Origin of the sequence: Microvirga rosea, assembly GCF_020595095.1 — a bacterium.
Classification (GTDB): Bacteria; Pseudomonadota; Alphaproteobacteria; order Rhizobiales; family Beijerinckiaceae; genus Microvirga; species Microvirga rosea.
On record NZ_JAJDOP010000004.1, the window covers coordinates 112,213 to 225,257 of the forward strand.

Below are 113,045 nucleotides of genomic sequence, written 5' to 3' on the forward strand. Positions count from 1 at the left end.
AGAATGGGTGATGCCCAGGATTTCATCGGCGACTTGGAAATAAGGAATGAGCAAACCACCGCGACCTGCAGGCCCTTGCCACGATCACACTCATTCCGATCAAATTGGCGTCTTAGGATCCGATTTTCGGGAGAAGGCTAATGTTCGGAGACTTGCCGAAGAAAGGCTGGCGGTTGTGGATCGCATGGGCGGTGGTCGTGGGCATTGGTGTCTTCGGTGTGCTGCTGTTCCTAGCTCTTCACCGGTAGAGCAGGCCGAAGCGAAGCTCGGCCTTCCCTTGCGAATCATAGCCTCCGTGAACCGCGTACAACAGGAAGCCCTGCCCAGGTCTGAAAGTGCGTTCTGACCGCCCGGAGCGGCCGTCGATCAGCAACGAACTCGGAACTGGAGTGAAGCTGCGGGGAGATCTGCTGGGATCGTGCAAGAGACACCTTGTGTCTCGGAAAGGCGTGGATCGCCGGGTCAACGTCCTGCCTCTTCGACCGGCAGGATCTGCGTGAAGTTGTCGACCCCTCGGAATGCCCCAGGGATGAACTGCGGCGCAGTTACAAGCAATGTCCCCCAAGGCATGGGCAAGACCGCTGCAAAGACGAGAGCCCCCGATCCGCGCCCAGCGAGGCAGCAATCAGGAAGCGCGAGCGGACGGGAAAACGACGAAGTCTGTAAAACGAGCGTAAAACGGCCTTGCCGTTTCAACTCACCCGTCCCGTACGTTCTTGGAAACAGTGGTGGGTGTGCAAGGATTCGAACCTTGGACCCGCTGATTAAGAGTCAGCTGCTCTACCAACTGAGCTACACACCCGTCGCCGTAGCGAATTCGACGTTGATTTGTTCGCCGAAGAGGCCGTGCGTGTAACAAACGGCACGGCCTCTGTCTAGCCCATTCAGCGAGGTTTTTCGGCGGTCATGCGGCGGACTTTGCCTTTGCCCGATGATAGGACCCATCTCCCCTGGCGAGCACCAGGTCGTTGGGCTGCAAATCGCCGGGCTTGATGTCCTCCTGAGCATCCAAGTCCCTCCATAGGGGGATCAGGCGGTCAAGATCGAGACTGGGCCACGCTTCGACTCCGTCGAGAACGAAATATGTCTCCTGATAATCGTCGATTCGATAAAGTGTCCGCATGACGCGCCCGATATCGAATCCGACCCTGTTGGGTGAGGCGCTTTCCAGTGAGAAAACGGTTTCTCCGGGGGATGAGGCGATTCCGGCGCCGACAATCCGCAGCCCTTCGGGCGTCTGGGCGAGCCCGAACTCTACCGTGTACCAGTAAAGGCGCGCCAAGCGCTTGAGAGCTCCGTGCTCGGCCGCGACCAGTCCGGCTTTCCCATAGGCTTCAAGATAATCCGCGTAGATCGGCTGCATGATCAGAGGAACATGGCCGAAAACATCATGAAAAATGTCGGGCTCCTCGATGTAGTCGATCTGTTCGGGCTTGCGGATCCAGAAGCCTGCCGGGAATTTCCGATCAGCCAGAAGGCGGAAGAACGCCAAGTCCGGAATAAGGCCAGGGACTGCAACGACTTCCCATCCCGTCGCGGCGCTCAGGCGCTGGTTCATCACGCGGAAATCAGGAATTCCCTCCTCTCCGATCCCGAGGCGATCCAGGCCTTCAAGGAATTGATCGGCGATGCGCCCTTTCAGGATGTCCCGTTGGCGCCGAGCCAAAATCCTCCAGGTGGAATGATCGACCTCGGTGTATTTTTCAAAGCCCTGCTCGACCAAGTAGTCTTGAGGGTCATCACTGCCGGCTGCGGAATTCATGGGGCGTCTCCTCTGGCTTCGTTTTCTTGAGGATATCACCACATAACTGTCATTATTCGCCGTTTTGTTCCCAAATCCTGACTGCTAAGGTCATCTTATGACCTCTCATGGACCAAACCCGATGCGGCGCCCTCTTTCCCCGTCCGACCGAAGAATTCTCCGCACCCTTCAGAATGAAGGCCGGATTACCAATGCGGCACTGGCTGAGAAAGTGGGACTTGCGGCCTCCCCTTGCCTCAGACGCCTCAAAGCGCTCGAGGACGACGGAATCATCGAGGGCTATCGCGCGATCGTCAGCCGCAAGGCCTTGGGCTTCACGGTTGAAGCCTTCGTGTTCATCAAGCTTGAGCAATCTGAGCCGGGCTGGCGCACACGCCTGGTGGAGCGGCTCAAAGACTATGAAGAAGTGATCGCCTGCCATGCCTTGGCCGGCGAGGTCGACCTGATCGTCCACGCCGTTGCGAAAGATATCGAGAGCTTTGGCGAATTCACGATGAACCGTCTGCTGACCCTTCCAGGGGTGGCTGACGTGCGATCGAGCTTCGTTCTGTCGAACATCAAGCCCATGGCGCCGATCCCGGTGCCGGACCACTGACAAACAAGGGGCCCGGGAAGCGGGCCCCTCACAGCATCCTATTCGGCCGCCTGGGCGTGCAGACGAGCACCACGGCTCATGAGCTTGTTGAGCGCGCCGAGATAGGCTTGCGCCGATGCCACAAGGGTGTCCGGATCGGCGGCCCGAGACGTCACGCTGCGATCATCGGCCGAGAGACGGACCGAGACTTCGGCCTGGGCATCCGTTCCCTCCGTGACCGCATGAACCTGATAGAGCTCCAGCTGGGCCTCGTGGGGCACCAGCGCCTTGATGGCGTTGAAGGTGGCGTCCACCGGACCGTTGCCCTCCTGCTCTTCCGTCACGATCCGGTCGTCGACCTGGAGCTTCATGGTCGCACGCTGCGGGCCGCGCGTCCCGGCAACGATGGACAGGGAGACCAACTTGATACGGTCGTGCGCCATCGCAATGTTCTGGTCGACGAGCGCCTCGATGTCCTCGTCGTAAACGTGCTTCTTCCGATCGGCCAATTCCTTGAAGCGTTCGAAGGCATCCTGGAACTGGTTGTCGGAGAGCTTGTAGCCGAGTTCGTCGAGTTTGTTGCGGAAGGCGGCGCGGCCCGAGTGCTTGCCCATGACGAGGCTCGTCTTGGTGACGCCAACGCTCTCCGGAGTCATGATTTCGTAGGTCTGGGCGTGCTTGAGCATGCCGTCCTGGTGAATTCCACTCTCGTGGGCGAAGGCATTCCGGCCCACGATGGCCTTGTTGTACTGCACGGGGAACGACGTTGCGGCCGAGGCCAGCTTGGAGGCTCGCGTCAGCATGGCCGTTTCAATCCCGGTCTCGTAGGGCAGAACATCGCCCCGGGTCTTGATCGCCATGACGATCTCTTCCAGAGCCGCGTTGCCAGCCCGCTCGCCGATCCCGTTCAGGGTGCATTCGATCTGTCGCACCCCTCCCTCCAGCGCTGCCAGGGAATTGGCGACAGCGAGACCCAGGTCGTTATGGCAGTGGGCCGAGAAGACCGCCTTGTCGGCGTTGGGAACGCGCTCGCGTACGGCGCGGAACATGGCGCGATATTCGTCGGGTGTCGCGTAGCCTACGGTATCCGGCAGATTGATTGTCGTCGCGCCGGCCTTGATGGCTGCTTCGACGCAACGGCACAGATATTCGATGGACGTGCGGGTGGCGTCCATCGCCGACCACTCCACATCCTCGACCAGATTGCGCGCCTGCCCGACGGTGGTGGTGATGATCTCCAACACCTCCTCCTCCGTCTTGCGCATCTGATGCGCCAGATGGATCGGCGAGGTGGAAACGAAGGTATGGATCCGTGGACGGCTTGCATGGCGGACAGCCTCTCCGGCCCGCGCGATGTCGGCGCTGATCGCACGGGCAAGACCCGCTACGGTTGCGCGCTTGACCTGCTTGGCGATCAGCGAGACAGCCTCGAAATCACCATTGGAGGCAATCGGAAATCCCGCCTCGATAATGTCGACACCCATGGCGTCGAGCAGCTCGGCTACCTCGAGCTTCTCTTCCAGGGTCATGGTGGCGCCGGGGCATTGCTCGCCATCGCGCAAGGTGGTGTCGAAAATCAGAACCCGGTCCTTGGCGGAGCCGGCAGCTTGGGAAACGGTCATCGTATCATCCTTCTCGGGGCGAGCGGCACGAGCGCTCGAGGCTGGTTCCTTTTCACGAACCCCTGAGAGCCCAGGCAACAATGCCCAGCCGACCCTCAGGGGCGACTAAGGAGAAGGAGACCAAGGAGGCGCGCGCGATCAGCCGCGGATGCGGAACTAATCGTCTCTGCGCTGTGGGAGCCGACAATCATCGCGTCCCGTTCCTCCTGAGACCGCCTCATGGGCGGCTGGTGCCCGTTGTACCGGCGCTTTTCCGGGAAGGCAAGCGCTTGAAACAAATGAAAGTGTTGCGGGGTGTTTCACGCACAAATGCGTCGCGCTGGGCCCTTTCCCCTACCATGGGCGGCCCTTATGGACCCATGGGAACGAAAAAAGCCGGTCATGCGGCCCGGACCCGAGCCAAGAATGCCGTGATTTCACGGCCGAGCTCCTGGGACGTCTCAGCGAGGTGCGTCGAGACTTCAAGCACATTACCGGCCATGACGTCGTTCGACGTGGCGGCATCCTGAACGGACGCGATCCCCTCGCCCATCGCCTGGGTGGCGGAGACGGCACCGGACACGCTGACGGCGATCTGCCGGGTCGCCTCCTGCTGCTCGCCCGCGGCGGCCGCGACGACGGCCGCAATGGCGTTGATCTCCTTGATCGTCTCGCCCGTCTTCCCGATCGCCGCGACGGTTGCGTCGGCGGCTGCCCTGATCGCCAGGATCCGATCCGCGATCTGGCCGGTGGCGCGGCCTGTCTGGGTCGCCAGGGCCTTCACCTCGTGGGCGACGATGGCGAAACCGCGGCCAGCGGCACCGGCCCTCGCGGCCTCGATGGTCGCATTCAGAGCGAGAAGATTCGTCTGGGAAGCGATACCGGCGATGAGTTTGACGACCGAGCCGATCTCGGTGGTGGCCTCCGTCAGAGAACGCGCGGTGACGTCCGTCCTGGCAAGTTCCGACAAGGCCGCCGTCGCGATGGCGACCGCACCTTCCACCTCCGTGTCGATGCCCTGCGTGGCCTGGGCAAGGACATGCGTCGCCCCCTCCGTCGAGCGCACCTCGATCGAGACCTTCTCCGCCCCCGATGCAACGCTCTTCACCTGATGGGCCGTCGTCTGGGCGCTATCGCGCATGGACCGCGCGACCTGATCCATGCGCCTCGCCGCCTGGGCAAGGTCCCGGGTGACCTCATGGACGCGCTGCTCGAAAGCGGCGGCTGCGCTTTCAAGGCGGACCCCGCGTTCGATACCCTCCGCCATCGTCATCGCGGCCTGCCGGTCGCCGGCCAGCTTGTCACGGAGAGCCTGCTGAAAGATCGCGATGGACGCTGCCATCGCGCCAATTTCATCCTTTCGCGCCAGGAACGGAACAGGGACCTCGATCTCTTCGGCCGCCAAAGCCGTCATGACGTCCTGGAGGCGCCGAAGGGGATTGCGGATCTGCGTCGTAGCGATCAGGTTCGCCCCGATCAGAGCCAAAACGATGCCGCCGGATGACATGATGATCAGCACAATCTTCGCCTGATTGCGGGCTTCATCGGCCGAAGCGCGCAGGAGCTCGAGGGAGCGTTTCGTCTCGTCCCCGAGCTGCACGATCGCCGTGACCATCATCTCAGGGCTCCTGACCGTGGCCTCGTCGGTCGCCTGAATCAGCGCGGCTTTCGGGGATACGGTCATTCCGAGCTCCGCCGTATCCCGCTGATAGGCAAGAAATTCCTGAAGCCGGTTGGCGAGGAGCTGCGTCTTGTCCGGAGCCGAAACCTCAAGCCAGGACAGGAACGGCCCTTTGATGCGCTCGATGTCTTCAAGAGCCCTTGCCAGCGATTGAAACTTCGCCCGCGCATCTTCCTTGTCCTCGGCGCCATAGACGACATGGGCGGTCACGACGGCGTGTTCGATGGCAAAGGCCAGGGCCTGCGCCTGCAAGGCGCCATTCCAGGCCGCTTCCACGGCAAGCGCCCGCGCGTTCTCACGCGCCATCTGGGCCAGGCTGAACCCGGCAAGACCAAGGGCGGCAACGCCCACCAAACCAATTACCGCAGCCAGCTTCGCGCGCAGACCGAATTGCATGTGCCCTGCCCCAGGATTGTTTTCCCGAGCGCTTGTGCGGCGCGACATCCTACTCGAAAGTTAAATATAGCCGTCTAGAAATAGAGTTTTCGAACAGAATTAGAAAAATTCAATTACAATGAACCGCCTCGATATTCTTATTCTATTGAAATACATTGACCTGCGGCCTTGTCATTATTTTGTTAAAAAGATTTCTTACACGATTTCTCTTTATGCGCCCGTTTTCCGGCACCTGACCGACGGCTCCAGGTCACCGTCACGGTTAGGCTTCGATAGACTTCCCGTCTCGAAGCACATCCCTTTTTGAACAGGTTGCGCTATGTCTAGTGCCAAGCCGCAAAGGCCAAGCACAAGGGAAATGCTCCACCGATGATAAACTCCTTCCGCACGCTCTGTCTGATCGGCATGATCGCAACGCCGCTCGCCGCCTGTAACCAGACGACAGACTCGCCCCCGCCGGCTGCCGCAAGCATAACGCCTTCAGGCTTCCGCATGCCCGAAGGGACAGGATGCCAGGGCGAGATTGCGCGCTTTCGCGCGGTCATGAGCAACGACCTGTCGATGGGCCACGTCAATCAGTCGGTGTACAGCCGCGTCGACAAGGAGCTGGATCAGGCCGATAGCGCCTGTGCGGCCGGACGCGATGCGGAGGCCGTCCGTATGGTCAACGCGACCAAAGCCCGCCACGGCTATCGCTGAGAGCAGGATCAACTGAAAAGCTCCACCGGAAGAAGGACTGCAGGAAGAGCGGCATCGCCTTCGGGTCGATGTCGTCGAGGCTCCGGATGATCCGCACGTCGCTGAGTTCCGGATGCTCCTGCGCCGCAATCCTGGCGCGGATCATGTCCGCGCCCTCTTCCGCAGGGACATTCATCGTCACGTAGCGCATGACGGCGACGGCCGGCCACCGCTCGACGATGATCCAGTCATCCGAGACCCGGTAATCCGCCTCCGACAGGCCCGTCTCCTCCCCCAGTTCGCGGGTGAGGCTTCGGGCGAGGTCGACTGTCCCGTCCGGAAGCAGATCGGATCGGTCCGGTGTCCCGGCGGGAAAGTAGATCTTACCGCCATTGACCGTGTCGTGGCTCATGACGCCACAGATGAAAGCCCCATCCGACCCGCGCAGGGCCGCCATGGCGAAGCCGTTGGCAACGGTCGGATCGGGATTGCCCATGTCGATCCAGGCGACGAGGTTGGCATAATCGGTTTCGAAATAGGTATTGCGGCACAGCTCCGGCGTAACGGCCGTCTGACTTACCAGCAGCACTTTTCCGTTGAACATCTTCGGCTTCGCCGCGACGCGCCGCTGCCAGTTCGCTTCGATGGCGGCGTGGTTCTCCTCAGCCCAGCGCCAGCGGAAGGGTTCGCAAGCTGCCTCGACACGCGCCACGTGCGTGATCGCCAGGTCGTGCTTCATGCCACCAGCTCGCCGCGACTGACGACGACGGCATGGCCGCCGATCTCGGCTGACACGAGGGCACCGCCCTTGATCGTCAACTGGAGGGCGATCTCGCTCGGGCGTCCCATCTCGACACCCTGCTCGATGACCACGTCATGGTCTCCATCCCCCAAAGGCTCGCATTGCATGAGCGCTCCCGCAAAGGCCGCGGCCGCCGAACCCGTTGCCGGATCCTCCAGAACACCCATTCCCGGGCCGAACATCCGGGCCCGGAAACGGATGCCCTCCGCGGCGGGAAGACGCGTGTAAACATAAGCCGCGGGATGATCGCTGTCGGCAAAAGTCCTGTCGAAGGCTTCCGCATGAGGGCGCGCGCGCGCCAGTGCGTCGAGGGACGAGACCGGAACGAGATCATAGGCAACGCCTGCGGAATGGCGGCTCGGCACGTGACGCTCGAAACCGATCTCCGTGGGATCGAGACCCAGGGCCCAGGCGCAATCGCTGGTCTCCTTTCCGTCACCCCAGGAGAAGGGAAGGCGGGGCAGCTTGAACCGCGCGCGGCCCTCCCTCTCGCCCTGAACCTCGACAGCGCAAGGGACGATTCCGACTTTTTCTTTCAAGCCGAACGCAGCGGCACCGGGCTCGCCGTCCTGATCGAGCAATGCGAGGAGCACCGCCGTCCCGACCGTGGGGTGGCCGGCGAACGGCAGCTCCCTGGTCGGCGTGAAGATGCGGATATCGGCCCGCTGGCGCGGATCCTCCGGCGAGAACACGAAGACCGTCTCCGAGAGGTTGAATTCCTTGGCGATGGTCTGCATTGCATCGGTATCGAGGCCCTCGGCCTCGAGCACCACCGCAAGGGGATTGCCCGCAAAAGCGCGGCGGGTGAAGACGTCAAGGGTGACATAGCGGCGGGTCATCGATCAAACCTCTTCGGCCGGGAAGCGGAAACTGGGGGACACGAACTCATCCTGCGCTGCGATCGTCAGGATTTCGCGGGACGCGGCCTCCTCGGTTCTCTTGAGAAGTCCGAACACCGAGGCTGACGCCTCTTCGAGAGCCTTCGCGGCCGATCGTGAACGCGCGTAATGGACAAAGAACAGGGCCGCGATCGCATCGCCTGCGCCATTGACGCTGAGGGAGAGCCGAGGCGTCCTGACACGCCAGAACCGCCCCGCCTCGCCTGCGATCAGATCCACCGAGTCGTCGGGTGTCTCACGAGACACGACGGAAGTGACGAGCACCACCTTGGGGCCGAGGAGATGAACGGCCGCGACTGCTTCTTTGATCGAAGCGAGCGTATCCGTTGCAATTCCGGACAGATAATCCAGCTCGAATTGATTGGGCGTGATGATGTCGGCCGCCGGGATCGCCTGCTCCTTCATGAACTCCGGAATGCCGGGGCGCACGAAGACCCCGCGCCCCACGTCGCCGATCACGGGATCGCAGCAATAAAGTGCATCGGGGTTGAGCCCGCGGACCCGAGCGACTGCGGACAGAATGGCGTTTCCGATATCGGCCGATCCCATGTAGCCGGAGAGCACGCCGTCGCAACGGCCGAGCACTCCCCGTTCGGCGATCCCATCCACGAGTTCCTCGATGGCGGGACCATCGAACACCCGTCCCTTCCATGAGCCGTAACCGGTATGGTTGGAAAACTGGACCGTGTGGATCGGCCAGACCTCGACCCCGAGACGCTGCATGGGAAAAACCGCCGATGCATTGCCCACATGACCAAAGGCGACGTGAGATTGGATGGAGAGAACGTTCATGACGCTTGCCTCGCTGACCGCCTCCGGTTAGCGCATTGGCTTCGCCGCATCAAATCGTGTGCTGTGATGGGATCGATCACACAGGCATGACGTTTCCGCATATTCCGCAGCCGCCTCTCGCCGTGACGTGTCCCGAGGAAACCCATGAACCTGGACGGCCTTACCCATTCGGTTATCGATTTCGTCCGGGATCACAGGGAATACGCGCCCATAATCGTCGGCCTGCTCACCTTCGGCGAATCGCTCGCCTTCGTGTCCCTCCTGCTCCCTGCCACGAGCATCATCATAGGGATCGGTTTCATGATCGCGGCAGCGGAAATCCCGTTCTGGGAGGCATGGCTCGGCGCTGCCGTGGGCGCCACCTTAAGCAACTGGATCTCCTTCACCATCGGGCGGCACTACAAGACCGCCGCCTACGGAGTCTGGCCCTTGTCCCGCAATCAACATTTGATCGCACGCGGGGAGCGCTTCTTTCAGCGCTTCGGTCCGTGGGCTGTGTTTCTGGGCCGCTTCTTCGGACCGACAAGGGCGGTCATTCCGCTCATCTCAGGCATTTTCCTCATGCCTCCGGTGCTTTTCCAGGCGGCCAACCTCGCATCAGCCTTTGTCTGGGCTTTCGTGCTGCTGGCGCCGGGAGCGGGGCTGGCACGCTATGTCTTCTGGTAGGCGGGAAGTTCCTTCCGAAAAGGAACCGAGCGTATCGCCCATCATTGACCCTCATCACCTAAGGAGGTTCTCATGGGTAAGGGCAAGATGAACGGCGACAATTCTTCGGAGAGCAAGAAACATCCGGGCCACATGATGCGGGGCTCCGGCGGCACCACCAAGAAGCGCCTCGATCCAGGCAAGCAAGACAACAACAAGGCCGAGAACACGAAAAGTAATAGCCAATAGGCGCCAAGCGCGTCTTTTAGGTAAATTTCTGCACTTTCCCCTCTGTTTCAGCAGGTTTCAGCCCTGCCTGGCGGTGGTACATAACAGCATTGCCTTACGTCAAAGCAATGTTCATGAACCAGAGCCCGCCAGATACGTACGATTGGTACGACGAGGATGACGCACTTCAGCCCTTGGCTGGAGTGGCTGGGGGCACATCGCCCGAGCTGCTGCCATCATGGCGACAGCTTGGTTGGTGGACCGGCGGCATCGCGTTCGCGGCGCTCTGGATTTTCGAGAGCTGGAGCATCACCACCCCCTCAGCCGGAAAAGAGGGCATCGGCCGAATGGTCGAGAGTATGTGGGAGCTCCTTCTCGCCCTGGCTGTTTGCTACGGGATCTTCAAATTCTGCATGCCCCGGTATCGAGTATTGGGGCATGTCCTATGCATAATCAGCGCCATCGTGCTTCTTTTGAATCACATGGCCTGACCTTTTCATTCGGGGGCTGCAAAACAAACAGGGGCGGATCAACCGCCCCTTTTTTTGTCGCGTTCGATGGCCCGGATCAGTTCCGGGTCTTGTCCACAAGCGCCTTGGACTTGATCCACGGCATCATCTCGCGCAGGCGGCCGCCCACTTCTTCGATCTGGTGCGCGGCGTTGCGGGCGCGAACAGCCTTGAAGGAGGTCTGGTTGACCTTGTTCTCTAGCATCCAGTCATGGGTGAACTTGCCCGTCTGGATGTCCGTGAGAACCCGCTTCATCTCGGCCTTCGTTTCGGACGTGATGATGCGCGGTCCGGTGACGTACTCGCCGTACTCCGCCGTGTTGGAGATCGAGTAATTCATGTTGGCGATGCCGCCCTCGTAGATGAGGTCGACGATCAGCTTCACCTCGTGCAGACACTCGAAATAGGCCATCTCGGGAGCGTAACCAGCCTCGACCAGGGTTTCGAAGCCCGCCTTGATGAGCTCCACGAGACCGCCGCAAAGAACGACCTGCTCGCCGAACAGGTCGGTCTCGCATTCTTCCTTGAAGGTGGTCTCGATGATGCCTGCCCGGCCGCCGCCATTGGCCGAGGCGTAGGAAAGGCCGAGATCGTGGGCATTGCCGGTGGCATCCTGGTGGATGGCGATCAGGGTCGGCACGCCGCCACCGCGCAGGTACTCGGAGCGGACCGTATGGCCGGGGCCCTTCGGGGCCACCATGAGCACGTCGAGGTCCTTGCGAGGTTCGATCAGATTGAAATGAACGTTGAGGCCGTGAGCGAAGAGAAGCGCAGCGCCTTCCTTCATGTTGGCGTGAAGATCATCGCGATAAATGTCCGCCTGGAGTTCGTCCGGCGTGAGCATCATCACCACATCGGCCCACTTGGCCGCCTCGGACACCTCCATCACCTTCAGGCCTTCCTTCTCGGCCTTGGCGGCGGACGGAGAGCCCTTCCGCAGAGCGACGGCGATCTCCTTGACGCCGGAATCGCGCAGGTTCAGCGCATGGGCATGCCCCTGGCTGCCGTAGCCGACGATAGCGACCTTCTTGCCTTTGATGAGATTGATGTCGGCGTCGCGATCATAATAAACGCGCATGGCTGCCCTTTTCCTTCAAGTTTCGTAGTACGTTAGATCTGCCTCGAGGTAACCGGAGGCGGTGCGGGATGCGGCTTCTTAGCGACCTTTTGTTTCATAGGGAAGCAGCGAAACCGTTATTTTCGTTCGTTTGATAGTCACCCTTTATGGCGATTGCTTCGTGCTTCCTCCGGGTTTAACTGGCCAGATCGTCTCTCGTTCTGGAGGTTTATCATGCCGAAGATCGACGTCGCCTTTATCTTTCTCTCTGTCGTCTGCCTCATGATCGGTCTCGTTCTCGGGATCGGGATGGGAGCATCGCACAATTTTCAGCTGGCTCCCGTTCATGCCCATCTCAACCTCCTCGGATGGGCGTCTCTGGCTCTGTTCGGGCTGATCTACAGGGCCTACCCTGCGCTTACGCGCTCCTGGCTCGCCAAGCTTCATCTCTGGCTTTCAGGGGTCGCGGCCCTCGCATTTCCCGCAGGCATCTACGTATCCATCACGTATGAAAAGCCCATGCTCGCCATTCTGATGTCGCTCGTGGCCCTCGCCGGCGTGATCACGTTCTTCCTCAATCTCATTCGCGTCTTCTTCTTTGTCCCCGAAGCCAGCGCAACGGAATCCCCGGCACGGTCGCTCGCCTGATTGAATTCCAGGTCGAATCGTGGAGAAATGAGTTCATGGATCAGCTCATTTCCCCCGACACGGTTCTGGCTTTCTGGCGCGAGGCAGGACCCGAGAAGTGGTTTGCGAAGGACGATGCCTTCGACCGGGCCTGCCGCGACCGCTTCCTCACCACTTATCAGGCCGCGGCCCGAGGAGATCTCAACGAATGGGAGCTGACGCCGGATGGAGCGCTCGCCGTCGTTCTTCTCCTCGACCAGTTTCCGCGAAACATGTTTCGCGGCACCCGCGACGTGTACAAGACCGATCCGGTTGCCCTCATGGCGGCGGACCGGGCGATCGAGCGAGGATACGACACGAAGGTCGCCCCTGCGTTTCGGCGCTTTTTCTACTTGCCCTTCATGCATTCCGAGTCCCTGCGCCACCAGGAACGTTCCGTTTCGCTCAACGAAGCCCTCGGCGCGGAGGATTCCATCAAGTGGGCCCGGCATCACCGCGATATCATCGCGCGCTTCGGCCGTTTCCCGCATCGGAATGTGATCCTGGGAAGGGAAACGACGCCCGAAGAGGAGGCTTTTCTTCGGGAGGACAGTTTCAGAGGATAAGGACATCCCGCTCATATCATCTGAAACTCGCCGCTCGTCCTGAACCGGACGTAAGCCTCAATGCTCCGCCGCATGTTGGGCAGTATTGTCGGGAGTGCGTCCGGACCGAACCAGTCGAGTTCCAGGCTTTCCCCATCGCTGCCGCCAAGCACGCCCTCATAGGCACGCGCGCAGAACATGAGGGAGAAGCACTGGCACACATGGCCATTGGGATAGCGAATGGTCTCGAAATCCGGATCACACGCATACCCGAACGGCTGCAGATCCTTGACCGTCAGGCCTGTCTCCTCGTGCACCTCACGGACAATCGCGTCCGTGATGTTCTCTCCTTCTTCCGGTACGCCGCCGGGAATGCCCCAGATGCCGAAATCGGAGCGCCGCTGGAGGAGGATCCTTCCATCCTCCCGCTCGATCACGATGCGGGTACCGGGCACCAGCAGAAGCCGGTTGCCGACCGCATCGCGCAAGCGCCCGAGATAGCTTTCCTGGAAGGACGGCACGAGCCTGTTCCGCTACATGCTCTCGGCGCCGCGCGCCATGGCGGCAACGCCGGTGCGTGACACTTCGACCAGTCCCACAGCCGTCATCAGCTTGATAAAGCGTTCGACTTCCTCGGTCGTGCCTGTGAGCTCATAGACGAACGACGTGAGCGTCGCATCCAGCGTGCGGGCGCCGAAGGCCGATGCAAGGCGCATGGCCTCGACACGATGGTCGCCTTTGCCGACGACCTTCACCAAGCACAGCTCACGCTCCACCGCGTCCCCTGTCATGGTCAGATCGACCACCCGATGGACCGGCACCAGCCGCGCGAGCTGGCTTTTGATCTGCTCGATGATGCTGTCCGTTCCCGTGGTCACGATGGTGATCCGCGAGATATGGGCTTCGTGCTCCGTCTCGGTGACCGTGAGGCTCTCGATGTTATAGCCGCGCCCCGAGAACATCCCGGCGATACGGGCCAGGACGCCGGGCTCGTTGTCGACGATGATGGCGAGCGTGTGCCGATTGACGGGCTCGATGCGCGTTGCGCCGGGGTAGTGGGTGCTCATCTGACTCATGTTTCTGAATTTCCGGCTGACCAGAGAAAGTTATTCATCACACCAGCATCTTGCCCTTCTCGTCGATCACGGAACGGATGTCCGTTCCGGTCTCGCCGAGATAATCGTTGAGCAGCATCTCGTTATGAGCCTTGCCGGATGGAATCATCGGGAAGCAGTTTTCCGTCTTGTCCACGATGCAATCGAAGATCACCGGACGGTTCGTGTTGATCATTTGAAGGATTGCGGCATCGAGCTCGGCGGGCTTGTCGCAGCGAATGCCCACGCCGCCATAGGCTTCCGCGAGCTTCACGAAATCAGGAAGCGATTCCGAGTAGCTATGGGAGTAGCGTCCCCCGTGCAGGAGCTCCTGCCATTGCCGGACCATGCCCATGTATTCATTGTTGAGAATGAAGACCTTGATCGGCAGATTGTACTGCAGCGCCGTCGACATTTCCTGCAGCATCATCTGGATCGATGCTTCGCCTGCGATATCGATGACGAGCGCGTCAGGATGCGCAAGCTGGGCGCCGACGGCTGCAGGCAGGCCGTAGCCCATGGTTCCGTGACCGCCCGAGGTCATCCAGCGATTCGGCTGCTCGAATTTGAAGTACTGCGCCGCCCACATCTGATGCTGGCCGACCTCGGTCGTCACATAGGTCTCGCGGTCTTTCGTGAGCTCATAAAGGCGCTGGATCGCGTGCTGCGGCTTGATGGTTTCCTCAGAGTTGCGATACCCGAGGCAATTGCGCGCGCGCCACCCTTCGATCTTGTTCCACCATTCCTTGAGAGCGGGCTTGTCCACCTGCGGCGCTTTCTGACGCCACAAACGAAGCATATCCTCCAGCACATGGGCGCAATCGCCGATGATCGGAATATCGACCTTGACGTTCTTGTTGATGGACGACGGATCGATGTCTACGTGGATGCGCTTCGAATAGGGCGAGAACGCATCGAGACGTCCGGTGATCCGGTCATCGAAACGGGCGCCGATGTTGATCATCACATCGCACTCGTGCATCGCCAGATTGGACTCATAGGTCCCGTGCATGCCGACCATTCCAAGGAACTGCGTATCTGACGCCGGATACGCACCGAGGCCCATCAGGGTCGAGGTGATCGGAAAACCCGTGAGACGCACGAGCTCACGAAGCAGCGCGGAGGCATGGGTTCCCGAATTGATGACACCGCCACCCGTGTAGAAGACGGGACGCTTGGCATTGGCCATCAGGTCGATGGCCGCGCGGATCCGCTCCAGGTCTCCCTTGACGGTCGGATGATAGGTCTTGTGCTGATTGTTGGCCGGGCGCACGTAAGTTCCGGACTTGAACTGGATATCCTTCGGCAGGTCGATTACCACCGGTCCCGGCCGGCCGTTCATCGCCACATAGAAGGCCTCGTGCAGGATGCGCGGCAGATCCTCGATCGATTTCACGAGATAGTTGTGCTTCGTGCAGTGGCGGGTGATGCCGACCGTATCGCATTCCTGGAAAGCGTCGGAGCCGATCAGATGCGTCGGCACTTGCCCGGTGATGCACACAAGCGGAATGGAATCCATCATCGCATCGGCGAGGCCAGTCACCGCGTTGGTCGCCCCGGGGCCCGAGGTCACGAGAACGACACCGGGTTTACCGGAGGATCGTGCATACCCCTCCGCGGCATGGACTGCGCCCTGCTCGTGCCGGACGAGAACGTGGCGAATCTTCTCCTGATGGAAGAGTGCGTCATAGATCGGAAGGACCGCCCCTCCTGGATAGCCGAACAGGTGTTCAACCCCCTGATCCTGGAGAGCGCGGATCACCATTTCGGCTCCCGTCATCGTCTCGCTCATGTCACTCGCTCCGTCTGATATCTTTTCCGTGTCGTTGGGAAACTGGGCAATAAAAAAGGCCCCTGAGGGGGCCTGTGCGCCATCGCCGGACCTGCGGGGTCAATCCCGCTCCGTCGATGGCGCTCGTACTACGAGAATAAGCTTGCGCATAAATGCAGCTTTCCTGTTCAAAAGTTGCGCTGACGCTAGCCGATGTATTTCAATCGGTCAAGCACCTCGCATTTGGCAGATTACCGTCTAGCTCTTAGGATAAGCAACCTTTCAGTATTGTGTCATGACCAACTCTGCTTCCGCAACTGATCCTTCGTCCCGTGGACCCCGCATCACGGCTCGCGCCCTCCTGCTTGGAGACCGGCTCGACGTCGCCGGGCTGGAGCGCAGCGACGTTCTTTCCACCTCTCCCCTCGCCTTCCGCGCAGGACAGGACGGTTTCGTCGCCCTGTTTCGATTCGGGGTCGCGGTCCTGGTCGGCCTCACGCCCCTGGAAGAGGACGATGTCATCCGGGGGCTCCGGCAGCGGATCGTCGGCGAATTCGCCCGCCATGAGGAGGAAACGGCCATCATCGAGATCGCCGCCGACAAGGAAGACCAGATTCCGCCCGGCGGGCCGATCTATGTCCGCCAACTCTCCACGGAGCGGCTGGCCGTGATCGCCGATGCCCTTGCCAAGAGCGCCGCACTCGCCCGCGACGAGCGGGAAGCCGCCGCCGTCTTTGACGTGATGGAACCTTTCGCGCGATTTCTGGCGGAAAAAGGAAAGCGCCCCGGGGGACGCCGGGAGATCCTGAAGCATGTGGGGAACGCCCTCCTGGTCCGGCAGCGCGTGTCGGGCCGCGTGGCCGTCGAGGAAAAGCCCGACGTGCTGTGGGACCGCCCGGACCTCGAGCGCCTTTATGCCCGTCTGGAGGACGAGTACGAACTGAGGGAGCGGGCAACCGCTCTCCATCGCAAGCTCGACGTCATCGGCGACACCACCCAGGCCCTGACCGACCTCATCGATACGGAGCGATCCCTGCGCCTCGAACTGATCATCGTGATCCTGATCGTGTTCGAGATCGTCATTACCTTCTACCAGATGGCGACGGGCACTCCGGGGCATTGAAGGCGGCCATCGCGATGTCAAACGCACCTTCCGGCTCGATCCACTGCCAATCCGGCAGCTGATGCCGGAACCAGGTAAATTGGCGCTTCGCGTAGCGGCGCGTGTCGGCCTGTCCCTTGATGATGGCCTCGTCCCGCGAGATCTCGCCGCGCAGATAGGCCAGGAGGCCTGGAACGCCGTGGGCCCGCATCGCAGGCAGCATAGGATCGAGGTGACGCTCTCCTAGGGCCTTCACCTCGTCCAGGGCTCCGCTGTCCACCATCGTCAAAAACCGCGCGTCGATCCGCCGGCGCAGCTCTTCGCGGTCGGGCGCGAGAAAGACTTTGACGAGACGGCTGGTTCCGAGAGGGCCGGGCTGGCGGGAGCCGTGGAAGGACACGATGGGCTGTCCGGTTGCGGCGAAGATTTCGAGGGCCCGCTGGATCCTCAGACGGTCCGAGGGTCGCAGGGTACGCGCGGTCTGCGGATCCCTCTCGGTGAGGAGGCGATGGAGATCGGGCGTTTCCAGCCCTTCGCTCTCCCGCCTCACCTCGTCCCGGACCGCCTCCGGCACCGGGGGCATGTCCGAGAGACCCTCCGTGAGCGCCTTGAAGTAGAGGCCCGTACCGCCGACGAAAATCGGCAGCTTATGGCCGTGCAGCTCCTCGAGAACCGCTTTGGCGTCGGCGACATAGCGCCCTACGGAGAAGTTCACGGCGGCATCCACATGGCCGTAGAGACAGTGCGGTGCAGCCGCCTCCTCCATCGGTGTCGGACGGGCAGTGAGAACCCGCAGATCGCGATAGACCTGCATCGAATCCGCGTTGATCACGACCCCGCCCAGCCTTTCCGCGAGCCGAATGCCCAAAGCGGACTTGCCTGATGCGGTCGGCCCTGCAATGAGAATCGCGCCGATCCCACCCTCACTCACGCCCGGTCTCCACGATGCCTGCATCCTCCGATCTCGTCGCGACGCTCGTCGCCAATCCTCAGCAGCCTGTCCTTACGGAGGCCCTCCTCGCGGCGGCTGTCAAAGCGTTGGGACAAGAAACGGAACCCGTCGTCCTGGCAAGCGGAATCGCCGCGGACCTGATCCTTCCGGCACATCCGAGCAGGACCGGCGTTGAAGCGGCTCTGCGCGATCTTCTGGGCGATGCCCCTGTGGACATCATCGTCCAGCCTTTGGAAGGACGGCGCAAACACCTTTTCCTGGCCGACATGGATTCGACGATGATCGGCCAGGAATGCATCGACGAGCTGGCCGACTACGTGGGGCTCAAGGCCGAGGTTTCCGAGATCACGGAGCGGGCCATGCGCGGCGAGATCGCCTTCGAACCCGCTCTGCGGGAGCGCGTCGCCCTCCTGAAGGGCTTACCCGTCGCGGTGGTGGACGAGATTATCGCGAGCCGGATCAGCCTGACTCCGGGCGGCAGCACCCTTGTCCAGACGATGCGGGCGAACGGTGCCTATACGTGTCTGGTCTCGGGCGGCTTCACGCTGTTCACGGGCCCCATCGCCCACAAGATCGGCTTTCACGAGCATCGCTCCAACCACCTGATCGTTGACGGCGGCAAGCTCGCCGGAATGGTTGAGGAACCGATCCTCGGCCGGGAAGCCAAACTCGCGACCTTGATCGAACTGCGCACCCGCTTCGGATTGTCCCACCAGGACACGATGGCGGTGGGCGATGGAGCCAACGATCTTTCGATGTTGGGTGAAGCCGGTCTCGGAGTCGCATATCACGCCAAGCCCGCCGTTGCGGCAGCTGCGCATGCGAGGGTGGACCATGGCGACTTGACCACGTTGCTTTACGCACAGGGCTATCGTGGCGAGGATTTTCTTGCAACCTAAAGATGATTTAAGAGATTCATGCAAACAACGCTTGCATAAAGAAACATAATAACATATTAGGCATGCTATCCTACTAGTGGAGGGATAATGCAATGCCTACGTCGAACAACCATGCACCTGTGATCGGCCGTCTCACGTTCGACTGGGTAGCGGAAAATTCCATCAACGGCTTCATCGTCGGCACTGTTCAGGCCAAGGATGAGGACGGTGATGCGCTGACCTTCAAGCTCATCGACAATGCCGATGGGCGTTTCTATATGGACGGCAACGATCTTCGCGTGCTGGACGGCAGCCGCTTCAATGATCAGGTCCAGCCGACCCATACGGTGAAGGTCCGCGTCACGGATAGTCATGGAGAATCTTCCGAGCAGGAATTCACCATCCGCGTGATGGATCGCGATGGAAATCCGCCTCCTCCGCCGGAGAACCACAATCCTGACGACCTTTTCGTTTGGGCAGAGGACGTGCCGGAAACGGCGCAAGGCGGATATTATGTCGGTCAGATCTTCGGCACCGACCCGGACGGCGATCAACTCGCCTATCGGATCGTCAACCAGGACAGTCCTTTTGCAATAATCGGATCCACGATCGTCCTCCGTCAGGACGCAGTCCTTGATTATGAAACCAAGCCCATTCACACCATTACGGTCGAATCTTCCGACGGTCGCGGTGGAATCCTGACGCGGAGTTTCGATATCAAGGTTCGGGACATACAAGAGACCCCACCGCAGAACCATCCGCCTGTCATCGACGGCCTGAGCAATTATTGGATCTCGGAAAATGCGCCGGACGGCACGGTCATCGGACGCGTGATCGCTCATGACCCCGACGGCCAAATGCTGAAATACGAATTGCTCGACAACAGTGATGGGCGGTTTAGGCTCGAAGGCGACCATGTCGTCGTCGCCGACGGCAGTCGGATCGATTACGAAGCCAGCCCATTCTACGACATAAAGATCCGTGTCACGGATAGCCAAGGGGCGTCCGATACGGTGACCTATATGATCTCCGTGCTGGATGTGAACGAGAATCCGCCTCCCGAAAATCATGCGCCGGAGGTCGAACTGATCGGCGGTCATGTACCGGAGAACGCGGCATTTGGAACATATGTCGGAAATATCGACGTCATGGATCCTGACAACGATGCCGTTAGTGTCGAGTTGGTGAATAATGCCGACGGACGGTTCGTTCTTAACGGCAATCGCCTCCTTGTCGCGGATCCATCAAAGCTGGATTACGAGGCGTCCGCATCGCATGATATCTGGGTGCGTGTCACGGACAGTCGCGGGGGAGAGACACTCAAGAAGTTCATCATCAAGGTCGACGATGTAGACGAAAGCGACCTCCCGCCCGGAAACCATGCACCGTCGATGGTCATGCTCAATGGCGTCGAGGTTAAGGAGAATGCCGAGACGGGCACTGTCGTTGGCTATCTCGGCGCCTTTGACCCCGACGGGGATCCTCTCACCTTCACGTTGCTTGATAACGCCGATGGCCGCTTCAAGATCGAGAACAACAGGGTGGTCGTGGCTGACGGTACGAAGCTCGATTACGAGACTGCGCACGAGCATCCCATCCGTGTCCAAGTCAGCGATGGCCAAGGCGGGATAGTGGAAGCTGCCTTCATCATCCATGTGCGTGACATTGCCGATCAGCCGCCCCAGAACCATGCGCCTGTCATCGATGGGATCATGGGCGACGTTGTCGTAGAAAACGCACCCAACGGTCTTGTTGTTGGACGTGTGTTGGCTTTCGACCCCGATGGCGGTCACCTCAAGTACGAACTGCTCGACAGCGATGGGCGGTTCAGGATCGAAGACGATCGTATCATCGTCGCCGACGGCAGCCGGCTCGACTATGAAACGAACCCTTATCACGAAGTGAAAGTCCGTGTGACCGACAGTCAGGGACTGTCCGATACGAAGACATTCACGATCTCCGTGAAGGATGTGAACGAGGATGGAGATCCACCTCCATCGGACAATCATGCTCCAATCGATCTTCTGTTGTCCGATAGTGGTGTGACGGAGAACAGCGACAATGGGACCGTTGTCGGCGTTCTGATTGGCAAGGACCCGGATTCCGGCGACTCTCTCAGCTATACGCTGCTCGATGATGCCGGCGGCCGGTTCGCCATTGTCGATGACGAATTGGTAGTCAAGGACAGCTCAAGGCTCGATCACGAAGCGAATCCATACCATACCATCCGGGCGCGGGTGATGGATTCCCATGGCCAGAGCTTCGAGAAAACCTTCACCATTCAAGTCGAAGACCAGGAAGATGAGGACAATTCCGGTTCAGACGCCAATGATACGATCATTGGTGGTGCCGGAGACGACTCCTTCCTCGGCGGCCTCGGCAACGATCTGATCACCGGAGGAAATGGAAACGATACCTTGGGTGGCGGTGCCGGCAATGACAGGCTCTTCGGAGGCCGGGGCAAGGACATCATTTCCGGTGGCCTCGGGGCCGATATCCTGACCGGCGGCGCCGGAAAGGACGTCTTCGTCTTCGATGCCAAGCTGGGCAAGGGAAATATCGATCGGATCACGGACTTCTCCGTCAAGGACGATACGATTCACCTCGCCAAGGCGATCTTCAAAGCAGCCGGATCCAAGGGCGGGCTTTCCAAGGGCGCGTTCTGGGCCGGTTCTGAGGCTCACGACGCTAGCGATCGCGTGATCTACGATCCCCGCAACGGCAAGCTCTACTACGATGCCGATGGGAACGGAGCCAAGGAAGCTGTGCAGATCGCCCTTCTCAAGAGAGGCCTGGATCTTACCGCGAAAGACTTTCTGATCTTCTAATCGCGCCCTGCATGATCATCCAGAAAGAGGGCCTTATCGGCCCTCTTTTCTTTTGTGCTGCCATGGACCGCTCGCAGGTGAAGCAAGAGCCATTGCGTATCGTCGGTGCATACGAAAAGGGCGGCCCGAAGGCCGCCCTCGATGTTGGAAAGTGGATCCGCTCACTCGATCGAGAGAGCCACGAAACGGACTTCGCCCTGGCTGTTCGCCACGAGGAGCAGTGCGGACTTCCGGCCTTGGGACTTGATGGCGTCGATCCGCTTGGTCACGTCGGCAGGGGTCGAGACCGGTTCCTGGCCGACTTCGACGATCACTTCACCTGCTTGAATCCGCTTGTCGGCGGCGGTCGAATTCGGATCGACCTTGGTAATCACGACGCCTTTCTGGTCGTCCTTGATCCCGTAGCGGCGGCGCAGTTCGTCCGTGATGCCGGAGAGCTCGAGACCCAGGGCCTGCTTCGTCACCGTGGGAGTGTCGGTCGGAGGCTGCTGGAGATTGGCCTGCTTCTCGCCATCCTCGAGGCGCCCGAGGGTCACCTGCTTGGTCTCCTCCTTGCCCTTGCGGACGATCACGACGTCAACCGTCTTGCCGACAGGGGCCGACGCGACGATGCGCGGAAGGTCGCGGGAGTCCTTCACGTCCTTGCCGTCGAAACGGACGATGACGTCGCCCACGTCGAGGCCGGCCGGCTTGGCCGGACCCTTATCGTCGATGCCGGCGATCAACGCGCCCCGGGCCGAACCAAGATTTAGAGCCTCAGCGGTCGCGTCATCCACGTTCTGAATGCGCACGCCGAGCCAGCCACGGCGGGTCTCGCCGAACTGGCGAAGCTGATCGATCACGGGCGAGGCCGTCGAAGCCGGAACCGCGAAGCCGATGCCGACCGAGCCGCCGGTGGGAGACAGGATCGCCGTGTTGATGCCGACGACCTCACCGTTCATGTTGAACAGCGGACCACCCGAGTTGCCCTTGTTGATGGCGGCGTCGGTCTGGATGTAGTTGTCGTACGGACCGGACTCGATGTTACGGCCCCGGGCCGAGACGATACCCGCGGTCACCGATCCGCCGAGGCCAAAGGGGTTGCCGATCGCCATGACCCAGTCGCCGGGCCGCAGGGCATCGGAATCGCCGAACTTCACGGCCTTGAGTGGCTTGTCAGACTTGACCTTGAGAACCGCGAGATCGACTTTCGTATCCTTGCCGACGATGTCGGCCTTGAGCCGCGTCCCGTCGGAGAAGATCACGGTGATCTCGTTCGCATCGCCGATCACATGGTTGTTGGTCACCACGATCCCCGATGGATCGATCACGAACCCTGAACCCAGCGAATTGGAGCGGCGCTGCTGCCGGGGAGCGCTGTCGCCGTTGCCCTGGCCACGGCGGTTGAAGAACTCCTCGAACAAATCCTCGAAGGGCGTTCCCGGAGGCAGTTGAGGCAGAGCCCGGTTCTTGGCCTCGACGGTTGTGGAGGCCGAGATATTGACGACGGCGCCCGTCACTTCCGCGGCAAGATCTGCGAAGGATTCGGGTGCGGAGCGGGCCTGTGCCGCCATGGGAAGGGCCGCAGCGACAAAAGTCACGACCGCAAAGCAGGACGCGACCAGCCGGCGCGAGAAGCGCGTGGGACGCACTGTGACGGATGGCGCCAGCGCGTTCATGGCGTATGTCATTGAAAATCCTCTCTTGGAGAGCTGTGGATATAGATTGTCCCTCTGTTTCGCCATTCAAGCGCGGATTGCGGCGGAAGAGGGGCTGAATTCGTCATCCGAATTGTCGAATGACCCAAATGATCCCCAGCCCCACAATAGCCGAGAGGATCCCAACCACGCGCATGCGGTCGCTCGGGCTGTGGGCCGCCTCATACATGGCGCGGCGCATACCGTCAGGGAAAGCCGCAAAAAGAATGCCCTCGACCACGAGAGCGAGGCCGAGGGCTGCGACGAGATCCAGCATAAGGACCTATTGGGCTGGGGCCGGCTGAGCCGGCGATGCGGGAGCCTGGCCGCCATTGGCACGGCCCGACGGATCGTTGAAGTAACGGAAGAAGCTGGAATTCGGGCTCAACACGAGGCGGGTTTCTCCTGACTTGAGACCGGTCTCGTACGCCTGCAACGATCTGAAGAAGGCGAAGAAATCGGGATCCTGGCCGAATGCTTCGGCCAGAATACGATTCCTATCCGCATCACCTTGGCCGCGCAATTCCTCCGATTGGCGATTGGCGTCTGCCCGGATGACGGTGGCCTCCCGTTCGGCACGGGCGCGGATGGTCTGCGCCTGCTGCTGACCGTTCGCGCGAAGATCCGCCGCTTCCCTTTCACGCTCGGTGCGCATCCGCTGATAGACGGCCTGGCTGTTGGCGGCGGGCAGATCGACCCGGGTCAGGCGGACATCGATCATCTCGATGCCGAGGCTCTGCGCCTGCCTGTTCACGTCTTCTTGAATACGCTGCATCAACCCGCTGCGCTCCGTCCGGACGATCGCGTCCCGAGACGCGCTTGCCAGAACGTTACGCATGACCGAATTCGTGAAGCTGGCGAGCCGCTGGTTTGCCAACGGGAGGCTCCCGACGGCCTGATAGAACTTCAGCGGATCGATGATCCGGTACCGGGTGAACGCGTCCACCTCCAGGTTCTGCCGGTCCGCGGACAGAATTGTCTGAACAGGCAGGTCGAGATCGAGCACGCGCCGGTCGAAATACGTGACCGCATCCATCAGCGGGACTTTGAAATAAAGGCCCGGCTCCCGCAAGGCCGATTGCACCGCGCCGAACCGCAGCACGAGCGCGTATTGGGTCTGCTGGACGATGAAGATCGAGCTGTAGAGGGCGATCAGGACGAGTGCGAGGAGGACGACGAAACCCGTCCGAAGGGCTGGACTGTTCATCGCGTGGCTCCCTGCTGACCCGCTGTACCCTGACCTTGGGGTTGTTGGCGCGGCAATTGCGTAAGCGGCAGATAGGGAACGACCCCCTGCCCGTTCTGGTCGATGATCACTTTTTCGACCCCGTTCATGACCCGCTCCATAGTCTCCAGGAACATGCGCTCGCGGCTGATGGCGGGGGAGAGACGATAAGCTTCGTAAATCTGGCGGAAGCGCGCGGCCTGACCGGTCGCGTCCGCAACGGCCTGCTCCCGGTAAGCCTCGGCCTGCTGGACAGCCCGCGCCGCCTCGCCTCGCGCCTCCGGGACGACCCGGCTGGCGAAGGTTTCGGCCTCGTTCTGCACCCGGACGGCGTCCTGCTGGGCGGCGTTCACGTCGAAGAAGGCCTGACGGACCTCCGCAGGAGGCTGTGCTGCCTGAAGCTGCACGACATTGATCAGGACGCCGGCCCCATAGGCATCGAGGGTCGACTGCATGATCTGGCGCACTTCCTGCGCGACGCTTGCCTGCTCCGTCGTCAGGATGTTCTGGATTCGGCGCCGGCCGATGACCTCGCGCATGGCGCTTTCGCCGACGGCCTTGATCGTTCCTTCAGGATTTTGGAGGTTGAAGACGAAATCCTGGGGCCTGACGGGATTGACCTGCCAGACGACATCGAAATCGATATCGACGATATTTTCGTCGCCGGTCAGCATCAGGCTTTCCTCGAGCACGTCACGGGCCCGTCCCTGGCCTGTCGGGGTCGACCGGTAGCCGACTTCGATGCGCTGCTGCTCGGTAACGTTCGGTTTGATCACCCGGCCGATCGGATAGGGCCAGTTGTAGTTCAAACCTTCGCTCGAACTGCCCGTAAAGCGACCGAACCTCATGTTGATGCCGACCTCGTTCGGCCGAACCGTATAGATGCCGGTGAGCAACCAGATGAAGATCGCGCCGAGAATCAGGGCGATAAGCCCTTTGCCGCCCATCGATCCGCCGGGAATCATGTCCTTGAGCCGGTCTTGACCGCGACGCAAGATTTCCTCGAGGTCCGGGGGCGTTCCATTGCCCTGCGGGCCGCCGGAGCCCCATGGGCTCTTGCCGCCTCCCGATCCCCCGCGTTGGCCCCAGGGGCCTCCGCCGCCGCTTTGGTTACTCCAAGGCATGGTCGCCTTTCCTCACTTTGAAAAGACCGGCCGTCTGAGCCGATAGGATGTTAGGCGGTTGTGGGTGGTCTTTCTCCCGCCTGTCAAGGCTGCGACTTGGGGATTGCGGCCGCTTTCGTCAACCTTGGCAGGGCTCAGGAACGGCGTTCCAGGTCGATAAAGGTAAACGGATGCTCGTCATCTCCGGCTTTCGGGTGGTCTTTCCGCGATATTTCCTTGAAAGCCGAGCGATCAAAGGCGGGAAAGACGGCGTCGCCTTCAGGCGTCGCATGGACCTCGGTCCAGTGGATTTTTTTCACATGCGGGAGGGCAAGAGCGTATATTTCCGCCCCGCCGGCCACCGCAATCGCATCGGCGTCCATCCGCGCCGCCAATTCCTGGCCCTTGGCGACAGCCGCGTCCCAGCTTTCGGCCCGATGGACGCCCGGGGCGGAAAATGTCGCGTCCCGGGTCAGGACAATCGTCTCCCGGCCCGGCAGACGTTTGCCGATGGACTGAAACGTCTTGCGGCCCATGATCATGGGCTTGCCCCAGGTCAGCTCCTTGAATCGCCTGAGATCCGTACGCAGGCGCCAAAGCAGCAGATTGTCCCGTCCGATGACGCCGTTATCCGCAACGGCAACCACGAGAATAAGGGGAACGGTCATGGGTCGTTTCCTAAAGAGATGGGCCGGCCGCAGGAGCCGATCCGTTCGCCAGGCTCCGCAGGGCTTCGCCCGTCACGCGCTGAACGGTCCACTCATCCATGGGCACGGCTCCGATGGAGCGGTAGAACCGCAAAGCCGGCTCGTTCCAATCGAGGACCCACCACTCGAGGCGGGCCAGGCCCTCTGTCACGCAGCGCCGGGCCAGATTCTGCAACAAGGCTTTTCCGATTCCTTTGGACCGGAATGCGGACCGAACGAACAAATCTTCCAGATAGATGCCGTGGCGGCCCCGAAAGGTCGAGAAATTATAGAACCACAGGGCAAAGCCCGCCGGCTCCCCGTTCCATTCCGCGATATCGGCGAAGACCCGCGGCCGCGGACCTAACAAGGCGGCGGAAAGGTCGTCTGTCGTGGCATCGACCTCATGGGCGAGACGCTCATATTCGGCCAGCTCGCGGATGAATTGGAGAATGAGGGAAGCGTCCTGTGCTTCCGCTTTGCGGATCGTGAGGGTCATCAACGTGTTGTGCCCAAGCTTGACGGCCCTGTCGAGCGTCAATCCGGCTCGTCCTCAGGCTTGATGCGGCGGGGCGAACCCCATTCCTCCAGGATGCCGTTCATGTCGTCGAGAACGAAAAACCGGGCGCTGTCCACATCATACCCGTCGTCGAGAAGCTCGTCATAATCCGTGAACCGATGACGGATATAGGCAACGATCGACAGCCAGGCGGCCGTTTCCGGCGTGGCCGTGTGAAGCCCACGGCTTCCTAGCGCATGATCGGTGACCGCCTCGAACTCATGCCGCGGAATCCGCGGAGCGAGGATCCTGACGGCGCTTTCGATGATCTCGCGCCGGTTCATGCAGTTCACACCGCGACAGGTGCCCTGATGGCCGGATGAGGATCGTAATCCTCGATCGCAATATCATCGAACGCGAAGTCGAACAGGGAACGCACGGCCGGATTGAGGCGCAGTCTCGGGAGGGGACGAGGCTCGCGCGAAAGCTGGAGGCGCGCTTGCTCCAAATGATTGAGGTAGAGATGCGCGTCCCCAAAGGAGTGGACGAAATCCCCCGGCTGCAACCCGGTCGCCTGCGCCATCATGTGCGTCAGCAGCGCGTAGGAGGCGATGTTGAACGGCTTTCTAATATGTTGGCTCCGATGCATATCCTACTATTATCGCCAGACCTGCTGGCGGCAAGGCTCCATGTTATGTCATCAACACCAGAGGATGAGCTCGGGCCGCAGGCTGGCCGGGGTTGCCGGCGAGTCCGAGCTCAGGATTCAGTCTGCACTGCCCGGGCTACAATGCGCAAACTCTGTCACTCAGTGCCTCGGGGCACCGAGCGCGACCATATTACCCTAGATTGAGGAATACTTGCCCTTCCTGTAGGCACAATCCGCTTACTATCCTCCTCGAATCACAATTCGGGGCGGGCAATCAGAATGGCTGACGGGAAAGTCTCTCTTTCCATCGTGGTATCGAACCACATCTCTGCGGCGTTCCACCAAAATTCGGTTCCTACCATCCGTGAGATCACTATCGAGAACGGAGCGGATCGCGACTTGGCTGACCTGGTGGTCGAGGTTACCTCGGAGCCGGAGTTCGCGGCTCCCCTGACTGTCCGCATCGATCGCATCCCGGCGAAGTCCACCCAGCACGTCCGCAGTCCGAACCTTCCCCTGAGTATCGCCTTCCTGCGCAAGTTGACCGAGGCAGTCCAGGGTGAGCTCCGGTTCACCCTCAAGGAACAAGACATGGAGCTTGCCGGGGCAGTGAAGTCCATCCGCCTCCTCCCGCCCTCGCATTGGGGCGGCACAGGCTCTGCCCCCGAACTGCTTGCGGCCTTCGTTCGCCCGAATGACCCTGCCATCGATGCGATCCTGAGGGAGGCGGGGCTGAAGCTGGCGGCGGCCGGCAAGCCGAATGCCATCGACGGCTACACCTCCGGCCGCCGTGATCGGGCATGGGAGCTCGCCGCCGCGATCTGGTCGGTTTTGGCCGCGAAGCGTCTCACCTACGTTCTCCCTCCGAAGAGCTTCGAGAGGCAGGGTCAGAAGGTCCGCTCGCCCTCCGAGATCCTTGAGAAGCGGGTCGGCACCTGCCTCGACCTCACTCTCATCTACGCGGCTGCCCTGGAGCAGGCTGGCCTCAATCCGATGGTTGTCCTGACCGAGGGGCACGCATTCGTCGGGATATTCCTGCGGCGGGAGGAGCTGCCAATGGCAGTCGTCGACGACGTCCAGGCGCTCCGCAAGCGCCGGGATGCCGACGAGGCCATCTTCGTCGAGACGACCTACCTGACGCACACGCCCCCGGGGCGCTTCGGCGATGCTGTGCGCAAGGGAGCGGCCCACATCGACGAGGAGGCGGAGGCCTCCCTTGAGGTCGCCGTCGACGTCTCCCGGGCGAGGACCGCGCAGATCCGTCCGCTCGACCTCGGCGACGGCGTGGCCCCCGCGCCCGTTGCCGGGGAGGAGGGACCCGAACTCGACCTCGGCATCGACGAGGCACCGACTTTCCCCGAGGACATCGTCGTCCGGGAGGTTGAGGACCGGAACGTCGATCGGTTGGAGCGCTGGAAGCGCAAGCTCCTCGACCTCACCCTGCGCAACAAGATGCTCAACTTCAAGGATGGTGCGAAGTCGGTCCGGATCGAGTGCCCCGAGCCCCACACGCTGGAGGACGCCCTATCCTCCGGCCGTAGGTTCAAGATCCTGCCGAAGTCGGACGTGCTGGGCGATAGCGATATTCGCGATGCCAAGCTTCATGAAGAGCGGACGAGCGCCGACGCCCGCCGCCAGGTGGCCATGGACGCGATCGCCCGCAACGAGCTTCATTCGACGCTCGATGAAAAGGACCTGAACGCACGGCTGACCGACCTCTACCGTGTGACCCGCACCGCCTTCGAGGAAAGCGGCTCGAACATCCTGTTCCTCGCGATGGGCTTCCTGCGCTGGCGGCAGGACGAGAAGGGCAAAGGGCAGGAACTCAAGGCTCCCCTCCTCCTCGTGCCCGTCTCCCTCGAGCGCTCGAGCGTGAGGGCCGGCTTCCGCTTGGCCCTGCACGAGGACGAGATCCGGTTCAATCCGACCCTGATGGAGATGCTCCGGCAGGACTTCAACCTGCGCATGGTCGAACTCGAGGGTGAGCTGCCAGCCGACGGTTCGGGCATCGACGTGGCCAAGGTCTGGAGCATCGTGCGCGCCCACGTGCGCGACGTGCGTGGATGGGAGGTGACCCCGGAAGTCGTCCTGTCAACCTTCTCCTTCACCAAGTTCCTGATGTGGCGCGACCTCGTCGAGCGGATGCACCTGCTCAAGCAGAATTCCGTCGTCCGCCATCTCGTCGATACCCCGAAGCACTCGTACGGGGACGACAGGCCCTTCCCGTCTCCCTCCAGGCTCGACCACGAACGGCACCCGTCGGAGGTGTTCGCGCCCCTGTCGGCGGACTCCTCCCAGCTCGCGGCGGTGTTCGCGGCCGCCGGGGGCAAGGACTTCGTCCTGCACGGCCCGCCCGGCACGGGCAAGAGCCAGACCATCACGAACATGATCTCCCAACTGCTCGCGATGGGGCGGAAGGTTCTGTTCGTGTCGCAGAAGACGGCGGCGCTCGAGGTGGTCCGGCGTCGCCTGATTGACGTCGGGCTGGGGGACTACTGCCTCGAGGTCCACTCCTCCAAGGCGCAGAAGTCGGCGATCCTCAACCAGCTCAGAACCTCATGGCACGAACGCGCGGTCCCGGACGCGCGCGAGTGGAAGGAGGCGGCCGAGGAACTGGCCGAGCTGAGGAACGAGCTGAACGCCCTTGTGGCCGCCCTCCACACCCGCCGCTCCAACGGCATGTCCGCGTACCAGACGTTCGGGATCGTGGTGGCCCACCGCGGCCGCTTCGAGGACGTGGTCTTCGACTGGCCGGACGCGGCGCACGACGAGGCGTTCCTCAACAGCCTCCGCAAGACGTGCCGTGACCTGTCCACAGCGCTCCGTGCGGCTGGCGATCCGTCCGAGCATCCGCTGCGGGGGATCGGGACAGTGGAATGGAGCCCTGGGTGGCGCACGGAGCTGACCGTCGCCCTCGATGCGCTTGGGAGAGCAATCGGGCCCCTCAGGGACGCGACCCGCAGGATTGGCGACGCTATCGCCGTCCCCGGGGCGAACTCCTATGCCGCGATGCGCGCCGTCGCGCTGCTGGCCGCCCTGCTCACTCGTCCCGAGGCTCGCAAGGCAGCCCGCTGCATCGCAGCCGACCATGCGGCGCTTCGCTCCGCCATCGAGGACTTGCAATCCTTGAAGACGAAAGCCGCCGACATCCAGGGCGGCCTTTCCGGCACGTACAGTGCATCCGTGTTCAAGGAGGATCTCCGCACCATCCTCACGGACTGGCGGACCGCGTCCGAGTCGAATTTCCTGTTCCGTGGCAGCCGACAGAACAAGGTGCGCCAGGCCTTGCAGCCCTTCGCCACGTCCCCGGTGCCGACGGACCTCGGCGTGGAACTCGTCAAACTGCTCGACCTGAAGGACGTGCGCGCGTCCGCGGAGCGGCTCCGCGAGACCCTCATCGCGGTTGGCGTGTCGTGGGACGGCATCGACACCGACATGGCGGAGGTCGAGGGTTGGCTCGAGTGGGCGGCCCATGCGCGGAAGGTATCCTCGCTGGCGGCCGATGCGCTGGGCCTCGACCGCTCCCTCATGCTCGAGCGCGTGCGTGGGCTGCTCGCGGACGATGCCCTATGGGAGCTGGGAGGCGTGGGCACCGAGGCGGCCGGCCACTGCCTGTCGGCTTGGGAGGCTGCCACGGCCGCAATCACGGCCGTCGCCCGGCTTGTCGATCGCGGCGGCGGCCCTGTTCCCCTTACAGACGGCCCGGATTGGATCGAGGAGACGGTCGCCATCGCGGCCCGCTGGAAAGCGAACCTTGGCCGGGCGCAGGAATGGTGCTTCTGGAACAAGGCCGGCAGCCAGGCCGCCGAACTCGGCCTCGGCCCGTTGGTCGCCGCCATCGCCAAAGGCTCTGTCAGGCCCGAGGAGGTGGCCACCGCGTTCGAGGCGGCCTATGCCCGCTGGTGGGCCGACCGCATCGTGGACGGCGATGCCGTCCTGCGCTCCTTCGTCCCCGCCCGCCATGCGGACGCGATCGCGCGTTTCCGGGCGGCTGACGAGCGGGTCGTCGAGCTGTCGAAGCGAATCATCAAGGCTCACCTTTCCGGCGACATCCCACCCCCCAACGCCTTCGGGGCGGATCCCGAATGGGGAACGCTGGCTCGCGAGATCACGAAGCGCGCAAGGCACATGCCCGTGCGCCGGCTGTTCTCCGAGATCCCGAGTGTGCTCACGAAGCTGACGCCTTGCGTGATGATGAGCCCGCTCTCCATCGCACAGTACCTCCCGCCCGACGGTGCCACCTTCGACGTGGTCATCTTCGACGAGGCGTCGCAGATCCCCGTCTGGGACGCCATCGGCGCGATCGCCCGCGGCAAGCAGGTGATCATCGTGGGCGACCCCGAGCAGTTGCCGCCGACGAGCGTCGGCGAGCGTGGCGTCGACGAGATCGAGGACGGCACGGATGTCGAGGACCAGGAGAGCATCCTCGATGAGTGTCTCGCCGCGAACATCCCGCAGATCCGGCTCGACTGGCATTACCGCAGTGAGCACGAGAGCCTGATTGCGTTCTCGAACAAGCACTACTACCGCGGCGAACTCGTGACCTTCCCTTCCCCGCTCACGACGGATCAGGCCGTCCGATACGTCCATGTTCCCGGGGGCGTGTACGAGCGTGGCAAGGGCCGCGTGAACCAGGAAGAGGCGAAGGCCGTCGTTGCCGATGTGGTCCGACGGCTGAAGGATTCGTCCTTCCGGGAGCGGAAGCAGTCGCTGGGCGTGGTCACCTTCAACGCCGAGCAGCAGCGCCTCGTGGAGAACCTGCTCGACCAGGAGCGTCGGGCCTATCCCGAGTTGGAGGACTTCTTCGACCTCACCCGTTGGCACGAACCCGTGTTCATCAAGAACCTGGAGAACGTGCAGGGTGATGAACGTGACGTGATCCTGTTCACCGTCGCTGTGGCACCGGACCAGCCCGGCCGGGGCGTGGCCACGATCAGCTCCCTCAACAAGGATGGCGGCTACCGACGTCTGAACGTGGCGATCACCCGTGCCCGGCGGGAGATGGTTGTCTTCGCCACCCTCCGGCCGGACCAGATCGATCTCAGCCGAACGAACGCCCGCGCCATCCGGGACTTCAAGCACTTCCTCGAGTTCGCTGAGCGTGGTCCCCGTGCCCTGGCGGAGGCCTTCGCCCCGACGGGACGCGGCACCGAATCCCCATTCGAGGATGCCGTGAAGAAGGCGTTGGAGACCCACGGGTGGGAAGTCCACACGCAGATCGGCGTCTCCAAGTTCTGCGTCGATCTTGCGGTCGTGCACCCGGACGCGCCGGGCCGTTATCTCGCGGGCATCGAATGCGACGGGGCGACCTACCATCGGTCGGCCACGGCCCGCGACCGCGACAGGCTGCGGGAGCACATCCTCACCAAGCTCGGATGGCGCATCCGCCGGGTCTGGAGCACCGAATGGTGGATGGATGCCGAGCGAGCCTTCGAGGCGCTCCATGCGAAGCTTGTGGCCGACCTCGAGGAGGACCGCAGCACTCCCAAGGCGGAAGCGATCTCGGATGGGCAGCCGTCTTCCGGAGGCGATGCCGCCTCCGCACCTCACCTCGAATCCACCGTCGCGCAGCCATCAGAGGACCCCGTTCCCGATACCGCTCCTCCGATGGCTGTCCAAGCGATGCCGCCCGCCCCTGATCAGGACAACAAAGCTCCCGAGGAGCAGCGCATATACGCCCGCCGGGAGGCCGATCCCAGCGACGCCATCGTCATCCCGACCCCGCAGGGCATCTACGTCCCCGCAACGGTGGATGACAGCGGCCATGCCCCCGACGGAGAGCGCTTCTACGACCCCACCTACCGCCCAAAGCTCAGGGAGATGGTGCGGCACGTGATCCGGACCGAGGGACCGATCTTCGATGACGTTCTGGTCCAGCGACTGGCCCGCGCCCACGGTTTCCAACGGGCGGCGGGCAAGATCCGGGAAATAGTGCTCGGGGTGGTCCCCCAGGGCATCGAACGCACCGACGAGGACGGCCGCACCGTTTTCTGGCCCGAGGGAACCGATCCCGGGCGTCTCTTCCCACTTAGGGAGTCTGATCCGGGTGTTCGGACGCATGGCGACATCCCCGTCCATGAACTGGCCAGCCTTGCCGCAAGCCTCGCCTCCGATGAGGATGACGAGGAAGTCGTCATTCGCCTCATGGCGGAGAAGTTCGGGCTATCACGGATCAAGCAGGGAACGCGCGCTCGCTTCGAGGCGGCTCTTCGACTAGCAAGAGGATCGGCCTAGACGCGGTCCGATTTTGGGATGACCTCACGAGAAACCGCTACAGCAAAGACTGGCTCTGGAGTCATGTTGGAATCCAGCAAACCCAGGCCGACGTTAACTCAGGTCCAGATCATCCAATCACTTGCCGAGGCACTCGCCTGGTTCGAGAAGGAGTTGAGCTGGGGAGTGGCTCCGGCCGAGTTGAACCACCTCACAGGTCGGATCGGCGAACTCTATGCCGCGATGATCACCCGTGGTCAGATGGCCCTCGAAACCAACCAGCGGGGATACGATGTCGTGTCCTCCTCGAACGAGCGTATCTCTGTCAAGACGGTCACCACCTCCCCCCATGTCTCCTTCAATCTCTCGACGTTCGAGTACGTCGACAGGGTCATAGTCCTTCGCGTCAACGTCGACGACGAACTGGGTATTTCGGTCGAGGAACTCCTCGATGAAACCGCAGAGTCAGCCAAGGGCAAGATGCGGCTTGGCGACGGCAAGTACGTGTACTCCATCGCACAGGGAACCCAACGGGAGAAGCGCCCCGTCGAGGACCTGCATGTCACAGCGCGAGCGAGACATTCTGACTTCGAGATCGTCCGATATGAGAGCGGCGCAATCCGCATCCTGCGCGACGGAGTCATCCAGCCCGTAGTCGTCAAAGATGTCCTCAGGCCCATTGCTGCCGACCTTGGTGTCAGCCTCCTGAACCCCAAGGGAGAGACCAAGAACACGCAGTCCCTCGGTGCCGATGTGATCCGTGCGCTCAACCTAGGTAACGATCGTCCAGTTACCTAGCGGGAATCACTGCGCTCTTCGAGCTTAAGCTGGAGAAGGCATTGGGGAACCTGCATCCTAAACACCGCTACGGAATTGTGGAGTTTCGCACGCATTCCACAGGCCGCGAACAAATAGAGAACAATTCTGTGGCGGGCTATAACGGGAATCAGTAAGGTCGCTGCTCTCAAGGGAGGTGACAATGATGGATCAGGTTCAGCCTGCTTGCAGCCCGGACGAGATGGAGGTCGATGTCACAGCCGTGATCGAGGCCTGCGGCGGCGATCCGAGAACTGCGATTAAGGCGCTTCTCATCGAACAGCAGATCCAGGAGCAGCGCATTGAACGTCTGGCCTCAGCCCTGTCCTTCGGTTACGTGCGCGGGCGGATTGGTGTCACGTCGGGCCGCGCCGGCTCCAGCCATAGTGTAACCACCTGATGGCACTTCGCACCAGGTTGGCATCATCGTCCCATCATCTGCTCGAGCGAATGCTGAACTTCGAGGCCTTGACTCTATGCGACACGGCCATTCGAGAAAGTCCCGGCGCCTCATGACGCCGGAGGTCGCCGACAGGCTTCTTAAATCCCTGCGCCCGACCCGCCATCTCCTCGCGCGGACGTTGGCGGAATCCCCATCGGCGGACCAGAATACTGTCAGATCGATCGGGTGGTGCAGGAGATCGATGGACTTGCCGAGATCCTGATCGGCGATGTGACCCACTACCATCAGAAAGTCCATTCCGTACCGGTGCCCGACACGGGACATGGCGGCGAATAGACGAGAAAGACACAGGCCCATGCCGCACGGAGCGGGTGCGATGGGCTTTCGAGACATGCAGTCCGGGCAATCGGCAGTTCCCCAAAGTCCGGTTATCGTCGCATCACGGACGTTCGGTGTACTTCGGCCTCGTGCCATCACCAGACCTTCGCCAGGGCCGTGACGAGATCGGTGCAGCAACTCAGCCGAAAATGGCTTACGCGAGCTGGTACATGCCGTTGGGCTTGTCTCGGTAGAGCACGGCGGCACAGGCCTGTGGCAGCCCCATTGCTCATAGGCAATCCGGGACGCTAAAGACCAAATTCGGTGCAGGTCAGCTTGAGAGCAGTTTCGCGAGGGCTGCCCGCACCAGCTTGTCCAGTTCCTCAATCCGCTGCGTCTGATCGTGAAGCAAGCCTTCGAGATGCTCGCCGCGAATGCGGTCAAACTTGTCGTGCAGGGCCATGATCTCAACCTCGGCCTTCAGGTTGACCTCATAATCCAGGCTCGCGGCCAACCTGTCCCTGGTGGCCTGGCGGTTCTGAGACATCAGGATCACAGGGGCTTGAAGCGCGGCGACCATCGACAGGATCAAGTTCAGGAAAATGTAAGGGTACGGATCAAAGCCCCCGCCGAAGCTGGCTAAGGCAAGGCTGTTCACGACAACCCAGGCGATAAGCATCCCCGTGAAGATCGTGATGAAGGTCCAGGAACCGCCAAACCGAGCGACCCGATCCGCCAAGCGCTCACCCAGTGTCTGCTGTTCTGCGAGAACACTGTTCACATCTTGAGCGATGTGCGAATGCTTGGCAATGTGGAGAATTACCCGCTGCTCGCGTTCGGACAATTTCGTCACGCCGCTGTCCAGCAACTGCCGAGCGAGTTGAGTCACCTCGTCCATACGCGCCCTCCGCTGTCATTCTGATCAGAGATTGCAGTCTACCCTAGACATGGGGACTGGAGGAGGCTTGCCGTTCGCGCCCGTGGCGTATCCAAGGTGATCAAGAAAACCTTCTATTGCACCCTGCGACCCGTGCCACTCTTCCAAAGATCGGACGGCGGCTACCTACTTGCTAGGCGCATCAATCGGACCCCGCCGGGCACATAATCCACGCGAGATCCAAGAATATCAGAGAAGCATCGTGATCCCATTTTCAAATTCCAATCTCTTGAATTACGCCCAAGTATTGCCTTTCTCTTCGAGATCATCGAATAACTCCCAGTTTGAGGCAATCATATACTTAGGTCAGATAAGCGTGTATACTTCACCAAAGTTAGGAGTGCATCATGATTCAGAGAATCAGATCCTACATTTCTTACGAAAACGAAACGATCCTCGTTGCGGCTCTGGCCTTCCTGTTCTGCGGAGCCGTGATCTTGGGATTCATGTGATGCTTTCCCAGGCGCTGATTTCGCTCCTTCTGATCGCTGGCATTCTCGCCGTCTTCACGCTGGCGCTCCGCTCCCATGGGTGAGAGAACCCTGATCGCGAACGCGGGTCCGTGCAATTTCGCTGGTGTCGCCGGTCGGTTAGGAACGAGACCCTGCACTGGCCGATTGTCCTGTAGACGAGAGGCTCTGCCGACGCGACACGGGTCTGGACAGGCCTAGGAAGGGCAGTGCCCGACAATGAACAAGCGCTCATCAGTCATGCACCGCCGCCTCGCCGCGATCTTCTACGCTGACGTGGCAGGTTACGTGCGCCTGATGAATGCCGATGAGGCCGGAACTCTGGCTCTGCTCAACTCTCGCCGCGAGGTCATGGATCGGCACATCACCCAGTACGGCGGCCGCACGGCCAACACGGCAGGCGACAGTATTCTCGCTGAGTTCCCGAGCGTCGTTGATGCGGTCCAATGTGCGATTGGCATTCAGGAGAGGATCGCTGCGGCTAATGAGGAAACCCCTGAGAAACGCCGGCTGACCTTCCGGATCGGCATTCACGTTGGAGAGGTCATGATCCGCAACGGCGACATGTTTGGTGATGGAGTGAACATTGCAGCCCGCATGGAGAAGCTGGCACAGCCGGGATTGGTCTGCCTCTCAGGAACGGCGTATGACTACGTGTCCAAGGTGCTGCCGCTGGCCTTCGACGACCTTGGGACACAACTGGTGAAAAACTTGGATGCGCCCATCCGGGCGTATTTGGCCCATCCCACGGATCATCCGCTATCTCGGGCGCTGCCACCGGTTCACCGCCGCAGTGAGTTCAACCTGGGGCGACGCTTCCACACCATTCTGAACCACGCGCTGGTGGGTGTGACCAAGCCCGAGGGCCTGACACTGGTCGAGCCTGCGGTGCTGGCCTCCCTCCACGATGCGCCTAACATCGACGAGCGGCGACTGGCCGAGCGGATCGGTATCGACCTCGCCAGTGCCCAGCGGATGGTCCGGCACCTGGAGCTTCTCGGGTTCGTCGCCCGAACATCGGGGAAACACGGACGCAACACGCGTCTCCTCAGCCTCTCGCCAGAAGGACACGAACTCTATGCACGGTTATACCCGGCGATCCTTGCTGCGCGGGATCGGGTGATGGCTGCCCTGTCGGAGCGGGAGCGGGAGACCCTGCAAGACCTCTTGGCGCGCGTGATCAATGCCAATGAACTCACGAGCCATCGCCGCTCGGGCTGATCCTTGCGAGACCACGCGGCTGAACAGAGGGGCATCCCTCAGAGCGCTATGACGGATTGCTCCAGTGTGCTGTGATAGCCCGAGTTCTCGGGGAGATATCCCATGGCCTTTGTCATGTTTCAGTATGACCGCCCGACCGACTCGCATCGCTGGAACGATTATAACCAGCGGGTCCGGGACTGGATTGCCGAGCTTCTGCAAATCCCGGGTGCGGTGTCCTTCATGGCCTATCGCACTGCTGACGGAGCCAGCCCCGACACGATCACCCTGCTCGAGTTCCAAACTGTGGAGGATGCTCGCAAGGCGCACGCATCCGAGCAGATGCAGAGAGTTCTCGAAGGTCTCCGGTCAGTCGGCGTGGCGGCCAAGATTCTGCTGGTGGAGCGCTCGCCATTCACGCCCGAGCCATTTCACACGTGAGACCAGAGCCGCGTGGGAGGCTAGTGAGCCGACGAAGAGTCAACCAACGGCGCAATATGCGCCGTCAGCCGGAGCACCGAGAATTGGAATCCGACCCAAAATCCGCCGACACCGACCAGGGAAGAGCCGAAGCGGAAATCAATACTGTTCAGCATCGCGGCGGCCCATTCGTGGCAGCGGTCGAGGCCACCCGCATGCCGATGGTGGTGACTGATCCCGGCATTGACGGGAATCCCATTGTCTATGTGAACCAATCCTTCATCGACCTTTTCGGCTATACCCGTGAGGAGGTTCTGGGCCGGAACTATTTCTTTCTGACTGGTCCTGACACCGGCCCTGAGGCCGAGAGGCTCATCCGGGCTGCCATGCAAGCCGACGAACCTCTCACCCTTGAGGTGGCGCTTCGCGCCAAAGATGGCCGCGAGGTCTGGGCGGCACAGTTCGTCAGCCCCGTCCATGATGAGCAAGGCCGCGTTATCCAGCACTTCGCGTCGTTTTGGGACATCACCCGCCGCGTCAAAGCCGAGCGTCGCACCCAGCGCCTGAACGCGGTTCTGGAGACAAGGGTCAAGGAGCGGACCCAAACGCTCCAGAATGAAGTCGACCGCAGGCGGACTCTGGAAGCGATTTTGACGGAAAGCCTCCGCGAGAAGGATCAGCTTCTGAGCCAAAGGAGCGTGTTGCTGCATGAGGTCAACCATCGGGCCAAGAACAGCATCGCCATGGCGATCTCGATTCTGCGCCTTCAGATCGGGCGACAGGACAATCCTGAGGTTTCAGAGGCGTTGGAGAATGCCATCCAGCGCCTGGATCATCTCGCCCGCATTCACGAGCTTCTCTACCGGCAGGACAGCAGCGACGTGCAGGCGGTCGATATGGCAGGCTACCTGACGGAGCTATGCCGGAACTTTGGCCATCTCCGGAGCCCCCAGGATCAGCGCATAGACCTCACGAGCGACGCTGATGAGATCACGTTGGATGTTGATCGCGCCATCAACGTGGCGTTGATCGCGGGGGAGGCAATCACCAATGCGCTCAAGCACGCCTTCCCCGACAAGCGGCGCGGCACCATTCGGGTCGGGCTGCACCGTCAGGGAGAGGATGTGCTCCTCTTCATTGAGGATAGCGGCGTGGGTCTTCCCGCCACACGGCGCACAGGGTCAATGGGCATGCGCCTGATCGAAGGCATGGCTCGTAGTCTTAACGGCACCCTGGCGATCGATGGGGATCGGAGGACACGGATTCAAGTGCGGTTTCCGCTCACGTCTGAGCGCAACGATCCTGCTGGCTAGGTCAGCGGCCACACGAACAGGATGAGCGGCACCCCGATTAGGATGACAATGGCGGAGAGCGGTAACCCCAGTTTCCAGTAGTCGCCGAAGCGATAGCCGCCCGGCCCCATCACGAGTGTGTTGCACTGGTGTCCTATGGGCGTGAGGAAGTCGCAGGCTGCACCGACCGCAACCGCCATGAGAAAGGCGTCAGGTTTATAGCCAAGTTGTCCGGCAAAAGTCACCGCGATGGGAGCCATCACCAGCACCGTGGCCGCATTGTTCAGGAACGGCGTCACGGCCATGGCCGCCATCATGATCAGCGCGAGCGCTCCATAGGATGGCAAGGTGCTGGCAAGCAGCGAGAGCCATCCGGCCACGAGATCGGCACCACCGGTCGTACGGATCCCGTCGCTGACCGGGATCAGCGCCCCGAGCATCACCAGAATGGGCCAATCGATCGCTTCGTAAGCCTCCCGGAGCGAGAGTGCCCCGAGCAGGACCGTCAGGGCGGCGGCGGTGAAGAAGGCGGTGGCGACGGGCAGCACGCCAAAGGCCGTGAGCCCCATGGCGCTCGCCAGGACCACCACCGGGACGAGACCCTGCCGGACATTGCCCAGGCGGATTTCGCGCTCGGCCAGCGGCAGACAGCCGAGTTCCTTCAGCTTGTCCGGAAGCCGGGTGAGATCGCCCTTCAGCACGAGAACGTCGCCGGTCTGCAAGGTGATGTCGCGCAGGCGCTCGGTGAATCGCTCGCCGCTGCGACTGACGGCCAGGAGATTGATATTGAAGCGCTCGTGCAACGCCATGCGTTTAGCCGTCTGACCGATCAGCGCCGAGCTCGGCCCAACGACGGCCTCGATTCCTCCGATCTCTTCGCCTGCCCCCTTGCCTCGCGTGGGCCGGTCGTCCCCTTCGAGCTCCAGGTGAGCGCGGGCGACCGCCCGCTCAAGCGCTTCCGGATCGCCCTCAAGGAGAACAATATCGCCCTTGCGAAGGACAGCATCCGGCAGGGGTGCCATGTGCTCGGTTTTGTTCCGAACGATCCCAGTGACCAGGACCTCGTTGTCACATGCGTTTGCCAAGTCGCTGACCGTCTTCCCGATCATCGGCGAATTCGCCGCAACGCGCGCTTCCGTCATGTAGTCGGTGAGGTTGATTGCCTCGTCCATGGTCCCCGCGGCTTTGCGACCGCCGGGCAGAAGCCGGTAGCCGAAGGCGAGGAACGCCACGCCGGCCGCCGCAAGGCCGAGACCGACGGGGGCGAAATCGAACATGCCGAAAGGCTGCCCCGTCAGGTCCTCACGCACGCGAGAGACGATGATGTTTGGTGACGTGCCGACAAGGGTGATCAGACCGCCGAGCAGAGACCCGAAGGCCATTGGCATGAGAAAGCACGAGGGGGAGGCATTGGAGCGACGCGCCATTTGGAATGCCACCGGGATCATCATCGCGAGCGCGCCGATGTTTTTGACAAAGGCGGACAGGATCGTGACCGCTGCCACAAGAACGACAATCTGGCTCTGCACCGAGGTGATGTAAGGCGAGACCCGATGGAGGGCCGCCTCCATCACGCCAGAGCGTGCGACGGCGGCGCTGACGACGAGCGCACTCGCGACAATGATGACAATATCGTCACCAAAGCCGGAGAAAGCCGCCTTATGGGGGACAACGCCGGTGAACACCGCAGCCAGGAGCGCCAGAACAGCGACAAGGTCGTAGCGCAGCCGCCCCCAAACGAACAGAGCCATCATTCCGGCCAGTATGGCGAAGGCGAAGGTCTGGTCCTGCGTCATCGTTCTGCCTTAGACCGCGCTGCGGAGAAGGAGCCCGCGCGAGTTCCTGATCCGTCCTGCTGTCATGTTTACACCGTGCAGGGTCTCGAATCTCATCTGACCGATGCCGACGCCACAATCCCTTCGTGATCGCCTATCACCGCTCATGGAGCTTTGTCCTACAACATCTGTCGACTTTGAATCCGCCCGAGGAACTCAGATTCCTCAAAGAAAGAATGTACAAGCATGGTCAATCTCAGCAGAAGAGTGCTCCCTTTCAACCCGGGGGTTCCTGCCGCTGCCCTGTTCTCCTTCACCGATAGTTTCAGCGGCGACGCCATCGGTGCCCCTGTTGGCGCTCTCAGGGCAGTCCTGCTGCCTCTGCTGGTTGCACCGTGTTCGCGGCGGGCCGCGGGGCCAAGAGGCGTCGTGTTGGAGCAGCGAGGCGCTTCCGAACCTGATATTCTGCCGAAACCGGATCAGGAAGCGATGGCTCCGATGAATGAACAGGCAGAGGATTGGCGTTCCAGCGTCGGCGAGAAGGCGGCCCGCTGCGAGCCGTCGGACGATCGGGCCCGCGCCCGTGAGCTTGGCCGGGGACGCGATGCCAACACCCCCGGGGAGATCCCGGCGCGGGGCTGGAAGGACATCCTCTGGCGCATGGTGCGGTCGGTCCCGGAGAACCGGATCCTGTCCACGTCAGGTGGGGTCGCATTCTTTGCACTGCTGGCGGTGTTCCCGGCCGTCGCCACAATCGTGTCGCTCTACGGGCTCTTTGCCGATACCAGCGCAATCAGGGGTCACCTGTCGCTTCTCGCCGGCATTCTGCCCGGCGGCGTGCTGGAACTCATTGGCGAGCAGATCGGCCTGATCATCGCCCAGGACAGCGACACGCTCAGCCTTGCCTTCGTGGTGGGTTTTCTGGTGGCGCTCTGGAGCGCGAACTCGGGCGTTGCGGCCCTTTTCGATGCGCTCAATGTAGTTTATGGCGAGAAGGAGAAGCGCAGCTTGCTGCGCTTCTACGCCACGACGTTCCTGCTCACGCTCGGTATGGTTGGCGTTGTTATCCTGGCCATCGGCGCGGTGGTCGTGGCGCCTGTCGTATTCACCTTCATGGGCTTCGCGACCCCGGCCGGCCGGCTCTTGAGCATTCTGCGTTGGCCTGCCCTGTTCGTTGTCGTCTTTGCCTGGCTGGCCGTCATCTACCGCTACGGCCCAAGCCGCCAAGATGCCAAATGGCGTTGGGTGACCTGGGGCAGCGCTATGGCGGCCGTGCTCTGGCTAGCGGCGTCGATGCTGTTCTCCTGGTACGTCGCCAACTTCGACAGCTACAACAAAACCTATGGCTCGCTTGGCGCTGGCGTAGGCTTCATGATCTGGATCTGGCTGTCGGTGGTAATTGTCCTGCTCGGCGCCGCCCTCAACGCCGAGATGGAACACCAGACTGCCAAAGACAGCACGGAAGGCCCATCCAAGCCGCTCGGATCTCGCGGAGCCAACATGGCGGATCACGTCGGCCAATCACATGTCTGACCCGATCGCCGTAACATCGCGTCCGGAGACACCGCTCATCCTCAGGACCGGCAAACACAGCCGGAGGCGGGAGGATCCCACTTGCGCTATCAGGATCATGATGCCCCGGTCTCGCGCCTCACTCGGTTCAGATGGCGGAAGCAACCTGACTGCGGCTGACGGCGGCAGAGCCATCTGCGTCTCGAACCACGTCAGAATTCATCGGGAGAGCCGAGGCGAGGTGCAGTCTCTCCCGTGAGAAGACCACCAGCGACGTTGAGTTCACGATGCTGGCCCAGAAGGTCTGAATTCCTTGTCGGATCTCCTGCGAGTTCACGAGGCCTTCTTGGCAGGCTTATCGGGTTTTTCGGTCCCGCCACCCTGCTTTCGTGACCGATCGCCAGACGAAGGAGCGCCTCCCTCGTTGTCCCATTGTGAGATGCCGTTCTTGGGCTTGCCCTTGGGCAGGCTTGGTCGAGTTTTAGTGTTCATAGGGATGTACCCTTCTAAAGGAGCGCTCTTTACTGAACCCTCTTCGTCTGGCGGTAGATTAGCGGGGCTGCGACGGCGCTCGTGTGATCTCGAATCCTTGTTCAGAAAGCGCGGTTAAGATTGCTCTTGCGAGATCCACCCTCTCCTCGGTCGATATGACAGCTCCGGGCTGATTGGGAGCCTTCTGCGCGTGCTGGAGGGCAAATTGGATGGCGTTGACGATGATAGAGAGCACCATGTCTTGGTCCTTCATATCAACCTCCAAGGCTGCCCTGAGAGTAACACCAGCGATCTCCCCCCTGTTCCGGAAAACCGCATCTCCAGACCAGGAACGCTGAAGTTGAAGCCAAGGTCAGGGAAAGGTCCGCCGTTCAGACAATGGGAGCGCCTGATGTCGACAGCGAACGCTGTGCTCTCAGACCTCAGTCGGGCAGTTTGATGCTGTCGTCTCCGTAGCCTCGCCTTCCGTTGAGCTGCGGTCGTGGTTGCACGGCGGGAGCTGGGGCAGGCGCCAACGCACCCCAAAACTTGCGGATGATGGATTTCGTCAAACTGAGGATGTCCTGTATCATGTCTCGCTCACTTTCCTTCGTGAAGCCACGGCTCGGCTACGTCATGCCTCCACGGCAGCTTGGGCAGGTTCCTGCCCGAACCAGACGGAAACCGGAGAGGAGCCTTAACGGCCACGAGCGCGGGCGCCCAGGTCCTCGCGGAGTTCGTGCTCACGCACGATCCGGTCGTAGGACTGATCTGCGCTTCTGATCGCGTATTGCGGTTCGTCGCGCGGATCATCGAGCCTGACGATCTCATAGCCGCCTTTCCAGACCTCGGGCCGGCCGTCCTCCGCGTAAGAGACGGCCTGTCCCACAGCAAAACGGTGCAGACCCCGGGCGGGCGTTGATGGGCTCTCCTCCGGGTGCTCGGCCAGCATGAGAGGCGCTGGGCGCGGTTCTTTACCGGCAGCCTTAGCCGGAACAGGTCTGGGTGAATAGGTCACCGGCTGCGCAATCTCTACCGGCACTGTCCAATCGAGCAGCGTGCGGCCACCATCATCCATCACACGCAGAGCATCGGTCCGCACTGGCCAGCGCCTCATTCCGGCGGGGCTCCGGGCGAATGCCAAAGCGGCGGCACCATCGGCAGCAGTAATAGGCAGAGTTCCGATGACCTCGGGAACACCGCGTCGAAACCGTTTGAACTGGATCAGGAATCTCATGGCGACCTCCTCGATGCAGAGTTGCCTCAATGAACGCCCTCGGCCAAGCTCAACCGAAGCTGCAATGCCCGTGTGGCGGCGAGTGTCTGCGGTATACGGACATGCACGTAGATCCTTAGTAAGATATGGAACTCTGCCGCCTGACTAAACAGGCCCACAAGGCGAAATAAAAACCAAATAAGCTACTTGTTTGTGTTATGCTGATTTGTGAGAATGCATAGACTTCTGATTAATTCGCCCCAAGAAAACCCTATGCAGACCCCAGAGTGGCTGAGGCCTGGACTCCACGGCGCCGCCTGTGCGCTGCCGCTCTTGCACCGTCGGGTTCTCCTGGGGCGGTTGGGTGACTAACGGAACCGTCCGCACGATAGCCTCTGATCAGTGAAAAACCGCTGTGGTCACGGCTTTGTCCCTGATCTGCGTCGATCGGTCAAAGCGCGATCCCCAGCTTGCCGAGCGCATTGCTGCAATCAAGGCGCCTTGTCCTGGAGCAGAGGCGATATGGTCTTGAAGAACGGGGGCCGACGATGCCAGGCACCACGGAAGGCGCGAGCTAGGTTGCCAAAGATTGCACCGAGAAGATCGCGGCTTAGGAGCAACTCATGCGTACGACACGAAAAACCATTAGTTTCGATCACCCGTTCTCACTGATGGCTGTTGATGGCTTACAGCCCGCCGGCGCATACACGATCGACATTGACGAGGAACTGATCGAGGGACTGTCGTTCCTGGCCTACCGGCGAGTTGCGACCACCATTTACCTGCCACTTCGTCAAGGGAACCACGCCTCGGTGCAGGCGGTCAGGGTCGATCCTCGGGAGTTGACAGCAGCTCACGAAGAGCCGCCCACTGGAGGCGGAGATCAGCCGCCTCTGTGGTGAACGGCCTCGCCGATTGAACCCTCATCAGCAGCCGCGAGCACCAATGCATCCGCTGGTGAGTAGCTGAGGTCATGCAAATATCAATAGCTGAGGACTCGCAGCACGGCTTGGCTTGTTTACTTCCAGGAAGAAAACGAATGAAGGAAACGCAAATGGAGCCGAGCACCAAATTCACCGAGGACCAAGTAAGACAGCGCGCCTTCGAGCTTTGGAAAAAACGCGGTTGCCCAGAAGGTTACGCGGCGGAGTTTTGGCGTCAAGCCGAGCGTGAGCTGAAGGGTGAAGGAAGCGCTAGCGACATCAGTAAAAGCGTCAGCGCCTATGCTGCTTCCGCGAAGAGCGGCTCCGGATCGGACGGCCCAGGCTAGAGATCGATTTCAGAGCCATGTAGACTGGCGATGACAGGCGGTTCTGGCGGGAAAGACCGCTGCCGCAAAGTCGGCTGACGATGCCTCGATCAAAGTGAAGCCTTCCAACTTCAGCACGTTCACGCCGACTGATCGCACGCACGGATCGATCCTATTCCGATCGACGGCACATTCGATCGAGCCGGAGCATTGCTCGGCGGGCGGGTGCGCGCTGAACGTCGTCGGGCTCGCACCTTGGGAATAGCTTTTCTAGCAAGGGTCGACGAAACCGGGTATGGTCCACTGTGGACACAGGGACATGCTCACGCTCCGGAAGGGAGAACGGCCATGGTTCCCGTCTCAACGCCACCGCAGCGCCCCCCGTTGGCACCCGTCCAGGATGATCAGCCGCCGGAGCCGCATGCCGTGCCGATGAAGACCTCCGACGAGGCAGAGATGCCGCTGCCATCCAATCCGCAGACGTTCTATCTCGGTGGACTTTTCGCGTTGGCCTTCCTGGCGGCGCTCTACGTGGCAAGCGCGATCATCCTCCCTGTCGTGCTCGCCTTCGTGTTGAAGCTGCTTTTGCAGCCCGCTGTGCGTCTCCTGGAGCGTATGCATTTCCCCCGGGCCGTTGGAGCGCTCGTAGCCATCCTGCTGGTGACCGGAACGATCGTGGGTGCTGTAGCGGCCTTGTCAATCCCCGCCGCGACGTGGGCGGAACGGTTGCCGCAGGGCATACCGCGCCTCGAAGCCCACCTGGTTGTTCTCAAGGGGCCGATCCAAGCGGTGCAGAAAGTTATCGAGCAGACCGAGCAGGCCGCCAACGCTTCCGGACCAAAGGGGGCCACCATTGCGGTTCGCCGCGATCTTGGCCTGACAAGTGCACTGTTCGCGGGAACGCGGTCCATCCTCGATGGCCTGTTTACGACCATTCTGGTGCTCTACTTTCTAATGGTATCGGGCGATCTCTTCCTTCGGCGCATGGTCGAAATCCTGCCGAAGTTCAGCGACAAACGGCAAGCTGTCGACATCTCCCAGCAGATCGAGGAAGACATATCCGCCTATCTCGTGACGATCACGGCCATGAATGCGGCGGTGGGGGTCGCAACCGCGACCGCAATGTATCTTTGCGGGCTGGGAGATCCCCTCTTGTGGGGGGCCACAGCCTTCCTGCTCAACTATATTCCGATCTTGGGGCCGCTGTTTGGGGTCGGCGTCTTTCTTCTCGCCGGAATGCTGAGCTTCGACAGCTTATGGTGGGCGCTGCTGCCGCCGGCCCTCTATCTCGGCATTCACCTCGTCGAGGGCGAAACTCTGACACCCATGCTTCTGGCGCGGCGCTTCACGTTGAATCCCGTGCTGGTGATCTTGTCGTTGGTGTTCTGGTTCTGGATGTGGGGCGTGCCCGGCGCGATCTTGGCCGTTCCGATGCTGGCGATTCTGAAGATCATTTGTGATCGGGTGCGCCCGCTGAAGGTCCTAGGACACTTCCTCGAGGGATCCGAGACTTCGGCACGTTAGAATGACCATCATGGTACTGGCGTCATCCGATACGTTGATCGGATGAGACGTTTGCCGCGGCGCGCTCTCCTGCCATCCGGGATTGGGGACCAGTCTCTAAGCAGGGAGACGCGTCTGTACATGGGGGTCGGTGGAACAAGCGCATCATCTCGCGACTGGCATGGGGCTCACAAGCCGTTTCGTGCAATAACCCTCGATGGCTTACCGCGGCACTATTAGGCAGGCCGTTTGTGGAAGCCACATATGCTGAGGCGATCCTCACGCATCTGCGTGAACGGGACCCAGCCATGCCTAAGGCTCTCGATGCTGATTATCGCACGAACTGGCTCCCGGCCGGCCTGGAAGCGGAGCACTTTTCGGCCCTTAAGCCTTATCTCGACCTCGTCGAACTGGAGCACGGTCAGGTGCTCTATGAACCCGGCGGTCCTATCCGCTAGGCCTACTTTCCGCACGCGGTCGTCGTGTCGCTGGTGAGCGTCAAGCAGGGAGGCAATGGCTGGGTGTCGACCTGAGCCTACAGCGAATGCTTTCCCGATCTGTCTGTCCTGTATGCGACAGGCTATGCGGTGCAAATGCAGCCTGTCACTGGAGGGATCATCATTGCGAGGCCTTACAGGATGGCTCAGGTGATCGGCGCCCCGGAAACATAGGCAGCCTGATGAGTAAGCCCTTGTGGAACAGGGAGGGAGGCCCCCGGCGTTGACAGTTATTGTCCGCAAGCGCTGAAGCGTCCATGCCCCGTTTCTTCTTTCATTTCCATGACCAGAACGGCTTCAAACAGGACGAGGAAGGGCAGGACCTGCCCGATGTGCATGCAGCCCACGCGGAAGCTCTGAAAACGGCAATCGAGGCCGCGATTACAACGATGACGAGCGTCAGGTTCAGTGGATCATTGATCAAGGGGAGGCGAGATTTATCGAACATCTTGTCCTCCTTTGCCGCAGTGTCTGGGAATGCTTGACCGTTCATTCTCGAGTGCCCGCTTCGAAGAGGAGGAGGCACCCGGCGATGAGCAGAACCGAGACGACTGCTGGCCTAACATTGTTCTGCTCCTTGACTGAACCATGTCGAATATTCTGAGTAAATAATCCTCATGTCGACTTCATTTATTATTTCTCAGCATGATATATTGCCTAAATCGTAGATATAAGAATCATATTTACTTGGTATTTATTTTCTAGATTACCTGTAATTGCAGCGCGCACCCACCATATTAATTTGAGATAAACTTTGCGCCTACTTCGCGGCGGCCAAGGTTCTTATATGAGAGGGGGAGGTTCCCCATGTGCCCGAACAGCCGCTTCATGTTCGATCTTCAGCACTATCGAACGCACAACGGCCCTGGACTGACGCTTCACGCCTTGCCGATAATGCAGGCCAGGTGGGATCGATTGACGGCACTAGAGGTGTCGGGGATCCGGACCCCATCGGAACTCATCGAAAAAGTCGAAGAGAGCTACAGTCTCTCCCACGAGCAGGCGACCAGAGATGTCGAGTTCTGGGGCCTGGAGAAGCAGCTTTGAGCTGGTCGCTGTATGACGAGACCAGCCCCAATTCATGGAGGCTATGATGTTTGGCTTTAGAGGCGGCGAAAGCAACGAAACAGTAACTCGCAAGACAGGCTACCGTGATGATGCGAAACGCCAGTGGAGTTGCCTGACGATCTTGGACCTGTCGCAGATCAAGAACGAGGAGCAACTCGTTGCGATGGTAAAAATACGCTACGGCCTGCCCTATGAGACGGCCAAGGCTGACGTCGCGCGCTGGATGGCAGGCAAGCAGTTTTGATCAGTTTCTCGAACCTGGAGCGGGCCCGAGCCCTCACTCCAGGCTCACAGGTGTGGAGATCCGTCGATGTCGACCGAATTTTACGTCGTCAAGCACCATGGGGCTTGGCGCATTCGCGTGAATGGCAAACATCATGGCGAGTACGACTCCCGCGTTGCCGCCATCAACGCCGCAGCGGCGGAAGCCCATGGCGTTGGTGCGGGAGCAAAAGTCTTCAGCACGGGGATTGTGAGTCAGTATAGCCGTGAATGGTCGGCAAGAGAGAGCTAGGCCAGGGGCCTGCTGCCCCAGCACCATTGAGCCCGAAAGGAGCCTCGCATGAGCGAGAGAATAAGTCGCCTTTGCGATGAGCTTCGCATCAAGCTCCACGGCCTGGACCGCCGGCTTGAATCCTTAAAGTCAAACGGCGCCGCAAGCTTCAATCACTCACAGGATGCTCTTGAGAGCCAACTCGACCGTGTCGAGCAACGCATCTACGACCATCGCGCTGCCGTTGAGGCGGCCAATGCCAGGGCAAAGACGTGGGTTGCGGAAAAGAAGTCCGGATTGCATGCTCTTCACGTTCCAAAGAATGAACATGACAAGGATTATCTGCTCAATGCTCAGGCTGATGAGGCAGAGACCTACGCAGAAGCTGCCTTCGAGTTGGCGGCGGCTGCGGCGGATGAAGCCATATTGGCGGTCTTGCAAGCCCTTCTCGCGCGCAACAAAGCTGATCAGGCTGCTTTCCCGGAGATGGATGAACCCCGCTGAAAATCACTTCTCTGTAATAGATCAGGCAATTTGGTGAGCATTCCTTATCATTTTCGTCCTGTCATCTGCGGCCTGTCACGGTCGACCGCCTTGGGAGGGTCGGCGAGGTGGGGAAGGCGGACACATGAGACCTTCTCGGTGATCCTTGATCCCGCTCAAATTCCTAGAACGACAGTGACCGCCGCACTGGTATCTATTTAGTCCGTGTCGAGCTCATCTGGGATGCAACCATGTCCTGCCATTGTTCGAAGCCTTTGACGGCGGTCGGTAACCAGGTCTTGATCATCGTCTCTGGGTCCATCGCTTTCAGGTTCACCGACAGGCGCTCCTGCATCTCTCTCATCAAGTGCTCCTGCATGGGCTGCACATCCGGCAAACCGAAGAAGGCGCGTGCTTCTTCTGGTGTGCAATCGATGTTCACCGTGACCTTCATTTGAAGTCTCCTGTCGGAGGTCAGCCATTTGGCCGACGTGGATCTCCATGACAACGGCGATCAACAGGGCTGGTTCGGAGTGGCCGCCCATGATCCGGTTCATGCCCTTGTGGCCGCGAACCCCAAGCGACTGACAAGGCCGTTTCGTGGCACCAGTAGGCGTCATGCAGGGTGAACGCCTCGTTTTCAAGCCAGGGAGCACTGGTCCGTTCTCCTCAGGAGAAAGCAGCGCGCCACCGCGGAAACCGGATTCTCTATGGGAAACAAGGTGGCTGTCACGGAACGTGATCTGATGATTTGGTGAAGTCCCTGACATCGGCATTCCTGTTCCGGTTACGGGCACACGGGTCGTGGTCGAGGGCAACGACCCGTGTGCAAGGTAAGGCGTTGCTTTCGTGATCTTACTTGCGGCTGGAGGCGATTGCCGGCCGTGTCTTGCCGGAACGATGGTTCTCGTCGGAGTGCGTGACCTCGATCTCGTCCCGCCGAACGGTGTCCCGCACAGTCTCGATCCGTCGAGTACGCTCTCGGCGCACGACGACCTCTTCCCGCACCTTCACGCTCTTCCCAACCACAGGCCTCTCGGACGTCTCGATCATCTCGATCGTGAGCTCGGTCAGGCTCTCTCCGGTCACGGCATCGGTGACCGGTCTGCGCCTTTCCACGATGACTTTCTCATCATAAAGCGATACCTGCTGCTGAACCGGCGTTTCTACGACAATGCGGCGCACTGTAGTCGTGCCGCTGGTCACCGTGTGCTTGCCCACGACGAGGGTCTCTTCGGCCAGCGGGATGACCTCCTCCGCCTGCGTCGACAGTTGCCCAGCGGTGGGTCGCGCCACGGCACGGCCCAGCGGAGCCGTCCAGAGGTTGAACATCGAATCCCAGAGGACCGAGCCGGTGCTCATGGGCGCGGTCGCGACCCGCTGCGCGGCCTCTGCCGTCGTCCGGATCATCTGCGCGGCACTCTCAGCGGCGGCCTCGCCTGTCCGTGCGACGGCGTCTGCGGTCTGCCGGACGGTCGCGCGGGCCTCCTGCTCGCGCTCGGCCTCATCCTCCTGGTCAGCAAGACGCCTTGCTTCCTGCTCACGCTCGAGCCTTGCCTCGATCCGGCGCTGTTCAGCCTCCGCCAACCGGGCTTCCTCGATCTCGGTCTTCTCGGCCTCAATGCGATCGACGATAGCCTGGGCTTCCTCGTCGCTCAGTGCCTCCAGGGTGGCCGGCAGCAGCTCGTTCTTCCCGTCACGTACACTCTGCTGATGGATCTTGCGCAACTCGGCAACCTTAGTAGCGAACTCCTCGCTGTCTTTGGGGGTGGCCTCAATCTCATCGAGCAGAATTCGGGTCTGCTTGTTGTCGGCGAGCGCTTCGGACACAAGGCCCTTGGTGGCCTTGTGTTTCCTGAGCACCGGGAACAGGTGCTCTTCTTCGAGCCTGGCGAGCAGCTCCAATTCCGCCTTGAGTTCCGCGAACAGCCTCTCGCGCGTCTTAACCGCGCCGTCCGAGGTATCCATGAGCTTGGCGAAAAGTTCGTTGGCCTTGGCCGGGCTGGTCTGAAGCAGTTGTCTGATGGTCGTCATGTCGTCCTCATGAAAGATTGGAGCCAGACGCAATACTGAGCGGAATCTGTTGCCCGATCCGCTTGTTACGAACGGTGCCGGAAGAGCGAAGCAATGGCTCCCCGAAGCGAGCGGAGTTTGGGATTGGTTAGCCTTTGGAGAGCGACGACGCAGATACTAGGAAGACAATCTCGCAACAGCGAAGGAATTTGCTGCATCGCACCATGGCAACGCCTTTAGGACCCCACAGTTCCTGAGCAACGGGCAGTTTCCTTTGGCGTGCCGGACAGCGCTAAGCCGGGCAACGGAGCGAAACGGCTGTATAGGCGTTGTCGCACTGGGCCGGGCCGCTGCAACCGAGCTGACGGCGGCCCGGGAACTCACAACAATGTCAGACCTGAAGCCCACGCTCGCTGAGCGGGACCTCCTTCCCCCGTCGCGCCGTCCGCAGGCCTCGGCGTCGTCGGCATGATCGCTCTCGTCATCGCGGCTCTGTATGTCGGGCGCGAGGTCTTCGTTCCGGTCGCGCTCGCCATACTCTTGAGCTTTGTGCTGGCTCCACTCATCAGGCTGTTGCAGAAGGCTCACGTGCCACGGGCGCTGGCGGTTGTCGGCGTCGTCCTGGTTGCCTTTGCGGGTATCACGGCGCTTGCCACCGTCATGGCGACGCAGGTCACCCAGCTCGCCGGGGACCTGCCGCGCTACCAGGCCACCATGCGCGAGAAGGTGCAGTCCCTGCGCGGCTCCGCTGCCGGCAGCAGCGCCCTCGAGCGGGCCGCGGATGTGTTGCAGGACCTGGGCAAGGAACTCGACAGGCCGCAGGCCGGGACATCCTTGCCGGCCAATCCGCTGACGCCCAGCACCGTGCCTGCCACCGAGACGAAGCCCATCCCGGTGGAAGTGCGCCAGCCCGATCCGGGCGCCCTGCAAACCCTCGGCGCCTTCATCACCCCGCTCATCCACCCCGCCGCGACCACTGGGATCGTGATCATCTTCGTGATCTTCATCCTGCTGGGTCGAATCCCTTCATCGAATGCGCGGTTGCACCCGGCTTGCCTGTGGCGAAGGAACTTCTGCGCACCCGCAGGCCACAGGGGTAGCAGAGATTTGAAGAGCCGATCGAAGCTGACGCCACGCATTCTGCATGACTTTCGCTCAGAGTCAGGTGATCGCGCGTTGGGCAGAGCCTCGTTGTCGGTGCCGTGTTCGCGCGAGTGCTTGCTGACCTCTCAAACAGCCACTTTTGCCGGAATGTTTGGATGCGGATTGTAGTCGATGAGCTCGAAATCGTCGAATGCGTACTCGAATATCGAGGGCGGTTTCCGACGCAGACGGAGTGTAGGAAATGGCCGAGGGTCGCGGGTCAACTGCTCTCGTGCCTGGTCCACATGATTCAGATAGAGGTGAACGTCACCCCCCGACCATATCAACTCACCGGGCTCTAGCCCCGTCTGCTGAGCCAGCATGTGGATGAGCAAGGCGGCTTCACAGAGATTCCAGCCGAGGCCCAAAAATGTGTCCGCGCTGCGCTGGAAGAGCAACCCGGAAAGGCGGCCATTCGATACGTAATATTGATATACCATATGGCAAGGTGGGAGGGCCATCTGGTCTAGTTCGCCCACATTCCATCCGGTAAACAAGAGCCTGCGGCTGTGAGGATTGGATTTCAGTCCGTTCACCAGAGAGGAGATTTGGTCGATGGTCTGGCCGTCCTTGGTTTCCCAGGCGCGCCACTGCTTACCGTAGACGGGGCCAAGTTCGCCATTCTCATCCGCCCATTCGTCCCAGATAGTAACCCCGTTTTCTTTGAGATAGCGGGTGTTTGTACTACCGCTGAGAAACCAAAGGAGCTCATGGACACAACCCCGGAAGAAAATCCGTTTGGTGGTTAGGAGTGGAAAGCCATCGGAGAGATCAAAGCGCATTTGGCGACCGAATGTCGACAAGGTTCCGACCCCAGTCCGATCCGTACGCTCCACTCCCCTCTCCAGCAGGTCGCGAAGAAGATTCAGGTACTGTTCCTCAGGGTGGTACATCGACGATCGTTACTCCGGAGCTGTCTAGGAGGTCGGCAGTGTAGGCGGACCTTAGATCTGAAGGCCGCAACCTACCATAATCCACCACGAGGTTAAGGAAGTGTTTTACCCACGGCGCTTAGTTCCCTGCTGGGCGTGCATCCGATCAGGCCTTATCCGCGCCGATCCCCCGGCTATCATAGCCAGGAGACTCTCAGTGCAGAGTTCTGCTAACCATTTCAGAGCCTTGACGCGTAGGCTGAGGATAATAGTCGGACGTCATATTAGAAAGATATGGCACGCCCAGGAAAACATCCGCCGAACGTTGGTAGAGCTGACAGGAAAGCCGCCCTTCCGCCACGTAGAACTGAAACAGGCAATGGCATGGGGCGAGCGCCATCCGGTCGAGATCGGCCGGGTTCCAGGCCGAAACGATCAGGCGGCGGGAATCGGGGTTGCGGCGGATCTCGTCGAGCACCCACCGGATCTGATCGACCGTTCCACCGTCAGGCTTCGCCCACGAGCGCCATTGCTTACCGTAGACCGGTCCGAGATCGCAGTTCTCATCGGCCCATTCGTCCCAGATCGTGACTCCGTTCTCCTGGAGATAGCGCACATTGGTGTCGCCCTTCAGGAACCAGAGCAGCTCATGGACAATGGAGCGCAGGTGGAGCTTTTTCGTCGTCACCAATAGGAAGCCCTGGCTCAGATCGAAACGCATCTGGTGGCCGAAGACGGAAATCGTCCCGGTTCCGGTCCGGTCGTCCTTCCGGACACCTTCGTCCAGGATGCGCCTGAGAAGATCGTGATAGGCCTGCATGGAATGCTCCTCGCCCTCTTATACGCCAGCGTCCGGGATCGTTCCGAGAGCGCATTTCATTCTCACCGAACTTGTCCCCTGCTCTTTCAAAATCGATCCGCCTTTCTTATATTGGGTGAGCTGGCCGCAAGGTCAGCTATGGCGATAAACGGCTATCGAAATAAACCCATCGGACCCGGGGGCGGTACCCGGCGCCTCCACTAAAGCTCAAGCCCGGCTTGGGTTTTGGCGGGGGCGAAATAGGATCGACGAGGGCGTAAAGGATAGACTTTCGCTCGGCATGGTTCCGCCGTTATCGGGCCTATTCAATAGTTGCCAACGACAACTATGCTCCGGTTGCAGTGGCTGCGTAAGCGGTCCCTAAAGCCGATCCAAAGTCCTAACGGGTAGCACTGTTAGGCGGGGTCCGGAGGCGCCTGGCAACAGAAGCTTCCACATTCCTTTTTCTCAAGGGCTCCCTCATGGCCGGTAAAGACCTCATCCGCTACGATCTTCTTGTGCAGGACGCGTTGAAAGGCGTAGTGCGCAAGGTGTTGATCGATGCCGGGAAGGACGGCCTGCCGGGCGAGCATCACTTCTACGTCTCGTTCCGCACGGATTATCCCGGGGCCCGGCTGTCGAATCGCCTGCGCGAAAAGTACCCGCAGGAAATGACCATCGTTCTCCAGCATCAGTTCTGGGATCTCAACGTCACCGACCATGCCTTCGAAATCGGCCTGTCGTTTTCCGGCGTTCCGGAACGGCTCCTGATTCCCTTCGATTCTCTCACCGGGTTCTTTGATCCCTCCGTTCAGTTCGGCCTGAAGTTCAACACGGAAGATGAGGATCAGGACGAGGATGAGGTTGAGACGGAGGAGCCCACACCGGCGGCTCCCGCCCGGAGCGGCGATTCGCAGCCCGTCGAGCTGAAGCGACCGAAAGCCGGACCGGCTCCCGCCGAGAAGAAACCAGACGAGAAAAAACCCGCCAAGGTCGAGCAGCAGCCGGACGCTTCCGAGGCCGACGAAGGCGAGGAACCAAAGGCAGGCGGCGATGGCGGCGCCCAGGTGGTCAGCCTCGATGCCTTCCGCAAAAAGAGCTGATCAGGCCCTTTTTTAGCGGTATCAGGACAGGGCGCCCTCGCGTTTGACCGGGACCTGTTTGCGGTGAGTGAGGCGCATCGGGAGCCCTCCCTCGGGTCGAAGGGTGATCCGATGCAGGGGCTTCACCTCGTGCCCATCCACCAGATCGAGACGCACGGCCCGTACGATGCTGGCCAGAACGATCGTCGCCTCCTGGAGCGCGAAGCTCGCCCCGATGCAGACCCGGGGTCCGGCCCCGAAAGGCAGATAAGCGAACCGATCGATACGATCCCGCTTCTCCGGCATGAAACGCTCGGGATTGAAGGCATCCGGCTCGTCCCAGAGCCTGCGGTGGCGATGGAGGACGTAAGGCGCCACGGTCACGACAGACCCCGCCGGAATGTCGAGCGATCCGATTTTATCGTCCTTGATGGCTGCACGGCTGAGATACGGGGCCGGCGGATAAAGGCGCAGCGTCTCGTCGAGGACAGCACGGGTAAAGACGAGTTTATCGAGATGCTCGAACAGGAAGGGGCCGTCGCCGAGGACCCGATCCACCTCTTCCTCGATCCGGGCGCGGGATGCGGGGTCCTGGGACAGAAGATAAATCGACCATGACAGGGCATTGGCCGTCGTCTCGTGCCCTGCGCCGATGAAGGTCACGATGTTGGCCCGGACATCCTCGTCGCTCAATCCTCTGCCTGTCTCCGGGTCGGACGCCCTGAGCAGCAAGGTCAGAAGGTCCTGGGGCGCCGGGTCTCCGCGGGCAATCAGAGCTTTGCGCGCATCGACCAGTTCATTAACCAGTTCGTCGAAGAAGCGGATGGCGGGTCGCGCCCGCAATCGGCCGATCCTCGGGACCCAGCTGGGAAAGCCGAAGATGTCGATGGGATCGACACGGCCGATGCCCTCGAAATAGCGGCTGATCGCACCCGCAAGGGCATCCGGATCCCAGGCAACTCCTTGCGTGAAGATCGTGCGCTCCAGGACATCGAGGGTGATGCGGGTCATCTCGACGGAGGCGTCGACGATCCTGCCGTCCGGGCGGCGCTGCCACCGGCGAACGAGCCGATCCGTCGCCTCGACCATCGCCGGAAAGAAGCTCGCCACCGTGCGCGGGGTGAAAAGAGGCGCCAGGGTCCGGCGCTGCAATTTCCAGTCTTCGCCCTCTACGGTCAGAAGCCCGCGTCCGAGGCCAGGGGCCAGGACACGCAGCTGGAGATCGTCCTTGCGGTAGTTGGCGGCATTGTCGAGCAGGACATGCCGGATGATGGTAGGATCATTGACGACGGTCATGCGTCCCAGGACGCCGTCGCCGGCGATCACCGGCTCCTCGAAATGCCGATCCATCCAGGTGGTCAGAGGATTCCGGCGCACCGCGAGGAGAAATGACAGCAGCCCCATGGGTTCGGAGCGGGGCTGAGGCGCGGGAGGACGGAAAAGTGGTGTTTCGAAGGGGTCCGTCACAGAATTTGCCATGCCATCATGCTCGTTCGCTGTTGCGGGCCTGAAAACTTGAGATAAGAACACGAAACCCTATCGAAAGAGGTCAGGATGTCGCCCTCCACCCGCACCGAAACAGATACCTTCGGCCCCATCGAAGTTCCCGCCGACAAGTTCTGGGGTGCCCAGACGCAACGCTCGATCCAGAATTTCCGCATCGGCGGCGAGCGCATGCCCATCCCGCTGGTCCATGCCCTTGCCATCGTGAAGCAGGCGGCCGCCTTGGTAAACAAGGACCTCGGCAAGCTCGACCCCCGGTTGGCCGAAGCCATTGTGAGCGCCGCAGCCGACGTGGTCCAGGGCAAATACGACGACGAGTTCCCCCTGGTCGTGTGGCAGACCGGTTCGGGCACGCAGTCCAACATGAACATGAACGAGGTTCTGTCCAACCTCGCCATCGAGCGCCTTGGCGGCGAGCGCGGCTCCAAGAAGCCGGTTCACCCGAACGACCACGTGAATATGGGACAGTCCTCCAACGACTCGTTCCCCACGGCGATGCACATTGCCGTCGCACGCGAGATCAATGACCGTCTTCTTCCGGCCCTCAAGCACCTGCACAAGGCGCTGCATGAGAAGGCGGAAGCCTTCAAGGACATCGTCAAGATCGGCCGCACGCACCTGCAGGACGCAACCCCGGTAACCCTCGGCCAGGAATTCTCAGGGTATGCGATGCAGGTTCAGCTCGGCATCGCCCGCATCGAGGCGACCCTGCCGGGCATCTATGCCCTCGCCCAGGGTGGCACCGCGGTTGGCACGGGCCTCAACGCCCACCCGGAATTCGCGGACCGCTTCGCCGCGAAGGTAATGGAACTGACAGCCATGCCCTTCACTTCGGCCGCCAACAAGTTCGAGGCCCTGGCATCCCACGATGCCCTGATCTTTACCCAAGGCGCCCTGTCGAGCCTGTCCGCAGGATTGTTCAAGATCGCGAACGACATCCGCCTCATGGGTTCCGGCCCACGGTCCGGACTGGGCGAAATCTCGCTGCCCGAGAATGAGCCCGGATCGTCAATCATGCCAGGCAAGGTCAACCCGACCCAGGCCGAAGCCATGACGATGCTGTGCGCCCAGGTGGCAGGCAACCAGACCACGGTCACCTTCGCGGGCAGCCAGGGGCATTTCGAACTCAACGTGTTCAAGCCTGTGATCGCCAATGCGGTGCTGCAGTCGATCCGCCTCCTGGCGGACGGCGCCGTCAGCTTCACCGACAATTGCGTCGTGGGAATCGAGCCGAACCATGAGCGTCTGAAGGACCTCATGCAGCGTTCCCTCATGCTCGTGACGGCTCTGGCCCCGAGCATCGGCTACGACAAGGCCGCCGCGATCGCCAAGTCGGCGCACAAGCACGGAACGACCCTCAAGGAAGAGGCCCTGAAGGCCGGTGTTTCCGAGGCCGATTTCGATGCCGTGGTTCGCGCCGAGACCATGCTGGCGCCAGGCTAAGGGGAGGAGCGCGCCATGGCGGAGATCATCAATCTGCGCCAGGCGCGCAAACGCAAGGCGCGGGCCGACAAGGAGGCCCGCGCCGCCGAAAATCGGATCCAATTCGGCCGCACCAAGGCTGAGAGGATGGAAACCGAAGCTCAGAAAACTCTGAGCGATCGCCGCCTCGACGGTCACAAGCGTGACGAGGACAAACCCTGATATGGGGTCCGGCATCCTCAAGCGCTCCGTATCGATCGCCGGTCATCGCACGAGTATTTCCCTCGAAGAGCCATTCTGGGATGCACTGCGTGAGCTGGCCGCGCGGAACGCTCTGTCCGTTCAGTCCCTGATCGGCCGCATCGACGCGGAACGGGGCGAGCAGAATCTGTCCTCCGCCATTCGGGTCTTCCTTCTCAAAAGTCTTCAGGAAGACGTCAGCCGCCCGGACGGACATTGACCGCCGGCGGCGGGCTGATTTCCAGTGGAGGCGTGAGTGGCGGCATGACAAACGGGGACGACTGCCCTTCCGGAGGAGGAAGAGCTGCATTCGGATCGTTCTGCTGCTGCGACTGAATGCGTTCGGCTTCGATACGGCCGCGGTCCGCTTCTTCCCGCGCCTTGGCTTGGCGGGCAGCCTCCTCGGCTGCGGCCTTCGCACGTCGCTCGGCCTCCTGCTGCGCCTGAATCTGGCGCTGCCGCTCCGCCTGGGCCTTCTCGAAGGCTTCGATCTTCTCAAGTTCCCGCTTCAGCACGATCGCCGCAAGACCATTGCGGAACGGACCGGCATCGATCTCCCGAACGGGGGCCGCCAAGGAGCCGCGCCAAGTCATGCCGATGGCCGGCGGCGCACCGACCCAACCGGCGGGCGAGGCCTTGGCCATCAGGGAACCGCGCGCCTCGAAAGCGAGGGATTTCAGATCGTAACTGACCGCCCCCTGAAAAGTGGCGGCGCTGCTCTGGACCACGAAGGGCGACAGACGCAGCGCTCCGGAAACCAGGGCCGCCGACGTCGTGACCGTCTGCGCTGTCAGCGGCGCGCGGCTGAGTTCGGCCCCCAAGGCCATTTCCGCCTTGCCTTCAAGCAATGGTTCGTTTTCCGACAGCAGCCGCTTCAAGGCCCGGTCGAACGCGGACGGATCGGTATCGGGAACGCGGATGTTCGTGATCCGCCAGTCCCCGGCGCCTCCGAGATTCGCCACGAGTCCCGCCATCGTGTCTGCGGCGCTGCCGAACTTCAAACCGCCCGTGACACGGGCCTCGAAGGGAGTCGGGCCGCCAAGCGCCGACAGGGAAACATCGTTGATGGAGCCCTCGCCGACGACGGAAGCGAGTGCCCCCTGTCGGGTGATCGTCGTCGATCCGGTCAGTTTTCCGCCACCGAGGAGGGCTTCGAAATTGCGGATCGTGACCCCGTCCGATGTCGCCTCAGCGGTAAAGCCAGCTCGCGTTCCCGTCAGGCCGCGGCCGAGATCGAGCGTCCCAACCTTGAACGCAACCTGGCCGCCGCTGATCAGCCGCGCGGTTTGCCCGAAGCGTGCCGTGGACCAGATCGCGTTCGCATCCGGGCTGGAGGGTGTATTGAGGGCCAGCGTCGTGACGAGCCATGGCATGGCCAGCCGGTCGACGGAGACGTCGCCGGTGATGTCGGAACGGGAACGCACGGCAAGGCGAGCCTGGACATTGCTCTTCGCAACCTGTCCCGTCACCGTCAGAAGCGAGGCGTCCCGCTCGCGCCCGAGGGTGATCCGTCCTTCTGCGGGAACCGGCGACGCAACACCGGATCCATCCCCGAGCAGAAGCAGGAACGGCGCAATGTCGGGAGTGGCGATCTCGGCCTCGCCGCTGTCGACCACGTCGTCATCGGCACTCAAGGCGAAAGGACGCTTGGTCGTAAGGCGTACGCCGCCGACGTCGCCTGCGACGGTCACGTTGAACTGGCCTGAACTGACGCGGGTGCCGCGCAGATTGACCTGGGACGGGCGGTTCAAGGACGCCACCGACGGCCGCCCGACCCAACGGCCGGTATTGTCCGTCGCCAAGGTCACGTCGAGGTTTTCGGTGCGCCCGTCCAGGGAATCGACGGAGCCGAGGAAGCTCCCTCCGGCGGCGGTTCCCTTCGCGGTGGTGCGCAGGCGCAGTTCGTTGGAATTCGGCGCCGGGATCACCCGTTCGGTCACCACGTCGAGGTCGAGGTCGCCCTCGCGCAGGAAGTACGGCACAAGTTTGGATATCCCGCCGATCCAGACGCTGCCGAGCAGATCCACGAGAGGTGCGGCACGCTGAGCCGTCACCTTGCCGGCAATGCGCCCCGATCCATCCGGAGCGATGCGGCCGCTGACCCGGGCATTCGCGCCGGCCAAGTCGACGATATCAAGGGATTCGACAAGGAGCGACGGCCCGTCGGACAGGATCCGGGCCGTGATGCGCCCGGCCCCCGGCCGGCTGCCCGCCCGGACATTGCGCGCGTCCAGGATGAAGCCGACATCGAGGTTCTGCGTCGCCTCGAAAACGCTCGAGACCCGCGGCAGCTGATCGAGGTTGAGGTTTTGGATTCCGACTTGGGCTTCCAGTTTGCCCCGCCCATCTCCTTCGGGGGCGGTGTAGCGGAGGTTGCCGGTCATGACCGCATCGCCGGTCTTCACTCTGAGGCGGCTGAACGAGAGCACCGGGTTCGAGAACGCCACGTCCGAAGACATCTCGAGAGGACGTCCGTCGAGAACCTTGAGGAAAGGCGAACGCAGGCCCAGCCGGTCGAGATAGCGCGCGAAGCGGTCCGACGCGTTCGATGCAAGCGCAAGCTTGCCGTCGGCTCCGCCTTTGGTGGTCAGACCGACGGTTCCTTCCATCGCCACCCGGGTGTCGCCGGGCGCCTGGAAGTCGATGCGGTCGATCTTGGCCTCGCCCTTGGCAAGGGAAAGGCGCAGCACCGCGTTGGAAAGATCATCCTGACCGAGCCCGATGCTGTCGATCTTCAGGTCGAGATCGATCGGGACCGATATCCGCGGCACCGACCAGTCGGCGAGACGGCTTTTGAACTCCTGACCGTTGGACGACAGGATGAAGCTGTCGGCATCGAGCCGGCGTCCTTCGAGCTTCAACGAAATGCGAGGATCGTTGAGCTGGACACTTCCCTCGCCGGTCATCCGCAGGCTCGCGCCCCCTTCCCCCGCTTCCAGCGACACCGGGTTCATCAAAACCTGCCCGGACCCGGCCTTGAACTCCGTCTCAATGACGATGGGGATCGGAATGCCCGCCGCCGCAACCTGGGCCGGCGGCCCGAACAGGATCTTGGCCTTTCCGCCCAAGGTGGGCGTCGGGGCGGCAGGATTGTCGCCCTCGAGGGCAAGCTGGGCGTCCAGGTCGAAACGCGGATAGATGTCGCCGCCGCCGGACAACCTCAGCTGGATCGTCTTGGCCGGGGTGAGCTCGCCGGTCACGAGCCTGAACGGCACGCCGGCGGTCGTGCCCTCGACCCGCCATGGCCCGATGAGTTTCTGGCCCTCGATGGATACGTTCTCCGCATAGGCCTGATCCGTGCGACCCGTGGTGGGAGTCTGCGTCGTCACCAGCAGCTGAGCGACTTTGAGGCTGTCGATGGCCCATTCCCGCCCGCGGGCACTGCCGCCCGTGAGATCCTGGGGCATCCGCCAGCTCCCGTCGGGAGCCACCGGAACCCGGATGTCGGCTCGTCCGATCCGCGTTTCGGTAAACCGCACATCGCCCTGGAGAAGCGGCGGCAAAGCCAGCTCCGCCCAGACGAAATCGGCCGTGAGGGCCGGAGAATCGGCGCTCTTGCCGCCCAGCCTCAATCGATCGAAGCGCAGTCGCGGGGACGGCAGGATACGGAGGCCGATGCGGCCTTCCGTATGAGCTTCGGTGCCGGAGGCGCGCGAAATCAGATGATCGATGGTGTCGCGATGCTCCTCCCAATCGATGAAGGGGGGAGCCGCCACGGCCACCGCCAGGATCAGGATCACGATCGATGCGATAATCGTCAGGATGTCGCGCAAGAGGCGGCCTTTTCTCCGTTTTGTCGCAAGCCCATTAACTCAATGCCCACAATAGCGGGAGCGGGTCGGCGTTTCCATCCACTGTCAAAACGCAACAATCTTGCCTGGATTCAAGATGTTGCTCGGGTCGATCGCCTGTTTCAAGGTGCGCATCAGCGCCAGCGCCGCCGGGCCGTGCTCGATCTGGAGGTATTTCATCTTCTTCTGCCCGACGCCGTGCTCGCCGGTGCAGGTCCCCTCCATCGCGAGAGCCCGCCGGACGAGACGGTCGACAAAGGCCTCGCAGGCTTCCACCTCCGCGGGATCGTCGGTGTTCACAAGCGGTTGAACGTGGAAATTGCCGTCGCCCACATGGCCGACGATCGGTGCGATCAACCCGCTCGCCGCGATATCGCGCTTGGTCTCGTCGACGCATTCGGCCAGGCGCGAGATCGGAACGCACACGTCGGTCGCGACCGACTGGGCCCCGGGCCTCAGACCCCGGGCCGCCCAATAGGCGTCATGGCGCGCCTGCCACAACCGGGAACGCTCCTCGGGCTTCGTTGCCCATTCGAACGGGCCGCCCGAGAATTCCGTGGCGATCTCGCCGAACCGTTTGGCCTGCTCCTGCACGCTTGCCACCGAGCCGTGGAATTCGAGCAGCAACAGCGGGCTTTCCGGGAGCGTGAGCTTGGAATGGAGGTTGACGGCCTTCACCTGCAACTCGTCGAGAAGCTCGATCCGGGCGACCGGGATGCCGGACTGAATGGTCATGATGACCGCATCGCAGGCGGCCTTGACCGTCGGGAAAGGACAGATGCCGGCGGAGATCGCCTCCGGGATGCCATGGAGCTTGAGGGTGATTTCCGTGATGATGCCGAGCGTCCCTTCGGAGCCGATGAAGAGGCGGGTCAGATCGTAGCCGGCCGAGCTCTTCTTCGCGCGGCTTGCGGTCTTCACCACTTCACCGTCGGCCATCACCACCGTCAGGGAAAGGACGGCGTCCTTCATGGTTCCGTAACGGACTGCATTGGTTCCGGACGCGCGGGTGGCCACCATCCCGCCGATGGACGCGTCGGCGCCGGGATCGATCGGAAAGAAAAGCCCTTTGTCGCGCAGATGCTCGTTCAGCTCCTTGCGGGTGACGCCGGCCTCGACGACGCAGTCGAGATCCTCGTCATGCACGGCAATGATACGCTTCATGAGGCTCAGATCCACGCACACGCCTCCGAAAGGCGCATTGATGTGCCCTTCCAAGGATGTCCCCGTGCCGAAGGGAATGACCGGAACGTCGTGCTGCCGACAGAGTTTCACGATCTCGGACACTTCCTCCGTGGTACGAGGGTAGATCACGACATCCGGCGGCTGGTTCTTGGTCCAGGTCAGGGAATGGCCGTGCTGTTCGCGGATGGCTTCGGACGTCACGACCTGATTGCCGAAGCGCTTGAGAAGCGTGTCCAGCAATGTCGTCAGGACGGCTTCGGTCGGCTTGGTGCGGCGGGACGGAGAGGGAGCGTTCATCGGTGCTTCAGGTCCGGTTGTGATGCTGTGTTGTCTCATGACTACCAGAACCGTTGCAAAGGCAACACTCTGCGTGAGAATGACGCCCTAAGCCCCTGGATAGCCGCGAGAAATGTGTTACTGTTACGCAACGAGGAGACTTTGAGGTCATGATCGGAATGGGAACGGAGGACTGATCATGGAGGACCGCGCTCCCGTTTTCTTCTTTGCTCCGTTCGTGTCCTCGACGATGCGTGTCCAGCCGGCGTGGATCGATTACGCCGGCCATATGAACATGGCCTATTACCATGTGCTGTTCGACCGGGCCGTGGAAGAGGCCTTCGGACTGGTCGGCCTTGGCCAGGATTATCTGGAAGAACGCAAGGCCTCCTTCTTCGCCGTCGAGACCCATACGCTCTACAAGCGCGAGCTGCGGATGAAGGACACGGTCCGGGTCACGCTTCAACTGATCGATTTCGATGAAAAACGGCTCCACTTCTACATGGAAGTCCGCCATGCGACCGAAGGGTGGCTGTCAGCCACGACGGAGGGTCTGAGCCTCCACGTGGACATGAAGACCCGCAAGGTCGCCCCCTTCCCCAACGACATAATGGCAAACCTCGCCATCATGAAAGCGACCCACTCCCGGCTCGCCAGGCCGCAGGCCCTGGGCCGCGTCATAGGGCTTCCGAGCAAGCCCGAGGCATCCAGCCCCTTGCGCGAGCCCATGCGGGCTTCCGGGACCTGTCACTAGGTCGAACGCCTGTCCGCTAGCAGCCGACGGATCCGGCGGGGCAGTTGCGAATAGCCGCCGGAGGACGCGGATTGGAGAAGGTCCGCTGGCGATCGATGCTCTGCTGCAGCTGGTTGTTGTTGAATTGATATTGCTGCTGGGAGCGCTGGAAGCGCTGCTCGATCTGGAGATCCCGGTTGATTTCCTGGACCCGCCGCTCGGCCGGGCTCGTCCGCGGCAACCTCGTCTGAGCCAGGGCCGGGGCAGCGAACGATAAAGCCAAGCCTAGACTGACAGCCATCTTCACCGCTTGACGCATCGTCCATTCCTTTCAAAGGCTTTCATCACCATATGGGATTTGACGCGCTCCCGGACAACGAGGTTCCCTCTGCGACAGGGTTATCGCCCTTTCCGGGCTCGACGTCGTTCGCCTTTTGATCCATGGTCCGCCCGATGAATCAGCCAGAAACCAGACCCGAGTCCCAGGACGACCCGAGAGAGAACGAGCCGAGAGAGCCGGCCTCCGGCTCCCTGAGCGCGCGGGCCCGCGCGGCCGTCGCTCCTCAATCGCCCTATCTTTCCGGCCTCAACCCGGAGCAGCGGGCGGCCGTCGAGGCGACGGAAGGCCCTGTCCTCGTGCTGGCCGGCGCCGGAACCGGCAAGACACGGGTGCTCACGACCCGGATTGCCCACCTGATCGCCACCGGCAAGGCTCGCCCCTTCGACATCCTCGCCGTCACCTTCACCAACAAGGCGGCGCGGGAGATGCGCGAGCGCGTGGCCTCCCTGATCGGTCCGGTCGCCGAAGGCATGCAATGGTTGGGTACGTTCCATTCCATCGGGACGAAGATCCTCCGCCGCCATGCGGAGCTCGTTGATCTGCGCTCGGATTTCACGATCCTCGGAACGGACGACCAGCTTCGCCTGATGAAGCAGGTCATCGAGGCGGAGGGGATCGACGAGAAGCGTTGGCCTGCCCGGCAGCTCGCCGGCGTCATCGATGGATGGAAGAACCGCGGACTCGGTCCGGATCAGGTGCCCGCCGGAGAAGCCGGAGGTTTCGCCAACGGCCGGGGCGGCAAGCTCTACCGGGCGTATCAGGACCGCCTGAAAACCCTCAATGCGGTCGATTTCGGGGACCTTTTGCTGGAATGCCTTCGGCTCTGGCGCGAGCATCCGGACATTCTCCAGCAATACCAGAACCGCTTCCGCTACATGCTGGTGGACGAGTACCAAGACACCAACGTGGCGCAGTATCTCTGGCTGAGGCTCCTGGCCCAGGCGCGCAAGAATCTTTGCTGCGTCGGCGACGACGACCAGTCGATCTATGGCTGGCGCGGGGCCGAGGTCGACAACATCCTTCGCTTCGAGCACGACTTTCCCGGGGCCGTCGTCATCCGCCTGGAGCGGAACTATCGCTCCACGGCGCATATCCTGGCAGCGGCTTCGGGCCTCATCGCGAAGAACCAGGGCCGCCTCGGAAAGACGCTTCGCACCGAAGACGAGCCGGGCGAGAAGGTCTCGATCACGGGCGCATGGGACTCGGAAGACGAGGCGCGGCTCATCGGCGAGGAAATCGAGGCGCTTCAGGCCAAACGGCACCCTCTGTCCGAGATCGCCATTCTGGTGCGGATTTCCGCCCAGATGCGCGAACTCGAAGACCGCTTGGTCACCCTCGGCGTGCCGTACCGGGTCATCGGTGGCCCGCGCTTCTACGAGCGAGCGGAAATCCGTGATGCCCTCGCCTATCTTCGCGTCGTCAACCAGCCGGCGGACGATCTGGCCTTCGAGCGCATCGTCAACGTGCCTAAGCGCGGCCTGGGCGATGCGACCATTCAGGTTCTGCACAACCACGCCCGCGCGGCGCGGGTCCCGTTGCTCGAGGCTGCGCGCTTCATCGTCGAGACGGACGAGCTGAAGCCGAAGCCTCGCGCGACGTTGCGGGACCTTCTCATCTCCTTCGGCCGCTGGTCGAAGCTCTCCGAGACGATGACTCAGTCCGAAGTGGCGCAGACTGTGCTCGAGGAGTCCGGTTACACGGAGATGTGGCAGAAGGACCGCTCCGCCGACGCGGCAGGACGCCTGGAAAACCTGAAGGAACTCGTGCGGTCCATGGAAGAGTTTCCCGATCTGCAGAGCTTCCTGGAACACGTCTCCCTTGTGATGGAGGCGAACGAGAGCGACACGCAGGAGCGCGTCAGCCTGATGACGCTCCATGCCGCGAAGGGGCTGGAATTCAATACCGTATTTCTGCCGGGCTGGGAGGAAGGCTTGTTCCCCAACCAGCGCGCGCTGGACGAGAGCGGCCGCGCCGGCCTCGAAGAGGAACGGCGCCTTGCCCATGTGGGCATCACCCGGGCCCGGCGCCGGGCCAAAATCTATTTTGCTTCCAACCGGCGCATCCACGGCCTTTGGAACTCGACCATCCCGAGCCGCTTCATTGACGACCTGCCGGAATCCAACGTGGAAATCCTCGAAGCACCGGCCAATTTTTCCTACGGCGGCGGCTTTGGAGGCGGCTCTCGCTTCGACCGCATGACGCCTTTTGCGGGTTCCTCGTACCAAACTCCCGGATGGCAGCGTGCCCAGGCCCACCGGACCGCCACCGAAGACGGCGGCTATTCCGCCCGTCGCTCGGGCGACCGGCGTGGCCCTATGATGATCGAAGGTGAACTGGTTGCGAAATCGACGGGAGCGTCGGGCTTTTCCGTCGGAGGACGCGTTCTTCATACGAAGTTCGGGCCGGGAACCATCGAGGCTGTCGATGGGAACAAGCTGACGGTCGAATTCGACAAGGCCGGGCGAAAGATGGTCCTGGACAGCTTCGTCGAGTCTCTGGCCACCTCCTGAATCGAGATGAACCGAGATAGAAAGGCGCACCGAAGTGCGCCTTTCTTATATCGCCTTACTCGGCCGCGATCGGCGGCACCGGTGCGGGCGGCGTGCCGTAGGTGCGCGGGTCGATCGGATTGAGCTGGCCCTCGTCCTTCGTAAAGGCCGGCGGACGCTCCACGTAGGTGAATGTCCCCTTTCCGTCCGGTGCCGGACCCTGGGCCCAGCGGCCCTGCTGGCTTTCCGTGCCTTCGGAGTGATTGAGGAACTGGTAGGCGACCTCGCTCTTCTCCAGTTTCTGCGGGAAGTTCGACGGCACCGGGGCCATTTCCAGCCCGTCCTCCTCCAGTTCACGGATCGCGGCGAGCCATTGGTTCTGATGCATGGTGTCGCGAGCGATGAGGTAGGACAGCATGTCCCGGACGCCGGGGTCGTTGGTCATGTTGTAGAGACGGCTGACCTGCAAACGACCCTGGCTCTCCGCCGTCACATTGAAGTGGAAGTCGGCCAGCAGATTGCCGCTTGCGATGGTATAGGCGGACGTCCATGGATTTCCGGCGCTGTCCGAGGGCCGGGCCCCGAGACCCGCGACGATGAAATGCTGCGGGTTCATACCGGCCATAATGGCATCCTCGACACGGGCTCCGCCCATCACGGCTCCAACGACGGAATTCTTGGCCATATCCTCCTGCTGCTCCACCGGCGAGGTTTCAAGGAGGCGCGCGATCATGGTGGCGAGCATTTCCACATGGCCGATTTCTTCGGTCCCGATGTCCATGATCATGTCCTTGTATTTCTGAGGACCACGGCAGTTCCACCCCTGGAACAGGTAGGTCATCATGACACTGATCTCGCCCCACTGGCCGCCAAGGGGCTCCTGAAGCATTTTTGCGAAGAGGGGATCAGGTTTCTCTGGCTTGGCATGATAAGCCAATTGCCGCTGACGAAAAAACATCGGCTGCTCCTGTTCTGGCGCTGAATGAAGGCCCCTCGGCCTGTCGGGGGATCACGCTTCCAACAAGGGCAGCCGGACGTTGTTCCCAAGGAACACGATCTTTGGAAATGTTCAAAAAAGCCTGTTTGCGCGCGCTTCTCCAGCGAGAAGGAGGCTCTAGCCATCGGAGTGCAACTGTGTAAGCATCCGGCGGCGATCATGTCTGCGAGCGAGAGGCCTCGATGTTTCCTCTGTCCCACATGCTGAAAGCTTTCGTGCGTACAGGCACGCTCAAGGTCATCGACGCGGATGGACGGGAGCATGTTTTTGCGGGCACGTCCTCACCGACGGTCACCATGCGCCTGACCGATCGCTCGCTTTACCACAAGCTCTTCCTCAATCCGGAACTTCATGCCGGCGAAGCTTACATGGACGGACGCATGAGCTTCGAGCACGGATCGACCGTCAGGGATTTCCTGACCCTCTTCTCCCTCAACCGCTCATCGCTGGCGAATTATCCGCTCCAGAGCGTCCTCAAGCGCATCTCGCGCGGCGTGAAGCGTTTCCAACAGGCCAACCCCGTCGGCAAGGCTGAGAAGAACGTCGCGCATCACTATGATCTCGGCAACGAGTTCTACAAGCTCTTCCTCGACAAGGGCATGCAGTATTCATGTGCGTATTTCATCGATGATGACGATACGCTGGAGGAGGCGCAGCAGAATAAGCTCCGTCTGCTCGCCTCGAAGTTGCAGTTGAAACCGGGTCTGAGGATCCTCGATATCGGCAGCGGCTGGGGCGATCTCGCCCTTTATCTCGCCACCATGGAGGACGTGGACGTCACGGGCGTCACACTCTCGAAGGAGCAGCATGCGCTCTCCAACGAGAAGGCGCGGCGCGCGGGCCTTTCGGACCGTGTGCGCTTCGAACTGCTGGATTACCGGAAGCTGGAAGGGCGCTTCGACCGCATCGTGTCGGTGGGCATGTTCGAGCATGTGGGCGTTCAGCATTACGGCGAGTTTTTCGCGAAGATCAACGCCCTTCTCGACGATGACGGGCTGATGGTCCTGCATTCCATCGGCAAAATGAGTCCGCCCGGAACCGCAAGCCCCTGGCTCAGGAAGTACATTTTCCCGGGCGCGTATTCTCCCGCCTTGTCAGAGGTCTTTCCCGTCGTCGAGCAGAACGGTCTCTGGGTGACGGATCTCGAATTTTTGCGTTTGCATTACGCGAAGACCCTCAACCATTGGCATCGGCGGTTCGAGGCGAACCGCGCACAAATCGCGTCCATGTACGATGAACGCTTCTGCCGCATGTTCGAATTCTACCTGATCAGCGCAGAAACCATGTTCACGTCCGGCAGCCAACTCGTGTTCCACATGCAACTCGCACGCAAGCGGGACGCGGCTCCCATCGTACGGGACTACATCACGGACCTTCAGCGCCATTATCGTTTGCAGGAGTCGGAACGATTGAAGATCCTGCGCCAGAATGAGCCGGAGCCTGCACCTGTCTCGGATGCGGCTCCGGCCTCGTCTCAAGGTCAGGTCAGGGTCTCGTAATCCTTATTCTTCAAACCGTCGTGGGAATGGCGTGTCGGGAGCTTGCTCTCCGGCTGCTTCTTGAAGAACGAGGAGGCTTTCGCTCCCATCGGGCCCTTGGAAATGGTGATCCCGCCGTCGACCGCGTAGAGCGCTCCCGTCACGAAGCTGGCCTCGTCGGACGCCAGGAAGCAGAATACGTTGGCCACCTCTTCGGGCGTTCCGCGCCGTCCCATCGGGGTCGCCTGGGTGATCATGCTTGCAAGTTCCGTATCCATCGGGCCCGTAGACTTGTGTGTCCAGGCGGTATCGATCGGACCGGGACACACGCAGTTGGCACGCACGCCGTAGGCAGCCTGTTCACCGGCGATGCCGCGGATGAACGAGTGAATGAACGCTTTCGTGCCGCCGTACATGGCGTTCTTCGGATGGCCGATCATACCGGCTTCGGAGCCCGTGGCGACGATGTTGCCGTGGGTTTTCTGGAGGTGCGGCAAAGCGAACTTGGTCATGAGGAAAACGGAGCGCACGTTGGATCGCAAGGTTTCGTCGAACTTGTCGATCGGGTAATCCTGCGTCTCAGCAACCGCAAGAAACACACCCGCGTTGTTGATCAGGATATCGAGGCGTCCATAGGCGCTGACACACGCCTCGACGGCAGCCTCGGCGTGTCTCTCTTCCGCGATATCGCCAAGGTAAACTTCGGCAAAGCCACCGGCCCCCGTGATGAGCCGCGCCACATCCTCCACCGGATCATCCGGCAATCCGACGAGCAGAAGCCGCGCGCCTTCCTGCGCGAACTTCAAAGCAATCGCCTCTCCGATGCCGGTGCCCGCACCGGTGATGATCGCGACCTTGTCGAAAAGGCGTCCAGGCATGGTCGAACTCCTATGAGGCGGGAAAGAGCCTGACCGTGTGTGGATCCAGGCCCGACGAGGGCACAACGGATCGCTTCCCTGGCGGTTCCGCACGAGCCTTGCCTGCGTCGCCCATGCGCACCGCTCCGCTTTATGTGATCCGAGCTCGGCTTTTTATGGGTGCTGAACGGTGATATGACCCGGCCGGCCGAACTTCCGATATCCGCGTCACGCACCCTGACAGGAGTTGCCGTTCCATCATGATACGCCGTTTGTCCTTCCGGCAGCAGATTACGATCCTCGTCGGCCTGCTGTGTCTCGTACTGGTAGGGGTAGCGGCCCTTGGAGCGTCCTATATCGCCTACAGCCGGACGAAGCGGGAGATCATGGCCGACGCGGCCGAAACGGCCGCCACTCTTGCGGCAATCCTGGATCGTGGCATGGCGGAGCGCTTTCGCGAAATCCGCAACATCGCCGGCATGCAGCCTCTCCAGGGGATCTGGACGCGCGATCCCGGCAGCATTCGCAAGGTCCTCGAGCAGCTCCAGGCCACGTATCCGGACTACAATTGGATCGGCTTTGCGGCGCCCGATGGCACCGTTCAAGCCGCGACCCGCGGCCTCCTCGAAGGCGCGTCCGTCGCCGAAAGGCCCTGGTTCCGAAGCGGTCTCGACGCCCCATCCGTCGGCGATGTGCACGAGGCCAAGCTTCTCGACAAGCTCCTGCGCCCTGCCACCGCCGCCGAGCCCCTCCGGTTCGTCGACTTTTCCGCGCCGGTCCGCGACGCGGACGGAAAGGTCGTGGGAGTTATCGGAGCGCACCTGAACTGGGCTTGGGCGCGAGAGCGCCTTCAGATCCTTCTGGAGCGGAAAGGAACGTTCAGGCCGGACGCCATCTGGATCCTTGCGAGTGACGGATCGATGCTTCTCGGACCTGAGCGGACCACCAAGCCGTTCGCGGATTCGCTCATCGCCGAAATGCAGCAAAGCCGGAACGGCAGCCTCGAATGGGGCGCCGGCAGCGACAAGATCCTGACAGGATTTGCCGTCACGTCCGGCTACCGCGACTATCCGGGGCTTGGATGGATCGTCGTTTCGCGCCAGCAGGATAATGTCGCGTTCGCAGCCGCGCGCAGTACGGTGGCGACCATTCTCATTCTGGGTTTCGGCGTCGCCTTGCTCGGAATTCTCTTGGCCCTCTTCATCGCGCAAGGGCTCTCGAGGCCGCTCCAGGCCATCATCGACGCCACAGACAAAATCGGCCGCGACCCCAAAATCGCTCTTCCGCCGTTTGCGACCGGTTCCCGTGAGATCGTCAGGTTGTCGGCGGCCCTCCGGTCCCTCGTCAGGCGAGCCAGCGCAGCCGAGAACCGAGTTCTTGAGGTGTCATCCCAGCACCAGCAGGAAGTATCCGCCCTAACACGGCTGGCGGAGACGGATGCCTTGTCCGGCCTTCTCAACCGGCGCGGGTTCGACCTGATCGGTGAGGAGACCTTCCTCCAGTTCAAGCGCTTTGGGCGGGTCTTTGCGGCCTTGATCGTGGATATCGATTTCTTCAAGAGGGTGAACGATACCTTCGGTCACGCGGCCGGCGACGAAGTCATCCGCGCAATCGGCGAGACGCTCACGACCCAGCTGAGATCCACCGATACGGTATGCAGGTTCGGCGGCGAGGAATTCGTGGTTCTTCTGCCCGATGTGAGCCGGGATGGAATCGTGACGATTGCGCAGCAGGTCCGCCGCGCCATCGAGGCGCTCCGACCCACTTTTCACGGAAAGACCTTGGCGGTCACGGTGAGTGTCGGAGGCGCTCTCGTGGCAAGCTCCGATCGGGATATCCAGGACGTGATCGAACGGGCCGATGCGGCACTTTACGAAGCCAAGGGAGCGGGCCGAAACCGGGTCGTCATCAACGGCCTGCAACCGCAGCTGGCCTCGGCAGTGGCTTGAGATCCTGCGGTCTTGCGGAAGCTTGGCATGACGTTGGACGCCAAAGCCGAAGGAAATTGCCGATTTGCCGCTTTTTGAGGCTTCCGGCGTCTCCCGTTTCCCGATCCGATGCGGTAATCGATCTCCATGCTTGAAGGACTCCATCCCAACCGCCCGACCCATATCTTCCGCATCACGACGGATGAGCGCTCCGCGCGCGCCATGACCGAGCTGATCGGTGAGATCTTCGACCCGACCGAAACCGCCGTTGCGGCCTTCGAGACGGAAGAGGACGGGCCCTGGCTCCTGGAAGCCTATTTCGCCCGTGAGCCCAACGAGGCCGCCATCCGTGAACTGCTTCGACCCATCGTGGGGGCCGAGGCCGATAACGGCGTTTTCCTTCCCCTCGAGCAGCAGGATTGGGTGAAGGCCTCCCTGGAGGGTCTCAATCCCGTGCGGGCCGGGCGATTGCTGGTTCACGGCGCGCACGATCGGGAGGCCCGTCGCCCCAACGATCTTTCCATCGAGATCGAGGCTGCCCTTGCGTTCGGCACGGGCCATCACGGAACGACGAAGAGCTGCCTGCTCGCTTTTGTCGATGAATTGAAGCGCCGCAAGCCCCGTCATGTACTCGATGTCGGAACCGGCACGGGCATTCTGGCCTTCGCGGCGGCGAAGGTCCTCAAGCGCCCGATCGTTGCCGGCGACATCGATCCCGAAGCGATCCGGGTCGCGCGGGAAAACGCCCGTCTGAACGGCATCGATCCGTGGATGAAGCTTTATGTGGGCCCCGGTGTCCGCCATCCTCTGGCGGACCGGACCGGTCACTTTGATCTGGTCTTCGCCAATATTCTGGCAAAGCCCCTCCGTCTCCTGGCCCCATCCCTATCGCGCGTGGCGACGAGGGACGGAACCCTGATCCTCTCGGGACTTCTGGGCCGTGATGTGCCTGGAGTCCTGTCCGCCTATGCGGCTCAGGGATGGCACCTTGAGCGCCGCTATGATCTGGAAGGCTGGGTGGCTATCGTGATGAAGCGCGGCGGCGCCCATCCACGGCCCCGCCGCGTGGAAGACGACGACTACTCCGCGTCGACTTCCGGATAGCGTTTGGCGAGCGCGCGCCTCAACGCAGTGGCTTCCATATAGACGTCGCGGGCGGCTTTCAGGATGGTCAGAATGATCATGGCTCGTCTCCTCAGAGCTTGAACGGCAGAAGTTCGTCTGGCGTCAGAGACGGACTCTTCTCGCCATAACGGATGGACATCTCTTGAATGGCGGCGCGATGCGGACGCAGCATGCGCTCGGCCGTATAGGCGCGGCTCGCTAGCAAGGCATTGATCAAGCGCTTGGAATAAAGGCCAAGATTGACAGGAAGCGCTTCGCCGCTTCCGGCAGGTACAAGAGTGGCTGTAGTCATAGGTTCATCTCCCCAGTTGGTGCGATGACCCTTCGACGTTCCTCGTTATGTCGTTGTCCTGAAGATAGGCATACCTCGCCTCCTTGAGGAGCGGATTTATCACATGCGAGCTATGACGCAGCTGCAGTTCACGGTTCCATAACGCTGTTTGCTAGGCATTCAACGCATAAGTAGCAGGCACATTGTCGATGCTGTGGGCAGAGCGGGTCCATTTCTCAGGCTGAGGCGGACACGTCATCCACCCTATGGGGCCACCGTGCGTGAACTTGTCGAAAAACTGCGGCAATCACCATCGGCTGGTTCCGTTGCGGACAAAACCGCTCTAGCTTGTCGCCCCACCCGTTTTCGAGATCGGTTTTCGCATTCCATGGCCCGCTTCCAGAGTTTTGATGATTCCACCACACCCGCTCAAGGTCCCGAGCGGATCGCAAGGCTGCGCACCGAACTGTCGCGTCGCGGCTATGATGGCTTCATCGTTCCTCGGGCTGACGAACATCAGGGAGAGTACGTCCCCAAGAGCGCCGAGCGGCTGGCCTGGCTGACCGGCTTCACGGGCTCGGCCGGAACGGCTGTCATCCTCCAGGACAAGGCGGCCCTCGTGGTAGACGGACGCTATACGGTGCAGGCTGCGGAACAGCTGGATACGGCGGTAATCACCCCGGTCCCGCTTGCCGAGACCTCGGCCGAGGACTGGATCGCCGCAAACCTGCCGAGTGGGGCGATCCTCGCCTACGATCCGTGGCTTCACACCCATGACGGCCTGAAGCGGCTGGAACAGGCGGTTGCCCGCGCGGGCGCCAAGCTGGCGCCGGTCGACATGAATTTGGTCGACATTATCTGGATCGACCGCCCCTCCCCGCCCCAGGCCCCGGTACGGCCGCATCCCCTCGTCTATGCGGGCGAGTCAGCGGCCTCCAAGCTTGAACGCGTCCGCGCCAAGATGGCAGAGGCAAAGCTCGACGCCCTCGTGATTTCCGATCCTCACAATCTGGCCTGGGCCTTCAATTTGCGAGGCGGCGATGTCGGTCATACGCCACTGCCGCTCGGCTATGCCATTCTCCCCAAGGAAGGCCGCGCTCAGCTCTTCTTCGACCCCGCCAAGATGACCAACGAGGCAGGCGCTGCCGTGGGCGATCTCGCGGACTTTGCGGACATCACCGGCTTTCTGGGAGCTCTCGAAGGTCTGGGCCATGCGAAGGAAAAGGTCCGCATCGATGCGGCGACCGGCGCCGTCGCCCTGATCCGCCGGATCGAAACGGCGGGCGGGACAGTCGATATCGGGGCGGATCCGATCAGCCTCATGAAGGCGGTCAAGAATCAGGCCGAAATCGCCGGTTCGCGCTCGGCCCACCTGCGCGACGGCGTCGCCGTCGCGCGCTTTCTTGCTTGGCTCGACCAGGAAGCTCCCAAAGGCGAGCTGACCGAAATTGATGCCGTCGAGGCCCTTGAAGCGTTCCGGGTCGAGACCGGCGCACTCAAGAACGTCTCGTTCCCGTCTATTTCCGGCGCCGGACCGAATGCTGCCCTTCCCCATTATCGGGTCACGAAGTCAAGCAACCGGCCCATCGAGAACAACCAGATCTTCCTGATCGATTCCGGTGCGCAATACGAGGACGGCACGACCGACATCACTCGCACGATTATCGTGGGAGAGCCGACGGACGAGATGAAGGACCGCTTCACGCGTGTTCTCAAGGGTCACATCGCCATTGCCCGTTGCGTTTTCCCGAAAGGGACGAACGGTGCGCAGATCGATGCCTTCGCCCGTCAGCCCCTTTGGGATGCGGGCCTCGATTTCGACCACGGCACGGGTCACGGCATCGGCAGTTACCTGTCGGTTCACGAAGGCCCGCAACGTATTGCCAAGACGGGCGTCACGTCGCTCGAAGCCGGCATGATGCTGTCAAACGAGCCGGGCTTCTACAAGCAAGGGGAATATGGGATTCGCATCGAGAACCTGATCCTCGTGGAACCGCGCAAGATCGAAGGCGGCGATAGAGAGATGTTCGGTTTCGAAACGCTGACCTTCACTCCCATCGATTTGCGGCTCGTACAGGCATCCCTTTTGACGTCCGAGGAAACCGCGTGGCTCGATCATTACCACGCTCAGGTCCGTGAAAAGATAGGGCCGCACCTTCCTGGCGAAACCCGGGAATGGCTTGAGCACGCGACACGGCCCATCGGCGCAGCGTAAGCGCCCTGCCGCCCTTCCGGAGCACAATGCCCGGTTGACCACCGGTGCATTGCCCGGAACGGCCCGATGGCCGTTCATAGAAAGTTTCGCAGCAATACGACTGCGACGACCCCTACGACGACCGTCGCCAGAAGCGGCAACCGGAACGCCACGAGGGCCGTGATCGCGGCGGCGATGGCTTCCGGCCATCCGGAGGTCAATGCGGTGGGCGCAATGACGGCAACGAGAACAGCCGGCGGAATCGCATCGAACGCGGCTTTCGCACGCCCCGTGAGGGCAAGCCGGTCAGCCACCAGAAGGCCTGCCACGCGTGTCGCATAGGTAACCAGAGCCATCGCCAGAATGGCCAGCAGGGTCGTTGTATCGATGCTCATGCGTCGGCTTCCTTCCCGGCGGTGATATAGGCGGCGGCGATGCCGGCAAGCGCCCCGGAGGCTACATGCCAGGGCGCTCCGATGAAGTAGTGGACCAGAGCGGCCACGACGGCACTGACAGCGACCGTGACAAGGGTCACGCGGCTGCGGCCGAAGCCGGCGACAAGACCGATGAACAGGGCCGTGAAGGCGAAATCCGCGCCGAACCGGGCCGGGTCGCCAAGAAAGGAGCCGAGTACCGCCCCGAGCGTCGTCGAGGTGACCCAATTTATGTAGAGAACCGCCGCCATCGCGGCCCAGTAAGCCGCCGTCACGGGCCGGTCGAGGGCGCGGCGCTCCGACAGCGCCCAGGACTCATCCGTCATGAAGAAGAAGGCGATGAATTTCTCGACCCTGCTCAGCCGGGTCTTCGGTGACAGGGACGCTCCCATGAGCACATGGCGGACATTGATGAGGAATGTTCCGAACGCGAGCGCTAGGACCGGCGCGGGACTGACCCAGGTCTCGATCGCCGCGAACTGAGCTCCGCCGGCAAAGACAAGCGCGGACATCAGGGCAACTTCGGCGGGGGACAGTCCCTTCCCCACAGCGACGGCCCCGAAAAGGAGTCCGATGGGAATCGCCGCAATGGCCGCGGGCGCGATATCGCGCAGGCCGGCTTTCGCGTCTCGTTTGTAAGAAGTCATGTGAGGATTGGCTTGATCCATGATCCGTATCCGCTTTCCCGCCTTATGGCGGACGGAGAGCGCCCGGTCTTGGATGAAAGTCTCGTCCTATGCTGCTCGGTAAGCCCCTGGGGTGATTCCCATCCGGGCCTTGAAGACCCGGTTGAGATGACTTTGGTCGAAAAATCCGCAGGTAGCCGCCACGATCCCGGGTGTCTCGCCGCGCTCCAGCAGGCGCCGTGCGGCCCGAAACCGGCGATCGAGAAGGTAGGCGTGTGGCGTCAATCCGGTCTCTTTTTGAAAAGCCCGGATGAAATGACTGCGCGACAGGCCGGCCATGGCGGCCAATACCGAGAGTTCCGCTTCCTGATCGAGATGCGCGTCGAGGTAATCCCTCACGCGGGCGATGCCCTTGGGTCCGTAGCTCAGGGAAGGCGGAGCATCGAGTTCGGCCCAGCGGGCGATGAGAAGGGAAAGATAGGCCACGAGCCGAACATCCTGCTCCATCTCGGACGTGCCGATATCGTCATGACACAGGCAGGCGTGGAGCCGGGCGTGAGCCCTGGCGAGGTCGGGATCGGAAATGATCGCCTGGGAGAACCACGGGGGGCTGAGGAGCGGCCGGCCGGCAACGTCCTCCGCGACCTCGCGCATGAGCTCCACGGACGGATAAAACGTCCGATACTCGAACCCGTCGCCGTGAGGGGCCCCATCATGGATTTCATCGGGGCAAACGACCGCTACGCTGCCGGGTCCGGCATAATGCTGCTCACCCCGGTAGAAGAACGTCTCGCAGCCGGACAACACGGCGGCGATCGCATAGGTTTCATGGCTATGCCGGGCGTAGGAATGACGTCGAAAGGTCGCGCGCAGGCATTCAAGGCCGCGATGACGCGGCACCCGCCAGAAATGTGTCACGTCGCCAGGGGCGCGCTGATCGGGATCGAGCGAAAGCTCCGGACTTACCACCGTCATGGCTGCATCATGCCACAGGCGGACGGCCCCGTCTTGTACAAGAGTCTCAAGGCCGTCCGACGAGGGCGAACCATCCGTCCTCATCGAGAACCTGAACGTCGAATTCCTTGGCCTTGTCGAGTTTCGAACCGGCCCCCGGACCCGCAACGACGATGTCGGTCTTCTTGGAGACGGAGCCGGCGACCTTTGCGCCGAGCCGTTCCGCCATGGCTTTCGCCTCCTCGCGGGTCATCTGTTCGAGGGACCCCGTGAACACCACGGTCTTGCCCGCCACCGGCGAGCTCGCCGCAGCTGCCTCGATGGGAACCGTCGTGACCTGGGCAAGGAGTGCGTCCAGCATCTCCTCGTTATGCTGTTCCTTGAAGAATTCGACGATGGTTTCGGCGACCACGGGCCCGATTCCCCCGATGGCCGTCAGTTCCGCATGCGCCTCGGACGTCGGGTCGGCGGCGGCCCTTGCCGTTTCGCGCAAGGCGTCGAAGGTACCGAAATGGCGCGCCAGCAGGCGGGCCGAGGTTTCGCCGATATGAGGAATGCCGAGCGCGAAGATGAAGCGATTGAGCTGAATGCTGCGCCGGGCCTCGATGGCCGCAAAGAGGTTCTTGGCGCTGGTCGAACCCCACCCCTCCCGCTTCTCGAGCCGTTGCAGGCTGCGGGCATTGCGCGCTTCGAGGGTAAAGATGTCCTGCGGACGCTGAATCAGGCCCTCGGCATAGAATTCCTCGATGCGCTGCTCGCCGAGACCCTCGATATCGAAAGCGTTGCGGGACACGAAGTGCTTCAGCCGCTCCCGTGCCTGGGCCGGACAGATCAAGCCTCCGGTACAGCGCCGGACGGAATCCTCCTTTCCGCTCCGTGGATTGACCTCGCGCACCGCATGACTGCCGCAGGCCGGGCAAACGGTCGGGAACGCATAGGGCTTCGCGTCCGGTGGTCGCTTGTCGAGAACCACGTCGAGCACCTTCGGGATCACGTCCCCGGCCCGAAGCACCACCACGGTATCCCCGATCCGAATGTCGACGCCATTGCGGATCGGCTGGCCGTCGCCTCCGATGCCCTTGATGTAATCCTCGTTGTGAAGGGTCGCGTTGGACACCACCACGCCGCCGACCGTCACAGGCTTCAGCTTGGCGATCGGATTGAGGGAGCCGGTCCGCCCCACATTGATCTCGATATCTTCCAGCACCGTCACGGCCTGCTGGGCCGGAAACTTGTGCGCCAAGGCCCAGCGCGGCGACCGGGACACGAATCCGAGACGGGTCTGAAGCCCCAGCTCGTTGACCTTGTAGACGACGCCGTCGATGTCATAGCCGAGATTGGCCCGGTCGGTCTCGATCGCATGATAATGGGCCAGCAGCTCCTCGACGGTCGCGCAAAGGCGCGTCAGAGGATTGGTTTGAAAACCAAGATCCTTGAATGCCTCGATCATCCCGTCCTGGGTGGTTGAGGGCATGGCGCTCACCTCGCCCCACCCATAGGCGAAGAACTTGAGAGGACGCGCCGCCGTGATCGCCGGATCGAGCTGGCGCAAGCTGCCGGCTGCGGCGTTGCGGGGATTGGCGAAGAGCGCCTTTCCGGCAGCGGCCTGCCGCTCGTTGATGGCCGCAAAGTCCTTGTGGGACAGATAGACCTCTCCGCGCACTTCGAAGACATCGGGAACCGCCTTGCCCTTCAGGGCGTGCGGAATGTCGTGGACCGTTCGGGCGTTGGCCGTCACATCCTCGCCGACGGCACCGTCTCCCCGGGTCGCAGCGCTGACGAGCCGTCCGCCTTCGTAACGCAAGCTCAGGGACAAACCATCGATCTTGGGCTCTGCGGTGAACAGCAGCTTTTGATCGACCTTGAGCTGGAGGAAGCGGCGGATCCGCTCAACGAACTCCACCACCTCCCCATCCTCGAACCCGTTGGCCAGGGAGAGCATGGGCATCCTGTGCCGGACCTTGGCAAATTTCTCGGACGCTCTCGACCCGACTTTCTGCGTTAGGCTTTCGGTGGTGGTCAGCTCGGGAAACTGTGCCTCGAGGGCTTCGTAACGCTTGCGCAGGGCATCATATTCCGCGTCCGAAACCGCCGGCGCATCCTCTTCGTAATAGCGCCGGTCGTGCTCGGCGATTTCGCGGCCGAGCGTGCCGTGCTCAGCCTGCGCCTCCATGAAGGAGAGTTGATCGACGGGGGTATCCGAGGAGGTTTTTTGCCGGGCCATGTTCGAATCGACGTGAGAGACGATGAAACCATAGCGCCCTGGACGAGACTCTCCAGTGAGGAGGTCGATACGGTGGTTAATGAATCGCAGCTTCGAGGAGGCGTGCCGCCGCGGCGCGGGCTTCTTCCGTGATGGTCGCGCCGGCGAGCATGCGGGCGATTTCCTCGCGCCGCGGGCCATCTTCGAGCGGAACGACCCGGGTCGCCACCCGGTCCGACCCCTTCACGCCTTCCTTGGCGATCAGGAAGTGACTGCCTGCGCGGGCGGCCACCTGCGGTGCGTGGGTGACGGCCATGACCTGAACCCGCTTTGCAAGGCGCGCGAGACGCTGGCCTATGGCGTCCGCCACCGCCCCGCCCACACCCGTGTCGATTTCGTCGAATACCAGCGTCGGCGCAGAGCCCTTGTCCGCAAGGACGACCTTGAGCGCCAGCATGAAGCGGGAAAGCTCGCCGCCGGAGGCCACTCTCATGAGGGGGCCTGCCTTGGTGCCGGGATTCGTCTGAGCCCAGAACTCCACCCGGTCGAACCCGTTGGGATCGCGGCTCTCCTCATCCGTCTGGATTTCCGTGATGAAGCGGGCCCGTTCCAGCTTCAAGGGAGGCAGCTCGGCTTGCACCGCTGCGTTGAGAGCCTCAGCCGCTTTGCGCCGCTTCGACGACAGGACCTTGGCGGCCGCCACATAGGTCTGTTCCGCTCCCTTGAGCACCGCTTCGAGATCCGCCAGCTTTTCTTCGCCGGCATCAATGGCGGCAACATCCTCGATAAAGCGCGCCCGGAGGGCGGCGAGTTCATCGGCCGGAACGTCATATTTACGGGCGGCGGCCCGAAGAGCAAACAGTCTCTCCTCGGTCTGCTCCAGTTCCCGAGGGTCGAACTCCGCGGTACGGATCGCCTCCTCCAGGGCGGCACGCGCCTCATCGATTGCGACAAGGGCCGCATCGAGGGCCCTGACGCTGGGATCCACCAGGGACGGAGCCTGGGCACTGCGCCGCTCCAACTTCCTGACGGCTGCGGAAAGGGCAGGAACAGGCGAGGCGGAACCTGCAACGGCCTCGAAGGCCTCATTGAGGTCGGTCGCCACTTTCTCCGATTGCATCATGACGATGCGGCGCTCGGCGAGCTTCTCCTCTTCCCCCGGTTGAGGCGCAAGCTTGTCCAGCTCCTCCACGGCATGACGAAGGAAATCGGCCTCCTTGCGGGCTTTGTCGATCCGATTGCGATGCTCTTGGAGAGCCTGACGCGCGTCGCGTACGCGCCGGGAGGCTTCCGTAACGGTCTGAGCCTCGGCCGAGAGGCCGCCGAAAGCATCCAGAATCGCCCGATGGGTGACCGGGTCGACAAGCGCGCGGTCGTCATGCTGCCCGTGGATCTCCACAAGAGCGGAGCCGATCGCCTTGAGGACCTGGACGCTCACCGGCTGGTCGTTGACGAAAGCGCGCGTTCGCCCGTCCGCAACCTGAACGCGGCGCAGGATCAAATCCCCTTCGGTGTCGATATCGGCCGCAGTCGCGATGCGGCGCGCCGGATGATCCAGAGGGCAATCGAAGACGGCCGTGACCTGGCCCTGCGCCTCGCCATGACGAACGAGGCCGCCATCGCCCCGGCCGCCAAGAGCCAGGGCAAAAGCGTCGAGCAGGATTGACTTGCCCGCGCCCGTCTCACCCGTGAGAACACTAAGGCCCTCACGGAAATCGAGCTCTAGCTTATCGATAAGGACGATATCGCGAATCGCCAGCTGGATCAGCATGGATGGTGAGGCTTACCCCGCCCGCTGACTGACCTGCGGGACGCCTCGGAATGCCTTGCTGATCCAAGATTCGGAATTCTCGCGTGGCTCAACGCCACCCTTGGCTAGCAATGCGAAGGCGTCCTTGTACCAGGGACTGTCAGGGAAGTTATGTCCAAGAACCGCAGCGGCGGTTTGCGCTTCATCGACGATACCCATGGCCATGTATGCCTCGGCAAGACGCTCGAGGGCCTCTTCCACATGGCGGGTCGTCTGGTAGCGCGCGACGACGTTACGGAAACGATTGATCGCGCCCGAATAGTTGCGCTTCTGCAGGTAGAAGCGTCCGATCTCGACCTCCTTGCCGGCCAACTGGTCGCTGGCGACTTGGATCTTCTTCTTCGCATCGGCAACGTATTCCGACGACGGGTAACGCTGAATAAGTTCCTGCAAGGCAAGAAGTGCCCGCTCCGACTTCTCCTGGTCACGGGTGATGTCAGGAATCTGATCGTAGTAGGACGATGCCAAGAGATACTGCGCATAGGCCGCATCCGCCGTGGAAGGATGCAGCTGTAGATAACGCTTCGCAGCCGTGATCGACTCGTCATAGAGGCCGCCTTCATAGTTGGCGTAAGCTTCCATGATGAGGCCTTTGCGGGACCACTCTGAATAAGGGTACTGCTTGTCAAGGCTGCTGAACTTCTTGGCCGCGCCCTCGTAATCCTTCTTCTGGATCCGGGCGAGACCATCATTGTAGAGCTGTTCAGCCGGGATATCGGCCACGATTTCCGGCTTGTATTTTTCGCTGTTGTCGAACGGATTGAACGACGACAGCGTATCGCAGCCGGCAACGGCCAAGCCGCACGCTCCAATCATCAACGCGCGAACAGCGCTATCTTTCAATCCTGAATAAGCCTTCGCGAAAGACATGCCTCGCGGTCCTCCGAAAATTGTGCCCGGGTTGTAACGGTGCATCGAAGGCTCTTTAACCTATGCGCGGGCAAAGAGCCAACCCTTCCGTAAGGCTATACCCAGCAGCCTTGTGGGAAGATGCAGCAAAATCATGCGGCCAAAGGGCGCCGATCCTCAGGATGGGCGCCCACAATCGCAGAATTCGGCGTTAAGCTTAGTGAATCTCGGGCGCGAAGGCCGGCATTGCGACGCCGCTGCCAAGCTCCGCATAACCCGTTTCCCGCCGAGCGCCATCCACGATGGCGTAGTTGGAGCGGCTCGAGAAGAGGGCTTCGAGGACCGAGAAATTGAGGCGATGCCCGCCGCAATAGGAACGGTACGTCCCGAGGAGCGGGAGACCTGCCAGAGAAAGGTCTCCGACCGCATCAAGGATCTTGTGGCGGACGAACTCGTCGCCGTAGCGGAGACCCTCGGGATTCATGATTCCATCGTCGCCGATGGCCACGGTATTCTCCAAGGACGCACCGAGAGCGAAGCCGGCGCTCCAGAGCTTCTCCACGTCGCGCATAAAGCCGAAGGTGCGGGCGCGAGAAATATCTTTACGGAAAACCGACGGGGACAGGTCAATGGCCTTCCGCTGCCGGCCGATCACCGGGGTCGGGAAATCGATCTCCACGTCCAGGCGGAAGTTCCGATCATTGGGGAGAAGCTCGGCAAAAGCCTTTCCCTGATTAACCCGGACCGGCTTGAGAACCTTCACGTAGCGGCGGGCCGCGGCCTGCGAAACCAGCCCGACCTGATCGATGGCATCGATGAACGGGGCGGAGCTGCCATCGAGAATCGGCACTTCCGGTCCGTCGATCTCGATGAGAACGTTGTCGATCCCAAGGCCCGCGAGAGCGGCCATCAGGTGCTCGATCGTCGCAACGGCCCCGCTGTCGCGATCACCGATGACCGTGCAGAGCTCCGTGGCCGTGACCGCGAGATGGCGCGCGTCGATCAGGCGCTCATGGCCGCCCGGCAGGCCGGTGCGAAGGAAAGCAACACCATGATTCACTTCGGCGGGGTGGAGAACGATCTTGACCTCGTCCCCGGAATGGACACCGGCTCCCGAGAGGGTGACGGCGGCGCGAAGCGTGGTTTGCTGGCTCTGCTTCATCTTCACTCAACCTCGAACGCCGAAAGCCGTGGTTCTCATAACCGTGGCCCATACGCCCGCTGTTACTGTTTTATGACCTGCAGGCTTCTGACGAATCCTGCCTTGAACTGAGGGCAAGATAGGTCGCACGGCAGGCTAGGCCAAATCACGCTTTTTTACCGTCTGTTACAAACTCGACAATTCGCAAGTTATTGAAAAGTAAACAAATTATAAAAATCCCCCGGTCAGCCTGTGACCGAGGGACCATTCTTGTTACGAACCGGCAGGCTTAGTTTGCCTGCCGCCGGAGGAATGCCGGGATCTCCAGCTGGTCATCCTCGGTGCTCCGCTGAGCCGCCGGCAACCGGGGCTGCTGCTCCGGGTGTCCCTGTGCCGGCCGGTAGCCCTGTGGGGAGGCAGGCCGCTTGGCGTATTCCGCATGAACCGGGGACATCTGCTGCCGGGGAGCCTCCGGAGCCTGACGCTGCGGGGCAGGCTCGGCTGGAGCCTGGTGGTCCTCCCGGCGGCCGAAGCCCACCGTCGCAAGACGCTGGAGAAGCGACATCCGCTTGGTGTCGTGCGGAGCCTCTTCGCCACGGCTGGCGCGGATCTGGTTCTGGGCCGGAATCGGCAGCTCATCGATCCGCGGCATCCGGGCCGGACGCATCGCCCGCTCAGGCTGCGGGGGGATGAAGGAACCCTGTGCAGCCGCCTCTTCGTGATAGGTCGGCTCGGCAACAACCGGGGCCTCGTAGGCGATGGCCTGCTTCGGCTGGGTCGGCGTGAGAATCACGTCGTCCCGGATGACCGGCTGCGGAGCGGGCTCGAGAACCGGGGTGGCCATCGAGGTGTAGGCGGGAGCAGCGGCCATAGGAGCCGGCGCGGCAACAACTTCAGCAGGAGCGGGAACCGCCTTCACCGTTTCGGCTGGGGCGGTGGCGCGAAAGGTAGGGACGGCTTGCGTTTGCGAAGCGCGAGCCCGGGCCTCGGCCCTTAGACGCTCGGCGACTTCCGAGATCCGTTGCTCTGTCGACGTCAGGTCCGGAGCATTCGCGCCGATCGCCTGATCGATGCCGGTGGCGACGACGGAAACGCGGATGATGCCTTCCAGGCTTTCGTCGAAGGTCGCACCGAGGATGATGTTCGCGTCCTGGTCGACCTCTTCGCGGATACGGGTTGCAGCCTCGTCGAGCTCATAGAGAGTCAGGTCGTTGCCGCCCGTGATGGAGATCAGGAGGCCACGGGCACCCTTCATGGACACGTCGTCGAGGAGCGGGTTGGCAATGGCGGCCTCGGCGGCGCGGATCGCGCGCTTCTCGCCGGACGATTCGCCCGTTCCCATCATCGCCTTGCCCATACCGCGCATGACGGAGCGGACGTCGGCGAAATCGAGGTTGATGAGACCTTCCTTCACCATCAGGTCCGTGATGCAGGCGACGCCCGAATAGAGCACTTGGTCTGCCATCGCGAAGGCGTCGGCGAACGTGGTCTTTTCCGTCGCAACCCGGAACAGGTTCTGGTTGGGGATCACGATGAGGGTATCGACGGATTGCTGCAATTCGTTGATGCCCGCCTCGGCAAGGCGCATGCGGCGAACACCCTCGAATTGGAATGGCTTCGTGACGACGCCGACAGTCAGGATCCCAAGTTCACGAGCGGCACGTGCCACCACGGGAGCTGCGCCCGTGCCGGTGCCGCCGCCCATGCCGGCAGTGATGAACACCATGTGAGAACCGGAGAGCTGATCACGAATTTCGTCCATCACCTCCTCGGCGGCCGCGCGGCCAACCTCGGGCTGTGAACCGGCGCCGAGGCCTTCGGTCACCTGGATGCCCATCTGAACGATACGATCGGCCTTCGATGACGCCAGGGCCTGCGCGTCGGTGTTCGCAACCACGAACTCGACACCCTGGAGTCCAGACTCGATCATGTTGTTCACGGCATTACCGCCAGCACCGCCGACGCCGAAAACCGTGATGTGTGGCTTGAGTTCCCGGATGTCCGGAGCTTGCAGATTGATAGCCATGACCTGTTTGCCTCTTTGGCCTTTATATCGACAGCGTTCGGCCGACGCTTACCCTTGGTTGACTTGAACTCTGGACGGTAGCCGCCGCGCCACCGCCTTACGCATCTAAAAACTATCGCGAATCCAACGGCCCACGCGGGAGATGTAACCGTCGGTTCCCGTACTCTGAAACAAGCCGCCGGAACGCGGCTCGAAATACTCGATATGCGCGACCTGCGGATAAACCAGCAAACCGACCACCGCCGAAAAAGCGGGACCCTTGGCCGCTTCGGGAAGACCCTTGATGCCGAGCGGACGCCCGACACGGACCTGCCCCTGCAGGATGCGCCGCGCCGTCTCCGGCAAGCCGACCAGCTGGCTGGCGCCACCCGTCAGCACGACGCGTCGACCGGCCTGTGCGGCGAATCCCGCCGATTTCAGCCTGTCACGGACGAGTTCGAGGATTTCCTCGACCCGAGGCTTGATGATCCTGACCAAATGCGACTTCGGCAAATGGTTGGGAACATCGCGTTCGTCTTCGTCGACCTGCGGCACGGCGATCATGTCGCGATCGTCCGCGCTGGACGTGATCGCGGAACCGTAAAGCGTCTTCAGACGCTCCGCCGCTGACACGCGTGTCGTCAGTCCACGGGCAATATCCATAGTCACGTGATGACCGCCGACCGCGATCGCATCGGTATGCACCAGATGGCCGTTCATGAAAATGCCGACGCTTGTGGTCCCGCCGCCCATGTCGACGACAGCGCAACCCATGTCGGCCTCATCGTCGACAAGGGCCGAAAGACCTGCCGCGTAAGGCGTTGCAATGACAGCCTCGACCCCAAGATGGCAGCGCTCGACGGCGAGCATCAGGTTACGGGCGGCCGCGGCCTCCGACGACACGACGTGAAGGTCCACGCCGAGACGCTCGCCGATCATGCCGGCCGGATCGACGATGTGATTTTGCGCGTCCAGCGAGAAGCCTGTCGGGAGGGCATGAAGAACCGCCCTGCCCCGCCGGGAATCATAGCTGCTGGCGATATCGAGCACCCGGTGCACGTCGCTCGCCCCAACGGCGCCTCGCACAGGCACATGGGCCTCGAAATGCTCGGAAGCGAGACGACCGCCGGTCAAGTTCACGATCACCGACTGGATCTCGACCTTCGCCATGCGCTCTGCTGCGTGGACAGCCTGGCGAATCGAGGATTCCGCCGCTTCCAGATCGACGATGACGCCGCCCTTCAGGCCGACAGAGCGCTGGTGGCCGATACCAAGGATCCGCGCCACATGGGTCCGGCTGCGCAAGGCCTCCACTTCATCGGCGGGCTTCAGCTCCGCCACGACGCAGACAACCTTGCTCGTCCCGATATCGAGCACGGAAAGAATGGCACTTTTGCGCGCAGACAGAGGCTTCATGCGCGGTGTCAGACCATGACCCGAGCGACTCATGTTTCGACTCCCTTGCCGCGCACCGGCTTCTTTTTCAAGGCATCGGCGCGGGCCGATGCAGCTTCTTCCGTCAAGCGGACGACGACACGATCAGCGACCCGGAGGTCGACGGCGAGCACGTCCTTCTCAAGAATCTTCTGTTCGCGTTCGAGCTTTACGAGACGCGCGATGGCATCCGCGGCGCCGAGCTCCGGCAGGCTGACGTCCATGCCGTTGTCCATCTTCAGGTTCCATCGACGCCCAGCCACGAGGGTGCCTGCGCGGATGCGTCCTTTCAAGGGACCTGCCGCTTCGAGGAGTGCCACATATTCCTTGCTGCGCTTGTTCGCTGCCTCACCCACGACGAAGGGAAGATCGGCATAGCTGGCATCCTGCATCAGGTCGATCACGGTGCCGTCGGAGGCGACGACGAACAGCTCGCCCTTGAGCTGCCAGATGGCATAGGGTTCGCGCTCCGTGAGGCCGATCACCAGCTCGTTCGGATAGAGCTTACGGACCGTGGCGCTCTTGACCATCGGGACGTGCTCGAGACGCTCACGCACGTCGTTCACGTCGAGAAACACCAGCGACAGTTTGGCGTCGAGGCCCGCAGCCGCGAGAACCTCCGCTTCGCGCATCTGAGAAATGCCCGAGATCGTGATCTGCTCGAGCCCGAAGCCGAACATCCGCGCAAACGCATGATGGGGCTCGCCGTTCTGCCGGATGAAATCGTTAAGATGACCGCCCTGCCAAAGTCCGGTCACGGCAATCGCGCCGAAGAAACCCAGCGTCAGAAAGGTCCCAAGATGACGTGGAATCCGCCGCTCGATCGGAGTTCCGGCGCCGCGCCGCCGCACGCTGCGCGTTGGCCCGAATTTCCTGAAAAAGCCGAATCGGGAGCCTCCCGACCGGTGCGGCTCAGCGGCTGGCGCGCGTACAACCGGAGTGCCGGCCCGGTGGGCCGTCATCGGTTGCAGGTAGCGTCCTCCACCATCCATTGCACAAGCTCGCCAAAAGAATAGCCCGCATGGGCCGCCAATTCTGGCACCAAGCTCGTCTCGGTCATCCCGGGTTGCGTGTTGACCTCGAGAACAACGAGTTCCCCGGTTCCTCCGGGTGTGTCGTCATACCGAAAGTCAGCGCGGCTGATTCCCCGACAGCCGAGCGCTTGATGCGCCGTTAACGCCAACTCTTGGACCTTTTGGTAAATATTCGGTTTAATTTCTGCCGGGAGGATGTGAATGGAGCCTCCCTTCGCGTACTTTGCGTCATAGTCGTAGAAAACGCCCGTCGCCGGCCGGATGTCGATCACGCCAAGGGCCCGATCCCCCATGACCGCGCAGGTCAGCTCGCGGCCTGCAACATATGATTCGACAAGGATTTTTTCCCCGAAAGCCCAATCTTCCCGGAGCAGTTCCTGCGGCGGATGGCTGCGCTCCTCCCGGACGATGATCACCCCCACGGAAGAACCCTCGCTGACGGGTTTGATCACATAAGGCGCCGGCAGGACATGGGCGCGAGCCGCCTCGAGACGGTTAACGACCACGCCATGCGGGACCGGGACTCCGGCCGCGGCCATGACGATCTTTGCCCGGTCCTTCTGCATCGCGAGTGCCGAGGCGAGGACGCCCGAATGGGTATAGGGGATGCGCAGAACTTCCAGGAGCCCCTGGATCGTACCGTCTTCACCGAAGCGACCGTGCAGGGCGTTGAAGACAACTTCGGGCGCCGTGGCCGACAGAACGGTTGCGATATCAGGCTGCACGTCGATGGGAGTGACCCGATAACCCTTTTCTTCCAGGGCCTTGGCGCAGGCTTGTCCCGTCGCGACGCTTACCTGACGCTCGGCGGACCAGCCGCCATAAAGAACAGCAACGTGCTTGGGCATCATGCCTCCTTACCCACCGTTCGGCACGGCTGGGTTTTGTCTGATTCGGATGTTCAGGGCCGCCCGACCCGCTTGATTTCCCATTCCAGCTGGATACCCGACGCCTCGCGGACGCGTTGACGAACCGTTTCGCCCAGCGTCTCGATGTCAGCCGCCGATGCGGAGCCGTGATTGATCAGAAAATTGCAGTGCAACTCGGAGACCTGAGCATCACCGACCCGCAACCCTCGGCATCCGGCCGCATCGATCAGCTCCCAGGCCTTTCGCCCAGCCGGGTTCTTGAATGTCGACCCTCCGGTTCGGGTGTTCACGGGCTGGGTCGAAGAACGAGCTTCCGTGATGGAATTCATTTCGGCCAGAATCGATTCTCGGTCGCCAGGGCGGCCGCCGAACAGGGCCTCGGTGAAAATCACGTCCTCGGGCACGGAAGAGTGACGATAGGTAAATCCCATTTCCGCGTTGGTGTAGACGACCTTCTCGCCCGACCGCGTGACAGCCCTGGCCTCGACCAGGACATCTTTCGTTTCGCCTCCATAGGCGCCGCCATTCATGCGCAGGGCACCGCCGATCGTTCCCGGAATTCCGCGCAGGAACGAGAGGCCCGCAATGCCGGCCTCCGCCGCCGCACGCGCGACCTTCACATCGGGTGCGCCGGCACCGGCGCGAATACGATGCTCCGCCTCAACAGAGATTTCCGCAAAATTCTTGCCGAGCCGGATGACCACGCCCTCCCAGCCCCGATCGCGGATCAGCAGATTCGATCCGAGGCCGACGACGAGAATGGGGATTTCGGGATCGAGGCGGGCGAGGAAATATGCGAGGTCGTCTTCGTCGGCAGGCGTGAACAGCACTTGCGCCGGCCCCCCGGTGCGAAACCAAGAGAGCGGCGCCGTCGGTGCATTGGCCTCCAGCTTGCCGCGCAGATCCGGCATCGCTGCCGTCAGCTCGGGAACGATGTCCGTGAACATCAAGCCGCCTTCTCGCCCAATGCTTCGAGTTCACCCGGCAGGGCGTAGGCCCATTGCGTGATGTTGCCGGCCCCGAGGCAGATCACGTAATCGCCCGGTTTGGCGATGCCTTTGATCAGCCCCGCCAGATCCTCGGACTTCTCGAGAGCCATCACATTGCGGTGGCCGCGGGTCTTGAGGCCGGACACGAGACCGTCGCGATCCGCCCCCGGAATGGGTTGCTCGCCGGCGGCATAGACCGGAGCGACGATCACCGAATCCGCATCGTTGAAGCAGGTGCAGAACTGATCGAAAAGGGAGGAAAGGCGCGTGTAACGGTGTGGTTGCACGACCGCGATAACCTGTCCGTCCGTCGAGGAGCGGGCAGCCTTGAGCACAGCCGCAATCTCGATTGGATGATGGCCGTAGTCGTCGAACACGGTGACCCCGTTCCACTCGCCGGTGCGCGTGAAGCGACGCTTGACGCCTCCGAATCCTGCAAGCGCCTTGCGGATGGCATCCGGCGAGACGCCGAGCTCATGCGCCACCGCGATGGCGGCGGTTGCGTTCAGTGCGTTGTGCGCACCCGGCATCGGCAGAGTCAGGTCTTCGAGTTCAAGGCGGAATCCAGGACGCCTGTCGCGGATCATGACACGGAAGCGGCTCTGGCCTCCGCGCGTATCGATGTCCATGAGTCGGACATCCGCCTGGGGATTTTCCCCGTATGTGATGATACGCCGGTCCTCGATCCGGCCGACGAGGTCCTGAACCGTCGGATGATCGATGCACATCACGGCGAAGCCGTAAAACGGGATCGAGTCGATAAAGGACCGGAATGCGTCCTTGATGGCGTCGTAGTTGCCGAAATGGTCGAGATGCTCGGCGTCGATATTCGTCACGATGGCGACGTCGGCCGGCAGCTTGAGGAAGGTCCCGTCGGATTCGTCGGCCTCCACCACCATCCACTGCCCCTCGCCCATGCGGGCATTGGTGCCATAGGCATTGATGATGCCACCATTGATGACCGTCGGATCGAGGCCGCCCGCGTCCAGCAGGGTCGCCACGAGGGAGGTGGTGGTTGTCTTGCCATGGGTCCCGGCCACGGCAACGCAGGACTTGAAGCGCATCAGCTCCGCCAGCATCTCGGCGCGGCGAACGACCGGAAGGCGCTTTTCCCGAGCGATCGTAAGCTCCGGGTTATCCCGCTTGATGGCCGTGGACACGACGACGATCTCGGCTCCGTCCACGTTCTCGGCCTTGTGGCCGACGAACGTCTTGATGCCTTTTTCAGCCAGCCGCTTCACATTGTAGTTGTCCGAGGCGTCCGAGCCCTGGACCGTATACCCGAGGTTGTGCATCACCTCGGCAATACCCGACATGCCGATGCCGCCGATGCCGATGAAATGGATGGGTCCGAGTTTCGGCGGCAACTTCATGGGTTTTTTCCCTTCTTGTCAGAGGATGCGAGCTGGAGAACGGCCTGAGCGAGACGCTCGGCCGCATCCGTGATGCTGGCGCTATGTGCAGCGGCGGCCGCTCGCGTCAAGCGGTCCGGCGCGAGAAGATAGGCGCTGATCTCATCAGCGAGCCGTCGAGGAGAGAATTCAGGCTGCGGAACAACGATGGCAGCCCCAAGATCGCCGAGGATCTTGGCATTGGCGGCCTGATCCTGATCGATCGCCCCTGGAAGCGGAACCAGGATCGAGGGTCTGCCGATCACGGAGAGTTCGGCGACGGTCGATGCCCCCGAGCGAGCGATCACCAGATGGGCCTCGGCCATCCGCCGGGGCAGATCCTTGAAGAATGGCTCCGCCTCAAAAGAAATCCCAAGGCGAGCGTAGTGGCTCCGGACCCGGTCCAGATCCTCCCCGCGGGCCTGCTGGCAGATCACGATTCGCGACCGCTCGCCGGGAGACAGCAGCTCGATGGCGGGAGGGACGACGTCGCTCATCACTCTCGCGCCCTGGCTTCCGCCGACGACAAGCACGCGAAGCGGACCGTCGCCGGTCAAAACCGGATAAGGGGCCTTCGCGGCCTCCAGGACAGCCGGCCTGATGGGGTTGCCGGTATGGATCCGTCTGCTTCGGCCGGCATCGGGAGCGCCCCTGATGGCTTCGAACCCCGTTGCGATCACGGAAGCCCGGCGGGCCAACAGCCTGTTGGCCCGCCCCATGACCGCATTCGCTTCATGAATCACGCTCGGGATGCCGATCAGCGATGCGGCCATCACTGGTGGCACGGTCGGGTAGCCGCCGAAGCCCACCACGACAGCTGGTTTCAGGCGACGGATCGTCCGGAAGGCCGCAAGAGTGCCGCGCCCCAGCACGAATGCCGCTTTCGCCATCTGCAGCGGCGATCGTCCCGACGGCGTCGCAGACGGAATCTCAACGATTTCGTCGGCTGGGAAAGCGCCCGCATAGGCATTGGCTCTCTTGTCGGTCGCCAGCACGACGCGGGCGCCCGCCGCCTTCAGGACATTGGCGAGCGCTTCGGCCGGAAACAGATGTCCGCCCGTTCCGCCGGCCGTCAGCAGGATGAGTGGGTTTGTCATGGACGAGGCGCGTCCTGCACGAAATAGTCCATGGTCTCAGCGCGGGGGCGACGCCGCGTCAGCGCGATCAGGAAGCCCATGCTCAATGCCAAGGACAGGAGAGACGAGCCGCCATAGGAGATGAACGGCAATGTCATGCCTTTTGCCGGCATGAGATGCACGTTCACCATCATGTTGATGGCGGCCTGGAGGCCGAACATCATGATCAGCCCTGTGGCTGCGAGGCGGCAGAACGTATCCTCGTTGCGGCGCGCCAAGGTCAGACCACGCAAGACGATGAAGGCAAACAGCAACAGCAAGGCGATGCAGACGACGATGCCGAATTCCTCTGCCGTCACCGCAAAGATGAAGTCCGTATGGGCGTCGGGCAGAATGCGCTTGACCGAGCCCTCGCCCGGACCACGTCCCAGCCAGCCCCCACGGGCAAAGGACTCCATGGCCATATCGACCTGAAACGTGTCGCCGGAAGACTTGTCCATGAAGCGCTCGATGCGGGCGCGGACGTGCGGCAGGAACTCATAAGCCGCAACGACGCCGATCAGACCGATTCCCCCAAGACCCATGACCCAGAACCAATGCAGTCCCGCCACGAAGAACAGGCCACACCAAACGATGGTGATGAGCATCGTCTGACCGAAATCGGGCTGAAGGATCAGCGGGACGATCGTGGCAGGAAGGATCAGGAAAGCGAGCAGCGCTCCCGGCATGTCCTTGCGTTTGGCGCCTTCTGAGAAGGCCCAGGCCGCAAGAATGACGAAAGCCGGCTTGACGAACTCGGAGGGCTGAATGCCCAGCGGACCGATCATGATCCACCGATGGGCTCCTTTGATTTCCGGCCCGAACTGGAAAGCCAGAAGAATGAGGCCCATTCCGGCGAAATAAACCAGCAGCGCGAGCCGCCGCACATGGCGCAGCGACAGGAAGGATACCGGCAGCAGGATCACGAGGGCCGGAAGCAGGAAGAGAACCTGGCGGTTCACGAAGTGAAATGTCGAAAGGCCGAGACGTTCGGCGACGGGGGGACCGCCCGCCATGAGAAAGACGAGCCCGGCAAGAGCCAGAAGCGCCAGCGAGGCGAGCAGGAGCCGATCGACGGTCCACCACCAATCGCCGAAGGCCGAACGTTCCGCACGTGACACCATGGTCAGGCTCCGATTGTCGGGTTGATGCCGGGCAAGGCTTTGACGAGTTCGCGGAAGTGATTTCCGCGCACCTCGTAATTTGGAAACTGGTCATAGGACGCGCAGGCCGGCGACAGGAGCACCACGGTCGGCGCTCCGATGCCGGCGGCTTCGCTCGCCGCTTCCTCTACGGCTCGGTCGAGGGTCCTCGCATGCACGTAAGGCACATCACTGCCGAGTGTCGCGGCGAATTCGTCGGAGGCCGCGCCGATCAGATAGGCCTTTTTGATCTTTGCAAAGTACGGCCGCAGAGAGGCGATGCCGCCCTCTTTCGGCTTGCCGCCCAGGATCCAGAGAATGTTGTCGAAGGACTTGAGCGCCTTCTCGGTGGAATCCGCATTCGTTGCCTTGGAGTCGTTAATGAAGAGGGTCGATCCGATGCGGCCGACCTCCTCCATCCTGTGCGGCAGTCCCGGAAAGCTCTTCAGACTTGACTGAATCTCGGCCTCCGGCACACCCATCGCAACGGCAACGGCAATGGCGGCTGCCGCATTCTGGGCGTTGTGCTCGCCTCGCAGGGAATGAATGCCGGATAGATCGGCGATCTGCGCGCGGCCGGATGATGTCACCTGCAGCACAGCCGTTCCCGCAGCAAGATAGCCCGGAACCGTCAGTTCCTTCGTCGAGATAGGCGTTACAGGAACCCCTTTCGCAGAGCATGCCTCTGCGATCGAACGGCTCCACTCATCATCGACGCCGATAACGGCTCTCCCCGAACGGGCAACGAGGCGCTCCTTGATGGCCGCGTAGTTCTCCATCGTTCCATGCCGGTCGAGGTGGTCCGGTGAGACGTTGAGCTGCACACCGATCGTAGGCGCCAGGGAGGGGGCAAGATCGATCTGAAAGGATGAGCATTCGATCACGTGAACCCGGTCGTCCGAGGGCGGCTGAAGCGAAAGGATCGCGGTGCCGATGTTTCCGCCCATCTGGACGTCGTGACCAGCTTCACGCAGCATATGGGCGATGAGAGCCGTCGTGGTGGACTTTCCGTTGGTGCCTGTGATCGCAATCAGCGGCGCCTTCGGTGCTATTTTGGCCCGTTCGCGACAGAAAAGCTCGATGTCGCCGATGATTTCGACGCCCGCTTCCCTCGCCAGCGTTGCCGACCAATGGGGCTCCGGATGGGTCAGGGGAACACCCGGCGACAGCACGAGAGCGGCAAATTGCGCCCAGTCCTGCCGGCGCAGATCGCCGGTCGTAATTCCCTTGCCTTCCGCTTCCGCGACCTTCGCCGGATTGTCATCGCAGGCAATGACCCGCGCCCCGCCCTCCTTGAGAGCAAGAGCCGTTGCAAGCCCCGAGCCTCCAAGGCCGAAGAGCGCGACGGTTTGTCCGGCGAAGATGGTGACGGGGGTCATGCGCTCACCGCAACTTCAGAGTGGCCAAGCCCACCAGAGCCAGCACGACGGCCACGATCCAGAAGCGGATCACCACCTGCGGCTCGGTCCATCCGAGCTGTTCGAAATGGTGGTGAATAGGCGCCATCTTGAACACGCGCTTGCCGGTTAGTTTGAACGACGTGACCTGGATGATCACCGACATGATCTCAAGGACGAACAATCCACCGACGATCGCAAGGACGATCTCATGCTTCGTCGCGACCGCAATGGTGCCGAGCAAGCCGCCGAGCGCGAGCGATCCGGTATCTCCCATGAAGATCTGGGCCGGGGGAGCGTTGAACCATAGGAATCCGAGGCCGGCCCCGATCAATGCCCCGCAGATCACGGCAAGCTCGCCCGTACCGGGCACGAAGTGGATCTGCAGATAATTGGCGAAAACCGCGTTGCCTGCCAGATAGGCGATAAACCCGAACGTTCCGGCCGCGATCATCACGGGAACAATCGCCAGTCCATCGAGCCCGTCGGTAATGTTGACCGCATTGCCGGCCCCGACGATCACGAAGCCTCCAAAGATCACATAAAACCAGCCGAGATTGAGGATAAGTTCCTTCGAGAACGGAAGAGCCAGCTTATTGGCGAGACCCGGGGTCGCCATGTAGGAAATGGCGATACAGGCAGCCGCAGCGATCAGCGCCTCGATGGCGAGGCGCGACCGGCCGGAAAATCCCTTGTGGGATTGTTTGGTGACCTTGAGATAATCGTCATAGAACCCGATAGCGCCGAAGCCCGCCGTCACGAACAGCACGACCCACACATAGTGATTGGCAAGATTGGCCCACAGAAGCGTGGAAACTAGGACGCCGGCCATGATCATCAGGCCCCCCATGGTGGGAGTGCCGCGCTTCGTCAGCAGGTGAGATTTTGGGCCGTCTTCCCGGATCGGTTGTCCCTTGCCTTGGCGGACGCGAAGAAGCGAAATGATCGAAGGTCCGAAGAGAAACACGAACAGGAGGGCCGTCGCAGTCGCCCCCCCGGTGCGAAACGTAATGTAACGGAAAATATTGAGAGGACTGAAATAGGGGCTGAACTCAGCCAACCAGGTCAACATGGATCATCCTTTCAGCGCGTGGCTGTTCTGGCCAGCGCCGTAACGTTCTTTCAGAGCTTTGACAACCAAAGCCATCTTCATGCTGAGAGACCCTTTGACCATGACCGCATCACCAGGACGCACGGCGGCACAGACGGCATCAACCAGTTCCGCCGAGCTTGGAACGTGAGCCGAGACCTTTGCCTTCGGGAGCTTTGCCACAAGGTTGTCCATCAATGCTCCCGCTGCGAAAACCTGATCAACCCGGTTGGCTTCGATCGCATCCGCTAGTCCTTCATGGAGCGCGGGTCCGGTTTCTCCCAGTTCCTTCATGTCGCCGAGCACAGCGATCCTCCGGCCATGGCGAGGAAGCTCCACGGCTCCCAGGTTGGCGAGCGCCGCCCGCATGGATGCCGGATTGGCGTTGTAGCTTTCATCGATCAGAAGAGCATCTCCATCCTTCAAGGCAAGGACGGTCCGCTCGCCCCTGCCCACGGGCGGCTTAAGATCGGACAGGGCCAGAGCCGTCAGGGCCAAATCAGCGCCCAGGGCGTGGGCGGTCGCGAGCACGCTTAGGGAATTGAGGGCGATATGCCGTCCCGGCGTTCCGATCCGATAGGTCAGAGGCTGCCCGAAAACCCGGGCCTCTACGATCGAGAGGTCGGGTTTGACGATGATCCGCTCCGCCCGGATATCCGCGCCCTCGCCTTCCCCGAAGGTCAGGACCCGCCCCGCATCGGATGCGAGCGCATGAGCGCGGAGGCGTTCGAAATAGGCATTGTCACGGTTGATAACGGCCGTTCCGCCGGGCTCGAGGCCGAAAAAGATCTCACCCTTGGCATCGGCGATGCCCCAGATCGACCGGAAGAACTCGATATGGACCGGCTCCACGGTCGTGACCACGGCAACGTGCGGGCGAACCATTTCGGTCAGGGGAAGAATTTCCCCGCCATGATTCATGCCGATCTCGAAAATTCCGAATTCGGTTTCTCGCGGCATGCGCGCGAGGGTCAGGGGGACACCCCAATGATTGTTGTAGGAGGCGACGGACGCATGGGTTCGCCCTTGACGCGACAAGGCGATGCGCATGGCCTCCTTGGTACCCGTCTTGCCGACGGACCCGGTGATGGCGACGATCTTGGCCTTTGCTCGCGCCCGAGCCGTCCGGCCCAGCTGGCGCATGGCTTCCAGCACGTCGGGAACAACGATGAGGCGGTTATGCCCCACAAAGGCCGGCGCCTTGTCCCCTGAGACGACCGCACCGGCGGCACCCTTTTCGAAAGCGGCCGGAACAAAGTCATGGCCGTCGTGAACATCGCCCTTGATGGCAAAGTAGAGATCGCCGGGCTTCAGGGTCCGGGTGTCGATCGAAGCGCCGGATGCCGATCCGACAGCTTCACCGATCTGGGCGCCGGTTGAAGCTGCAATTTCCTCAAGGGTCCAAAGGGGGGTCGTCATCCCTGCCTCTCCGCAATTGCCGCCCGGACTTCATCGTGATCCGAGAACGGCAGGGTCCGGTCGCCGATGATTTGGCCCGTTTCATGACCTTTCCCGGCCACGACCAGAACATCGCCGGAGCGGAGCTCCTTGATGGCGGTGCGGATTGCGAGCGCCCGGTCCCCGATTTCCGTGGCTCCCGGGGCTCCCTTCATGACCTCGGCGCGGATCGCTGCCGGATCCTCGGACCGAGGATTATCGTCCGTGACGATCACCACATCGGCCTTGTCGACCGCGATCCGCCCCATGAGAGGACGCTTCCCGCGATCCCGATCACCGCCGCAGCCGAAGACGCAGACCAGCCGCCCCTTGGTAAAGGGCCGTAGCGCGTCCAGAACATGGGCAAGCGCATCGGGCTTGTGCGCATAGTCGACGATGCACAGAGCTCCATCGACTTCCCCGACCCGCTCAAGGCGTCCGGAGACGCCTTTCAATCGCCCGAAGCCCGACAGGACCTCATCCACATGACGCTCACCCTCGACAGCGAGGACGAGGCCCGCTGCCACGAGAGCATTCTCGATCTGAAAGCGTCCCAGGAGCGGAAGCGTCGTCCGAAGCGTCCGCCCGAATGCTTCAATGGTCAGGCTTTGATTGAACCCTTCCGTCTGCACATCGAGCAGACGGAGGGTGGAGCCGGCGCTGCCTGTCGTCAGAAGCGTCCGTCCGGCACGGCGAATACCTTCGATGAAAACATCCGAGAAAGGTCCATCCGCGTTGACCACCGCAGGGCCGTCGCTGGGCAGCAGCGTGTTGAAGAGACGCAGCTTTGCCGCGGCATAAGCCTCGGTCGTGCCATGATAGTCGAGATGATCCCGGCCGAGATTGGTAAATCCGGCAGCCTTCAACTGCACCCCATCAAGGCGTCTCTGATCGATCCCGTGGGAGGAGGCCTCCATGGCAAGACGCGTGATCCCATCCTGCGCAAGACGCTCCAGGGTCTGATGAAGCGAAATCGGATCCGGCGTCGTAAGGGAGCCATAAGCGGCACCATCCGAGGTGATGACGCCCAGAGTGCCGAGGCTCGCTGATTTATAACCAAGGACGGCGAACAGCTGCCGGGTGAAATCAGCCACCGAGCTTTTGCCGCTTGTTCCGGTTACTGCGACGATTTTCTCTGGCTGCGACGGGAAGAACCGTGACGCCGCCAAGGCAAGGGCGCGGCGCACGTCCTTGACCTTGATGAAGGTCGTATTCGGAGGCAAATCCGAAGGAGCCTCCGTTTCTCCAACGATCGCAACGGCTCCGCCGGCGACAGCTTGAGGAACGAAGCTCAGGCCATCCGCTTTTGTCCCGGGAACAGCAAAGAAAACGGCGCCTTCTGCGACTTTCCGGCTATCGGACGCGATACTCCGGACAGGAACCGACGCACCGGATTCGCCCCGTACCTCGGGAATGAGGTCACCCAGAAGAACTGTCTTTGTATGCGTCATTTCGTGCCCCAGGCGCCGAGGCGCGACATCAATGGGAATGGCTGAGCCGGTGGTTCGAAGCGGGGTGGAACGCCAAGGAGCGGCGCAACGCGTTCGATGATGTTTCCAGTCACCGGGCCAGCGTTCCATCCTGCCGTCGAGAACCCATAGGTCCCCTCCACGGCTTGCGGCTCGTCCATGATGGTCAGGAAGACATACTTTGGTTTGTCTGCGGGCAAGATCGCCGTGAAGGTGGTAAAATTCTTGTTCTTCGAATAGCGCCCGTTGATGACCTTCTCGGCCGTGCCGGTCTTGCCGCCGACGTAAAAGCCCGCAATGGCAGCACTCGATGCCGATCCCGCCGGGTTGGTTGCGTTGAGGCGCATCACATAGCGCAGGGCTTCGCTCGTTTCCGGCTTGAGCACCTGAAGGGCGCCCTGGCGAGCCGCCGCTTCGTCGCGCTTCAGGAAGGTCGGAGTGATCAGCGTCCCACCGTTTACCAGTGCACCGACCGCCATCAAGGCCTGAAGCGGCGCAACCGCAAGCCCATGGCCGAATGCGATCGTCATCGTATTGAGTTCGCCCCAACGCGGAGGAACGATCGGTTCGGCATTTTCCGGCAGCTCGGTCTTGAGCCTGGTCAGCTGACCCATCTTGCGCAGAAAGGCCTTGTGACCTTCCACACCGATCCCCAGCGCCATGCGTGCCGTACCGATATTGGACGAGTGGATAAAGACCTCCGGAACCGTGAGCACCCGGTGCGTCGCATGATAGTCGCCGATGGTGAATTTGCCGTAACGCAGGCCCGACCGCGCATCGAGAGACGAATTGATGTTGAACTTACCCGAGTCCAGTGCCATCGCCGTCGTGAGGGCCTTGAACGTGGAGCCCATTTCGAACACGCCGACATTGATGCGATTGATGCGGTCGCTTTCGAGTGCGTCTACCGGGTTGTTCGGATCGAAATCAGGGAGCGACACGAGGGCGATGATCTCGCCGGTGTTCACGTCCATGATTGCGCCAGCGGTGGCTTTTGCCTTGAACTTCGCCATACCCTTCGCGAGCTCGTCGCGCAGAGCGTGCTGCACGCGCAGGTCGAGAGAAAGCTGAAGCGGCTTGAGATCCGCAGCCGAGACCGCGAAGCCTGCGCCGTTCAGATCCTGCAGGCCCTGGCTATCGATGTATTTCTCGATGCCCGCGATGCCGACATTGTCGACATTCGCGAAGCCCAGGATGTGAGCGGCGGCTTCGGCGTTGGGATAAACGCGCTTGTTCTCCGGCAAAAACCCGACGCCCGGGATGCCGAGGCGATGAACCTCGGCCTGCTGCCGTGGAGTGATCTCGCGCTTTACCCAGACGAAGCCTTTTTTGGTGCCGAGCTTGTTTCTCAAGTCGGTTGCATCAAGGTCTGGAAGGACGGCCGTCAAGAGCTCGACCGCTTCGTCCTTGTCGATGATGTTTCGCGGCTCGGCGAACACCGACACCATCTTCACGTCGGTCGCAAGGATATTGCCGTTTCTATCGACGATATCGGGACGTGCCGCAGAGATTTCGGATGACGCAGCGCGGCGTACCTCGCTTGAGGTATCGCTCGTCATGGCCAAATAAGCGAGACGTCCACCGATGACGCTGAAGAGACCCGCGAAGCAAAGCGCCGTGAAGCCGACTCGCGACGTGCTCTTGTCTACGCGAAGACGAAACAGTTCACGCACATACGTGAAAACGCTGCGTTTGGGGGCAGCGCTCTTTCCGATCAGATCCGGGTCGAACTTTTGCAGCACGGGCTCACCGTCTCGGAGTTTGCGTGGTCGGGGTTCGAGCGTCGTTGCTCTTGTCTTTCGGCGTCGATGTCGGGCCGAACAGCCCAAGGGCTTCAAGCTTGCGGCCGATCTCGTCCTCCCGCACGGGGCGGTTCGGAAGATCGGACAAGCGGGCGAGTTGTTGGATCTTCAATGGTTGAAGATCGAGATGCTGGTCGGCGGCGGCCTGGAGACGGTCCGGACGGTCGAGATATTGCCATTCGGCCTGAAGCACGGCGATAGCGTCTCGCTCCCGCTGCACCTTCGATTTGAGCTTGGCCACCTGCTCCACATAGTAAAGGGTCTCGTACTTCACCGAGTAGGCATAGCCGGCCGATGCGATGAGCATTGAAATCGCAATGATGTGCAAGAGGCGTATCACCGGCGCCCTCCCCGTTTTTCCGCCGTCCGCGGGAGTTCTGCGAGCATCGTAAGGGCGCTCAAGGGTTCCTGCGCGGGTGTTTCCGTCCGCAGGCCGCCACGCAGCTTTGCAGAACGGGCACGAGGATTTCGCGCAATCTCCTCCTCGCCAGGCGTTACGGGACCACGGGTGATGGTCTCGAAAGTCGGCTTTGGAGCGACCAGTCCAGGCAAATGGCGCGATCCGCTCGGGCTCCGGCCGGTTCGAACCGCGAAGAACTGCTTGACGATCCGGTCTTCAAGAGAATGAAAGGTCACGACGACGAGGCGTCCGCCAGGCCGGAGAATCCGCTCTGCTGCATGCAAGGCGCGAACCAGCTCGCCGAGCTCATCGTTGACGGCGATGCGCAACCCCTGGAAAACCCGTGTCGCAGGGTGAATTCCGCTTGGCTCCTGCCGGATCAGGGACGCAACGAGATCGGCCAGCTGCTTCGTCGTCTCGAAAGTTTCACGGCGCCGCGCTTCAACGATTGCACGCGCGACTGCGCGCGCCCGGCGCTCCTCGCCATAATGATAGAAGATGTCGGCAAGCTCTGCTTCAGATGCCTCGTTGACGAGATCGGCCGCGCTCGGTCCCGCCCGTTCCATGCGCATATCGAGGGGACCGCTGCCGCGAAACGAGAAGCCGCGCTCCACTTCGTCGAGCTGCATGGACGAAACGCCGATGTCGAGCACGACCCCATCAATGCTCTCGTGCCCTTCCGCACGAGCGATGTCATCGAGCTGCCCGAACCGGCCATGCACCAGAGTGAGACGCTGCTTCGCCCATGCGACCAAGCCGGCGCCGCCGGCTATGGCGTCCGGATCACGATCAATTCCAATGACGGAATTGCGTGGATCCGCATCAAGAATGGCGCGGGTGTACCCTCCGGCACCGAACGTACCGTCCACGTACGTTCCGCCCTGCTTTGCATCCAGTGCCGTACAGACCTCTTCCAGGAGGACGGGAACGTGACGGGTCGGTCCGCCAGCGGCTCCGGCTCCTGGGCCGTCGCCGCGTCCCATCATCGTTCCCGTACTCCTGGTGAGATGTCCTGCACCGAACGCTGCTCCATAATCCGGCTGCCCAAGACCTTTTTCAGATCTCGCACTTTCGTACGCGCCTCCTCCAGATGCGCACGGAAACGCTCGGGTTCCCAAATCTGGAACTTGTGACCGAGTCCGACGAACGTGACTGCGTCCGCGATCCCGGCATGTACTTTCACCGAATCCGTCAGGATGACACGCCCCTCCGGATCGACCTTGAGAATCTCGCTGGTTCCGAACAATGCCGTCGACAGCTGATCCCGTTCGTCCGAATAGGGCGACAGCGTCGACAAGAACGCATCGATCTCGTTCAGAAGAACGTTTCCGCCTGCGTCCAAGGCCGGCGCATCGAGCGCCGGATGAACGTAGAGCCCCTCGAACCCATCCGCCGCCAGCACCGCGCGGAAGGATGCGGGGATCGAGACTCGACCCTTCGAATCCAACTTGTTTGTGAAATTGGACACGAAGCGGTTCATGAGCCGCGGCTTTCGCACTCCTGATTGTCAGCCCCCCGGCGGATTTTTTGGATCCGCCGCCTCCCGGCGCCGATGATGACACCTCATTCTGAACAATGCGGTCAGAGCCTTGCGTGGGCCTGACCATCCCTTCAGAAGACACCGTCGACGGGATGAGTTGGGATAACATGGGAGGGTATGGGCGTCAACGAAATGGGGCTGATGTGAAGGCTTGTCGGCATGCAGCCGCCATCAGAAATGTTTAGGGTTAATGAATCGTAAGCGAGGCAACGGTTTGCCACGATTTTCTGAAATTTCATCCTGTGGAAAAGGTTGTCAGTCGGCCTGTAAGCCGGGTTCTGTAGGGCCCAAAGCGTGACTTCAGGCGTGGCGACCATTCCTCTGGGACGGTCATTGCTGACCGCCTCAAGCAACCAACCCGGACGACGAGACTGGAAACAAGCCTGGCGCGAGCGCCTGTCGTCCCTATTCGGTTTTGCTCCCGGTGGGGTTTGCCATGCCGTCCGCATTACTGCGGCCGCGGTGCGCTCTTACCGCACCCTTTCACCCTTACCCCGACAAGCGGGGCGGTCTGCTTTCTGTGGCACTTTCCCTAGGGTTACCCCCGCCGGACGTTATCCGGCACCGTGTCTCCATGGAGCCCGGACTTTCCTCTCCGACAAGCGGAGCGGCCGCCCGGCCGACTGACGTGGGGGATGTGGGGGAACAATGATCGTTCCGTCAAGGGCCCTATTCGGCTTTTGCCGTCAGGGTCTTCACCTTTGCGCAGTAAACGCGCGAGGCGCGGGTCATGGTCTGAGTGCGATGACCGAACTGATAGCGCAAAACGGTGCCGCATGTGTCGCCGCCCGCGAGCTTGTAGGCTTGCGCCAGATATTTGAGCCCATAGCGGAGGTTGGTTTCGGCATCCAGGAGGCCCGCGGCATTGCCGGCGTATCCGAGGGACTGAGCCGTCCGAAAATTGATCTGCGTCAGACCCATGTTGGGGCCATTCCGCACAACGGGATTGTAGCGGCTTTCGATCCGCACCACTGCGTCGGCAAGCGCATAAGGAATGCTATGCTCCGATGAATACCGTTCGATCAGCGGCCTGAGCGACTCTGCGGCAACCGTATCGCTCACTTTGTGCTTGATCCGAACAACCGGAACGATGGAAGCGGTTGAAGCCGGCTTCTCGTCCTCCACGGTCGCCGATGCAACGGCACCACTGGTGCTCTGATGGGCTGCGGCCTCTTGGTTCGCAAAGGTATCCGGCGGGATCACGCTTGCGCCTTCTCCCCCCTCGGCACGCGCTTGAGCCGCAAGCGCAAGAGCAGCAAAGCCAAGCATCGCAACAACGACTGTTCTGAGGAAATGCTGTAAAGTCATATCGATCTCCGAGAGACAAGCGGTTGCGATCAATCGCTCGGTGAGGCCGAATTAGGGCAAAGATGTGACACGGCAAGACGCAATGAATTCACGGCTCTGCTTAAGCTAGACAATATGCAACTCGCAAAAACCTTGAAAATAAAGGGATCTAGCCTGTGAGATTTTCGCACCGAGCTTTAATAGATAATTCTACTCGCACGGAACCGTTTGCCCTTCGAAAGAGTTGGCGTGGGCGTAAGGTCAAGCTAAGTAGGGCTGGGTTTAGTCGACAGCCCGCTAATGACAGGGAAGCTTCCATGAAAAAGATCATCACAGCCATCGCAGCTGGCGCCCTCACCCTCTCGATGGCGGCCTGCAATACGCCTGGCGAGCGCGCCGTCGGCGGCGCAGCGATTGGCGGTCTCGCCGGCGCGGCTATTGGTGGTGCAGCCACAGGTCGTGCGGGCGGCGCTCTCGCGGGCGCTGCGATCGGTGCGGCAGGCGGCGCGATTGTCGGCGCTGGCACGGCTCCTGCTCGTCCCGCATGCCCCTATGGCACGTACCAGGACGTTTATGGCAACATCTACTGCCGCTAATTCGCACAGCAGGAATTTTGAGGGTCGGACGTCGTCCGGCCCTTTTCTTTTACCTGCACTTGAGCGTACCACTCAATTGCAATGATTCAGTCGATTTGGGGTAAATTGGGGGGTGCCGGTATCGGCCTTGCTTTGGGAGGGCCGATTGGCGCCCTGCTTGGCGGGCTTGCCGGACACATGCTGGTCGATCGCGAAGGGGCACTCTTCGGACGACCTCCTCGGGATGTCGTCTTCACAATGGGGCTCGTGGCGCTCGCCGCCAAGATGGCGAAAGCCGATGGTGTCGTGGTCGACCGCGAGGTCAGAGCGTTCGAGCACATCGTCGAGGTTCCGGCGGGCGAGCATGAACGCGTCAAGCGTTTGTTCGATCTCGCCAAAAAGACGCCCGACGGATTCGAAGCTTACGCCCAGCAGATCAGCGATCTTTTCAGGGATGAGCCTGCTCTCCTTGAAGATGTTCTGGATGGCCTCTTCCACATTGCCAAAGCGGACGGCGCCGTGCACGAAGCCGAGTTTGCTTATCTTCGCGACGTTGCGGAAATTTTCGCATTATCGGCGTCCGATTTCGAGCGCATCGCCGCGCGCCATGTGAAACAGGCGGACGATCCCTATCTCGTTCTCAATGCCGACCGCGACATGAGCGACGATGAGTTGAGACGTCATTACCGTAAGCTCGTCGCCGAGAACCACCCCGACCGGGAGATCGCGCGTGGCTTGCCTCCAGAGGCCGTGAAGATCGCGACGGAGCGCCTTGCCGTCATCAACGCGGCCTGGGAACGCGTGGCCTCCGAGCGGAACATCAGGTGAGATGATGGGCACCTCTCTTTCCCCTGAAAGCACCGTCGCCAAGAAGGTGTTTCCATCGCCGAACCACGGGGAAAGGAAGGACGGCAAGCGTCCCGATATGCTGATCCTGCACTACACCGGCATGCCGGATGCGGGTGAAGCCTTGCAGTGGCTGTGCAATCCGATCTCCCAGGTCTCGGCCCATTACTTCGTCTTTGAGGATGGACGCGTCATTCAGATGGTGCCGGAGGCGCGCCGCGCATGGCATGCGGGTTCGTCCTACTGGGACGGGGAGACCGACACCAATTCATGCTCCATCGGCATCGAGATCGCCAATGCGGGGCATCCCGGCGGGCTTCCGCTTTTTCCGGACGAGCAGATCGACAGCGTGATCGCCCTTGCCCGCGACATCGTCCTGCGCTGGAGAATTTCGCCGACCCGCGTGCTCGGACATTCGGACGTGGCTCCGGGACGGAAGGTCGACCCCGGCGAGCTCTTTCCATGGCGGCGTCTTCACGATGCGGGCGTCGGGCATTGGGTGGCGCCCGCTCCTGTTCGCGACGGGCGGTTCTTTTCCCGGGGGGACGAGGGAATGCCGATCGAAGCCCTCCAGGCCATGCTGACCATGTATGGCTATGGGCTGAAGATCACGGGCGTGTTCGATGAGAGTACCGAAAAGGTCGTGGCGGCGTTTCAGCGGCATTTTCGGCCCGAACGCATCGACGGCGTCGCCGACGCATCGACCATCACGACCCTGCGGGACCTCATCGCGAAGCGGCCGCAGGGCGGCGCATGACAAAGAGTTAACTCGAAACCAGCCGGGAAATCCGTCACAATGTCCATGAGAGCATCATGACGTGAAGGGTTCGAGGCGTGCGGCGGGTCTGGTTCTGGGTTGTCGGCCTTCTGGTAGTCGTCGGTGCCGCGGGATTCTACCTGTGGCGGCCTGCGAGCGGGAGCGCCTCGGATGCCGCCTATAGGCTCGGCGCCATCGAGCGAGGCCCGATCACGGCCAGTGTGAGGGCCACCGGGACCCTCAATCCGGTCACGACGGTTCTTGTCGGCTCCCAGCTGTCCGGCCAGGTCGTGGAAATTCTTGCCGACTACAATACGCCGGTGAAGCAGGGTCAGGTCGTCGCCCGGCTGTACTCGGAACAGATCAAGTCCCGAAGGGATGCGGCACAGGCCGATCTTGCCCAGGCCAGGGCCGATCGCGACACCAAGAAGGCACAGATCGACAAGGCGAAGGCCATGCTGCAGCGTTCGGAGGCTCTCGCGGCGGATCTTGCCGCCCAGCGCGACCGGGCCCAAGCGCAGCTTGCGGAGGCGCAGCGCAACTTCGAGCGCCAGACCGAACTGGTCGCCCGCGCCGCCGGAACCCAGAATGCCCTCGATCAGACGAAGACCCAGCTCGACATTCAAAAGGCCGCTCTGGTTTCGGCGCAGGCACAGATCGCCTCCAATGCGGCGGAGACGGAAGGGCTGAAGGCGGATCTGGCCTTGGCCGAGGCAGGCATGAAATCGGCGGAGGCCCTCATCCTTCAGCGTGAGGCGAAGCTGCGGGATATCGAGATCGACCTTTCCCGAACGGAGATCCGCTCACCGGTCGACGGAGTTGTGGTGAAGCGGGATATCGAACTCGGCCAGACGGTGGCGGCCTCCCTGTCGGCTCCGACCCTCTTCACCGTCGCGCAGGATCTGCGCGAGATCGACATCTACGCCAATATCGACGAAGCGGATGTGGGTCGCCTGAAGCCCGATCAAGCGGTGAGCTTCACCGTCAATGCCTATCCCAATCGAACGTTCACGGGCCGTGTCAGGCTCGTGCGCCTTGGGGCGCAGACCGTGCAGAACGTCGTGACCTATACGGCGGTGATTGGTGTGAAGAATTCCGACATGTCGCTCCTGCCGGGCATGACGGCCAACCTCCAGATCGTGACCGATGAACGGGACGATGTCCTGCGCGTGCCCAACGCCGCCTTGCGCTTCCGCCCTCCGGGGATGGCCGTTGCGGTCAAAGCGTCGCCGTCCGACGAGCAGCCGGACCGGCAGGCCCGCAGGAGGCCGCCGGCGCGAACCGCCGCGGACGAAGGCATGGAAGGTCGGCTGTACAGGCTGGTGGATGGTAATCCGGAGCTTGTTCCGGTTCGTCTCGGCGTGACCGACGGCAGCTATACGGAGATCCTCAAGAGCCGCCTCAAGGAGGGCGAAGCGGTGATCATCGGAGGAGGCACCCGCAGCGGCGCACAGGAGGCGGACCCATCCAGGCCCGCGTCGCGTCCACGGCCTCCACGCATGTTCTGAGGACGGCGCAATGGCGTTGATCGAAACACGAGGCTTGCGGCGCGTCTACGATCTCGACGGTGGCCGGGTCGTTGCGCTCGATCATGTTGATCTCGATGTGGCGCAAGGCGACTTTGTCGCCGTGATGGGTCCATCCGGCTCCGGCAAGTCGACGTTCATGAACCTCATCGGCTGTCTCGACCGGCCGACGGAAGGGCACTATCGGCTCGCCGACACGGCGGTCGAAAAGCTCGATGCCGACGGTCTCGCCGCATTGCGCAATCGCCAGATTGGCTTCGTGTTTCAGCAGTTCAATCTGCTGCCGCGCGTCGATGCCATCGGCAATGTGGAACTTCCGATGGTCTATGCCGGCGTCGACCGGAGAGCGCGCCATGAGCGGGCGTTGAGCGCCCTTGAACGTGTCGGCCTCGCGGGGCGCGCCCATCACCGCCCCATGCAGCTTTCCGGCGGACAGCAGCAACGGGTGGCGATTGCGCGGGCCCTCGTCAACCGGCCGAGCCTGCTTCTTGCCGATGAGCCGACCGGCGCCCTCGACAGCCGAACGGCCGAGGAAATCCTGGCTCTCTTCCAGGAACTCAACCGCGAGGGCGTCACCATCGTGCTCGTGACGCACGACGCCGATGTGGGACGCCATGCGCGCCGTCTCATCCGCTTCAGGGATGGGCGTGTCATCGAGGATATCCGGCAGCAGCCTCTTGAGGCACGGCGTGAGGAGGCTCTCACGTGAGGCTTATCGAGGCCATCCGATCGGCTCTGTCCGCCATCATGGCGAACGCCCTGCGAAGCCTGCTGACCATGCTGGGCATCGTGATCGGTGTGGCGGCCGTCATCGCCATGGTGGCGATCGGGTCGGGCGCGAGAAATCTCGTTGACCGGCAGATCAGATCCCTGGGCGCCAACCTCGCCATCATCACGCCGGGCAATGTCACGCAGGGCGGCGCCCGTCTCGGCGCCGGCGCCGCGTCCTCCCTGACCGATGACGATGCCCAGGCCATCAAGAACGAGATCGACGGCGTGATCGCGGCCGCGCCGTTCGTGCAGGGCGGGACCCAGGTCGTCGCGGGCGGGAACAACTGGGCGACGCGCATCTACGGCATCGACAACGACTGGTTCGAGGCGCGCGAGTGGGATGTCGCGGTCGGACGCAATTTCGATCCGGAGGAGATCCGCAGAGGCGACATCGTCGTCATTCTGGGTCAGACGGTGGCCCGCAATCTCTTCGGCGAGGACGACCCCATCGACCAGACCGTGCGTGTCCGCAACGTGCCGTTCCGGGTGATCGGCGTGATGGCGCCGAAAGGGCAATCGGCCTTCGGTCAGGATCAGGACGACGTGATCTTCGTGCCCCTCGATGCGGGACGCCGCCGCGTGATCGGCCGGAACTACGCCAAGGACGGCTCCGTCGGATCGATCTTCGTGAAGTTCGCCCGGGAGGAGGAGATCGAGCCGGGAATCGAACTGATCACCCGGCTGCTGCAGCAGCGCCATCGCATCGTCGGCGATCAGGAGGACGATTTCTCGATCCGCAATCTGACCGAGATCGCCAACACGGCATCCGCGTCCGCCAACACGCTCTCGATGCTGTTGGCAGCGGTCGCCGCCGTTTCCCTTCTGGTCGGCGGGATCGGCATCATGAACATCATGCTGGTCTCGGTGACGGAACGAACCCGCGAGATCGGCCTGCGCCTCGCGGTCGGGGCGCGGCCGCGGGATATTCTCAGTCAGTTCCTCATCGAAGCCACGACCCTCTCCACCATCGGCGGCATTCTCGGCATCGCCCTTGGCGCGACGGTGGCGTACTTCGTGGCGCAGCTGGCCGGGTGGCCGTCGCTGATATCCTCCGAGGCGATTGCCGTCGCGGTCGGCTTCTCGGCGCTCGTCGGAATCTTCTTCGGTTTCTATCCGGCCCAGCGCGCCGCCAAGCTCGATCCGATCGAGGCGCTGCGGCGGGAATAGAGCCCTGAGGCCCGAGGGATGATCGAGACGGGGTGGTGCCATGCGGAGCAATGGTAGGCGCGCCGTCATTGCGGGGACACGGAGCGGATCGGAAGGACCGAGCGCCGTTCCGTCATTCCGGGACGGCCCTGCGGGCCGGGCCCGGAACCCAGAGCCGGCGAGGTTTGTGGATGGGTGCGCGGCTGCCATCGTGTCTTCTCCGGGATCGTTAGCGGTTCTGGGTTCCGGGCTCTCGCGCTGCTCGCCCCGGAATGACAGAACAGCCCCGTCATTCCGGGGCGCCGCAGGCGAGCCCGGAACCCATACACGCTGCGGGTGCTGGAAAGAGAACGCACCGGCTGCCATGGCTCTTTCTCCTGAACGGTCGTGTTTATGGGTTCCGGGCTCTCGCTGATGCTCGCCCCGGAATGACGGCGGAGCGCATGCCGGGCGAGCCCGTGACGGCGGGGCTCATGACAGCGGAGCGCATCACGGCATGGGCGGTGTCCTCCGGGCTGAGTGGCCCGGAGGGGAAGCGATCGAGGGTGGCGCGTCGGGCAGCCCGGCTCGCGGATGATGAGAAGGGAAGAGCCGAGATGCCTCTTCGCGCACGGTTCTTTTAGGCGGACAGGAGAGGCAAGGCTCAGGTATCGCCGCAGGCGGGATCCGTCTCGTGCGACGGGGGCCTGCGACCGATCCCGACAACCCGCCCAAGCATCCTGGGCCTCCCGTCACTTGCTTCTGCGTAGGAAGCGAGCACGGGACCGTGTCCGGTCCCGCTCTTGCGACGCCTCGCGAGTGCGCCCCTCGTCAGGACCTGATCTGTGAAACGATATAGCTCAGCTTGCCCCGCCAGTCAAGAACAAAAGCGGAACGCAACTCATCCTGCGTCTGCCGGGAGCAGGCATCAGCTTCCGACGCGACGCTGCCGTCTCATCGGCGAGCCTCGCCCCGACGGGCCTGGCTCGATCCTATTCCGCAGCCATCACCGTGTAGGAGGCAGGATCATAATTGAGGATCGGCGAGAGCCAGCGCTCCACGTCCTGGATGCTCATGCCCTTGCGCGCGGCGTAATCTTCCACCTGATCCCGCTCCACTTTGGCGACCCCGAAATAATAGGCCTCGGGATGCGCCAGATAGAGGCCGGAGACGGACGAGCCCGGCCACATGGCGTAGGATTCCGTCAGCGCGACTCCGATGCTGCGCTCGGCATTGAGCAGGCGGAAGATCGTCGCCTTTTCCGTATGATCGGGCTGGGCCGGATAACCGGGCGCCGGGCGAATACCCCGGTAATCCTCGCGGATCAGGTCCTCGTTCGACAACGCCTCGTCCGGTGCATAAGCCCAGAATTCCTGGCGCACCCGCTGATGCATGCGCTCCGCGAAGGCTTCCGCCAGCCGGTCGGCCAGGGCTTTGACGAGGATCGACCGATAATCGTCGTTGGCGCGTTCGAAACGCTCCGCGATGCGAACTTCCTCGATGCCCGACGTGACCACAAAGGCGCCGATGTAATCCGGTTGTCCGCTGTCTTCAGGGGCGATGAAATCGGACAGGCACAGGTTCGGCTTGCCGTCCCGCTTCGTGAGCTGCTGGCGAAGGCCGTAGAACGTCGCGAGCGTCTCCTGCCGGCTTTCACCGGTATAAAGCCGGATGTCGTCGCCCACCGCGTTGGCGGGCCAGAACCCGATCACCGCCTTCGGGTTGAACCAGCGCTCGTCGACCAGCTGCTTGAGCATGCCCTGAGCGTCCTCGAACAGCTGCCGTGCGGCGGCTCCCTGCTCGGGATCGTCGAGGATTGCGGGGTAGCGCCCTTTGAGCTCCCAGGTTTGGAAGAAGGGCGTCCAATCGATATAGGGAACGAGTTCACCCACATCGTAGCTGCGGAAAACCCTTGCGCCGGTGAAGGTCGGCTTCGGCGGCTGGTAGGCCGGCCAGTCGATCTTCGGGCGGTTCGCGCGTGCCTTTTCGAGGGGAAGCCTCTGCTTGTCGGCCTCCGAGCGCCGGTGCGCGTCCGCCACCCGGCGGTACTCGGCCTGGATGGTGGTGATGTAGTCGTTCTTGGCATCGGGCGACAGGAGCGACGAGACGACGCCGACCGCGCGGCTCGCATCCGTCACATAGACGGCCTGCCCCTTCTGGTAGTTCGGATGGATCTTCACGGCCGTATGGACCCGGCTCGTGGTCGCGCCGCCGATGAGGAGCGGAATGTCGAAGCCTTCCCGCTCCATCTCGCTCGCCACGTTGACCATCTCGTCGAGTGACGGCGTGATGAGGCCGGAAAGACCGATGATGTCCACGTTCTCCTTGCGGGCCGTATCCAGGATCTTCTGGGCCGGCACCATGACGCCGAGATCGATGACCTCGTAATTGTTACAGGCCAGAACGACGCCCACGATGTTCTTGCCGATATCGTGCACGTCGCCTTTCACGGTCGCCATCAGCACCTTGCCGGCGGTCGATCGTTCCGTACTGCCGCTGGCCTCCTTCTCGGCTTCCATGAACGGCATGAGGTAGGCGACCGCCTGTTTCATCACGCGGGCGGATTTCACCACCTGCGGCAGGAACATCTTGCCGGCGCCGAAAAGATCGCCGACCACGTTCATGCCGGCCATCAGCGGACCTTCGATCACGTGC

The 113,045-nt window shown here is 61.9% G+C and carries 100 protein-coding genes, 1 tRNA gene, 2 other RNA genes and 2 pseudogenes (1 of these 105 running past the window's edge); 44 read left to right on the top strand and 61 right to left on the bottom strand.

Going from position 1 to position 113,045, the window contains the following annotated elements; translation table 11 throughout:
* Positions 1-726: 726 nt before the first annotated feature.
* Positions 727-802 (bottom strand) — tRNA-Lys (locus LJD17_RS12005).
* Between the two features lie 102 nt (positions 803-904).
* Entirely contained in the window at positions 905-1,762 is an 858-nt protein-coding gene (phhA, locus tag LJD17_RS12010) for a phenylalanine 4-monooxygenase (protein ID WP_227384427.1), read from the bottom strand.
* A gap of 121 nt (positions 1,763-1,883) precedes the next feature.
* Between phhA and LJD17_RS12015 the strand changes: the two genes are divergently transcribed.
* Positions 1,884-2,357: an Lrp/AsnC family transcriptional regulator gene (locus LJD17_RS12015; protein WP_227384428.1), complete on the top strand. Its 474-nt coding sequence runs from the start codon at positions 1,884-1,886 to the stop codon at positions 2,355-2,357.
* 38 nt (positions 2,358-2,395) lie between these two features.
* Here the strand turns inward: LJD17_RS12015 and LJD17_RS12020 are convergent, their stop codons facing one another.
* Positions 2,396-3,958 carry a 2-isopropylmalate synthase gene (locus LJD17_RS12020; RefSeq protein WP_227384429.1) on the bottom strand — a complete coding sequence of 521 codons (1,563 nt, stop codon included), beginning with the start codon at positions 3,956-3,958 and terminating at the stop codon, positions 2,396-2,398.
* Between the two features lie 379 nt (positions 3,959-4,337).
* Positions 4,338-6,014 (bottom strand): methyl-accepting chemotaxis protein, encoded by a 1,677-nt coding sequence (locus tag LJD17_RS12025; RefSeq protein WP_227384430.1) that lies wholly within the window; start codon positions 6,012-6,014, stop codon positions 4,338-4,340.
* A gap of 369 nt (positions 6,015-6,383) precedes the next feature.
* Here LJD17_RS12025 and LJD17_RS12030 point away from each other — a divergent pair, with 369 nt between their 5' ends.
* Positions 6,384-6,713, top strand: coding sequence for a hypothetical protein (locus tag LJD17_RS12030; RefSeq protein WP_227384431.1), 330 nt, complete (start codon positions 6,384-6,386; stop codon positions 6,711-6,713).
* Here LJD17_RS12030 and LJD17_RS12035 read toward each other — a convergent pair.
* Genes LJD17_RS12035 through pdxY form a run of 3 tightly spaced genes read right to left on the bottom strand, consistent with a single transcriptional unit; the run spans position 6,679 to position 9,185 of the window.
* Positions 6,679-7,431, bottom strand: coding sequence for an NUDIX hydrolase (locus LJD17_RS12035; protein WP_227384432.1), 753 nt, complete (start codon positions 7,429-7,431; stop codon positions 6,679-6,681). The two genes, LJD17_RS12030 and LJD17_RS12035, sit on opposite strands and share 35 nt — an antisense overlap.
* Positions 7,428-8,333, bottom strand: a complete 906-nt coding sequence (locus LJD17_RS12040) for a PhzF family phenazine biosynthesis protein (protein ID WP_227384433.1) — start codon at positions 8,331-8,333, stop codon at positions 7,428-7,430. Before LJD17_RS12040 ends, LJD17_RS12035 begins: the two co-directional genes overlap by 4 nt.
* A 3-nt stretch (positions 8,334-8,336) precedes the next feature.
* Positions 8,337-9,185 (bottom strand): pyridoxal kinase PdxY, encoded by an 849-nt coding sequence (gene pdxY / locus LJD17_RS12045; RefSeq protein WP_227384434.1) that lies wholly within the window; start codon positions 9,183-9,185, stop codon positions 8,337-8,339.
* A 144-nt stretch (positions 9,186-9,329) separates the two neighbouring features.
* On the opposite strand from pdxY, the gene LJD17_RS12050 reads away from it, so the two are divergent.
* The 3 genes from LJD17_RS12050 (at position 9,330) to LJD17_RS12060 (ending at position 10,549) form a co-directional block, all read left to right on the top strand.
* Entirely contained in the window at positions 9,330-9,851 is a 522-nt protein-coding gene (locus tag LJD17_RS12050; RefSeq protein ID WP_227384435.1) for a DedA family protein, read from the top strand.
* 72 nt (positions 9,852-9,923) lie between these two features.
* On the top strand, positions 9,924-10,079 hold the full coding sequence (locus tag LJD17_RS12055; protein WP_227384436.1) for a hypothetical protein: 156 nt from the start codon (positions 9,924-9,926) through the stop codon (positions 10,077-10,079).
* A 113-nt stretch (positions 10,080-10,192) separates the two neighbouring features.
* A complete protein-coding gene (locus LJD17_RS12060) occupies positions 10,193-10,549 on the top strand; it encodes a hypothetical protein (RefSeq protein ID WP_227384437.1) in 357 nt (118 codons plus the stop codon).
* 76 nt (positions 10,550-10,625) lie between these two features.
* On the opposite strand, the gene ilvC is transcribed toward LJD17_RS12060, so the two are convergent.
* Positions 10,626-11,645: a ketol-acid reductoisomerase gene (gene ilvC / locus LJD17_RS12065; RefSeq protein WP_227384438.1), complete on the bottom strand. Its 1,020-nt coding sequence runs from the start codon at positions 11,643-11,645 to the stop codon at positions 10,626-10,628.
* A gap of 213 nt (positions 11,646-11,858) precedes the next feature.
* Between ilvC and LJD17_RS12070 the strand changes: the two genes are divergently transcribed.
* The gene (locus tag LJD17_RS12070) at positions 11,859-12,272 is read left to right on the top strand and encodes a hypothetical protein (protein WP_227384439.1); all 414 of its coding nucleotides are present in this window, start codon (positions 11,859-11,861) and stop codon (positions 12,270-12,272) included.
* Between the two features lie 35 nt (positions 12,273-12,307).
* Positions 12,308-12,856: a DUF924 family protein gene (locus LJD17_RS12075; protein WP_227384440.1), complete on the top strand. Its 549-nt coding sequence runs from the start codon at positions 12,308-12,310 to the stop codon at positions 12,854-12,856.
* Positions 12,857-12,867: 11 nt separating this feature from the next.
* Here the strand turns inward: LJD17_RS12075 and LJD17_RS12080 are convergent, their stop codons facing one another.
* Genes LJD17_RS12080 through LJD17_RS12090 form a run of 3 tightly spaced genes read right to left on the bottom strand, consistent with a single transcriptional unit; the run spans position 12,868 to position 15,721 of the window.
* Positions 12,868-13,356, bottom strand: coding sequence for an NUDIX domain-containing protein (locus tag LJD17_RS12080; protein WP_227384441.1), 489 nt, complete (start codon positions 13,354-13,356; stop codon positions 12,868-12,870).
* 12 nt (positions 13,357-13,368) lie between these two features.
* Positions 13,369-13,911 (bottom strand): acetolactate synthase small subunit, encoded by a 543-nt coding sequence (gene ilvN, locus LJD17_RS12085; RefSeq protein ID WP_227384442.1) that lies wholly within the window; start codon positions 13,909-13,911, stop codon positions 13,369-13,371.
* Positions 13,912-13,948: 37 nt separating this feature from the next.
* Positions 13,949-15,721: an acetolactate synthase 3 large subunit gene (locus LJD17_RS12090; protein WP_227384443.1), complete on the bottom strand. Its 1,773-nt coding sequence runs from the start codon at positions 15,719-15,721 to the stop codon at positions 13,949-13,951.
* 274 nt (positions 15,722-15,995) lie between these two features.
* On the opposite strand from LJD17_RS12090, the gene LJD17_RS12095 reads away from it, so the two are divergent.
* Entirely contained in the window at positions 15,996-16,823 is an 828-nt protein-coding gene (locus tag LJD17_RS12095) for an RMD1 family protein (RefSeq protein ID WP_227384444.1), read from the top strand.
* Here the strand turns inward: LJD17_RS12095 and miaA are convergent.
* On the bottom strand, positions 16,783-17,757 hold the full coding sequence (miaA, locus tag LJD17_RS12100; RefSeq protein ID WP_406600798.1) for a tRNA (adenosine(37)-N6)-dimethylallyltransferase MiaA: 975 nt from the start codon (positions 17,755-17,757) through the stop codon (positions 16,783-16,785). The genes LJD17_RS12095 and miaA overlap by 41 nt on opposite strands.
* Here miaA and serB point away from each other — a divergent pair.
* Positions 17,748-18,653 (top strand): phosphoserine phosphatase SerB, encoded by a 906-nt coding sequence (gene serB / locus LJD17_RS12105; RefSeq protein ID WP_227384446.1) that lies wholly within the window; start codon positions 17,748-17,750, stop codon positions 18,651-18,653. The two genes, miaA and serB, sit on opposite strands and share 10 nt — an antisense overlap.
* A 92-nt stretch (positions 18,654-18,745) precedes the next feature.
* Complete coding sequence (locus LJD17_RS24070; protein WP_264478381.1) at positions 18,746-21,460, top strand: cadherin domain-containing protein; 2,715 nt, start codon at positions 18,746-18,748, stop codon at positions 21,458-21,460.
* Positions 21,461-21,621: 161 nt separating this feature from the next.
* Here the strand turns inward: LJD17_RS24070 and LJD17_RS12120 are convergent, their stop codons facing one another.
* The 8 genes and pseudogenes from LJD17_RS12120 to thyA all read right to left on the bottom strand — a co-directional run.
* Positions 21,622-23,118 (bottom strand): DegQ family serine endoprotease, encoded by a 1,497-nt coding sequence (locus LJD17_RS12120; protein WP_406600808.1) that lies wholly within the window; start codon positions 23,116-23,118, stop codon positions 21,622-21,624.
* Positions 23,119-23,221: 103 nt separating this feature from the next.
* Positions 23,222-23,413 (bottom strand): DUF2065 domain-containing protein, encoded by a 192-nt coding sequence (locus LJD17_RS12125; RefSeq protein ID WP_227384448.1) that lies wholly within the window; start codon positions 23,411-23,413, stop codon positions 23,222-23,224.
* Positions 23,414-23,419: 6 nt separating this feature from the next.
* The gene (hflC, locus tag LJD17_RS12130) at positions 23,420-24,343 is read right to left on the bottom strand and encodes a protease modulator HflC (RefSeq protein WP_227384449.1); all 924 of its coding nucleotides are present in this window, start codon (positions 24,341-24,343) and stop codon (positions 23,420-23,422) included.
* The gene (gene hflK / locus LJD17_RS12135; RefSeq protein WP_227384450.1) at positions 24,340-25,485 is read right to left on the bottom strand and encodes an FtsH protease activity modulator HflK; all 1,146 of its coding nucleotides are present in this window, start codon (positions 25,483-25,485) and stop codon (positions 24,340-24,342) included. The genes hflC and hflK overlap by 4 nt, the downstream gene beginning before the upstream one ends.
* Positions 25,486-25,619: 134 nt before the next feature.
* Positions 25,620-26,132 carry a dihydrofolate reductase gene (locus LJD17_RS12140; RefSeq protein WP_227384451.1) on the bottom strand — a complete coding sequence of 171 codons (513 nt, stop codon included), beginning with the start codon at positions 26,130-26,132 and terminating at the stop codon, positions 25,620-25,622.
* 10 nt (positions 26,133-26,142) lie between these two features.
* Positions 26,143-26,649, bottom strand: coding sequence for a GNAT family N-acetyltransferase (locus LJD17_RS12145; RefSeq protein WP_227384780.1), 507 nt, complete (start codon positions 26,647-26,649; stop codon positions 26,143-26,145).
* Between the two features lie 38 nt (positions 26,650-26,687).
* Positions 26,688-26,993, bottom strand: coding sequence for a DUF2293 domain-containing protein (locus tag LJD17_RS12150; RefSeq protein WP_227384452.1), 306 nt, complete (start codon positions 26,991-26,993; stop codon positions 26,688-26,690).
* Positions 26,994-26,998: 5 nt separating this feature from the next.
* Positions 26,999-27,271: pseudogene (gene thyA / locus LJD17_RS12155) on the bottom strand (thymidylate synthase); the annotation flags it as partial.
* A gap of 306 nt (positions 27,272-27,577) precedes the next feature.
* Here thyA and LJD17_RS12160 point away from each other — a divergent pair.
* From LJD17_RS12160 to LJD17_RS12170, 3 genes are all read left to right on the top strand, one after another.
* Positions 27,578-33,532 carry a DUF3320 domain-containing protein gene (locus tag LJD17_RS12160; RefSeq protein ID WP_227384453.1) on the top strand — a complete coding sequence of 1,985 codons (5,955 nt, stop codon included), beginning with the start codon at positions 27,578-27,580 and terminating at the stop codon, positions 33,530-33,532.
* A 63-nt stretch (positions 33,533-33,595) separates the two neighbouring features.
* Positions 33,596-34,309, top strand: a complete 714-nt coding sequence (locus tag LJD17_RS12165; RefSeq protein WP_227384454.1) for a DUF6998 domain-containing protein — start codon at positions 33,596-33,598, stop codon at positions 34,307-34,309.
* A gap of 181 nt (positions 34,310-34,490) precedes the next feature.
* Complete coding sequence (locus LJD17_RS12170) at positions 34,491-34,727, top strand: hypothetical protein (RefSeq protein ID WP_227384455.1); 237 nt, start codon at positions 34,491-34,493, stop codon at positions 34,725-34,727.
* Positions 34,728-35,379: 652 nt separating this feature from the next.
* On the opposite strand, the gene LJD17_RS12175 is transcribed toward LJD17_RS12170, so the two are convergent.
* A complete protein-coding gene (locus LJD17_RS12175) occupies positions 35,380-35,946 on the bottom strand; it encodes a DUF1003 domain-containing protein (protein WP_227384456.1) in 567 nt (188 codons plus the stop codon).
* Positions 35,947-36,674: 728 nt separating this feature from the next.
* Between LJD17_RS12175 and LJD17_RS12180 the strand changes: the two genes are divergently transcribed.
* The 3 genes from LJD17_RS12180 to LJD17_RS12190 all read left to right on the top strand — a co-directional run bounded on the left by LJD17_RS12180 (position 36,675) and on the right by LJD17_RS12190 (position 39,388).
* Positions 36,675-37,676: an adenylate/guanylate cyclase domain-containing protein gene (locus LJD17_RS12180; protein WP_227384457.1), complete on the top strand. Its 1,002-nt coding sequence runs from the start codon at positions 36,675-36,677 to the stop codon at positions 37,674-37,676.
* A 102-nt stretch (positions 37,677-37,778) separates the two neighbouring features.
* Positions 37,779-38,096 carry a DUF1330 domain-containing protein gene (locus tag LJD17_RS12185; protein WP_227384458.1) on the top strand — a complete coding sequence of 106 codons (318 nt, stop codon included), beginning with the start codon at positions 37,779-37,781 and terminating at the stop codon, positions 38,094-38,096.
* A gap of 83 nt (positions 38,097-38,179) precedes the next feature.
* A complete protein-coding gene (locus tag LJD17_RS12190; RefSeq protein WP_227384459.1) occupies positions 38,180-39,388 on the top strand; it encodes a sensor histidine kinase in 1,209 nt (402 codons plus the stop codon).
* On the opposite strand, the gene LJD17_RS12195 is transcribed toward LJD17_RS12190, so the two are convergent.
* Entirely contained in the window at positions 39,385-41,163 is a 1,779-nt protein-coding gene (locus tag LJD17_RS12195; RefSeq protein WP_227384460.1) for an SLC13 family permease, read from the bottom strand. The genes LJD17_RS12190 and LJD17_RS12195 overlap by 4 nt on opposite strands.
* Positions 41,164-41,631: 468 nt before the next feature.
* On the opposite strand from LJD17_RS12195, the gene LJD17_RS12200 reads away from it, so the two are divergent.
* On the top strand, positions 41,632-42,675 hold the full coding sequence (locus tag LJD17_RS12200) for a YihY/virulence factor BrkB family protein (protein ID WP_227384781.1): 1,044 nt from the start codon (positions 41,632-41,634) through the stop codon (positions 42,673-42,675).
* Between the two features lie 529 nt (positions 42,676-43,204).
* On the opposite strand, the gene LJD17_RS12205 is transcribed toward LJD17_RS12200, so the two are convergent.
* Positions 43,205-43,399, bottom strand: coding sequence for a hypothetical protein (locus tag LJD17_RS12205; protein WP_227384461.1), 195 nt, complete (start codon positions 43,397-43,399; stop codon positions 43,205-43,207).
* 423 nt (positions 43,400-43,822) lie between these two features.
* Positions 43,823-44,362 (bottom strand): hypothetical protein, encoded by a 540-nt coding sequence (locus LJD17_RS12210; RefSeq protein WP_227384462.1) that lies wholly within the window; start codon positions 44,360-44,362, stop codon positions 43,823-43,825.
* A gap of 602 nt (positions 44,363-44,964) precedes the next feature.
* Between LJD17_RS12210 and LJD17_RS12215 the strand changes: the two genes are divergently transcribed.
* From LJD17_RS12215 to LJD17_RS12255, 9 genes are all read left to right on the top strand, one after another.
* Entirely contained in the window at positions 44,965-45,243 is a 279-nt protein-coding gene (locus tag LJD17_RS12215; protein ID WP_227384463.1) for a hypothetical protein, read from the top strand.
* Positions 45,244-45,380: 137 nt separating this feature from the next.
* Entirely contained in the window at positions 45,381-45,611 is a 231-nt protein-coding gene (locus LJD17_RS12220) for a DUF2934 domain-containing protein (protein ID WP_227384464.1), read from the top strand.
* Between the two features lie 327 nt (positions 45,612-45,938).
* On the top strand, positions 45,939-47,114 hold the full coding sequence (locus LJD17_RS12225) for an AI-2E family transporter (RefSeq protein WP_227384465.1): 1,176 nt from the start codon (positions 45,939-45,941) through the stop codon (positions 47,112-47,114).
* A 287-nt stretch (positions 47,115-47,401) separates the two neighbouring features.
* Positions 47,402-47,551, top strand: coding sequence for a hypothetical protein (locus tag LJD17_RS12230; protein ID WP_227384466.1), 150 nt, complete (start codon positions 47,402-47,404; stop codon positions 47,549-47,551).
* Between the two features lie 296 nt (positions 47,552-47,847).
* Positions 47,848-48,075 (top strand): DUF6894 family protein, encoded by a 228-nt coding sequence (locus LJD17_RS12235; protein WP_227384467.1) that lies wholly within the window; start codon positions 47,848-47,850, stop codon positions 48,073-48,075.
* 322 nt (positions 48,076-48,397) lie between these two features.
* The gene (locus tag LJD17_RS12240; protein WP_227384468.1) at positions 48,398-48,637 is read left to right on the top strand and encodes a hypothetical protein; all 240 of its coding nucleotides are present in this window, start codon (positions 48,398-48,400) and stop codon (positions 48,635-48,637) included.
* A 43-nt stretch (positions 48,638-48,680) separates the two neighbouring features.
* Entirely contained in the window at positions 48,681-48,902 is a 222-nt protein-coding gene (locus LJD17_RS12245) for a hypothetical protein (RefSeq protein WP_227384469.1), read from the top strand.
* Between the two features lie 66 nt (positions 48,903-48,968).
* Entirely contained in the window at positions 48,969-49,172 is a 204-nt protein-coding gene (locus LJD17_RS12250) for a hypothetical protein (RefSeq protein ID WP_227384470.1), read from the top strand.
* A 48-nt stretch (positions 49,173-49,220) separates the two neighbouring features.
* Complete coding sequence (locus LJD17_RS12255; RefSeq protein ID WP_227384471.1) at positions 49,221-49,655, top strand: hypothetical protein; 435 nt, start codon at positions 49,221-49,223, stop codon at positions 49,653-49,655.
* A 193-nt stretch (positions 49,656-49,848) separates the two neighbouring features.
* Here LJD17_RS12255 and LJD17_RS12260 read toward each other — a convergent pair whose 3' ends face one another.
* Together LJD17_RS12260 and LJD17_RS12265 are read right to left on the bottom strand one after the other, a co-directional pair.
* Positions 49,849-50,088 carry a DUF6489 family protein gene (locus LJD17_RS12260; protein WP_227384472.1) on the bottom strand — a complete coding sequence of 80 codons (240 nt, stop codon included), beginning with the start codon at positions 50,086-50,088 and terminating at the stop codon, positions 49,849-49,851.
* Between the two features lie 401 nt (positions 50,089-50,489).
* Positions 50,490-51,668 (bottom strand): YsnF/AvaK domain-containing protein, encoded by a 1,179-nt coding sequence (locus LJD17_RS12265; protein ID WP_227384473.1) that lies wholly within the window; start codon positions 51,666-51,668, stop codon positions 50,490-50,492.
* Between the two features lie 447 nt (positions 51,669-52,115).
* On the opposite strand from LJD17_RS12265, the gene LJD17_RS12270 reads away from it, so the two are divergent.
* Entirely contained in the window at positions 52,116-52,919 is an 804-nt protein-coding gene (locus tag LJD17_RS12270; protein WP_227384474.1) for an AI-2E family transporter, read from the top strand.
* Here LJD17_RS12270 and LJD17_RS12275 read toward each other — a convergent pair.
* Complete coding sequence (locus LJD17_RS12275) at positions 52,877-53,683, bottom strand: thymidylate synthase (RefSeq protein ID WP_227384475.1); 807 nt, start codon at positions 53,681-53,683, stop codon at positions 52,877-52,879. The two genes, LJD17_RS12270 and LJD17_RS12275, sit on opposite strands and share 43 nt — an antisense overlap.
* A 271-nt stretch (positions 53,684-53,954) precedes the next feature.
* A pseudogene (locus tag LJD17_RS12280) lies at positions 53,955-54,482 on the bottom strand (thymidylate synthase); the annotation flags it as partial.
* 80 nt (positions 54,483-54,562) lie between these two features.
* Here LJD17_RS12280 and ssrA point away from each other — a divergent pair.
* Positions 54,563-54,919: a transfer-messenger RNA gene (gene ssrA, locus LJD17_RS12285) on the top strand.
* 24 nt (positions 54,920-54,943) lie between these two features.
* On the top strand, positions 54,944-55,564 hold the full coding sequence (locus tag LJD17_RS12290) for an SspB family protein (protein ID WP_227384476.1): 621 nt from the start codon (positions 54,944-54,946) through the stop codon (positions 55,562-55,564).
* A 21-nt stretch (positions 55,565-55,585) separates the two neighbouring features.
* Here LJD17_RS12290 and LJD17_RS12295 read toward each other — a convergent pair whose 3' ends face one another.
* Positions 55,586-57,022: a cytochrome P450 gene (locus LJD17_RS12295; RefSeq protein ID WP_227384477.1), complete on the bottom strand. Its 1,437-nt coding sequence runs from the start codon at positions 57,020-57,022 to the stop codon at positions 55,586-55,588.
* Positions 57,023-57,097: 75 nt separating this feature from the next.
* Here LJD17_RS12295 and fumC point away from each other — a divergent pair, with 75 nt between their 5' ends.
* From fumC to LJD17_RS12310, 3 genes are read left to right on the top strand one after another with little or no spacing between them, the layout of a single operon-like run.
* Positions 57,098-58,489: a class II fumarate hydratase gene (fumC, locus tag LJD17_RS12300; RefSeq protein WP_227384478.1), complete on the top strand. Its 1,392-nt coding sequence runs from the start codon at positions 57,098-57,100 to the stop codon at positions 58,487-58,489.
* 15 nt (positions 58,490-58,504) lie between these two features.
* Entirely contained in the window at positions 58,505-58,690 is a 186-nt protein-coding gene (locus LJD17_RS12305; protein WP_227384479.1) for a DUF4169 family protein, read from the top strand.
* Position 58,691: 1 nt separating this feature from the next.
* The gene (locus LJD17_RS12310) at positions 58,692-58,928 is read left to right on the top strand and encodes a ribbon-helix-helix domain-containing protein (protein ID WP_227384480.1); all 237 of its coding nucleotides are present in this window, start codon (positions 58,692-58,694) and stop codon (positions 58,926-58,928) included.
* Here the strand turns inward: LJD17_RS12310 and LJD17_RS12315 are convergent.
* A complete protein-coding gene (locus LJD17_RS12315) occupies positions 58,906-62,481 on the bottom strand; it encodes an AsmA family protein (RefSeq protein ID WP_227384481.1) in 3,576 nt (1,191 codons plus the stop codon). The two genes, LJD17_RS12310 and LJD17_RS12315, sit on opposite strands and share 23 nt — an antisense overlap.
* A gap of 84 nt (positions 62,482-62,565) precedes the next feature.
* A complete protein-coding gene (locus LJD17_RS12320) occupies positions 62,566-63,981 on the bottom strand; it encodes an FAD-binding oxidoreductase (RefSeq protein ID WP_227384482.1) in 1,416 nt (471 codons plus the stop codon).
* A 178-nt stretch (positions 63,982-64,159) separates the two neighbouring features.
* Here LJD17_RS12320 and LJD17_RS12325 point away from each other — a divergent pair, with 178 nt between their 5' ends.
* Positions 64,160-64,714 (top strand): thioesterase family protein, encoded by a 555-nt coding sequence (locus tag LJD17_RS12325; protein ID WP_227384483.1) that lies wholly within the window; start codon positions 64,160-64,162, stop codon positions 64,712-64,714.
* 16 nt (positions 64,715-64,730) lie between these two features.
* On the opposite strand, the gene LJD17_RS12330 is transcribed toward LJD17_RS12325, so the two are convergent.
* A complete protein-coding gene (locus LJD17_RS12330; RefSeq protein ID WP_227384484.1) occupies positions 64,731-65,012 on the bottom strand; it encodes a hypothetical protein in 282 nt (93 codons plus the stop codon).
* A gap of 134 nt (positions 65,013-65,146) precedes the next feature.
* On the opposite strand from LJD17_RS12330, the gene LJD17_RS12335 reads away from it, so the two are divergent.
* On the top strand, positions 65,147-67,543 hold the full coding sequence (locus tag LJD17_RS12335; RefSeq protein WP_227384485.1) for an ATP-dependent helicase: 2,397 nt from the start codon (positions 65,147-65,149) through the stop codon (positions 67,541-67,543).
* 55 nt (positions 67,544-67,598) lie between these two features.
* On the opposite strand, the gene LJD17_RS12340 is transcribed toward LJD17_RS12335, so the two are convergent.
* Positions 67,599-68,480 carry a manganese catalase family protein gene (locus LJD17_RS12340; protein ID WP_227384486.1) on the bottom strand — a complete coding sequence of 294 codons (882 nt, stop codon included), beginning with the start codon at positions 68,478-68,480 and terminating at the stop codon, positions 67,599-67,601.
* A 221-nt stretch (positions 68,481-68,701) separates the two neighbouring features.
* Here LJD17_RS12340 and LJD17_RS12345 point away from each other — a divergent pair, with 221 nt between their 5' ends.
* Positions 68,702-70,018: an SAM-dependent methyltransferase gene (locus LJD17_RS12345; protein ID WP_227384487.1), complete on the top strand. Its 1,317-nt coding sequence runs from the start codon at positions 68,702-68,704 to the stop codon at positions 70,016-70,018.
* On the opposite strand, the gene LJD17_RS12350 is transcribed toward LJD17_RS12345, so the two are convergent.
* A complete protein-coding gene (locus LJD17_RS12350) occupies positions 70,000-70,875 on the bottom strand; it encodes an SDR family NAD(P)-dependent oxidoreductase (protein WP_227384488.1) in 876 nt (291 codons plus the stop codon). The genes LJD17_RS12345 and LJD17_RS12350 overlap by 19 nt on opposite strands.
* A gap of 239 nt (positions 70,876-71,114) precedes the next feature.
* Between LJD17_RS12350 and LJD17_RS12355 the strand changes: the two genes are divergently transcribed.
* Together LJD17_RS12355 and LJD17_RS12360 are read left to right on the top strand one after the other, a co-directional pair.
* On the top strand, positions 71,115-72,803 hold the full coding sequence (locus LJD17_RS12355; protein ID WP_227384489.1) for a sensor domain-containing diguanylate cyclase: 1,689 nt from the start codon (positions 71,115-71,117) through the stop codon (positions 72,801-72,803).
* Positions 72,804-72,929: 126 nt separating this feature from the next.
* The gene (locus tag LJD17_RS12360) at positions 72,930-73,886 is read left to right on the top strand and encodes a 50S ribosomal protein L11 methyltransferase (RefSeq protein WP_227384490.1); all 957 of its coding nucleotides are present in this window, start codon (positions 72,930-72,932) and stop codon (positions 73,884-73,886) included.
* A gap of 91 nt (positions 73,887-73,977) precedes the next feature.
* On the opposite strand, the gene LJD17_RS12365 is transcribed toward LJD17_RS12360, so the two are convergent.
* On the bottom strand, positions 73,978-74,199 hold the full coding sequence (locus LJD17_RS12365; RefSeq protein ID WP_227384491.1) for a hypothetical protein: 222 nt from the start codon (positions 74,197-74,199) through the stop codon (positions 73,978-73,980).
* A 367-nt stretch (positions 74,200-74,566) separates the two neighbouring features.
* Between LJD17_RS12365 and LJD17_RS12370 the strand changes: the two genes are divergently transcribed.
* On the top strand, positions 74,567-76,393 hold the full coding sequence (locus tag LJD17_RS12370) for an aminopeptidase P family protein (RefSeq protein ID WP_227384492.1): 1,827 nt from the start codon (positions 74,567-74,569) through the stop codon (positions 76,391-76,393).
* A gap of 74 nt (positions 76,394-76,467) precedes the next feature.
* Here the strand turns inward: LJD17_RS12370 and LJD17_RS12375 are convergent, their stop codons facing one another.
* The 25 genes from LJD17_RS12375 to LJD17_RS12495 form a co-directional block, all read right to left on the bottom strand.
* Entirely contained in the window at positions 76,468-76,767 is a 300-nt protein-coding gene (locus tag LJD17_RS12375; protein ID WP_227384493.1) for an AzlD family protein, read from the bottom strand.
* Positions 76,764-77,474 (bottom strand): AzlC family ABC transporter permease, encoded by a 711-nt coding sequence (locus LJD17_RS12380; RefSeq protein WP_227384494.1) that lies wholly within the window; start codon positions 77,472-77,474, stop codon positions 76,764-76,766. Before LJD17_RS12380 ends, LJD17_RS12375 begins: the two co-directional genes overlap by 4 nt.
* A 66-nt stretch (positions 77,475-77,540) precedes the next feature.
* Complete coding sequence (locus LJD17_RS12385) at positions 77,541-78,407, bottom strand: AraC family transcriptional regulator (protein WP_227384495.1); 867 nt, start codon at positions 78,405-78,407, stop codon at positions 77,541-77,543.
* A gap of 46 nt (positions 78,408-78,453) precedes the next feature.
* A complete protein-coding gene (gene ligA, locus LJD17_RS12390) occupies positions 78,454-80,610 on the bottom strand; it encodes an NAD-dependent DNA ligase LigA (RefSeq protein WP_227384496.1) in 2,157 nt (718 codons plus the stop codon).
* Positions 80,611-80,686: 76 nt separating this feature from the next.
* Positions 80,687-82,360 carry a DNA repair protein RecN gene (gene recN / locus LJD17_RS12395; RefSeq protein WP_227384497.1) on the bottom strand — a complete coding sequence of 558 codons (1,674 nt, stop codon included), beginning with the start codon at positions 82,358-82,360 and terminating at the stop codon, positions 80,687-80,689.
* Between the two features lie 12 nt (positions 82,361-82,372).
* Positions 82,373-83,215, bottom strand: a complete 843-nt coding sequence (locus LJD17_RS12400) for an outer membrane protein assembly factor BamD (protein WP_406600809.1) — start codon at positions 83,213-83,215, stop codon at positions 82,373-82,375.
* A gap of 250 nt (positions 83,216-83,465) precedes the next feature.
* Positions 83,466-84,410 (bottom strand): UDP-3-O-acyl-N-acetylglucosamine deacetylase, encoded by a 945-nt coding sequence (gene lpxC, locus LJD17_RS12405; RefSeq protein WP_227384499.1) that lies wholly within the window; start codon positions 84,408-84,410, stop codon positions 83,466-83,468.
* A gap of 268 nt (positions 84,411-84,678) precedes the next feature.
* Positions 84,679-86,415 carry a cell division protein FtsZ gene (ftsZ, locus tag LJD17_RS12410; protein ID WP_227384500.1) on the bottom strand — a complete coding sequence of 579 codons (1,737 nt, stop codon included), beginning with the start codon at positions 86,413-86,415 and terminating at the stop codon, positions 84,679-84,681.
* A gap of 105 nt (positions 86,416-86,520) precedes the next feature.
* On the bottom strand, positions 86,521-87,843 hold the full coding sequence (gene ftsA, locus LJD17_RS12415; RefSeq protein WP_227384501.1) for a cell division protein FtsA: 1,323 nt from the start codon (positions 87,841-87,843) through the stop codon (positions 86,521-86,523).
* Positions 87,840-88,820, bottom strand: a complete 981-nt coding sequence (locus LJD17_RS12420; protein ID WP_227384502.1) for a cell division protein FtsQ/DivIB — start codon at positions 88,818-88,820, stop codon at positions 87,840-87,842. Before LJD17_RS12420 ends, ftsA begins: the two co-directional genes overlap by 4 nt.
* A complete protein-coding gene (locus LJD17_RS12425; protein WP_227384782.1) occupies positions 88,787-89,710 on the bottom strand; it encodes a D-alanine--D-alanine ligase in 924 nt (307 codons plus the stop codon). The genes LJD17_RS12420 and LJD17_RS12425 overlap by 34 nt, the downstream gene beginning before the upstream one ends.
* 53 nt (positions 89,711-89,763) lie before the next feature.
* Positions 89,764-90,678, bottom strand: a complete 915-nt coding sequence (gene murB / locus LJD17_RS12430) for a UDP-N-acetylmuramate dehydrogenase (RefSeq protein WP_406600799.1) — start codon at positions 90,676-90,678, stop codon at positions 89,764-89,766.
* Entirely contained in the window at positions 90,678-92,093 is a 1,416-nt protein-coding gene (gene murC, locus LJD17_RS12435) for a UDP-N-acetylmuramate--L-alanine ligase (protein ID WP_227384504.1), read from the bottom strand. Before murC ends, murB begins: the two co-directional genes overlap by 1 nt.
* On the bottom strand, positions 92,090-93,208 hold the full coding sequence (gene murG / locus LJD17_RS12440; RefSeq protein WP_227384505.1) for an undecaprenyldiphospho-muramoylpentapeptide beta-N-acetylglucosaminyltransferase: 1,119 nt from the start codon (positions 93,206-93,208) through the stop codon (positions 92,090-92,092). Before murG ends, murC begins: the two co-directional genes overlap by 4 nt.
* A complete protein-coding gene (locus LJD17_RS12445) occupies positions 93,205-94,350 on the bottom strand; it encodes an FtsW/RodA/SpoVE family cell cycle protein (protein WP_227384506.1) in 1,146 nt (381 codons plus the stop codon). The genes murG and LJD17_RS12445 overlap by 4 nt, the downstream gene beginning before the upstream one ends.
* 2 nt (positions 94,351-94,352) lie before the next feature.
* Positions 94,353-95,747, bottom strand: a complete 1,395-nt coding sequence (gene murD / locus LJD17_RS12450) for a UDP-N-acetylmuramoyl-L-alanine--D-glutamate ligase (RefSeq protein ID WP_227384507.1) — start codon at positions 95,745-95,747, stop codon at positions 94,353-94,355.
* Positions 95,748-95,751: 4 nt separating this feature from the next.
* Positions 95,752-96,837, bottom strand: coding sequence for a phospho-N-acetylmuramoyl-pentapeptide-transferase (mraY, locus tag LJD17_RS12455; protein ID WP_227384508.1), 1,086 nt, complete (start codon positions 96,835-96,837; stop codon positions 95,752-95,754).
* A 3-nt stretch (positions 96,838-96,840) separates the two neighbouring features.
* On the bottom strand, positions 96,841-98,274 hold the full coding sequence (locus tag LJD17_RS12460; RefSeq protein WP_227384509.1) for a UDP-N-acetylmuramoylalanyl-D-glutamyl-2,6-diaminopimelate--D-alanyl-D-alanine ligase: 1,434 nt from the start codon (positions 98,272-98,274) through the stop codon (positions 96,841-96,843).
* Positions 98,271-99,743, bottom strand: coding sequence for a UDP-N-acetylmuramoyl-L-alanyl-D-glutamate--2,6-diaminopimelate ligase (locus tag LJD17_RS12465; RefSeq protein WP_227384510.1), 1,473 nt, complete (start codon positions 99,741-99,743; stop codon positions 98,271-98,273). Before LJD17_RS12465 ends, LJD17_RS12460 begins: the two co-directional genes overlap by 4 nt.
* Entirely contained in the window at positions 99,740-101,503 is a 1,764-nt protein-coding gene (locus LJD17_RS12470) for a peptidoglycan D,D-transpeptidase FtsI family protein (RefSeq protein WP_227384511.1), read from the bottom strand. Before LJD17_RS12470 ends, LJD17_RS12465 begins: the two co-directional genes overlap by 4 nt.
* Before the next feature lie 4 nt (positions 101,504-101,507).
* Entirely contained in the window at positions 101,508-101,903 is a 396-nt protein-coding gene (gene ftsL / locus LJD17_RS12475; RefSeq protein ID WP_227384512.1) for a cell division protein FtsL, read from the bottom strand.
* Complete coding sequence (gene rsmH / locus LJD17_RS12480; RefSeq protein ID WP_227384513.1) at positions 101,900-102,949, bottom strand: 16S rRNA (cytosine(1402)-N(4))-methyltransferase RsmH; 1,050 nt, start codon at positions 102,947-102,949, stop codon at positions 101,900-101,902. Before rsmH ends, ftsL begins: the two co-directional genes overlap by 4 nt.
* Positions 102,946-103,443 (bottom strand): division/cell wall cluster transcriptional repressor MraZ, encoded by a 498-nt coding sequence (mraZ, locus tag LJD17_RS12485; protein ID WP_227384514.1) that lies wholly within the window; start codon positions 103,441-103,443, stop codon positions 102,946-102,948. The genes rsmH and mraZ overlap by 4 nt, the downstream gene beginning before the upstream one ends.
* A gap of 311 nt (positions 103,444-103,754) precedes the next feature.
* An RNA gene (rnpB, locus tag LJD17_RS12490) (RNase P RNA component class A) lies at positions 103,755-104,130 on the bottom strand.
* Positions 104,131-104,172: 42 nt separating this feature from the next.
* On the bottom strand, positions 104,173-104,811 hold the full coding sequence (locus LJD17_RS12495; RefSeq protein WP_227384515.1) for a lytic transglycosylase domain-containing protein: 639 nt from the start codon (positions 104,809-104,811) through the stop codon (positions 104,173-104,175).
* Between the two features lie 296 nt (positions 104,812-105,107).
* On the opposite strand from LJD17_RS12495, the gene LJD17_RS12500 reads away from it, so the two are divergent.
* From LJD17_RS12500 to LJD17_RS12525, 6 genes are all read left to right on the top strand, one after another.
* The gene (locus tag LJD17_RS12500; RefSeq protein WP_227384516.1) at positions 105,108-105,386 is read left to right on the top strand and encodes a hypothetical protein; all 279 of its coding nucleotides are present in this window, start codon (positions 105,108-105,110) and stop codon (positions 105,384-105,386) included.
* Positions 105,387-105,467: 81 nt separating this feature from the next.
* Complete coding sequence (locus tag LJD17_RS12505) at positions 105,468-106,193, top strand: TerB family tellurite resistance protein (protein ID WP_227384517.1); 726 nt, start codon at positions 105,468-105,470, stop codon at positions 106,191-106,193.
* A gap of 1 nt (position 106,194) precedes the next feature.
* Positions 106,195-106,968: an N-acetylmuramoyl-L-alanine amidase gene (locus LJD17_RS12510; protein WP_227384518.1), complete on the top strand. Its 774-nt coding sequence runs from the start codon at positions 106,195-106,197 to the stop codon at positions 106,966-106,968.
* A gap of 77 nt (positions 106,969-107,045) precedes the next feature.
* Positions 107,046-108,476, top strand: coding sequence for an efflux RND transporter periplasmic adaptor subunit (locus tag LJD17_RS12515; protein ID WP_227384519.1), 1,431 nt, complete (start codon positions 107,046-107,048; stop codon positions 108,474-108,476).
* A gap of 10 nt (positions 108,477-108,486) precedes the next feature.
* Positions 108,487-109,203, top strand: a complete 717-nt coding sequence (locus LJD17_RS12520) for an ABC transporter ATP-binding protein (protein WP_227384520.1) — start codon at positions 108,487-108,489, stop codon at positions 109,201-109,203.
* Positions 109,200-110,432 (top strand): ABC transporter permease, encoded by a 1,233-nt coding sequence (locus tag LJD17_RS12525; protein ID WP_227384521.1) that lies wholly within the window; start codon positions 109,200-109,202, stop codon positions 110,430-110,432. Before LJD17_RS12520 ends, LJD17_RS12525 begins: the two co-directional genes overlap by 4 nt.
* Positions 110,433-111,382: 950 nt before the next feature.
* Here the strand turns inward: LJD17_RS12525 and metH are convergent.
* Positions 111,383-113,045 carry the 3' portion of a methionine synthase gene (metH, locus tag LJD17_RS12530; RefSeq protein WP_227384522.1) on the bottom strand. 2,093 nt of this gene lie beyond the right edge of the window, so 1,663 of the gene's 3,756 nt are visible here — the last part of the coding sequence; its start codon lies off the right edge, out of view; it ends in the stop codon at positions 111,383-111,385.

What these genes read in the sequence shown, in the direction of transcription:
- phhA (WP_227384427.1), bottom strand. Translation starts at nt 1,762, where the DNA reads ATGAATTCCGCAGCCGGCAGTGATGACCCTCAAGACTACTTGGTCGAG.
- LJD17_RS12015 (WP_227384428.1), top strand. Translation starts at nt 1,884, where the DNA reads ATGCGGCGCCCTCTTTCCCCGTCCGACCGAAGAATTCTCCGCACCCTT.
- LJD17_RS12020 (WP_227384429.1), bottom strand. Translation starts at nt 3,958, where the DNA reads ATGACCGTTTCCCAAGCTGCCGGCTCCGCCAAGGACCGGGTTCTGATT.
- LJD17_RS12025 (WP_227384430.1), bottom strand. Translation starts at nt 6,014, where the DNA reads ATGCAATTCGGTCTGCGCGCGAAGCTGGCTGCGGTAATTGGTTTGGTG.
- LJD17_RS12030 (WP_227384431.1), top strand. Translation starts at nt 6,384, where the DNA reads ATGATAAACTCCTTCCGCACGCTCTGTCTGATCGGCATGATCGCAACG.
- LJD17_RS12035 (WP_227384432.1), bottom strand. Translation starts at nt 7,431, where the DNA reads ATGAAGCACGACCTGGCGATCACGCACGTGGCGCGTGTCGAGGCAGCT.
- LJD17_RS12040 (WP_227384433.1), bottom strand. Translation starts at nt 8,333, where the DNA reads ATGACCCGCCGCTATGTCACCCTTGACGTCTTCACCCGCCGCGCTTTT.
- pdxY (WP_227384434.1), bottom strand. Translation starts at nt 9,185, where the DNA reads ATGAACGTTCTCTCCATCCAATCTCACGTCGCCTTTGGTCATGTGGGC.
- LJD17_RS12050 (WP_227384435.1), top strand. Translation starts at nt 9,330, where the DNA reads ATGAACCTGGACGGCCTTACCCATTCGGTTATCGATTTCGTCCGGGAT.
- LJD17_RS12055 (WP_227384436.1), top strand. Translation starts at nt 9,924, where the DNA reads ATGGGTAAGGGCAAGATGAACGGCGACAATTCTTCGGAGAGCAAGAAA.
- LJD17_RS12060 (WP_227384437.1), top strand. Translation starts at nt 10,193, where the DNA reads ATGAACCAGAGCCCGCCAGATACGTACGATTGGTACGACGAGGATGAC.
- ilvC (WP_227384438.1), bottom strand. Translation starts at nt 11,645, where the DNA reads ATGCGCGTTTATTATGATCGCGACGCCGACATCAATCTCATCAAAGGC.
- LJD17_RS12070 (WP_227384439.1), top strand. Translation starts at nt 11,859, where the DNA reads ATGCCGAAGATCGACGTCGCCTTTATCTTTCTCTCTGTCGTCTGCCTC.
- LJD17_RS12075 (WP_227384440.1), top strand. Translation starts at nt 12,308, where the DNA reads ATGGATCAGCTCATTTCCCCCGACACGGTTCTGGCTTTCTGGCGCGAG.
- ilvN (WP_227384442.1), bottom strand. Translation starts at nt 13,911, where the DNA reads ATGAGTCAGATGAGCACCCACTACCCCGGCGCAACGCGCATCGAGCCC.
- LJD17_RS12090 (WP_227384443.1), bottom strand. Translation starts at nt 15,721, where the DNA reads ATGAGCGAGACGATGACGGGAGCCGAAATGGTGATCCGCGCTCTCCAG.
- LJD17_RS12095 (WP_227384444.1), top strand. Translation starts at nt 15,996, where the DNA reads ATGACCAACTCTGCTTCCGCAACTGATCCTTCGTCCCGTGGACCCCGC.
- serB (WP_227384446.1), top strand. Translation starts at nt 17,748, where the DNA reads ATGCCTGCATCCTCCGATCTCGTCGCGACGCTCGTCGCCAATCCTCAG.
- miaA (WP_406600798.1), bottom strand. Translation starts at nt 17,757, where the DNA reads ATGCAGGCATCGTGGAGACCGGGCGTGAGTGAGGGTGGGATCGGCGCG.
- LJD17_RS24070 (WP_264478381.1), top strand. Translation starts at nt 18,746, where the DNA reads ATGCCTACGTCGAACAACCATGCACCTGTGATCGGCCGTCTCACGTTC.
- LJD17_RS12120 (WP_406600808.1), bottom strand. Translation starts at nt 23,118, where the DNA reads ATGAACGCGCTGGCGCCATCCGTCACAGTGCGTCCCACGCGCTTCTCG.
- LJD17_RS12125 (WP_227384448.1), bottom strand. Translation starts at nt 23,413, where the DNA reads ATGCTGGATCTCGTCGCAGCCCTCGGCCTCGCTCTCGTGGTCGAGGGC.
- hflC (WP_227384449.1), bottom strand. Translation starts at nt 24,343, where the DNA reads ATGAACAGTCCAGCCCTTCGGACGGGTTTCGTCGTCCTCCTCGCACTC.
- hflK (WP_227384450.1), bottom strand. Translation starts at nt 25,485, where the DNA reads ATGCCTTGGAGTAACCAAAGCGGCGGCGGAGGCCCCTGGGGCCAACGC.
- LJD17_RS12140 (WP_227384451.1), bottom strand. Translation starts at nt 26,132, where the DNA reads ATGACCGTTCCCCTTATTCTCGTGGTTGCCGTTGCGGATAACGGCGTC.
- LJD17_RS12145 (WP_227384780.1), bottom strand. Translation starts at nt 26,649, where the DNA reads ATGACCCTCACGATCCGCAAAGCGGAAGCACAGGACGCTTCCCTCATT.
- LJD17_RS12150 (WP_227384452.1), bottom strand. Translation starts at nt 26,993, where the DNA reads ATGAACCGGCGCGAGATCATCGAAAGCGCCGTCAGGATCCTCGCTCCG.
- LJD17_RS12160 (WP_227384453.1), top strand. Translation starts at nt 27,578, where the DNA reads ATGGCTGACGGGAAAGTCTCTCTTTCCATCGTGGTATCGAACCACATC.
- LJD17_RS12165 (WP_227384454.1), top strand. Translation starts at nt 33,596, where the DNA reads ATGTTGGAATCCAGCAAACCCAGGCCGACGTTAACTCAGGTCCAGATC.
- LJD17_RS12170 (WP_227384455.1), top strand. Translation starts at nt 34,491, where the DNA reads ATGATGGATCAGGTTCAGCCTGCTTGCAGCCCGGACGAGATGGAGGTC.
- LJD17_RS12175 (WP_227384456.1), bottom strand. Translation starts at nt 35,946, where the DNA reads ATGGACGAGGTGACTCAACTCGCTCGGCAGTTGCTGGACAGCGGCGTG.
- LJD17_RS12180 (WP_227384457.1), top strand. Translation starts at nt 36,675, where the DNA reads ATGAACAAGCGCTCATCAGTCATGCACCGCCGCCTCGCCGCGATCTTC.
- LJD17_RS12185 (WP_227384458.1), top strand. Translation starts at nt 37,779, where the DNA reads ATGGCCTTTGTCATGTTTCAGTATGACCGCCCGACCGACTCGCATCGC.
- LJD17_RS12195 (WP_227384460.1), bottom strand. Translation starts at nt 41,163, where the DNA reads ATGACGCAGGACCAGACCTTCGCCTTCGCCATACTGGCCGGAATGATG.
- LJD17_RS12200 (WP_227384781.1), top strand. Translation starts at nt 41,632, where the DNA reads ATGGCTCCGATGAATGAACAGGCAGAGGATTGGCGTTCCAGCGTCGGC.
- LJD17_RS12205 (WP_227384461.1), bottom strand. Translation starts at nt 43,399, where the DNA reads ATGAAGGACCAAGACATGGTGCTCTCTATCATCGTCAACGCCATCCAA.
- LJD17_RS12210 (WP_227384462.1), bottom strand. Translation starts at nt 44,362, where the DNA reads ATGAGATTCCTGATCCAGTTCAAACGGTTTCGACGCGGTGTTCCCGAG.
- LJD17_RS12215 (WP_227384463.1), top strand. Translation starts at nt 44,965, where the DNA reads ATGCGTACGACACGAAAAACCATTAGTTTCGATCACCCGTTCTCACTG.
- LJD17_RS12220 (WP_227384464.1), top strand. Translation starts at nt 45,381, where the DNA reads ATGAAGGAAACGCAAATGGAGCCGAGCACCAAATTCACCGAGGACCAA.
- LJD17_RS12225 (WP_227384465.1), top strand. Translation starts at nt 45,939, where the DNA reads ATGGTTCCCGTCTCAACGCCACCGCAGCGCCCCCCGTTGGCACCCGTC.
- LJD17_RS12230 (WP_227384466.1), top strand. Translation starts at nt 47,402, where the DNA reads ATGCCTAAGGCTCTCGATGCTGATTATCGCACGAACTGGCTCCCGGCC.
- LJD17_RS12235 (WP_227384467.1), top strand. Translation starts at nt 47,848, where the DNA reads ATGCCCCGTTTCTTCTTTCATTTCCATGACCAGAACGGCTTCAAACAG.
- LJD17_RS12240 (WP_227384468.1), top strand. Translation starts at nt 48,398, where the DNA reads ATGTGCCCGAACAGCCGCTTCATGTTCGATCTTCAGCACTATCGAACG.
- LJD17_RS12245 (WP_227384469.1), top strand. Translation starts at nt 48,681, where the DNA reads ATGATGTTTGGCTTTAGAGGCGGCGAAAGCAACGAAACAGTAACTCGC.
- LJD17_RS12250 (WP_227384470.1), top strand. Translation starts at nt 48,969, where the DNA reads ATGTCGACCGAATTTTACGTCGTCAAGCACCATGGGGCTTGGCGCATT.
- LJD17_RS12255 (WP_227384471.1), top strand. Translation starts at nt 49,221, where the DNA reads ATGAGCGAGAGAATAAGTCGCCTTTGCGATGAGCTTCGCATCAAGCTC.
- LJD17_RS12260 (WP_227384472.1), bottom strand. Translation starts at nt 50,088, where the DNA reads ATGAAGGTCACGGTGAACATCGATTGCACACCAGAAGAAGCACGCGCC.
- LJD17_RS12265 (WP_227384473.1), bottom strand. Translation starts at nt 51,668, where the DNA reads ATGACGACCATCAGACAACTGCTTCAGACCAGCCCGGCCAAGGCCAAC.
- LJD17_RS12270 (WP_227384474.1), top strand. Translation starts at nt 52,116, where the DNA reads ATGATCGCTCTCGTCATCGCGGCTCTGTATGTCGGGCGCGAGGTCTTC.
- LJD17_RS12275 (WP_227384475.1), bottom strand. Translation starts at nt 53,683, where the DNA reads ATGTACCACCCTGAGGAACAGTACCTGAATCTTCTTCGCGACCTGCTG.
- LJD17_RS12290 (WP_227384476.1), top strand. Translation starts at nt 54,944, where the DNA reads ATGGCCGGTAAAGACCTCATCCGCTACGATCTTCTTGTGCAGGACGCG.
- LJD17_RS12295 (WP_227384477.1), bottom strand. Translation starts at nt 57,022, where the DNA reads ATGGCAAATTCTGTGACGGACCCCTTCGAAACACCACTTTTCCGTCCT.
- fumC (WP_227384478.1), top strand. Translation starts at nt 57,098, where the DNA reads ATGTCGCCCTCCACCCGCACCGAAACAGATACCTTCGGCCCCATCGAA.
- LJD17_RS12305 (WP_227384479.1), top strand. Translation starts at nt 58,505, where the DNA reads ATGGCGGAGATCATCAATCTGCGCCAGGCGCGCAAACGCAAGGCGCGG.
- LJD17_RS12310 (WP_227384480.1), top strand. Translation starts at nt 58,692, where the DNA reads ATGGGGTCCGGCATCCTCAAGCGCTCCGTATCGATCGCCGGTCATCGC.
- LJD17_RS12320 (WP_227384482.1), bottom strand. Translation starts at nt 63,981, where the DNA reads ATGAACGCTCCCTCTCCGTCCCGCCGCACCAAGCCGACCGAAGCCGTC.
- LJD17_RS12325 (WP_227384483.1), top strand. Translation starts at nt 64,160, where the DNA reads ATGGAGGACCGCGCTCCCGTTTTCTTCTTTGCTCCGTTCGTGTCCTCG.
- LJD17_RS12330 (WP_227384484.1), bottom strand. Translation starts at nt 65,012, where the DNA reads ATGCGTCAAGCGGTGAAGATGGCTGTCAGTCTAGGCTTGGCTTTATCG.
- LJD17_RS12335 (WP_227384485.1), top strand. Translation starts at nt 65,147, where the DNA reads ATGAATCAGCCAGAAACCAGACCCGAGTCCCAGGACGACCCGAGAGAG.
- LJD17_RS12340 (WP_227384486.1), bottom strand. Translation starts at nt 68,480, where the DNA reads ATGTTTTTTCGTCAGCGGCAATTGGCTTATCATGCCAAGCCAGAGAAA.
- LJD17_RS12345 (WP_227384487.1), top strand. Translation starts at nt 68,702, where the DNA reads ATGTTTCCTCTGTCCCACATGCTGAAAGCTTTCGTGCGTACAGGCACG.
- LJD17_RS12350 (WP_227384488.1), bottom strand. Translation starts at nt 70,875, where the DNA reads ATGCCTGGACGCCTTTTCGACAAGGTCGCGATCATCACCGGTGCGGGC.
- LJD17_RS12355 (WP_227384489.1), top strand. Translation starts at nt 71,115, where the DNA reads ATGATACGCCGTTTGTCCTTCCGGCAGCAGATTACGATCCTCGTCGGC.
- LJD17_RS12360 (WP_227384490.1), top strand. Translation starts at nt 72,930, where the DNA reads ATGCTTGAAGGACTCCATCCCAACCGCCCGACCCATATCTTCCGCATC.
- LJD17_RS12365 (WP_227384491.1), bottom strand. Translation starts at nt 74,199, where the DNA reads ATGACTACAGCCACTCTTGTACCTGCCGGAAGCGGCGAAGCGCTTCCT.
- LJD17_RS12370 (WP_227384492.1), top strand. Translation starts at nt 74,567, where the DNA reads ATGGCCCGCTTCCAGAGTTTTGATGATTCCACCACACCCGCTCAAGGT.
- LJD17_RS12375 (WP_227384493.1), bottom strand. Translation starts at nt 76,767, where the DNA reads ATGAGCATCGATACAACGACCCTGCTGGCCATTCTGGCGATGGCTCTG.
- LJD17_RS12380 (WP_227384494.1), bottom strand. Translation starts at nt 77,474, where the DNA reads ATGGATCAAGCCAATCCTCACATGACTTCTTACAAACGAGACGCGAAA.
- LJD17_RS12385 (WP_227384495.1), bottom strand. Translation starts at nt 78,407, where the DNA reads ATGACGGTGGTAAGTCCGGAGCTTTCGCTCGATCCCGATCAGCGCGCC.
- ligA (WP_227384496.1), bottom strand. Translation starts at nt 80,610, where the DNA reads ATGGCCCGGCAAAAAACCTCCTCGGATACCCCCGTCGATCAACTCTCC.
- recN (WP_227384497.1), bottom strand. Translation starts at nt 82,360, where the DNA reads ATGCTGATCCAGCTGGCGATTCGCGATATCGTCCTTATCGATAAGCTA.
- LJD17_RS12400 (WP_406600809.1), bottom strand. Translation starts at nt 83,215, where the DNA reads ATGATTGGAGCGTGCGGCTTGGCCGTTGCCGGCTGCGATACGCTGTCG.
- lpxC (WP_227384499.1), bottom strand. Translation starts at nt 84,410, where the DNA reads ATGAAGCAGAGCCAGCAAACCACGCTTCGCGCCGCCGTCACCCTCTCG.
- ftsZ (WP_227384500.1), bottom strand. Translation starts at nt 86,415, where the DNA reads ATGGCTATCAATCTGCAAGCTCCGGACATCCGGGAACTCAAGCCACAC.
- ftsA (WP_227384501.1), bottom strand. Translation starts at nt 87,843, where the DNA reads ATGAGTCGCTCGGGTCATGGTCTGACACCGCGCATGAAGCCTCTGTCT.
- LJD17_RS12420 (WP_227384502.1), bottom strand. Translation starts at nt 88,820, where the DNA reads ATGGATGGTGGAGGACGCTACCTGCAACCGATGACGGCCCACCGGGCC.
- LJD17_RS12425 (WP_227384782.1), bottom strand. Translation starts at nt 89,710, where the DNA reads ATGCCCAAGCACGTTGCTGTTCTTTATGGCGGCTGGTCCGCCGAGCGT.
- murB (WP_406600799.1), bottom strand. Translation starts at nt 90,678, where the DNA reads ATGTTCACGGACATCGTTCCCGAGCTGACGGCAGCGATGCCGGATCTG.
- murC (WP_227384504.1), bottom strand. Translation starts at nt 92,093, where the DNA reads ATGAAGTTGCCGCCGAAACTCGGACCCATCCATTTCATCGGCATCGGC.
- murG (WP_227384505.1), bottom strand. Translation starts at nt 93,208, where the DNA reads ATGACAAACCCACTCATCCTGCTGACGGCCGGCGGAACGGGCGGACAT.
- LJD17_RS12445 (WP_227384506.1), bottom strand. Translation starts at nt 94,350, where the DNA reads ATGGTGTCACGTGCGGAACGTTCGGCCTTCGGCGATTGGTGGTGGACC.
- murD (WP_227384507.1), bottom strand. Translation starts at nt 95,747, where the DNA reads ATGACCCCCGTCACCATCTTCGCCGGACAAACCGTCGCGCTCTTCGGC.
- mraY (WP_227384508.1), bottom strand. Translation starts at nt 96,837, where the DNA reads ATGTTGACCTGGTTGGCTGAGTTCAGCCCCTATTTCAGTCCTCTCAAT.
- LJD17_RS12460 (WP_227384509.1), bottom strand. Translation starts at nt 98,274, where the DNA reads ATGACGACCCCCCTTTGGACCCTTGAGGAAATTGCAGCTTCAACCGGC.
- LJD17_RS12465 (WP_227384510.1), bottom strand. Translation starts at nt 99,743, where the DNA reads ATGACGCATACAAAGACAGTTCTTCTGGGTGACCTCATTCCCGAGGTA.
- rsmH (WP_227384513.1), bottom strand. Translation starts at nt 102,949, where the DNA reads ATGATGGGACGCGGCGACGGCCCAGGAGCCGGAGCCGCTGGCGGACCG.
- mraZ (WP_227384514.1), bottom strand. Translation starts at nt 103,443, where the DNA reads ATGAACCGCTTCGTGTCCAATTTCACAAACAAGTTGGATTCGAAGGGT.
- LJD17_RS12495 (WP_227384515.1), bottom strand. Translation starts at nt 104,811, where the DNA reads ATGACTTTACAGCATTTCCTCAGAACAGTCGTTGTTGCGATGCTTGGC.
- LJD17_RS12500 (WP_227384516.1), top strand. Translation starts at nt 105,108, where the DNA reads ATGAAAAAGATCATCACAGCCATCGCAGCTGGCGCCCTCACCCTCTCG.
- LJD17_RS12505 (WP_227384517.1), top strand. Translation starts at nt 105,468, where the DNA reads ATGATTCAGTCGATTTGGGGTAAATTGGGGGGTGCCGGTATCGGCCTT.
- LJD17_RS12510 (WP_227384518.1), top strand. Translation starts at nt 106,195, where the DNA reads ATGATGGGCACCTCTCTTTCCCCTGAAAGCACCGTCGCCAAGAAGGTG.
- LJD17_RS12520 (WP_227384520.1), top strand. Translation starts at nt 108,487, where the DNA reads ATGGCGTTGATCGAAACACGAGGCTTGCGGCGCGTCTACGATCTCGAC.